Source organism: Rhodococcus aetherivorans, from assembly GCF_011058165.1.
GTDB classification, from domain to species: domain Bacteria; phylum Actinomycetota; class Actinomycetes; order Mycobacteriales; family Mycobacteriaceae; genus Rhodococcus; species Rhodococcus aetherivorans.
The window spans coordinates 1-113135 of sequence record NZ_JAALEG010000010.1 but is presented as its reverse complement, the minus strand read 5'-3'; the positions used below and the strand labels follow the sequence as shown (position 1 = coordinate 113135).

Genomic DNA, 113135 nt, shown 5'->3' with positions numbered 1-113135 from the left:
GCCCGGGGTGACGCCGTTCAGGCTGCCGATCACCGGGACGGTGACCGCCTGCGCGGCGCGTTCGAGCAGACTCAGGTAGCGGCGCGGTCCGTGGTCCTCGACGGCTTCCTCCGGAAAGTACGACAGGGACTCGGCGTAGCTCTGCGAACCGTGCTCGGTCAGTGCCGCATTGCGCTCCGCTTCGCGCAGCAGCTGCTCTTCGAACAGCGAATAGAGCACCACCGCACCGACGCCTGCCCCGGCGAGCCGCCGGACACCGTCGACCGTGCGGGACAGCGGGGATGCCGCCGCCACCAGTGGGTTCGGCAAGGCCAGGCCCAGATACCGCGTCGACAGGTCCATCAGCGGTCCTTGCGGGCGTCGGCGGTGAAGTGGTGCGACCCTTGCGACGCCATGTCCTCGTACCGGTCCCAGCGCTGAGCGATCGCCTCCTCGGAGAGGCCGAGGAGCCGGTCGTATTCCGCCGGATCGGTGTTGGCGAGCGCGCGGTACCGCAGTTCGCGGCTGCGGTAGTCCTCGAGCGGAATCCTCGGCCGGTGCGAATCGAGCAGGAACGGATTCTGCCCGGCCGCCCGCAACACCGGGTCGTAGCGGATCAGCGGCCAGTGCCCGCTGGCCACCGCGCGGTACTGCTGGTCCATCCCGTGACGCATGTCGATGCCGTGCGCGATGCACTGACTGTAGGCGATCACGAGCGAGGGCCCCTCGTAGGCTTCGGCTTCCCGCATCGCCTGCAACGTGTGTTGCGGATCGGCGCCCATCGCGACCCGGGCGACGTAGACGTTGCCGTAGGCGATGGCCTGCAACGCGAGATCCTTCATCGGGACCGTCTTGCCGCCGGCGGCGAACTTCGCGATCGCCCCGAGCGGGGTGGCCTTGGACATCTGCCCCCCGGTGTTGGAATACACCTCGGTGTCGAGGACGAGGACGTTGACGTTGCGGCCGCTGGCAAGGACGTGGTCGAGGCCCCCGGCACCGATGTCGTAGGCCCAGCCGTCGCCGCCGACGATCCACACGCTGCGCCGCACCAGGTGGTCGAGCACACTGCGCAGGTCGGCGGTTACGGCGGGATCCAGCTCTGCGAGCAGGGTTTCGAGTTCGGCCACCCGCTCCCGCTGGGCGCGCAGCTCGGACTCGCGCAGTTGCGACGCCGTCAGGATGTCGTCGACGAGGTCGGCACCGATCGCCTCGCGCAGTTCGGTCAGGCGCCGCCGGGCGAGCCGGGTGTGCTCGTCGGCGGCCAGCCGGAACCCGAGCCCGAATTCGGCGTTGTCCTCGAACAGGGAATTGGACCAGGCGGGGCCGCGTCCGTCCGCGTTGGTCGTCCAGGGGGTGGTGGGCAGATTGCCGCCGTAGATCGACGAGCAGCCCGTGGCGTTCGCGATCATCAACCGGTCGCCGAACAGCTGGGAGAGCAGCTTGAGGTACGGGGTCTCCCCGCAGCCCGCGCAGGCGCCGGGAAACTCGAACAGCGGCTCGAGGAACTGCGTTCCGCGGACGGTGCCGAAGTCCACCCGGGCCCGGTCGGCCGTCGGCAGCGTCTCGAAGAAGGTGATGTTCTCGCGTTCGGGGGCCACCCGCGGTTCGCGGGGGGCGAGGTTGATGGCCTTGGTCACCGTCGCGCCGGGGGCCACGGCAGGACAGGCCTCGACGCACAGCCCGCATCCGGTGCAGTCCTCGGCGTAGACCTGCAGGGTGTACCGGGCATCCGGCAGGCCCACAGCGCCCAATGCCGCCGAGCCGAACTGCTCCGGGGCACCGTCCAAGTGGGACTTGTCGTAGAACTTGGTACGGATCACGCTGTGCGGACAGACGAAACTGCAGTTTCCGCACTGGATGCAGGTGTCCGGGTCCCACACCGCGACCAGTTCCGAAATGTTGCGCTTCTCGTAGGCGGTGGTGCCGCTCGGGTAGGTGCCGTCCACGGGAAACGCGCTGACCGGCAAGGCGTCCCCGCGCCCGGCCATCATCTCCGCGGTGACGGTGCGGACGAACTCGGGCGCGTACTCGGGCACGATCGGCGCCGGCACCCGCGTGGTGGTCACCCGGTCGGGCACATCGATCCGGTGCAGCTCTTCCAATGCCCGGTCCACCGCGGCCAGTTCGCGCCGCAGCACGTCGGCTCCGCGGTTGCCGTAGGTCTTCTCCACCGACTTTTTGATCCGGGCGACGGCCTGCTCGCGCGGCAGCACATCCGAGATCGCGAAGAAGCAGGTCTGCAGCACGACATTGATCCGCCCGGCGAGCCCGACCTCACGAGCGATCCGGCCCGCGTCGACCGCATACAGCGTGATCCGTTTGTCGAGGATCTGTTCCTGGACCCGGCGGGGCAGCGCGTCCCAGACCTCGTCCGGCCGGTGTCTGCAGTTCAGCAGGAGGGTCGCTCCCGGCGCGGCCGGCCCCAGGACGTCGATCTTGTCGAGGAATCGGAACTGATGGCAGCCGACGAGGTCCGCGCGGCTCACCAGATACGGTGCGCGGATGGGCCGTGGCCCGAAGCGCAGGTGCGAGACGGTCTGCGAGCCGGACTTCTTCGAGTCGTAGACGAAGTAGCCCTGCGCGTGCAGGTGCTCCTCGTCGCCGAGGATCTTGATGGTGTTCTTGTTGGCCCCGACGGTGCCGTCGGAGCCCAGGCCGTAGAAGATCGCCCGCACGGTGTCGGAGGATTCGATGTCGAAGGACGGGTCGTAGGTGATGCTGGTGCCGGACACGTCGTCGTCGATGCCGACGGTGAACCGGCGCCGGGGCCGCTCGCGGGCGAGCTCGGTGAAGACGCCGGCGACCATGCCGGGCGTGAATTCCTTCGACGACAGGCCGTAGCGTCCGCCGCAGACCCGGGGCATGACGGCCCGCTCACCGTCGGCATGTGCCTCGGCGAGGGCCGCGACGACGTCGAGATACAGCGGCTCGCCGAGCGAACCCGGTTCCTTGGTGCGGTCCAGCACGCCGATCGTGCGCACCGTCGCCGGCAGCGCCGCCGACAGCGCCTCGGCGGGGAAGGGCCGATACAGCCGCACCTGCACCACCCCGACCCGCTCACCGCGGGCGGTGAGCGCGGCAGCGGTTTCGGCCGCGGTGTGCGCCCCGGACCCCATCAGCACCAGCACCCGTTCCGCCTCGGGGTGCCCGGTGTAGTCGACGATGCGCATGTCGCGGCCGGTGCGCTCCCCCAACCGCGCCATCAACTCGTCCACCACCGCCGGAACCCGGGCGTAGAACGGGTTGACCGTCTCACGCGCCTGGAAGTAGGTGTCCGGGTTCTGCGCGGTGCCCCGGATGAACGGCCGCTCCGGCGACAACGCGCGTCCGCGGTGCTCGCGGATCAGCTCCTCGGGCACCAGGGCCCGCAGGTCGTCGTCGGCCAGCGTCTCGATGGTGTTGAGCTCGTGCGAGGTGCGGAAGCCGTCGAAGAAGTGCACGAAGGGCACCCGCGTCCGCAGGGTGGCGGCCTGCGCCACCAGCGCCAGATCGTGCGCCTCCTGCACCGAGGCCGAGGCGAGCAACGCGAACCCGGTCTGGCGCACCGCCATCACGTCCGAATGGTCACCGAAGATCGACAGTCCCTGCGCGGCCAGGGACCGGGCGGCGACGTGCATGACCGCCGAGGTCAGCTCACCGGCGATCTTGTACATGTTCGGGATCATCAGCAGCAGCCCCTGCGACGCGGTGAACGTCGTCGCCAGTGCCCCGCCCTGCAGCGCGCCGTGCAGCGCGCCCGCCGCGCCGCCCTCGCTCTGCATCTCCACCACACTCGGCACGGTGCCCCACACGTTCGGCCGGTGCCGGCTGGACCATTCGTCGGCCAGCTCGGCCATCGCCGACGACGGGGTGATCGGATAGATGCAGCACACTTCGTTGAGCCGGTAGGCAACCGACACGGCCGCCTCGTTACCGTCCACCGTGGCACGCGTCATGTCGGCTCCGGAAACATCTCGATGGCGTGGACCGGGCACTGCTCGAAGCACTCTGCGCAGCCGGTGCACTTGTCGTAGTCGTACCGGTAGCCGTGGCCGGCACCCAGCTTGACGATCGCGTCCTCCGGGCACGCGCCGAGACAGCCGTCGCACTCGAAGCAGTTGCCGCACGACAGGCACCGGCCCGCCTCGAACGTCGCCGCCTCGGCCGATACCCCGCCGACCACCTCGTCGAACCCGGAAACGCGTTGCTCGACAGGCAGTTCGGGCTGCACCCGCCGATCCGCGTCGGCGAAGTACCACAGGTGCAGCTGGTCGAACGTCGCGATCGGATGCTTGGCAGGCCGCTCGTCGGGCACTCGGCGCAGCCAGGCGTCGATGTGGTGTGCCGCCTTCTTCCCGTGACCCACCCCCACCGTCACGGTGCGCTCGCCGGGCACCATGTCGCCGCCTGCGAACACCCCGGGGCAACCGGTCATCAGCGACCCGTCCACCCGTACGCTGCCGTCGCGCTCGAACTCGACTCCGGGCAGGGTGCGCATGAACGCCGACTCGGTCTCCTGGCCGATCGCCATGATCAGGGTGTCCGCGGCCAGGGTCTCGAAACGTCCGGTCGGCCGCGGACGACCGGACTCGTCGAGTTCCATGACCTCGACCTGCAGTTCGGGACCGTCGAAGGCGGTGACCGTGCGCAGCCAGTTGATCCGTACGCCTTCGCGTTCGGCGTCCTCGGCTTCCTCCTCGTGGGCGGACATCTGCTCGCGGGTGCGGCGATAGACGATGACCGCGTCCTCGGCCCCGAGCCGGCGGGCCACCCGGGCCGCGTCCATCGCCGTGTTGCCGCCGCCGTAGACGGCAACGTGCCGCCCGACGGCCGGGGGTTCCCCGGCGGCGACACCGCGCAGGAACGACACCGCGTCGATCATCGTGCCCGCGTCGCAGGCCGGGATATCGACCCGTTTGGCCAGATGCGCGCCGACCGCGACGAAGACCGCGTCGAAACCACCCTCGGCGCGTTCCGCCGCGAGGTCCTCGACCCGGTGGTTGCAGGTCAGCTCCACGCCCAGCGCCGCGACCCGCTCCAGTTCCGCCTCGAGCACGTCGCGCGGAAGCCGGTAGTTCGGGATGCCGTAGCGCATCATCCCGCCGGGCTCGGCGCCGGCGTCGCGGATCTCGACGTCGTGGCCGCGGCGGGCGAGGTGACAGGCAGCGGACAGCCCGCTCGGTCCGGCACCGATCACCAGGACCCGCTTGCCGCTGCGGGCGGGCGGCGGCTCGAACATCCAGCCCTGCTCGCGCGCCCGGTCCCCGAGAAACCGCTCCACCGAATGGATGGACACGGCGCTGTCCAGAGTGGCGCGGTTGCAGACGGATTCGCAGGGGTGGTAGCACACCCGGCCGTGGATGGCGGCGAACGGATTGTCGGCGACCAACTGCCGCCAGGCCTGCTCGTAGCGGCCGGCCTTCGCGTGCGCCAGCCAGGCCTGGATGTTCTCCCCGGCGGGGCAGCGGGCGTTGCACGGCGGCAACAGGTCCACATACACGGGCCGACGCCGGCGCACCGGCCCCGCGCGGGGACGGCCGTGCACCAGATCCGGCAGCGGTGTGAGCTCCTCCGACGGCCGGGCCGGACGCCCGCCCGTCGCCCCGCCACTGCGCTCGTCGGCAGTCATCCCCTCACGATAGGACTCCGGCCGGGTGTCCGGCACCGGATTGCGGCGGCACGGACGTGCCGACGACGCGACTCCGACGGATCGGGCCCGCTACGGACGTGCGTCCGTAGCGGGTCCGTGGGTGTCGCTCAGCAGCACGTCGTCGCGGCCGGCGCCTTCTCGGTGCCGGTCGCCGGTTCCTGTTCGGCGGCGGTGCCGCAGCAGACTCCCTCCGAGTTCTCGCCCTGGTCGAGCAGCTTCGGGCTCGTGCCGAAGGTGTCGCTGTCGGCGAGGACGGTGTAGACCTCCCACTTCTCCCCCGCCGGGCCCGTGACCCACACCTTGTCCTGGGTGGCGAAGCAGCACGTGGTGCCGATCTCCTCGTCGGTGAACAGTCCTTCGTCCGTGAGGCGGGCGATTTCGGAGTGCACCTTTTCGCTCGACTCCACCTCCACCCCGAGGTGGTTGATCGAGCCGCCCTTGCCCGCGTTCTCGATCAGGACGAGCTTCAGCGGCGGCTCGGCAATCGCGAAGTTCGCGTAGCCGGGCTTCACCTTCGCCGGCTCGGTGCCGAACAGCTTCGAGTAGAACGTCACGGCCTCCTGCAGATGGTCGACGTTGAGGGCGAGCTGAACGCGGGACATGATGACCTCCACCTGTGAGACATACATCGAATTAGTACGCCCACTGTCACCCCCTTTTTGACATATGTCAAGAGGGGTGGATGATGGGGACATGCCCAAGGCGCTCCCGGTCATCGACGTCTCCGCCCCCATCTGCTGCGCGCCGGTCTCGGCCGCACCGATGAGCGAGGCAGCCGCCCTCGAGGTGGCGCTGCGGCTCAAGGCGCTCGCCGACCCGACCCGGATCCAGCTGATGTCGATCCTGCTCACCACGCGGGAGGACGACGTCTGCACGTGCGACCTGGCGTCGGCCGTGGGCCTGACGGAGTCGACCGTCAGCCATCACCTCGGCCAGCTCCGCAAGGCCGGGATGGTGCAGTCGACGCGCCGCGGCATGAACGTCCACCATCGCGCCTGCAACGAGGCTCTGCAGGCACTGCGTCTCGTCCTCGACCCCAACTGCTGCACGTGAGAGGGGCCGAATGTCACATGGGTTCGATCACATCGAACCCATGTGACATTCGGCCACACAGCCCCCGGCTCACACCGCGCCGAACAAGACCTGTGCGTTGTCCCAGCACACCGCGCGGACCCATTCGCTGCCGAGACCGAGCCGTTCGACCGCCTCGAGCTGATGGACGTACGGGTACGGGATGTTCGGGAAGTCGCTGCCGAACAGCACCTTCGAGCCCAGTGCCTGCAGCCGCGGCAGCTCGTCCTCCGGGAACGGCATCGACTCCTGCGTGAAGTCGGTGAACGCCATGGTGGTGTCCAGGTGCACCCGCGGGTACTTCTCCGCCAGATCGAGGAACTGGCGGTACTCCGGCATGCCCATGTGCGCGACGATCAGCGCCAGCCGCGGGAACCGTTCCAGCAGCGCGGCGATCGGGCCGGGCCCGGTATGCGTCCCCGGAGCCGGTCCCGATCCGCAGTGGATCACGATCGGCACGCCGGCATCCTCGAGCAGTCCCCACACCGGGTCGAGCAGCGGGTCGTTGGGGTCGTAGTCGCCGACCTGGATGTGCGACTTGAACACCCGTGCCCCGTGCTCGAGTGCCGCGGCCACGTAGCCGGCGGCGTCGGGCTCGGGATAGAACGTCGCGGTGTGCAGGCAATCGGGGGTGCGGGCCGCGAAGTCCACCGCCCACGCGTTCAGCCACGCGGCCATCGCGGGCTTGTGCGGATAGAGCATCGCCGTGAACCGACGGACCCTGAAACCCCGCAGCCGCTCGACGCGCTCCTCCTCGGCGTGCCGGTAGGTGATGGGCCACGCCCGGCCCACCAGCGGCCCGGCGGAGTCGAAGTAGCTCCACACCTTGTCCATCACGTTCGACGGCATGAAGTGGGTGTGCACGTCGATCAGGCCGCTGAGGCCGTGCCGGGCCCGGAAGTCGGCCACCTGCTGCGCTTCGTCCATCACCCGAAGGTAGCGACCCCGTCGCCGGTGCGTCTTTTGGGCTGCCCCAGCCGCCCGAAGGACACACCGGCGCCGGAGGCGCCTCAGAAGTACACGGCGATGCGGCGGCCGTCGATCTCGTGCACGGCGATGTCCATGTCGTACACCTTGCGCAGCACCTCGGGCTGCAGGATCTCGTCGACGCCCCCGTCCGCGACGACGGCACCGTCGCGCATCGCGACGATGCGATCCGAGTGGCACGACGCGAAGTTGATGTCGTGGATCACCAGGATCACGGTCTTGCCCATCTCGTGGGCCATGCGTCGCAGCAGCTGCATCATGTGTTGCGAGTGCTTCATGTCCAGGTTGTTGAGCGGTTCGTCGAGCAGCACGTAGTCGGTGTCCTGCGCGAGCACCATCGCGACGAACGCGCGCTGCCGCTGTCCGCCGGAGAGCTGGTCGAGGAAGCGGTGCTCGAACCCGCCCAGGCCGGTGTACTCGACGGCGCGGTCGACCGCGTCGTGGCAGGCCGCCGAGAGCCGGCCCTTCGAATGCGGGAAGCGCCCGAACTCGACGAGTTCGCGCACCGACAACCGCACCGCCGTGGTGTTGTCCTGGCGCAGCACCGACAGTTTCTTCGCCAGCGCGTCCGAGGGGGTGGCCCGCAGGTCGAGCCCGTCGATGCTGACCGATCCGGCGTCGGTGTCGAGCAGCCGCGCGACGATGGTCAGCAGTGTCGACTTGCCGGCGCCGTTGGCACCGATGATCGACGTGAGGCCGCCGCGCGGGACGTCGAGGTCGACGGGCCCGAGCACGGTGGTGCCGGCGTAGTTCTTGGCGAGGTCCCGAACGGTGATCACAGGCGCGCACCCCTCACGAGCAGGGAGATGAAGTAGATGCCGCCGACGAAGTTGACGACGACGATGAGGCTCGAGTTGTAGTCGAGCAGCCGGGCGAGGACGAACTGCCCGCCGACCAGGGCGACGATCGCGACAAGCGTCGCGGCGGGCACCGTCCAGCGGTGCCGGAACGTGCCGACGAGTTCCCGGGCCAGGTTGGCCACCAGCAGCCCGAGGAACGTGATGGGCCCGACGAGCGCAGTGGACACCGAGACCAGCACCGCGACGACGATCAGCGCGCGGGTGACGACGCGCCGGTGGTCGACGCCGAGGCCGATCGCGTGCTCGCGGCCCAGTGCGACGACGTCGAGCTGACGCAGCAGCGGCACCGAAAACGCCGTCGCCGCGACGACGAGCAGGGCCGACACGGCGAGCAGGTCGACCTGCACGTTGTTGAAGCTGGCGAACAGCACGTCCTGCAGGGTCATGAAGTCGTTGGGGTCGATCAGCCGCGACACCAGCGACGACAGCCCACCGAACAGCGCGCCGAGCACGATGCCGACGAGCACCAGCACGTACAGGTCGCGGGATCCGCGGTCGAAGAGCCATCGGAACAGCACGAGCGCGAAGCCGACCATGGCGAGCACCTCGACCCCGAACTTCAGGCGCGGATCCAGTGTCGCGAGGGCGCTCGCGCCGAACAGGAACACCACGAGGGTCTGCAGCAGCATGAACAGGCTGTCGAAACCCATCACGCCCGGGGTGAGGATGCGGTTGTTGGTGACGGTCTGGAAGATCACCGCGGCGAAGGCGGTGGCGTAGCCGACGAGCACCATCGACAGCACCTGCCGGCCGCGGATCTTCATGGCGAAGTCCCACGAGCCGGTGACGAAGAGGAACAGGTAGGCGCACACCGCCAGTGCGGCGACGACGGCGAGCACGACGAGCACGCGGGCAGGGTTCCGGCGACGGGTCGCGGCGGGTGCGGCGACGGCCGGGCTCATCGCGGTCCTCGCCGGGTGCGCAGGATCAGCGCGATGAACACGACGGCGCCGACGACGCTCGCGACGGTGCCGACCGGGATCTCGTACGGGTAGCGGAGGACGCGGCCGACGACGTCGCACGCGAGCACGAATCCGGCGCCGGCGAGCGCGGTGATCGGCAGGACGCGGCGCAGGTTGTCGCCGAGCGCCAGGGTGACGAGGTTGGGCACGACGAGACCGAGGAACGGGATGGCGCCGACGACGACGGTGACGACGGCGGTGGTGACGGCGACGACGACCATCCCGATGTTGATCACCAGCTGGTACGGGACGCCGAGGTTCTTCGCGAAGCCCTCACCGAGGCCGGCCACGGTGAAGCGGTCGGCGTACAGATAGGCGACGGCCATGACGGCGACGACGACCCAGATGATCTCGTAGCGGCCGCGCAGGATGCCGGAGAAGTCACCGCTGGTCCAGGTGTTCAGGGCCTGCATCAGTTCGAGCCGGTAGGCGAAGAACGTGGTGACGGCCATGACGACGCCGCCGAACATGAGGCCGACGAGCGGTACGACGATCATGTCGGTGAACCGGACGCGGCGCAGGAGCCGCAGGAACAGGAAGGTGCCGACGAGGGAGAAGGCGACGGCGACGAGCATCTTGCCGAGCACGGACTGTCCGCCGAGGAACAGGGTGGCGACGAGGATGCCGAGCAGGGCCCATTCGACGGTGCCGGCGGTGTCCGGCGCCACGAACCGGTTGCGGGTCAGGTGCTGCATGATCAGGCCGGACACGCTCAGGGCGGCGCCGGCGAGCAGGATCGCGATCAGGCGGGGCACGCGCGAGACGAAGAACACCTCGAGGGTCGCGGTGTCGCCGCGCAGCAGGTCGGCGGGGGTGACGTCGGCGACGCCGACGAACAGGGACGCGAAGGCGGCGACGGCGAGCAGCGCCGCGCCGATCAGGACGGGACGCAGACGCGCGGCGGGGCCGGCGGCCGCACGCGGGGTGCGGTCGCCGGCCCTGCCGGTCGTTACCGGGGAGCTCACGGGCGGGAGGCGGTCATGCCGCCGCGGCCTTGCCGACGGCCTGCCCGACGACGTCGATCTGCGACTGGACGGAGCTCAGCGCGCTCGGCGCCATGTACCAGGTGTACAGGTCGAGGTAGGTGATCCGGCCTTCCTTCGCGGCGGTGGTGCCGCCGACGAGCGGGTTGTCGAGGACTCGGGACGCGTTGGGGCCGGTGGTGTCGCCGAGGGGTGCCTCGCGGTCCTGAACGAACATCAGGTCGGGGTCGGCCTGGGCGATGTACTCGAAGGACACGGCGTCACCGTGGGCGACGTCGTCGGCGAAGGTCTCCGACACGGGCTTGACGCCGAGGTCGTGGATGATCCCGTACCGGGAGCCGGGTCCGTACGCGGTGACCTCGGCGGCCTCGACGCGCGTGATGAGTCCCCGCAGGTTCGCCTGTGCGGCGGCAGCGGACACCGCGTCGAACGACGCCTCGATGCCGGCGAACTTCTCCTCGAACGCGCCCTCGGCGCCGAAGATGGTGGCGAGGTTGCGGTTCTGCTTCGCGACGCTGGCGAGGAAGTCCTTGGCGTCGACGGAGAGGTCGACGGTCGGGGCGATCTCGCTGAGCGCGTCGTAGCTGGTGGCCGACCGGGCGGCGACGATGATGAGGTCGGGCTCGAGGGCGTTGACGGCCTCGAAGTCGGGCTCGAACAGCGAGCCGACCTTGGCGACGTCGTCGCCCCGGTAACGCGCGAACGATTCGGGCCAATTCGTGAGCGCGGGGACGCCGACGGCGTCGGGCAGGTCGAGGTCGATCATGGACTGCAGCACGCTCTGGTCGAAGACCACGACCCGTTCGGGATCGACGGGCACCTCGGTATCGCCCTGGGCGTGACTGATGACGACGGTCTCGCCGGTCTCCGCCGCGGTCTCGGAGGAGGTGTCGGAGGAGCAGGCGGAAAGCCCGAGCGAGGCGGCCGCGACTAACGCGACGGCGGCGGACAACCGGATACGCATGGGCAATCTCCTTGAAAATTGAACTTCCGAGGTAGACGGAGCCACCCGCGCAGCCCCACCCACCGCCTCAAACTCAGCCAAGCGTTGCCTAACTTAGCATGCCTTTACTTACCGTTGGCAAGGGTCGTGTCGCCCCACGGACGAGCGCGCCGCCACTACGGTCGGACCCATGACCTCCACCACGTTCTCCGCCTGGGTCGCGCGCGAGCACGACGACGCGATCGACTTCGCCCCCGAGACCGTCGACGAGACGATGCTGCCCGACGACGGCATCACCGTCCGCGTCCTGCATTCGAGCATCAACTACAAGGACGCCCTCGCCGTCGTCCCGCGCGGCGGCGTGGTCCGCAACTACCCGATCATTCCCGGCATCGACCTCGCCGGTGAGGTCGTCACCTCCGATCACCCCGACTTCGCGCCCGGGGACCGGGTCCTTGCGCACGGCTACGAGATCGGCACCGGCCGCCACGGCGGCTACGCCGAGTACGCCCGCGTCCCCGCCGACCAGCTCGTCCGGCTCGGCGAGCTCTCCACAGCCGACGCCGCCGCCATCGGCACCGCCGGATTCACCGCGGCGCTGAGCGTGCAGGCCCTGCTGCGGCACGGCCTGACCCCGGACGACGGGCCCGTCGTCGTCACCGGCGCCTCCGGCGGCGTGGGCACCGTCAGCGTCGACCTGCTCGCCGCCGCCGGATTCGAGGTGGTCGCCTCGACCGGCAAGCCGGAAGCCCACGACCTGCTCACCGAACTGGGCGCCGCCTCGGTGATCGGGCGGCTGCCCGAGGACCCCGACGCGAAGCCGCGACCGCTCGGCAAGGCGATCTGGGCCGGGGCCGTGGATTGCGTCGGCGGCGCCACACTCGCCCACGTCCTCAGCACCGTCCAGTGGGGCGGCGCGGTCGCCGCCAGCGGACTCACCGGCGGCGCCGCCCTGCAGACCACGGTGATGCCCTTCATCCTGCGCAGCGTCGCCCTGCTGGGCATCGACTCGGTGCAGCTGCCCATCGGCCCGCGCCGGGCGCTGTGGGAGCGCCTCGCGGGCGACCTGCGGCCCCGGCACCTGGCCGACATCACCCGCCACATCCCCGCGCGAGAGCTGGTGCCCGCGCTCGACCTCGTGCGGGCCGGCAAGTTCACCGGGCGCGCGGTGATCGAGGTTGCCGGCGGATTCTGAGGGCTCGTCAGAAGAGGGTGAGCTCGACCTCCTCGACCACCTTCACCGTCCGGCGCACCGCCTTCTTCGCCCGCGCGGGTGCGGCGGTCGGCTCGGGCCCGGCCGGTTCGGAGACGGGCGCGTTCGGGGCGGGCGGGGCCGCCGCCTGCGCGCGCGCCGCCTCGCCCGCGAGGGTGTCGGCGAGTTCGTTGAAGTGGTTGCCGACGTGTCCGCGCACCCACCGGAACCGCACCGGCCCGGACCGGTCGGCGAGGACGCGGTCGATGGCCTGGACCAGATCGAGGTTCTTCACCGGCGCGCCGGTCGCCGTCTTCCAGCCCTTGCGCTTCCAGCCCGGCAACCATTCCGAGGCGCACTTGATGGCGTACTGCGAGTCGGATTCGATGATCATCGGTTCCGGACCGGGATGGGCCTTCAGCGCCTCGAGCAGCGCCCGCAGCTCGGCGATCTGATTGGTGCCCGAGTGCTCCCCGCCCGAGCGGCTCGGTCCCTCGTGATTGACCCACGCCCATCCGATGGCGCCGCCCGGATTGCGAAGGCAGGAACCGTCGGTGCTCACGATGATCATGTGCCAGACCATATCCCGTGGCAGGGGCGACGTCGCGCCCGAGGCGCCGACGCGCCGCGGCTGCGCAGAAATCGCGGCACCCATCGGCGTGTCGGCGCGAGAAGCGCACGCTCGGCGGGTCGCCGCCTTCGATCCGCACCTCGTCGCACGGTCACCTCGTCGCACAGTACGGTGGACCGGTGCCCTCCCCCGCTCCACCCAGCACCGGCGCGCTCGTCGTCCGCGCCGAGCTGCCCCGGCCGGTGGACGTCGCGCTGACGTTGCAACCCCTGCAGCGCGGGCCCTACGACCCTTGCTATCGCCGCGACGGGCAGGCCGTGTGGCGCACGTCCCGGTTGGCGTCGGGGCCGGTCACCTACCGGCTCGTGCAGGACGGTCCGCGCGGCGTGCGCTGCCACGCGTGGGGTGCCGGGGCCGAGGAACTGTCGGCACACCTTCCCACCCTTCTCGGTGCCGAGGACGACCCGACCGGGTTCCGGCCCGAGCATCCGAGCCTGGCCGAGGCCCATCGCCGCCTGCCGGCCCTGCGGATCCCGCGCACCGGCCGCGTCCTCGAGGCCCTGGTCCCGGCGATCCTCGAACAGCGGGTGCACAGCGTCGCCGCGTTCGCGTCGTGGCGGCGGCTCGTCACGTGGTTCGGCGACGTCGCGCCCGGTCCGGCACCGGAGGGGATGCGGGTGCCCCCGGCCGCCGAGACGTGGCGCTGCGTCCCGTCGTGGGAGTTCCACCGCGCCAACGTCGACCCCGGCCGGGCCCGGACCGTCGTGAGCTGCGCCCGGCTGGCCGACCGCCTCGAGCGGCTCGTCGACCTCGCGCCGGCCGAGGCGCAGCGGAAGCTGCGCTCGATCCCGGGCGTGGGCGTATGGACCGCCGCCGAGGTCGCGCAGCGCGCCTTCGGCGACGCGGACGCGCTGTCGGTGGGCGACTACCACCTCGCGACGATCGTCGGCTGGTCGCTGCTGGGCGCACCACTCGACGACGCCGGCATGGTGAAGTATCTGGAACCGCTTCGGCCGCACCGTTATCGAGCGGTGCGACTGATCATGGCGACCGGCGGGGCGGGGCGGGTCCCGCGACGGGGACCCCGCACGCCGATCACCGATCACCGCGGGCGCTGAGCAGTTCCCCCGCGCCGGTCGCGCCGCCGGGGCCGGAATCGTCGGCCCGGTACCGCGGGGCTGCGCTGCCGCGGCGCCGACGGCTGACCGTCGGAATTCCGGCCGTCGAACCGTACCCTGGTGGCATGTCCGACCCAGACATTTCGACCGCGCCCACGAGGCTCGAGCGGCTCCCGAGCTGGCTGCTGACCCAATCCGCCCGCCACGTGCACCGGGTGGTGGTCGACCGGCTCGGCCAGGCCGACGCCCGCGGCTACCACTACCGCGCGCTCGCGGCACTCGAGGAGTACGGCTCGCTGTGTCAGACGGATCTCGGCCGTCGCGCGGGGATGGACCGCAGCGACATCGTCGCCACCGTCAACGAGCTGGCCGACCGGCGGCTCGTCGACCGCAGCCCCGATCCCACCGATCGGCGCCGCAACATCATCAGCGTCACCCGCCGCGGGCGGCAGCACCTGCGCACCCTCGACGACGTGCTCGTCGCGGCGCAGGACGAGGCGTTCGCGCCGCTCGACCCGACCGAGCGCGACCAGCTCGCCGTCCTGCTCGCGAAGGTGCTGGCCCACCACACCCGGCAGGCCGGCAGGTGAAGGGTTCCTCGCGGGAACCCTCCACCCGGGGCGGGCTCAGAGGGAGCGGGCGATGATCTGCTTCATCACCTCGTTGGCGCCTGCGTAGATCCGCTGCACGCGGGCGTCCTCGTACATCCGCGCGATCAGGTACTCGCGCATGTAGCCGTAGCCGCCGTGCAGCTGCACGCAGCGGTCGATCACCTCGCACTGCCTGTCGGTCAGCCAGTACTTGACCATCGCGGCGTCCGCGTCGTCGAGCTCGCCCTTCAGGTGCTGCTCGATGCAGTGATCCAGGAACACCTGGCACGTCCGGGCGATGGTCCGGCACTCCGCCAGCTCGAACGCGGTGTTCTGGAACTCGAACAGGCTGTGCCCGAACGCCTGCCGCTCCTTCGTGTAGCGGACGGTCTCCTCGACCGCGCGCTCCATCGCGCCGGCGGCCTGCGCGCCGATGATCAGCCGCTCCTGCACCAGCTGCGCCATCAGCTGCGCGAAGCCCTGCCCCTCGCTCCCGCCGAGCAGGTTCGCCACCGGCACCCGCACGTCGGTGAACGACAGCTCGGAGGTGTCGGCGCCGTGCTGGCCGACCTTGTCCAGCACCCGCCCGACCGCGAAGCCGGGGCAGTCGCGCAGGTCGACGATGAGCAGGGACACGCCCTTGGCACCGGCCTTGGGGTCGGTCTTGACGGCGAGCACGATGACGTCGGCCGACGAGCCGTTGGTGATGAAGGTCTTCGAGCCGTTGACCACGTATGTGTCGCCGTCGCGGATCGCGGTGGTCTTGATGGCCTTGAGGTCCGAGCCGGCGCCCGGCTCGGTCATGCCGATCGCGCCGAGGATCTCACCGGTTGCCATGCCGGGCAACCAGGTCCGCTTCTGCTCCTCGCTGCCGTACTCGAGGATGTAGTGGGCGACGATGCCGCTGTGCACCGAGATGCCCAGTGCGAGGTCACCCGAGTAGCCCTGCGCCTCGAAGACGGCCAGATCGTGGGCGAAGGTGCCGCCACCGCCGCCGTACTCCTCCGGCACCGAGCACAGCAGCAGCCCGAGCTTGCCTGCGGCGAGCCACACCTCGCGATCGATGCGCCGCTGCGCGTCCCACTCCTCGGCGCGGGCCATCACCTCGCGCTCGAAGAAGTCACGGGCGAGTTCGGAGACTGCCTGTACCTCGTCGTCGTGCCAGGACGGCACGTGCTTCTTGACCATCGGTGTCCTTCAGCCTTCCGTCGCGTGTGACCGAATGTCACACCGCTTCACTTCGATCGAACTCATGTGACATTCGGTCACGTGGTGCGCAGCTCGCGCTTGAGCAGCTTGCCACTCTGGTTGCGCGGCAACGTGTCCACGAACCGGACGAGCTTCGGCACCTTGAACGGCGCGAGCCGCTGCTTGACGTGGTCGATCAGCTCGCGCTCGTCGACATCCGCGCCGTCGCGCAGCACGACGACGGCGGTGACGGCCTCGATCCACTTCTCGTCGGGCGTGCCGATGACCGCCACCTCGGCGACGGCCTCGTGGGTGTAGAGCGCGTCCTCCACCTCCCGGGAGGCGACGAGGATGCCGCCGGTGTTGATGACGTCCTTGATGCGGTCGACGACGGTGATGTAGCCCTCGGCGTCGCGCGTGACGAGGTCGCCGGAGTGGAACCAGCCGTCGCGGAACGCTTCCGCGGTGGCCTCCGGGTTCTCCCAGTAACCCAGGCACAGCTGCGGCGACCGGTACAGCACCTCGCCGGACTCACCGTCGGGCACGTCGTTGCCGTCGGCGTCGACGACGCGGGTCTCGACGAACAGCACCGCCCTCCCGCACGACGACGGCCGGTCCTCGTGCTCCTCCGGGCGCAGAACCGTTGCCAGCGGACCGATCTCGGATTGACCGAAGCAGTTGTAGAACCCCAGGTCGGGGTAGCGCCCGCGGAGCCGGTTCAGCACGGTGACGGGCATGATCGACGCGCCGTACTGGGCCTTGCGCAACGACGACAGATCGCGGGTCTCGAGGTCGGGGTGGTTCGCCAGCGGCACCCACACCGTGGGGGCGAGGAACAGCGAGCCGATGCGCTCGGACTCGACGAGCCGGAGGATCTCCGGGATGTCGGGGGCGGGCAGCAGCGTGATCGTGGCGCCGACGGCCAGGTACGGCATCATGAACACGTGCATGCCGGCCGAGTGGTAGAGCGGCATGCAGACCAGGGGGTTGTCGTCCGCAGCCAGGTCCAGCGCGACGATCGACGAGGTGTACTCGTGCACCAGCGCCCGGTGGGGCATCATGGCGCCCTTGGGCTTCGACGTGGTGCCGGAGGTGTAGAGCAACTGCACGAGGTCGGCGTCGGAGACGGTCACGTCGAGTTCCGGAACCTCGCCCGCGCACGCGGCGGTGAGCAGCGAGTCGTCGGCGTCGCGTAGCGGCAGGACGTGTTCGGCCGGGACGTCGGCGAGCACCTGCTCGAGGTTGCCGGCCAGGGCGGGGTCGACGAGGACGGCACGCGCCCCGGACTGACCGAGCAGGTAGCTCAGTTCCTCGCCGCGCAGCGCGTAGTTGATCGGCACGTGTACCAGGCCGGCCCGGGCGACGGCGAGGTACCCGACGACGTAGGCGTCGGAGTTGGTGCCGTACGCGGCGACGCGATCGCCCTGGTCCAGGCCCAGCGCGCGCAGCCGGGCGGCCGCCCGGGTGACCGCGTCGTCGAGTTCACGGTAGGTGAGGGTGCGGTCGCCGAACCGCAGGGCGGTGCGGTGGGGGAAGCGGGCGGCGCTGCGGTGCAGCACGCCGTCGACGGTGTTCGCGCGCGGGTCTGAGCTCATGATCGGACACGTTATAGGACGTCCAACCAATGGTCCAGACTTAACGCTCGATAAGCCTAGCGGCCCTGCCATACGGGACGGCGCTTCTCCACGAACGCGGTCATGCCCTCCTGCGCGTCGCAGATCATCGCGTTGGTCGCCATGGTTTCGGCCATCGCCTCGTAGGCCTGTTCCTGCGGCAGCTCGATCTGCCGGTAGAAGGCCTCCTTGCCGATCCGCACCGTCGCCGGCGACGCCGAGACGATCTTCGCGGCCAGCGCGGCGGTCTCGGTTTCCAGCGCCGCCGGGTCGACGACGAAGTTGACCAGCCCCCAGTCCGCGGCCGTCTCCGCATCGATGGTTTCGCCCGTGAGCAGCATCTGCATGGCCCGCTTGCGCCCCACCGCGCGGCTGAGCGCGACCATCGGCGTGGAGCAGAACAGGCCGATCTTCACCCCCGGGGTGCCGAACACCGCGTCCGACGACGCGACCGCCAGGTCGCACGACGCCACCAGCTGGCACCCGGCCGCGACGGCCGCACCCTGCACCGACGCGATCACCGGCTGCGGCACCGACTGCACGGTCTGCATCATCTCGGTGCAGGTGTCGAAGATGACCCGCTCGTCCTCGAGGGTGCGGCCGATCATCTCGCGCAGGTCGTGACCGGCGGAGAACACCGGTCCCTCGGCGCGGATCACGATCACCCGGGTCGTGGACTCCGCGGACAGCGCGCGCAGTCCCATCGTGACCTCGCGCATCGCCGCCGCGGACAACGGGTTTCGCTGATCGGGACGGTTCAGGGTGAGCAGGCCGATACCGGAGGCCTCGTCGACAGCGATGAGAACGGCGGCGGGCTGGTCGGTGCGCATGTCGGTCATGTGCTCCTGCCTACACGACCCCGACGGGGGTGGCCACCCCCCGAACGTGGGTGAGCAGTCGCAGCAGCGCGGCCGCCACCTCGTCGGCGCGCTCGACGATGAGCGAGTGCCCCGCGCCGTCGACCCGCACCAGTTCGGCGGCCGGCAGCCGCGCGGCGATGGCCCGCGAATGCGCGAACGGGGTCAGCTCGTCGGCCGACCCGCCGACCACCAGGACCGGGATCGCCGCGAGCACGGCCAGCGCCGCCGACTCGTCCAGCACCGCGAACGCCGCAAGGAAACGCGAGAGCGTCACGATCGACGTCTCGTTCGTCAGGGTCGTCGCCAGCGAACGCGCCCACGAATCCGTGGTGCCGCGACGGACCACCGGCGCGCACATCCGCCCGCCGACGCGCATCGATCCCTGCATCACCCGCGGCGCCCGTCGCACCGCGCGGTGCAGCACGGACACCGCCGGGTGCCGCAGGTAGCGGCCGAGCCCCAGGTCGGCCAGGCCGCTCGCCGCGGTCGCGACGAGCGCGGCGGCGACGACGCGGCTGCCGATCGCCTCCGGGTACAGCCGTGCGTAGGCCATCGCCACCATCCCGCCCATCGAGTGCCCCGCCAGCACCACGGGCCCGCGGGGCACGACGGTGCGCAGCACGGCGTCGAGGTCGTGGGCGAGCTGCTCGATGGTGTACGTCTCGGGCGCGCCGACCCCCGACCGTCCGTGACCGCGCTGGTCGTAGGCGACGATGCGGACCGCCGCGCCGGCCTGCCCGGCAAGGCGCTCGCGCACCGCCGACCAGCTGTCGGTGCGCAGGCAGTGCCCGTGCACCAGCACGACCGTGACGGGCGCGTCGGCGGGTCCGTGCACCCGCACCGACAGGGGCAGGCCGTCGTCGGCGGCGACGGTCACCCGACGCAGATCCGGTCCAGGCATCGCGGCCTCCCAGCGGTCGATCTGCCCGGAATGTCGTCGGTGCCCGACGGGGACGTTACCGCCGCGACCGAATCGTGACGACGCTCGGCGCCGAACCGATCGGCACGGAACTGCCGCACGGTTCCCGGACAGTGGCGCGCTCGATTCGCGGTCGACCGCCCCGGCGCGGATCCGGCACTCAGCGTGGGGCGAGGGCCCGGATCATCTCCGTAGGATCGCCCGCGGTGGTCATCGCGATCACGGGGGTGGTCACACCCGCCTCGACGTACCGTTCGATGTGCTCCCGGCACGCCTCCGGCGGACCGTGCACGACCAGCTGATCCACCACGTGATCCGGGATCGCGGCGAGGGCCGCCGACCGCTCCCCCTCCCCCCACAACCGCCACATGCCCTCGAAATCCTCGCTGCGGCCCAGGAATTCGTGGAAGGCACGGTAGACGGGGACGTTCATATAGGCGGCGATCATGCGACGGCCGATGCTGCGGGCGGTCTCGGCGTCGAAGCCGGGCAGCACGAAGATGCGGGCGACGATCTCCTTGCCCGCTCCACCCTCGTGCACGTACGGCGCGACGGTGCGCACGTCGTCGGCCGAGAGCCAGTTGACGATCGCACCGTCGGCCTCGCGTCCGGCGAGGCGCAGCATGCCGGGCCGCAGGGCGGCGAGCAGCAGGGGCGGGGCGGGATCGGGGACGAGGCCGGCCCGGAACCCGCTGACCTCGAACGTGTCGTACTTGTGGGTGACCTTCTCACCGGCGAGCGCGGCGCGCAGGAACTGCAGCGTGTCGCGGGCCCGCTTGAACGGCTCCTCGAACGGGGTGCTGTTCCACTTCTCGACGATCACGTTGGACGAGGTTCCGACGCCGAGGACGAAGCGGCCCGGGGCGGCGGCGGCGAGAGTGGCCGCGGAGATCGCCAGGGTGGCCGGGCCGCGCGTGAACACCGGGACGATCGCGGTGCCCAGGCGCAGCGTCGGTGCCCACACACTCGCCAGCGCCAGGGGCGTGAAGGCGTCGGCCACGCTGCTCTCGGACGACCACACGTCGGTGTAGCCGAGGTCGGGCAGTTCGGCGATCAGGTTTCGCTGATCCGGCAGGGAAATGCCGTCGAGAGGGATAGTCAGGCCCCAACGGCGCGGCGTCGCATCATCGCTCATACGCCACACCTTAGGCTGCGCCGGTGCGTCCTTCGGGCTGCCACGACCGCCCGAAGGACACACCGGTCCGTATGCTGGGCCGTTGTGCAGGTCTCTCAGCTCTGGCGTTACCCGGTCAAGTCGTTCGGCGGCGAGCAACTGCAGTCGGCGGCGATCGAGTCCGACGGGCTGCGCGGCGACCACATGTGGGCGGTGATCGACGCCGAGACCGGCACCGTCGCGTCAGCGAAGAAGGTGCGGGCCTGGTCGCGGCTGCTCGAGTGCCGTGCCCGCCTGCTCGACGACGCCGACCCGTCGGATCCGTCCGTCCTCGAGATCACGCTGCCCGACGGCCGGTGCACCCGCGGCGACGACCCGCGCACCCCCGGGCTGCTGTCCGAGCTGACCGGGCGTGCGTTGACCCTGGAGGCCCGCCCCCGCACCTACGACGAGGCGCCGTTGCACCTGCTCACGACGGCCGCCGTGGAGGCGCTCGGCACGGGCGACACGGCCGGTGTCGCGCTGCGCCGCTTCCGGCCCAACCTCGTGGTCTCGACCGGCGACACCGGATTCGTCGAGGACGACTGGCTGGGCCGGCGTGTCGAGGCCGGTTCCGTCGCGCTCGTGCCGACGCAGCGCACGGCGCGGTGTGTGATGGTGACGCTGCCGCACCAGGAGGTGCCGGCCCGGCGCGACATGCTGCGCACCGTCACCGACCGCAACCGCGTCCCGAACCGGGCGGGCGGCAAGCCCGCCCCCTGCATCGGCATCTACGCCGACGTGGCATCGGACGGCGTTCTGGCCGTGGGTGATTCGCTGATCGTCCGCTGAAACGGATCCGCGCACCGACCGGACGTCGACGCGCGGAATGCACCGCGCCACTGTCGAACCGGCGCGCGGATCCGGGGAGAGTCGGCTCAGCGGCCGGCGTCCTTCGCGGGCAGGATGCGGGTGCGGACCTCGCCGAAGCCGATTCGGGTGCCGTCCGGACCCGGCGCGGTCGCGGAGATCGCGATCTCGTCGCCGTCCTCGAGGAAGGTGCGGGTCTCGTCGCCGACCTGAACCGGTTCCTTACCGCCCCAGGTGAGTTCGATGAACGCGCCGCGCTGGTCCTTCTCCGGCCCGGAGATGGTGCCGGATCCGAACAGGTCGCCGGTGCGGGTGGCGGCACCGTTGACGGACGTGTGCGCGAGCATTTGCGCCGGCGACCAGTACATCTGGGCGTACGGCGGACGCGAGACGACGTGGCCGTTCCATTCGACCTCGAGATCGATGTCCAGGCCCCACTTCTCGGTGCCCTTCAGGTACGGCAGCGGCTCCGGGTCCTGCACCGGGGTGTCGACGCGGGCGGCCTCGAGTGCGGCCAGCGGCACGACCCACGGGGAGATCGAGGTCGCGAAGGACTTGCCGAGGTTCGGGCCGAGCGGCACGTACTCCCACGCCTGGATGTCACGGGCCGACCAGTCGTTGAGGATGACGGCCCCGAAGCAGTGGTCGGCGAACTCGTCCGGGGTGATCGACGATCCCATCGGCGAGCCGACACCGACGACGAAGCCCATCTCGGCCTCGATGTCGAGACGGATCGACGGACCGAAGACGGGCGCCGGGTCGTTGGGGCCCTTGCGCTGGCCACACGGGCGCACGATGTCCACGCCGGAAACGACGACGGTGCTCGAGCGGCCGTGGTAGCCGACCGGCAGGTGCTTCCAGTTCGGCATCAGCGGCGACGGATTGTCGGGCCGGAACAGCCGTCCGAGGTTCGACGCGTGGTTCTCCGACGCGTAGAAATCGACGTAGTCGGCGACCTCGATCGGCAGGTGCAGTTCGACGTCCGCGACGGCGTGCACGGCCTCGGCGGGCACGTCCCCGGTGACCAGGCTCTGCAGCGCGGCGCGCACCTCGTCCCAGCGGGCGCGGCCCTGCGCCATGAAGGCGTTGAGGGTGGGCTCGGCGAAGGCGGGGTCGTCGAACACGACGGAGAGGTCGAGGACGGAGTCACCGACGCGCACACCGACGCGGGGCTCCGTTCCGGCCGTGGAGAACACACCGTAGGGCAGGTTGTTCGCGCCGAAGAGCGAACCTTCCGGAATGTCGATGACGGTCATGCAAGGGATCCTTCGGTGATCGGGGACATCGTCGACGGGGCCAGGCCGACCTCGACGAGATCGGCGAGCGGCTCCGCAATGCTGCAGGTGCCGAACGAGCGGAAGCTGTTGCGCAGCTCTTCGATTCGAGCAGGCGACAGGTCGCGCAGTCGGGCGGCGAGGCCGGCGCCGTCCCGGTCGGCGAGCACCGCCGCGACGGCCGCGGTGTCCGCACCGTCGAGCACGGCGTCGACGGCGGCGAGCACGTTGAGGAATCCGTGCTGTTCGAATCCGGTGTGCGGGTCGGTGTTGCGGACCGCGTGGTGCAGGCCCGCCGTGGCCTTGAACGGGACCTTCGTGCGGACCACGGTCGAGAGGGCGTCGGCGAGTTCCCGTTCGTCGGGGTACGCCTCCGCGACGACCCCGCCCGTGCGGAACTTCGCCGCGTAACGCGACCCCACGAGTCCCTGGAGGATCTCGGCGCGGCGCTCGTCGCGCGGGACCTCCACGAACAGTGCGACTCCGGGGTACTCGGCGGCGATCAGGTCGAGGGCGACGAGCACACCGGCGGGGCTCTCCCCGGCGGGCACGGCGATCTCGAGGGCGGCCACGGTGACGCCGTCCACGTCGCGCAGGCTCTCCATCGCGGGAACGACCGCGGACGGCCCGCTCGGAACGGTCAGGCTCAGGGTGAGGTCGCCCCCGAACGGGCGCTGTCCGAGTGCCTCGAGCAACTCCGGGATCCGCGGCGCCGGGAACACGAACGTGCCCACCAGCCCGGCATGGTCGGCGACGCGGTGCGCGGCGTGGGCCGGCAGGGCACGATCGAGCGGGGCGTTGCCGGGCGGGAACAGCGCGGCGTCGTCGCACAGTTCCGTCAGCAGGGCTCCGAGAGTGCTCACTTCTGCAGCCCCCGGTTCCAGCTTCCGGCGTAGGCCGCATCCTCGCACGCGAGCGCACCCTCGCCGAGTTCGAGCGGCCGGAACGTGTCCACCATGACGGCGAGCTCGTCGAAGAAGTCGACGCCGATGCTCCGCTCGTAGGCACCGGGCTGCGGACCGTGGGCGTGGCCGCCGGGATGGACGGAGATCGAACCCTGGCCGATGCCGGAGCCCTTGCGGGCCTCGTAGTCGCCGCCGCAGTAGAACATGATCTCGTCGGAGTCGACGTTGGAGTGGTAGTACGGCACCGGGATCGCCAGCGGGTGGTAGTCCACCTTGCGGGGCACGAAGTTGCAGATGACGAAGTTGTTGCCCTCGAACGCCTGGTGCGCCGGCGGCGGCTGGTGGACTCGGCCGGTGATGGGCTCGTAGTCGTGGATGCTGAAGGTGTACGGGTACAGGCAGCCGTCCCAGCCGACGACGTCGAACGGGTGGTTGGGCACGAGGTAGCGGGTGCCGACGATGCCGTGCGAGGTGCGGTGCTTGACCAGGACCTCGACGTTGGTGTCCTCCACCTGGATCAGCTCGGTCGGGCCGTGCAGGTCGCGCTCGCAGAACGGCGCGTGCTCGAGGAACTGGCCGAACCGCGACAGGAAGCGCTTCGGCGGGACGATGTGGCTGTTGGCCTCGATGACATAGGCGCGCAGCGGCTCGTCGCCGGTGGGGATCCAGCGGTGCGTGGTGGCCATCGGCAGCAGCACGTAGTCGCCGGCCTTCGCGTCGAGCACACCGAAAACGGTCTCGACGCGGGCGGTGCCGGACTCGACGTAGACCATCTCGTCGCCGACGACGTTGCGGTAGAGCGGCGACTCCTTCGTCGAGACGACGTAGGAGAGGCGCACGTCCGCGTTGCCGAGGATCAGCCGGCGGCCGGTGACGACGTCGGTCTCGGCCCAGACGGTCTCCGGGAACAGATCGTGCAGCTTCAGGTGGCGCGGCTTGAGGGGGTGGTTCGGGGTGGTGGCCTGCTCGGGCAGCTTCCACTCGGTCGCGTCGACGATGGCCGACGGGATGTGGCGGTGGTAGAGCAGCGCCGAGTCCGAGGAGAAGCCCTCCTCGCCCATCAGCTCCTCGTAGAACAGCCCGCCGTCCTCGTTGCGGTGCTGCGTGTGCCGCTTCGGCGGGATGACGCCGAGCTGTCGATAGAACGCCATGGGATTCCGCTCCTCGGGCTCTGGGTGGCTGATCCGCGGAGATCCCCCGCGGTGTTAGTAAACACCTTAACTAGTTTTCGGACGTGAGCGCAACCACATCGGGAAGATCGGTTGTCAGTTGCGGTCGCGCATATCGAACCGGCTGCGCTTGGTGATGAGCTTGTTGAGCAGCATGACGAGGATCTGCTGCTCCGCCTCGGTCAGCACATCGACCCAGGCGGCCTCGCGCTCGTTCTGGGCGCGGAACGTCTCCACGATCTCCCGCTCGCCGGCCTCGGTGAGCGACAAGCGGACCGACCGGCCGTCCTCCGGATCCGGGGTGCGAGCCAGCAGACCGGCCTCGACCAGCGGTTTCGCGAGATTGGAGACAGCGGCGCGGCTCATGCCGGTGAGCTTGGCGGCCACCTTCGGCTCGATGGGGCCGGCAAGCCAGGTGACGAACATCAGGCGGTACGCCGACCACGACCGCCCCCTCGGGCGGTGCACGGCCGCCTCCAGGTCGTACGTGACGATGTCGGAGGCCCGGTTGAGGGTCAGCAGCACCTCGGTGGCCTGCTCGTGGTAATCGCCGTATCGGCTGCTCAGGCGCCGGTTCGCGAGTTCGACGAAGGACCAGTAGTCGAGGTCGCGGGCGTCCGCTTCGGTCATGGGCGCCACCTTATCCGAGGACGGCCGCGTTAGTATATGTGTTAATCAATTCCGATACGGAAACCCGGGCTGTCCGCCGTTGTGTGTCGGCACCGCACAATCGGGCAGAACGCACGACCGCCCGGCCGACACGTGGTCGGCCGGGCGGTCCGGGAACATGTCACATCTTGCTCATCGCGTCCGCGCCGCCGGCGAGCATCGCCGCAGTGACACCCACGGCGGTCACGCCCGTCATCACGAGGGCCACGGCGGCCACCAGCGGGTACCCGCCGTTGGACCAGTACTCGAACAGGATGGTGCCCATGACCTGGGTCCGGGACGCGCGCACGAGCAGCGACGCCGTGAACTCGTGGGTGAGCAGCACGAACAGCAGTGCCGCGGTGCCGCCCAAGCTGCCGCGCATGAGCGGCAGCAGGATCTTCACGTTCGTGGCGACGAAGCCCGCGCCGCTGACGCGGGACGCCTCGAGGTAGCTGTCGCCGAGCGCGAGCATGGACGACAGCTGCATGCGGGTCGCGAACGGCAGCATGAGCGTGACGTACACCAGAATCACGACCCACGGCGTGCCGTACAGGATGATCGGACCGGTGGTGTAGGTCAGCAGGAACGCTGCGCCGAAGATCACGGCTGGAACTCCGAGCGGCATCGATACCAGAACGTCGACGAGGAGGCGAAGGGCCGGGTAGCGCTGGCCGCGCACGATCAGGCCGGCCGCGACGAAGCCGAGCGGCAGCACGATCGCCATGGCCGCGAACGAGAACATCAAGCTGTTGCCGACCGCGGCCGGCACGGCCGTGCCGGAGAAGATCGTGCGGAAGTTGTCGAACGTCAGGGTCGAGAAGTCGATGGTGCCGCGCCAGTATCGGGACAGCGCGACGAACACCAGGGCGAGCAGCGGCAGGATCGTCGACAGCAGCGAGAACACCAGGATCACCGCGACGCCGGCCTTGGAGGGCCGACCCTGTGATTTGAACGCCTTGCCGCCGTGCGTGACGAACCGACGCTGATTGCCGAGCATCGCCTTCTGCGCGAACACCACGACGACACCGACGACGAGCAGCGGTGAGCCGAGCGCTGCGGCGGTCGCGAACTGCGCGGGACTGTCACTGATCTGGAAGTACATCTCGGTCGTGAGCACGCTGACGCCGGAGTTGGTGCCCAGAAGCAGTGGTCCGGTGAACTGGCCGAGACCGAGCAGCAGCGCGACACCGGAGCCGTAGATGAGGGTCGGGCGCAGCAGCGGAAGGGTGATCCTGAAAAAGACCTTCCATTCCGGCATGCCGGAAACCTGTGCGGCCTCGATCATCTCGGAGTTGATGTTCTCGAATCCGGAGCGGACGAACATGAAGACGAACGAACTCAGCGAGAAGCCGGTGATGATGACGATCCACTCGATCGAGTAGATGTCGACCGGGCCTTCCTCGAGGTGCGACCACCACGGCAGATTCCGCAGCATGGCGTTGAGGTAGCCGGGCCGCGGCGACAGCAGAAACGCCCAGCCGACGATCGAGGCGACAGCCGGAATGACGATGGGCAGAATCGGCAGGACTTCGAGGAACGCGAATCGGCGGGGCAGGCGGCTGGCCGCCCACGCCAGAGCGGTTCCCAGCACCATCGCGATGGCCAGTGATCCGATCGCCAATCCGAGTGTGTACCAGAGGATCTGACCGATACGCGACAATCCGAATGCCCGCGAGTAACCGGCAGCGCCGTCCTCGAACGCGGTCAGTTGCAGGCGCACGATCGGGAGGACGACCAGGTAGGCGAGCAACGCGGTGAACGCGACGACACCCATTCGGCGTGCCCCGGCGCGCACCGCCGTATTCCGCATGCCGTTCGGGGCGGTTGTGACGGACTCGTGCTCCTCGGTCCGTGGCAGTGTCAGAATCGCCATCGCCCTCACCCCACCAGGGCGCTGACGAGCGCCTGCTGATCCATCGGCAGCGCCCTGCCGTCGGTGTCGAAGGTGCGCCCGTCGATCGGGTCGAAGGCGAGAACCATCCGCGCGTCGCGTTCGATCAGCCGCGGTGCGCGGAACGAATCGAACGTCGCGACGCGGGCGTGCAACTGGCGGCGTTGGGAGCCCTCGACCGCGACCGAGAGCATGACGTCCAGGTGCAGGCCACCGTACTCGACGTCGTCGACGTTGACGAACATGCCCGCCTCGCCGGGCTGCAGGTCCGCCACGTCCGGGACCAGGCGTACTTTTTCGGGGCGCAGGCGCACCACGAACGAGCCGACCGACGCGGCCGCACGCGGCTGCATGCCGTGGATCTCGGTGCCCAACGCGTACCAGCGGCCGTCGACGTACTCGCACGGGACCCGGTTCGACATGCCGGTGAAACCCGCGACGTACTCGTCGACCGGCTCCTCGAAGACCTCGCGGGGCGGGCCCATCTGGACGATGCTGCCCGACCTCATGATCGCCATCCGGGTTCCCAGAGCGAGGGCTTCGCTCTGGTCGTGCGTGACGAACACCGCGGTGAACGGCTTGCGCTGGTGCAGGTCGTGGAGCTCCGCGCGCACCTGGTCGCGCAGGCGGGCGTCGAGGTTGCTCAGCGGCTCGTCGAACAGCACCAGGTCAGGGTGGGAGACCAGGCCGCGGGCCAGAGCCACGCGCTGCTGCTGACCGCCGGACAGCTCGGCGGGGAGACGGTCGAGCAACCGCTCGCAGTCCACCAGCGCCGCGGTCTCCTCGACGCGCCCGCTCGCGAGAGCGTCGGTGAGCTTGCGGGACTTGAGCGGATAGGCGATGTTCTTGCGCACAGTCATGTGCGGCCACAGAGCGTAGGACTGGAACACCATTCCGATGAACCGCTTGTCCGGGGTGAGGTTGATGCCGCGCTGCCGGTCGAACACCACCTGGTCGCCGAGGGTGATGGAGCCTCCGGCCGGCTGTTCGAGGCCCGCGAGGCAGCGGAGCGTCGTGGTCTTGCCGCAGCCCGACGGGCCGAGCAGCACGAGGAATTCGCCGTCCTCGATCTCGAGGTCGAGGTGGTCGACGGCGACGGTGGGTGGTTTTCCGTCGAAGTTCTTGAGCAGCTGGCGTACGGAGACGTGGGACACGGTGTACTCGCTTTCTGAACGAGCGGGGTTCAGGACTCGGTGGAGGAGAGCACGGCGGATGCCGGCTCCTGCCTCGGATCGGTGGATGCCTCGCTGCTTGTCGCGGCGCCTGCCGCGGCCAGAGCATAGAGGCGCTGGGCATGATCGTCACCGCTCCCCCACAGGACGCCGGAAGTCAGAGCACGGCGGTAGTACAGGTGTGCGGTGTGTTCCCAGGTGAAGCCGATGCCGCCGTGCACCTGGACGTTCTTCTCGACGGCGAGGCGTGCGGCGTCCCCGCAGGCGAGGGCTGCGATCGCAGCGGCCTCGGCCAGATCGTCGTCGCTCCCCTCCACGACGGCCCACACGGCGTGGGCAACGGCGGACTCGGCGAGTTCGACGGCCACGGAGACCTCGGCGAGCATGTGCTTGATCGCCTGGAATCCGCCGATGACGCGGCCGAACTGGACGCGCCGGCCGGCGTAGTCGACGGCATTGGCCAGGCAGGTACGCGCGACGCCCAGGCTCTCGCACGCGAGGGCCACGACCGCCCTGTCGTGGATCCACCCGAGTGGAGCGCGCTCCGCGAGGACGGTCGCCGGGGCGGCCTCGGCACGAACCCGGGACAGGATCCGGGTCGCATCGGTAGTGTCCATCCGCTCGGACGTGAGCACGGCTGCGTCGACGGCGTAGAGGCCCACCGTCCCGGATTCGTCGACGGCGGGCAGCAGCACGGTGTCGGCGACGTCGCCATCCACGACGAAACCGGCTCGGCCCGTCACGAACACGTCGTCACCCACGTGTTCGGCCCGAAATCCGGGGTCCGTACCCGGTGCGGTGACGACCGTGGCGACGACGGTCTCCCCCGTCGCGATGCCGGCGAGCAGCTCCGCGGCACGCGGCGCGCCGTCGCAGCGCGACAAGGCCGCGGCGGCAACGACGCCACTGAGGACCGGGACCCTGCACAGTTCCGCACCGAGCAGCTCGAGGACGGCGGCGACGTCGGCGAACGACGCGCCGAGACCACCGGCGGCCTCCGGAACGGCGAGTGCACCCACGCCGATCTCGGTGCCCAGCACGGCCCACAGGTCACGATCGACCGGACCGTCGCGGTATACGCGCTCCGCGCGTCCGTCGACCGGGTCCGTCCGACGGATCACCGAGCGGATGGTGTCGGTGAGCAACGCGGTGTCCTCTGCCGCGGCCGAGGTTCCGAGAATCATGCTGTCGCCTTTCGTGGATGAGGGAGCGCCGGGTGCCCGGTCAGTCCGAGGACGGGAGGGGCTTCGCCTGCTTCTGGCTGAGGACCTCGTCGCCGACCGCGAGCGGCCCGGCGCCGCCGCGCACGACCACGACCTCGACGCCGCCACCGGAGTAGCGCTTACCCATGAGAAGCTCGCCGCCCTGCGCGGGTGCGGCTGGCGCCGCATCCGCACTCATCGGCTCGCCGCCGCACAGCAGCGGCCCCGTCGCGCCGTCGTCGATACGGACGACGATGACCTCCGCGGTGCACACCGCGCTCTTCAAACGTTCACCGACGTTCATCGGAAGTTCCTCTCGTGTCAGGTCCGTACCGAACCCGGTGTGTGCTTATTGGGAAGCGCCGAACAACTGCTCGAACTCGGCGCGGAAGGCCTCCACATCGGCGGCGGTGACGGTCCGCGAGTTGACCCAGATGTTCTCGGCCGGAGTCGCCGCCGTCGCGATGTCGGGCAGGACCGCGCCGGCCCGGTTGGCGACCGCTTCCTGACCGGCCTTGGTCACGAGGAAGTTCGCGAACAGTTGCGCCGCGTTGGGATGCGGAGCGGCGCCGCTGACGCCCGTGTAGAAGGCCGCACCGAACACCGGCTTCGGCATGGCTGACTCGACCGGAGCGCCGGCCGCCTTCTCGGCGGTCAGCGGGACGGTGTAGACGGTGGCGGCGAGTTCCCCGGAGGCCAGGGCCTGACCCATTGCCTGCGCACCCGGATAGGTGCGTGGTTGCTGCGCGGCGAGTTTCGCGACGAAGTCGGGTGAGACAGTGTCGGCGAGGTAGTCGTAGAAGTCGACGATCGCTGCGGATACCGGCAGGATCACGCCGATCTTGCCGCCGGCCAGCTCGGGGGCGAGCAGGTCCTCGTAGCTGTCCATGCCCTCGGGGACCCGGTCGGTGTTCCAGCCGTAGGTGAGCACGGCCGCCGACGAGGTGAAGATCGTGTCGCCGATCATGAACTTCTCACTGTCGAACTCGGCTGCGTCGAACGCCGGGCCGGTGACCGGGGCGTAGTAGCCCTCGGCGATACGCTCGTCGACCCACGGGCGGGCCGCCGAGGCGACGACATCGGCGACCTGCCGGCCGGTCGAGGCCTCCGCGGCCAGTTTGGTCTGCAGATTCGCGTCGTTGTCGCGGACGATGTCGACCGTGATCCCGTACGCCGACTCGAAGCGGTTGGCGAGGTTCTCGAGATTGTCGGTCGCCTGCCCGGTGTAGTACGTCACCGAGCCCTCCTGCTTGGCCGCCTCGATCACCTCCTGCCACGCGGCATCCCCCTGCGGGCCCAGGTCCTCTGCGGCGACCTCGGTGGTGGTGCCGGAACCGCAGGCGACCGCGGTGAACGTCAGCGCGGCGACCCCCAGTCCGGTGATCGTGCGGCGCAGCGTCGAGATTCTCATGGAACACGGCCTTTCGTGAAGAGCAGTACTCGAGGGGTAGTACACAAGGGTGATGTTCGGATCGTGGCGTCGAGGGTCGGCTCAGGCGGTCGCGGCGGCGGCACGGGCGCGTGCTTCCCGCCAGGTCACTCCGCGGTCTACTCGAACTTCCGCCGGCAGTCCGAGCAGTCGCTCGGCAACGATGTTGCGCTGGATCTCGTCGGAGCCACCGGCGATGCTGTACCCGGGCGCGCCGAGCACGTGCGCGTTCCAGCCGAACGTGCCCGGCACGCCGGTGTCCGCGACGAGATCGCGTCCGAGGATGATGCGCGCAGCCTCGGAGACCGCGGCGAGCTTGTCGACCCACTGGATCTTGCGCACCGACCCGACCGCCGTCGGGGCGGCGTCGGCCTCCCGGGCCTGACGATCGCGCAGCACGTCGACCTGGGCGAGCTTCTGCCGCAGGTAGACCCGCGCGAGGAGCTCGCGCACCCGCGGATCGGTGTCGCGGCCGAGAGTGCGGGCGGTGGCGAGGAGCTGGTCGAACTGCCCGCCGACGTTCGCCGAGTTGGACCCGCCCTCCCGCTCGAACGCCAGCGTGGTCAGCGCGACGGACCAGCCCTTGCCGATTCCACCCAGGCGCAGCGAATCGGGGATGCGCACCCGGTCGAGGAAGACCTCGTTGAAGCTGCTGCCACCGGACATCTGCCGGATCGGGCGGATCTCGACACCCGGGGCGTCCAGCGGAATCAGAAACGCCGTCATGCCCGCATGCTTGGGCTGGTCCGGGTCGGTGCGCGCGATGAGTTCACCCCAGTCTGCGAACTGTGCGCCCGACGTCCACACCTTCTGTCCGGTGATCACCCAGTCGTCGCCGTCGCGCACGGCTCGGGTACCCACGTTCGCCAGATCGGATCCAGCCTCGGGCTCGGAGAAGAGCTGGCACGCAAGCAGGTCGCCTCGCAGCATCGCAGGCAGGAACTCGCGCTTCTGCCCGTCCGTTCCGAGGAGCCGTATAGTAGGAGCGATCAGATGCATTGTCACGGAGAATAATTCGTGCGGCCGCAAAGGACAGTGATCGTTCTCGATACGGGAGAACGCCTCCGCGACATCGGCGCCGAGACCTGCGCCACCGAACTCCTCCGGCCAGTCGAGGGCGCCGTAGCCTGCTTCGAGCTTGACCTTCTGCCACACGCGGTGCTGATCGAGTAGTGCCTTCTCCTCGTCGAATCCGAGATCGTGGAACACGGCCACGTCGTAAGGGTCGTCGACCCGGTCGAACCCGAGCCGGGCGACGTTCTCGACGACCCACGCGCGGGCGCGGGACTCGAACTCCGAGAGGGACATCTTTCCTCCACAGTGCTGGGCCGTGCGAATGCGCGGCAGACGGGGTAGCGGCGGGGCTGCGGACTCAGGAGTCCAGGTTGTACAGCGCGGCGGCGTTGCCGTGCAGGATCTTCCGGGCGTCCGCCTCGGACAGGTGTGCGAAGTTGCGACGCAGGTACTCGTCGGGAGCCAGCGCATCGGAGGCCGGACCGGGCGACATCGACGTCGGGTGCGGGTAATCGGTTTCGTACAGGACGTTGTCGGCGCCGAGCTGCTCGATCGCGCTGCGGGCCGAGTCCTGCTCGAACCAGAAGCAGCCGTAGATCTGCCGCTTGAAGTACTCGCTGGGGAGCAGTTCGTACTCCGGGTGCTCCTTGTGCACACCCGAGTTCTTCCACTGCCAGTCCAGGCCCTCGAGCGCGAACGGGATCCAGCCGATGCCCGACTCGACCGAGACGAACTTCAGGTCGGGGAATCGATCGCAGATGCCGCCGCAGATGAGCTGAGAGATGGTGCGGGCGTTGTCCATGAAGAACGAGATGCCCATCATCGCGTAGTTGGCGTGCACGCCGTTGCTCTCGTGGCCGAAGCCGCTGAGGTCGACCTCGCCGGACGCGATGTGGAAGTTGATCGGCAGCTTCTTCTCCTGCGCCGAAGCCCACAGGCGGTCCCAGTACGGGTCGGTGAGCATCGGCAGACCGAATGCCGCCGGATTCTGCGTGAAGACCAGCCCCTTGTGACCCGCCGCGGCGACGCGCTCGACCTCGGCGAGCGTGGCCTCCATGTCCCAGAAAGGCAGAATGCCGACCGGAATGTACCGCCCGGGAGCGAATTGCGCCCACTCGGTCAGGTAGTCGTTGTAGGCCTTGATGCACGCGATCTGCAACTCGTTGTCACCGTTGGACTGCAGCGTCTTGGAGCTGAACACCGCGACGTTGGGGTAGAGGATCTGCGCGTGGATGCCGTAGTCGTCCATGATCGTCAGGCGCTTGGCCGGATCCCACGAGCGCGGGTCGGTGTCCTCGAATCGCGGCGGGCAGCTCGGCGGGTACTCGTGCCAGCCGGCCATCGCCGGCGAACCGACCGCGCTCATGCGCTTGCCGGCAACGAACCACGCCTGGTCACCGCGGTGATCGTCCCAGCGCACGTGCGGCACCAGATCGCCCCACTTCTTGGTCGACATCCGCGATGTCCACAGGTCCGGGGGCTCGACGACATGGGTGTCGGTGTCGATGATCTTGATATCGCGAAGGTCGTACACGTAATCCTCCTGAGAATCGGATGGAGTTCGAACGGAAGATCCGCTCGGCGGATTGCATGCCCTTACTATTAGGAACATGCGAATATTAACGGAGATTTAGATCACAGTCCATACCCGGAAGCGTTCCGCGTCACGAGGGCCGAGTCACTCGGCCAGAGCCGGGAATACGTCCGTTCCCAGCAGCCGGATCGACTCGCGGGTCGCTGCATCGTCAACTCCGGGGAACACCACACGCACCGTCACGTGCGCGCTCACCGTCTGCGGCAGCGCCCTCAGCAGTTCCCACCACGGACGCAGTTGGTCGACACACTCTTCGGGCGTGCCGGCCACGACATGGTCCGGCCGCGTCGAGACGGGCACGTTCGTGCCCGGCCCGTCCGGGACGGCGCCGTCCCCGGCCTGCGCCATCCAGCGCCGGTACCGGTCGCCGACAAGGGAATGCCCGGCCGCCACCGTCTCCCACGCCCCCGAAGCCGCGGTGAACGCGCACATCGTCAGGGCGATGTGGAAGGGCCGGTCCAGGTCTGCGAGTTCGAGCGTCCCGATCCGGCGGGCCAGCTGCGCGACGGACGCGAGCTCGGGCGCGATCCAACCGTCGGCGATGCGCGCCGCGCGGCGCACACCCCGACTCGCGAACGCCCCGAGGAGAATCGGCGGTCCCCCGGTCTGTGCGGGGAGCGGGCGCACCGGCACAGCATGTCCGGTCCGTCCGTCCGTCACGACCGCCTCGCCCGACCAGGCCGCACGCAGTGTGCAGACGGTCGTCTCCAGAATTCGTCCGCGCCGCGAACGATCGACGCCGAGGGCCGCGAATTCCTCCGGGCGATAACCGAGTCCGAGGCCCAGAATCACGCGCCCGCCGCTGAGCTGGTCGACGACCGCGACATCCTCGGCCAGCCGCAGCGGATCGTACAGCGGCCCGATCGCGACGTTGGTCGCGAGGTCGACAGCGGTGGTCTCGCGAGCGAGCGCACCCATCACCACCAGGGGACTGGGAAGATGGCCGTCCTCTGCGAAGTGGTGCTCGCTGAGCCAGACCGAGTCGAACCCGGACTTCTCAGCGGTCACGGCATGCCGCACGAGGGCGTCCAACGCCCGGCCCGACTCCGCCGCGGTCCCGCCGACAGTCTGGGCGGTCAGCGCTCCCAGGCCGACCCGGATGCGACGGCGTCGGTGGCCCACCGTCGCGTCCCGGAGCCGGCTCACTTGATCGCGCCGTCGACCTTGAGCTGGACGATCTGATCCCAGTCGAGGCCGTGCTCGAGCAGCACCTCCTCGGTGTGTTCACCGTGCTGGGGGGCACGGGTGAGCACCGGCGCCTCGTTTCCGAACCGCATCGGCGCCGTGACGAGATCCAGAGTGCGCCCGTCTTCGTACTCGACGGTGCGGACGTACTCGTTCGCGATCGCCTGCGGGTCCGTCAGCACGTCGAGGGGCTTGCGGAAGACGTCCCACTGTCCCTCCTGCTTGCCGAGGATGTCCGTCCACTCCGCGAGGGTGCGGGTCCGGAACACCTCGGTGAGCTCGGCGGTGCACTCGCGAGTGTTGCGGGCGCGGTCCTCGAACGTCGCGTAACGCGGGTCGTCGATCAGGTCGGGTCGGCCGATCGCCTCGCACAGCCCGGGCCAGTACTTCTGGCTCTGCAACAACGCCAGATGGATGTACCGGCCGTCGCTGGTCCGGTAGATGTTCGAGACCGGGTTCACCGGCGCGGACCGGTCCGGATAGGGCAGTTCCGCGGCCCCGACGAGCTGGGCGCCGGCGATGGTCGCCTGCATCGCCCACGCGCCGACCGCGAACAGCGACGTGTCGACGACGATGCCCTCCCCGGTGCGTTCGAGGTGCAGCAGTCCGGCCGCAATCCCGCCGGCGAGCGCCATGCCGCTCTGCACGTCGCCGAAGGCCGGGCCCGGCATGTTGGCCGGCCACTCGAGGTCGCCGGGGGCGATCGACCCCGCCGCACCGGAGCGCGCCCAGTAGGTGATGCCGTCGAATCCCCCCTTCTCGGAGTCGGGTCCGGCCACCCCCTGGGCGGTGCCGCGCGCGTAGACGATGCGCGGATTGCGCGCCATGATGTCGTCGACGTCGATACCCAGCTTGGTCCGCGCATCCGGCAGGAAATTGGTGGAGAAGACGTCGGCCGTCTCGACCAGCTTCATGAGGACCTCGCGACCCTGCGGGGTGGCGATGTCGAGGGCGATGGCGCGCTTGCCACGGTTGTTGATCTCCCACAGACCCGACATGCCGTCGACGTCGCCGGGCACGCCCCACGCCGCGGTCGTGCGCATCGGATCCCCGAAGTCGGAGTGCTCGACCTTGATCACGTCGGCTCCCCAGTCGGACAGGATCGCGCCGGCCGAGGGGACGAACGCATACAACGCGACCTCCACGACCTTGATTCCGTTCATCACCTTGGTCATCGAGCGTTCTCCTTCGTCGTACCGCAGTCACGTTCTACTGCAAAGATTTTCGGGCCACACGGCAGCTACGCTGCGTGTGGTGGTGGTTCCGTCGGCCGGCGCGGCGACACACGGGCGCGGATTCGACGGAGCGGCCTCCAGAGCCGGGGTGAAAAACACCGTAACTATAGCAATGTTTTATGAGTTGTACATCACATCACCGTTGAAGGCCTGTTCGATACGCACGGGATCCGGTCCCGCGGCTTCCGCGCGACAGGTCAGTACAGGGACTCCCCGCCGTCGACGACGAGGTTCGTCCCGGTGACGAACGCCGAGTCCGGGCCCGCGAGGTACAGCGCCGCGCTCGCCATGTCCGCCGGCGTACCGGCGCGCCCCATCGGCACGGTGGCGGCACGCTCGTCGAACAGCGAATTGCGCTCCTGCGTAAGTGGCGTCGCAGTGATCCCGGGGGACAGTGCGTTGACCCGAATGCCCGTGGGGGCGAGCTCGTAGGCAGCCATTCGTACCAACTGGTTGAGACCGGCCTTTGCGGTGCCGTACGGCACCAGGCTCGGCCGCACTCCCAGCGCCCGGATCGACGAGACCACGACGATCGAGCGATTCGTCCCCTCTCGGCGGACCATCGCGCGGGCCGCGGCCTGCACGCACCGGAACGTGCCGGTGAGATTGAGGTCGATGCAGGCCTGCCACTGCTCCTCGGTGAGTTCGAGGAACGGCGCCACGGTGCCGCTGCCGGCGTTCGCGACCAGGACGTTGAGCGAACCGAACTCCCGCTCGACCCGTTCGAACATCGCCGCTACCGAGTCGGCGTCGGCGATGTCGGCCACGATGCCCGCAACCCGCGACTCGTCTCCGCACCGGGCGCGCAACGATGCGACGGCCTCGTCGAGGACCTCGGGTCGGCGGGCCGCCACCGCGACCGTCGCGCCGGCGTCGAGCAACCGCTCCGCGATACCGCGACCGATGCCTTCGCTACCGCCGGTGACCAGGGCATTCTGCCCGACCAGCGCCTGGTGCCGCGAGCCGGAGTGCGTCGAATAGGGTTCCACTGTGTGCTGCGTCATAGCTTTGGTATAGCATTAGATACGAAATATTGGCATGGTTAAGGAGGAGTGCCCGGTCGGGGCGGTCCCCGTCCCTATACTCATCACCACCCCGATCGCCGACCGAACAACCGACGAGGACATCGAATGACGCGCAACACCATGGGTTCTCCCACAGGAACCGCCGCCCTCCGACGCGCCATCGCGATGACACGGAACGAGAAGGTCTCGCGGACGGTCGCGCGCATGGTCGCCAAGGACATCGCCGACCGCCGGCTCGGCCCAGGTTCCGCGCTCGAGTCCGAGAACGACATGGCCAAGCGGTTCGGGGTCGGCCGCGCGTCGGTGCGAGAGGGCCTGCGCCTGCTCGAGGCGCAGGGGCTGGTGACGGTCCGGCAGGGCCTGGGCGGGGGCCCGATCGTGTCGGAGCCCTCGGGCTCCGAGTTCGGCGACACGCTGTCGATGTATCTGCAGGCGAACGGCATTCAGTTCCGCGAAGTCGCCGAGGCCGCCCTGGAGATGGAGGGGCTGGCCGCAGCAATGCTCGCCGATCGGATCGCCGCCGGAGAGGACGTCGACCTCACTCCCCTGGCCGCCCACGATCTCAGACCGGACATGTCGAACGAAGAGGTCACCGAGACCGCCACCGGATTCCACAGCGCGCTGCGGAACCTGACCGGCAACTACGTCCTCGACCTCACCGGTTCGGCCCTGGCCCACCTGTATACCGACCGGATGCTCGGCGCCCACCCCGAGGAGTGGAACGAGAAGGAGCGGGAGGCCTTCACCGAGCCGCACCGCCAGATCCACGACGCCATCGCTGCCGGCAACGCCGAACTCGCCCGCACTCTGACCCGCGCACACATGCGCGAGGTCATCGACCGCATCAGCCGCCAGAACCCGCGCATCCTCGACGAGCGGGTGGAGTGGCTCTGACCGACTAGCCTGCCCTTCGTCGTCCGGCCGCCGCCTCCCCGGGTCCACCCGGCAGGTGCGGCCCGTTCGTATGCGGCATGACCGTATCCGGAGGAGTTCCGCGGCGTTCTCGGTCGAGCGTGTCCCGTCGGGTGACGAACGAGAGCGGAGACCCCTTGACGACCAGACCCTCCATACCCGCCGCCGAGACTTCCCTCCCGGCGCGTCCGGCAGAACCGCTCAGAGCCGCTGCCGCGCCTCCCCCGGGTGCGGCACCGGGACAGCCGAAGCAACCGCGCGCGGTATGGGCCATCACGTTCGCCGTGATCGTCGCGTTCATGGGTATCGGCGTGGTCAGCCCGATCCTGCGCCCGCTGGCCGAGCAGCTCGGCGGCACGCCGTCACAGGTGTCGTTGCTGTTCACCGGCTACATGGCCGTGATGGGTCTCGCGATGCTGGTCACCGGCGCGATATCCAGCCGCATCGGCACCCGCAAGACCCTGTTGCTGGGCCTGTTCGTCATCGCCGGGTGCTCCCTGGGCGCGAGCCTGTCGGGGACGCTCGGCCAGATCATCGGCTTCCGCGCCGGATGGGGACTGGGTAACGCGCTGTTCGTCGCGACCTCGCTCGCCGCGATAGTCGGCGCCGCGACCGGCGGTGCGCCGAAAGCGATCGTGTTCTACGAGTCGGCCGTCGGCATCGGCATCGCGACGGGCCCGCTCGTCGGCGGGCTTCTCGGCCAGATCTCCTGGCGCGCCGCCTTCCTCGGCGCCTCCGTACTCATGGCCGTGGCCTTCGCGCTGCTCGTCGTCCTGCTGCCGCCCGCCACGACGCCCGACCGGCCGATCCCGCTCATCGCACCGCTCCGGGCGCTCGGGCACGCGGGCCTGCTGTCGATCGCCCTCGTCTCCCTGCTGTACCACCTCGGCCTTTTCGCCCTGTTCGCATACGCGCCGTTCGTCCTCGAACTCGATCCACTTCGGCTCGGATTCGTCTTCTGCGGCTGGGGCGTGTGCGTGGTGATCTCGTCGGTGTCCGTCGCGCCTCGGTTGCGCACCGCGCTCGGCGCGATCGGCGCGACCGCCCTGGGCCTGGCCCTGTTCGCCCTCACCCTTGCAGTCGTGGCCGTATTCACCGGCAACCGACCGGCGGTCGTGACGTGCATCGTCGTCTCGGGCCTGTTCCTGGGCGTCCTCAACACCCTGGTGACCGAAATCGGTATGGACGCCGCGCCGGTGGACGGGAGCACCGCAGCCGCGGCGTACAGCTTCGTGCGCTTCGGCGGCGGCGCGGTGGCCCCGTGGCTCGCAAGCCGGATGGGCGAGATCTTCAACCCTCACGTTCCGTTCGCCGCCGCCGCCGGCGCCGTCGCGCTGGCGTTGGGGGTGCTGGCCCTCGGCCGGCGCCGACTGCCCGTTCACCACCGTCGGCAGCGTTGAACCGCAAAGCCTTACAGCGGCCCGGTGACTTGCGCCACAGCAAAGGATACGGTACATATCGATAACCACACCAAATATTGCAATATTTAGCCGGGCGCGCGGACACACCGTCGGCCGGCGCCGGACTCCGTGAGGACCGTGATGACCGACTACCAGTACCTGACCTACGAGTCCCTCGACGCGGGTCGCATCGTCCGCATCATGCTCGACCGCCCGAAGCAGCGGAACGCCCAGAACCGGGGCCTGCTCGTCGAACTCGGCAAGGCCTACGCACGCGCCGAGGCCGACGACACGGTGCGCGTGGTCATCCTGGGGGGCCACGGACCGTCCTTCTCGGCCGGGCACGATCTCGGGTCCTCGGACGACGTGCGCGAGCGCGCTCCGGGCTCGGGCCAGCACGTCTCCTACGCCTGCAACGGAGCCACCTACTCCGAGATAGAGATGCGGCTCCACCAGGAGTGGCACTACTACTTCGAGAACACCCGCCGATGGCGTAACCTCCGCAAGATCACCATCGCGCAGGTGCACGGAGCCGTGTACTCCGCGGCGCTCATGTTGATGTGGAGCTGCGATCTGATCGTCGCAGCCGAGAACACCACGTTCGCGGACGTCGTCGGCACCCGGTTGGGGATGTGCGGCGTCGAGTACTTCGCACATCCGTGGGAGTTCGGTCCCCGCAAGACCAAGGAACTGCTCCTGACCGGTGACTGCCTCGACGCGGCCGATGCCCATGCCCTCGGCATGGTCTCGAAGATCTTCCCCGAGAAAGAACTCGCCGACTCGACCCTCGCGTTCGCGCGCCGAATCGCCCGGATCCCCACCATGGCAGCCCTGCTGATCAAGGAATCGGTGAACCAGAGCCAGGACGCCGGCGGATTCCAGTCCGCCCTCGACGCGGGCTTCACCCTTCACCAACTCAATCACGCCCACTGGTCCGCGCTGACCCGTGGCGAAACTTGCATCGGCACGGTCGAGCACGGGCTGGACGACTGGCGCGCGGCCCCCGAGATCCGGCGCGCCGACCCTCGCGTGCCCTGACCGCACCTCCCATCCCGATACCACCCGTTCGCACCTCGAAAGGCTCTGCCCATGAACGAGACGTCCCCCGCCCGCACCGTGATCGTCACCGGCGGCACCGGCGGCCTCGGCGCCGCGGTCACCCGCCACCTCCTCGACGCCGGCTGGCGGCTGGTGGTCCCCTGGTACGTCGAGGCCGAACTCGACCGCGTCGCTCCGCACCCGAACCTCGAGACGATCCGCGCCGATCTGTCCGACGAGCAGGACGTCGAGGCGGTCGTGGAGTGCGCGACGAAGGACGAGGCCCGGCCCCTGTATGGCGTGGTCAACCTCGTCGGCGGATTCGCTGCCGGCCGCCGGGTCCACGAAACGCCCATCGAGGTCCTCGAAGCCCAGTTGTCGATCAACCTCACGATCGCCTACCGCGTCATCCAGGCCGCCCTACCCGAACTCATCCGCCACGGCGGCGGGTCCGTGGTGTGCATCGGCTCCGCCGCCGCCGTCCGGCCCTTCCCGGGCGCCGCCACCTACGTCGCGTCCAAGGCCGCCGTCTCCGCCCTGGTCCAGGCGCTCGCAGTCGAATACGCCGGCGACAACATCCGCGTCAACGGTCTGCTGCCTACCATGGTCGACACCCCCGCCAACCGGGACGCAATGCCCGAGGCCGACCGCTCCAGCTGGGCCCGCCCCACCGACATCGCCGAGGTCATCGGTTTCCTGCTCGGTGATTCCTCGCGCGCGGTCAGCGGCGCGTCGATCCCGGTCGTGAACGTCGCAGGCTCGGACTGACTCTTACACCCGCGACGGTCCCACACCCAGGCGATCGGCGGCCGCGGTCAGGAAGGCGCGGCGCTCTTCGGCGGAGTCGCCCTTCCAGACCGAGTCGGCCCAGACCACGAGGTCCTCGATGCCGTGGTCGCGGTACCGGCGCAGGTCCGCCGAAGTCGCCGCGTCGACGCGCACGTAGCACGGAAACTCGCCGATCCGACCGAATTCGCGCCGCAGCCTGCGAATCTCGTTCACCATCTCCACCGCCTGCCCGAAGCTCGGGGTGCCGGAGGAGAACCATCCGTCTCCCAGCCGCGCCGCGCGGGCAAGCGCCTTCGGGCCGTTACCGCCGTGGATGACAGGCACGTGCACGGGGCGAGGATGCAGTTGTACCTCATCGAACCGGTAGTGCTCGCCCTCGTGGGAGAACGGCCTGCCCGACCACGCCTTCCGCAGGATCGTCACGCACTCGTCGGTGCGCGAGAAACGTTTGCGGAACGGCACGTCCAACGCTGCGAACTCCTCCTCGAGCCATCCGGCGCCGACCCCGAAGAGCAGACGACCGCCGCTGAGTTCCTGCACGGTGATGGTGGTGCGCGCAGTGTGCAGTGGGTGCCGCAGGGCAGTGACATACACGGCCGTGCCCAGTTTGATGCGGTTCGTGGTCGCGGCCACGGCCGCGTGCACCGCCCACGGATCCGTCAGCTCCGTCGACACATCGACGATGGGTCCCGTGTGGTGCTGCGCCGTCCCCGTCGAAGGGTGGCTGCTGGAGTATGCGACCGGATGGAGCACGTGCTCCCCCAGCCACAATGCGTCGAATCCCAGGTCGTCGGCGCAGACCGCCAGTTCGACGAGTTCGGTGGGATTCATTCCGTATGCGCTCAGTCCGATGGAGGCCATGGGGTTCGCCTTTCGTGTGATCGATGGTGAGACGACTCGTCCGCGCGGTGGCCGGTGCCACCGCGCGGACGGGCGTGCGGAGGCGGGGTCAGGCGGGGAGCAGGCTGAGCGCGCGACGGGCCAAGGGCGCGACGAATTCGCCGCGTTGACCCATCCGCGCGTCGGTGGTCTCGCCGCGCACGAACCGTGCGTAGAGCTGCTGCAGAATGACCACGGTCTTCCAGCATCCGAACGCCTCGTACCAGTCGATGTTCGACAGGTCCAGATCGCTACCGGCCGCGTACCGCTCGACCACCTCCGCCCGCGAAGGCAGGTCGAGGCCGTGCATGCCGGGCACGACGATGAACGCCGCATCCGACTCCGGATCCACGGTCCGGTCCGGCCAGTAGTTGAGCAGCGTGCCCAGGTCGACCAGCACGTCCCCGGTCGTGGCCATGTCCCAGTCGAACACCGACTTGACCCGGTCGGGGTGACCGTGGGGGAACTGGCAGTTGTCGACCTTGTAGTCGTTGTGGACGATCCCGGCCCGCTGGCTCGCCGGGATCGCCGCACGGATCCGCCGGGTCACCTCGGCCACGAGTGCCGCGGTCTCGGCCGGGGCGTACTCGGCGACGGCGTCCCATCGTGCCAACCAGCCATGCACCTGCCGCTCCAGGTAGCCCTCGGGCCGGCCGAGGCCGGCCAGGTCGCATGCGGCGGGGTCGACCGCATGCAGATCCGCGAGCGCGTCGATCACCGCGTAGCCGATCCGCCGGCCGGCATCGTCGACGCCGGACATCGACTCGGGCACCGAATCCCACACCACGACACCGTCACGGTACTCGGAGACGAAGAACTCGGCGCCGACGACACTCTCGTCCGCACAGTGCAACAGTGCCCGGGGGGCGCGATCGTACTCGCGGTGCAGACGGGACAGCACCCGATATTCGCGCGTCATGTCGTGAGCGCCCCGAGCGAGCTGACCGAAGGGCGGGCGGCGCACGACGAGGAGACGGTCGCCGAAGCCCACGCGGTAGGTGAGATTCGCCGAGCCGCGCGGGAACTGCAGGACGGAGAACTCCCCGTCGACGTCGTCGAGGTGCATCCGCAGGTATGCCTCGAGCGCGGCCCAGTCGAGGTCCTCCCCCGTCCGGACCGGCGCAACCTCCGTGCGCGGCTCCCCGACGTTCGAGGCCGACGGCTGCTCGCCGGACACGACCGAGCCCGTCATCACTGGGCTCCCACCGCGGGCAGGCCGAACTTGAGTTCGGCGGCCGCGTCGAGCGCCGGCAGGTGCGTCGTCGGGAACAGGCCCGACGCCGGCGTGGCGTTCTTCAGCAGCTGCTTGGCGATCTGCTGCTTGTGCAGCTCGGTGGCGCCGTCGGCCAGGCCCATGTGGTAGCTCTCGAGCAGCCACTTGCCGAACGGCATCTCCTTCGAGATGCCGAGGGAACCGTGCAGCTGGATCGCCCGGGACACGACGTTGTTGAGCACCTTCGGCATCACCATCTTCACGGCGGAGATGTCTGCGATGACCTTCTTGTAGTCGTCGAGCTTGTCGATCTTCCAGGCTGTCTGCAGGACGAGCAGGCGGAACTGCTCGAGCTCGGCCCACGACTCGGCGATCATGTCCTGCACCAGCTGCATGTCGGCGAGGCTCCGGCCGCGCGTCTCACGAGACACCGCGCGCTCGAGCATCATGTCGAGCGAGGCGCGGACCAACCCGACGGTGCGCATCGCGTGATGGATGCGCCCGCCGCCCAGGCGGGTCTGCGCGACGGCGAAGCCCTCCCCCTCCTCGCCGAGCAGGTGGTCGGTGGGCACCCGCACATCCGTGTAGCGGATGTAGGCGTGCGTGCCCTCCGACTCGTTGTGTCCCCACACCCCGACGTTGCGGATGATCTCGATGCCCGGGGTGTCCATGGGGACGACGAACATCGACGCGCGCTTCGTCCGCGGGGCATCGGGATCGGTCACGGCCATCACGATCAGGAACGACGAGAACCGTGCGTGCGAGGAGAACCACTTCTCACCGTTGATGACGTAGTGGTCGCCGTCCCGGACGGCACGCGTGACGAAGCTGGTCGGATCCGAGCCGCCCCGCGGTTCGGTCATCGAATAGCACGACATGATGTCGCCGTCGATGAGCGGGCCAAGGTACCGCTCCTTGAGTTCGGGTGTGCCGTAGTGCGCGAGGATCTCGGCGTTGCCGGAGTCCGGGGCCTGGCAGCCGAAGACCACGGGGCCACTGTGGGTGGCGCCGAGGATCTCGTTGAGCAGTGCGAGTTTGAGCTGGCCGTAGCCCGGGCCGCCGAGCTTCGGGCCCAGGTGGCACGCCCACAGGCCCTGCCCGCGCACGACGTCCTGCAGGGGCCGGATGAGCTTGTTCCGGGTGGGGTCGGTGACGTCCCATGCGTGCTCGACGACGCGGTCGACCGGGGCGACCTCCGCGTCCACGAACCGCTGCACCCAGTCCAGCTTCTCCTGGAACTGCGGATCGGTCTCGAAATCCCATGCCATATCGGTGGTCTCCTACTCGGAAGGTGAAAGTCGGGATGCGCCGGTCAGCGCGTGAGGACGGTGCAGGCGCTGATGCCCGGCGCGCCGTAGACGTGGGTGAAGCCGACCTTCGGCTCCCCGGGGACCTGCCGGTCCCCTGCCACGCCGCGGAGCTGTACGACGTTCTCGTAGACCTGGCGCAGGCCGGTCGCGCCGATCGGCTCGCCGTTGGCCAAGCAGCCGCCGTCGGTGTTGACCGGGATCGAACCGCCGATTTCGGTGGCACCGGACCGGATGAGGGACTCCTGCTCGCCGTGCTTGCACAGCCCCGTCTCGGCGAGGTGCATGATCTCGGCTCCGGCCTCGGTGTCCTGGATCTGTGCGACGTCGACATCGCCGGGTTCGATGCCGGCGGCCTCGAACGCCGCGCGGGAGGCCGTGACGGTCGGGCCGTCGGCCCGTGCGGGCGACGTCCACGGACTGAACACCTCGAACGAGCCGAACTCCCTGGAGCGCAGTTCCGCGGACTCGAGAAACACCGGGGCATCGGCGTATTCGTGAGCCCGGTCCGCGCGGGCGAGGACGAGCGCCACCCCGCCCTCGGCGGGTGAGCAGAACATGTACTGCGTGAGCGGGTCGTTGACCATCGTGGAGCCGGCGATCTGCTCCTCCGTCATCGGCGTGCGGCGCCACGCGTGTGGGGCGAGCGCGCCGTTGCGAAACGCCTTGGCGGCGACTGTCGCGAGCAGCGACCTGGGCAGGTTGTGTTCGACGAGGTAGCGCTGGATCTTCATCGCGAAGAACTGGGTGGTGACCATCATGCCGCTCTCGCCGTACCAGCGGCCGATACCGTTGTCCTCGGGGCGGGCATTGAACGCGCCACGCGGATGTTTGTCGAACCCGACGACCAGGCCCAGATCGGACTCGCCGGAACGGATCCGGCTGACCGCGGAGGTCAGGGCACTGCCACCGGTCGCGCAGCCGTTCTTGACGTTGACGAACGGCAGCCCGGTCAGGCCCAGGGCAGAGACGAGCGTGTCGGCGTTGCCGGCCGAATCGCTGCCACCGTACGCGAACTGGATGTCCTTGAACTCGACTCCGGCGTCGGCGAGTGCCTGCCGTGCCGCATACGCGCCCTGCTCAAGTCCGCTCACGCCCTCCGTGCGGCCGAACTTGTGGATGCCGACACCCACGATCGCGACCTTCATCGCTGCTCCTCACTGCTCGGGGCGAACGCGAATGTGACGATCTCGGTGCCGTCCTCGTCCACGTGGTTGACGATCGTGGTCAGCCGCATCGGCATGTCGATCCGCAACGCACCCGCATCGGCGATGGTCAGCCGCGCCTCGACGATCACGTCACCGAGGTCGACATAGCCCACGCCGAACGGTTCGAACGGCTCGACGCACACGAACGGGTTTTTCGGCGGGAAGGACTGCACGGTGTAGGACCACAGAGCGCCCTCGCGCGGCAGTTCGAGATCCGTCATCGCATTCCGGCCGCACCGCGGGCAACCGCTCTGGTACGGGAAGGTGACCGTGCCGCAGGACGGGCAGCGGGCGCCCCGCAGCGCGGCCCCGGGGTCGCCGCCGACGAACAACTCCGGGTCGATGGGGCGCCACGTTGCGGTGGAGGCGCTCATCGGCCGGCTCCATCCGTAGCGGCCGTGCGTTCGGTGTCGATCTCCCACACCGGCAGCACCACAGGGTTGCCCGCCGCGTCGGTGCCGAGGTCCTCGAACGCACTACGCACGGGGGTACCGGCCGCGACGTCGATGCGGCCGGGCAGGTTGCCGATCAGCCGAACCCCGTCCGCCTCACCGTCGACGTCGACGACGATCACCGTGTACGGCACCGGAAACAGCGGATGGACCTGATGCTCGACGATCGTGTGGGCATAGACGGTGCCTGTGCGGGCGACCGGCTTCCAGCGCACCGACGTGCTCGCGCAGTACACACAACGCGGCCGGGGCAGGTGTATGCGGCGGCCGCAGTCCTCACAGGTGAGGATCGCGAGCTCTCCGTCCGCGGCGGCGTCGAAGAAGCCCTTGCTGCCGCGCTCGGTGACGAGGGGCCGCAGCCGGTCCCGCGTGGTGTCCGCCGGTACGGCGGTGCCGCGGGCGCTCATGCCGACACCAGGATCAGCGCGCTGGCCGCCGGCGGCGGCGCGGAGGTGACGAGGGAGACCCGGGCTCCCTCGACCTGGCTGGTGGAGGTGCCGCGGATCTGCCGCACTCCCTCCACGACGTGGTTCATTCCGTGGATGTATCCCTCGGACATGTGTCCTCCACTCGTATTGATCGGGATCGACCCGCCGAGGTCGATCTGCCCGTCGGCAAGGAAATCGCCGGTGTCCCCGCGCTTGCAGAATCCGTAGTCCTCGAGCTGAATCAGCGCAGTGATCGAATAGCAGTCGTAGATCTGTGCGACGTCGACGTCGGCCGGGCCGAGACCGGCCCGCGAGTACAGCGTCTCCTGGCACACCCTCGACGGCAGGGCGGTGATGTCCTCACGCATGAGCGTCGGGTACATGAGGCCCGGCTGCGGGTGCGGACAGGTGGACATCGCGACCGACCGGATCAGGGCCGGTGTCTGCCTCAGGTCCTCGGCCCGTTCGGTGGTGGTGACGACGACCGCGGCGGCACCGTCGGTCTCGAGGCAGTAGTCGTACAGACGCAGCGGCGACGACAGCATGCGCGAGTCGAAGTAGTCGTCGAGCGTCATGGTGCGCTCGTACATCTGTGCGGCCGGATTGGAGTTGGCGCGGCGGCGGGTTACCAGGGCGATCTGCGCGAGCTGCTCGGAGGTCAAGCCCGTTTCGGACATATAACGCTGCGCGACCAGGGCGAAGTACTGACCCGACGACAGCAGGCCGTAGGGGCCGAAGAACTCCTCGAACGTCTCATTACCGCCGACCTCGGGGGTGGCGACCGGGGACAGACCGAAGCGACGGCCGGAGCGGCCGTTGAGGGAGCGGAACACCACGACGGTAGTGGCCTGCCCGCTCATGATCGCGGCGACGGCCTGCGCGACCATCGCGGCCGGGCCGGAGCCGCCCGGGCCGGCCTCGCCCCAGTAGGTCAGGTTCGGAACGCCCAGTCCGTCGGCCAGGGCCGCGCAGGAGACCAGGTCCATGTCGTTGCGGACGATGCCGTCGACATCGGCCGGGGTCAGTCCGGCATCGGCGAGGGCGTTCGCTGCGGCCTCGACGGCCAGAGCCGTAACCGACACGCCGGAGTCGCGGGAGTACTCCGTCGTGCCGATGCCGGCGATCGCGCAGGCATCCCTGCGCCAGGTGGGGTCGGTGGACATAGGCGGTCACCTCTGCGTAGCGCTCGCCGGGAAGCGGCGGGCGGATGGGTTCTGTCGTTTTCGGAATGCTCGAGGTCGAGGCCGGATTCCACCGGTCTCGTCAGTTCGCGGTCAAGCCGCCGTCCGCGGCAATCGCGGCTCCGGTCATGAACGAGGCGTCGTCGGAGAGCAGGAACGCGACCACCGACGCCATCTCGCCGGGGTCCGCGGACCGCGCCAGCGCCGTGTTCTCGACCACCCGGCTGCGCGTGGCCTCCGGCTCCGGGCCCTGCAGCGCGGCGGAATTCGCGCGCAGTCCGGTGCTCACCAGACCCGGGCACAGGCAGTTGGCCCGGATCCCCCGGGCGGCGTATCCCATGGCAACCGAGCGGGTCAACTGCAGGACGCCCCCCTTCGACGCGTCGTAGCCGGGGGTGTTCAGATTCGTGGACACCAGCGACGCGACCGATCCGACGGTGACGATCGACCCCCCGTCCGCGTCGAGCAGGTGCGGAATCGTCGCGCGCAGCGGCAGAAATGTGCCGGTGAGGTTCACCCGCAGGATGCGCTCCCAGTGGCCCAGGTCCATCTCGTGCAGCATCGCGGTCCCGGAAATGCCCGCGCACGTGACCACCCCGTCCAATCCACCGAACTCGGCGACGGCCGCTTCCACGGCCGCGGCGACGGAAGCCTCGTCGCCGACGTCGCACACCGACCCGATCACGGTGCCGCCGGCCGCGCGCACCGCATCGGCGACCTCCACGGCCGCGTCCTCACGGGCGTCGGTGACCGCGACGGCCGCGCCCTCGGCGGCGAGGCGGTGTGCGACGGCCGCGCCGATTCCGCTGCCGCCACCGGTGAGGAACACCCGCCGCCCGGCGAGCCGCTGCGTCAGGTCCGCGGACGTCGTTCCGCTGGTCTCGGTGATCGTCACAGCCGCACCCCCATGTCGACGGGGAGCGCGACCCCGGTGATGTACTGGGCCTCGTCGGAAGCCAGGAACAGCACCGCGTTGCTCAGGTGGGCCGCCGAAAGCCACCCGACGCCCATCGGATTGCGGTTCTTGGAGCGTTCCCACAGGTCGTCCGGCCCCGGGTTCTCCAGATCCGGGCCGAAGATGCGGAAGGTGGCCTCGTTCAGCAGCATCGGGGTTTCGACGGCGCTCGGGTTGACGGTGTTCACCCGGATGCCGTGCGGGCCGAGTTCCGCGGCGAGCGTGCGCATCAGGCCCATGACGCCGCTCTTGGAAGCGTTGTAGTGGGCGATGTTGGCGGAGCCGAGCATGGCCTGGATCGAGCTCGTGATGACGATCGAACCACCCCGGCCGGCCTCGATCATCGCCGGCACGACCGCCTTGACGGTATGGAAGGCGCCGGTGAGGTTGACGTCGAGCATGTCCTGCCACTCGGTGTCGCTGAGCTCCCACGTAGGACGGAAGCCGACGATGCCGGCGTTGGCGGCGACGATATCGATGTGGCCGAACTCCGCGAGGGCCTCGTCGACGACCGCGTCGAGCTGCTCCTGGCTGCGCACATCGGCGGTGCGTGCCAGTACGCGCCGCCCGGTCGCGGCGACCAGCGCCTCGGTCTCCTTCAGTTCCACCTCGGTCGGGAGTGGGTAAGGCACCGAGTCGATCTCGGTGCATGCGTCGAGGACGACGACATCCGCGCCCTCCTGAGCGAGCCGCAGCGCATGCGACCGGCCCTGTCCGCGGGCTGCGCCCGTGACGAGCGCAACCTTGCCTTCAACTCTTCCCATCGATCCGTCTCCTTCTCGGAATACCACTGGTTGTCGAGACCCGCTCGAGAGCGCTCGGTGAACGGAAGTCACTGCCGGCAGGGATCACTGGTTGAACAGCTGGCCGAACCGGACCTTCAGGGCCTCCAGCGCCTCGGGCGTCATCGCGCTCAGGTCCTGCGGCGCCACCGTGTCGATCGTCGTCACGGCCGACGAGACGTTCGGCAGCACGGCCGCGTTGCGGAACGAGAGCGCCTCCTGCCCGGCCGGGGTAACCATGTAGTTGGCCAGGAGCTGAGCAGCGTTGGGGTGCGGAGCTTTCGCCAGAATCGACGTGTACATCGGGGCCCCCCACACGAGCTTGTCGAACCCGCTGTCGACCGGTGCGCCGTTCTTTTTCTCCACCGTCTGGTCCTGGGCGAACACCGTCGCGGCGATCTCACCGGAGGCGAGGGCCTGCGCGACCGGCAGCGCGCCCGGGTAGATCCGCGGCTTCTGCGCGGCGAGCCTTTCGACGAAGCCCTCACCACCGACCTGCTCGAGGTAGCTGCCGTAGAAGTCGACGTGCGCGGTCGACGTCGGCAGCACGATACCGATCTTGCCGTCGGCAAGCGCCGGGTCGAGCAGGTCCTCATAGCTTTCCAGTCCCGCGGGGTACCGGTCGGTGTTCCAGCCGAAGGTCAGCACGGAGGCGCCGGTGACGAAGTCGCCGGACCCGCGCAGCAACGTGTCGGTGTCGTATTCGGAGGACGGGTCGGTGAAGGCCGGACCGATCGGCTCGGCGATCCCACCGGCGGCCGCGAGCTCGACGACCCAGGGTGAAGTGGCCTGGGTGACGATGTCGGCGACCTGGTTGCCGGTGTCCGCCTCCGCGCCGACCTTCTGGTGGATGTTCGCATCGACGTCGCGGACGACGTTCACGCGGATCCCGTAGTCCGCCTCGAAGCGGCGGCCGAGTTCGGCGAGGGCATCGGCCGCGTTCGAGGAGTAGATAGTTACCTCACCTTCCGCCTCGGCGGCCCCGACGATCTTCTGCCACGACTCGTCCCCGGCGGGTCCGGTCGCTCCGACGGCCTCGGAGGTGATGCGATCGTCACCGCCCCCGCCGCACGCGGCGAGCAGCGTGGACACGACGGCGACGGCGATCACGGCGGTGGGTCGGGTGAGAGAGAACCGGCGACGGACGGTGCGGTCAGCGTGCGAGCGCCGGGAGGGAATACGCATGTGGGACGACTCCTGTCGAACGGTCGGCACGGCCGACGTAAAGGGGATCACCGCGTTCCGGCGATCACGGGTTCGCGATCACGGGTTCGCCCGATCAGGCGGTCGACGTCCGACCACCGTCGACCGGGATGATCGCGCCGGTGGTGTAGGTGGACCCAGGGCCGGCCAGGTACAAGGCGGCACCGACGATCTCGTCCGGATTCCCTGCTCGCTGCAGCGGCAGGGCCTCGAAGATCTCGTTGGCGTAGTCCATGTCCCATGCCTTGCTGATGTCGGTGAGAAACGCACCGGCCATGACCGTGTTGACGCGCACCGTTGGCCCGTACGCCTGCGCGAAGCCCTTGGTGAGGGCGTTCAGTCCCGCCTTTGCCGCGGCGTACGGCAGGTCGTTCGGCGTCGGGCGTTCGGCCGCGATCGAGCTGATGTTGATGATCGAACCGCCTGCACCGGCGGCCATCCGCGGCGCGATCAGTGCGGTGAGGCGGAAGGTGCCTTTGAGGTTGACGTCGATGACCTTGTCGAACAAGGCTTCCGAAACCTGGTCAAGGCTCGGGTACAGCGGGGCCATACCCGCGTTGTTGACGAGGACGTCGATGCGGCCGAATTCCTCGTAGACACGTTCGACGAGCGGTTGGTGAGCGTCCCAGTCACCGACATGGAAGGCCAGCGGAAGGGCCCGGCGACCGGTGGTCTCGGCGACCTCCGCGGCCAGTTTCTCGCAGCTTTCGACCTTGCGGCTGACAATCACGGTGTCAGCACCGGCACGGGCGAACGCGAGGGTCATCTCCCGGCCGAGGCCGCGGCTCCCGCCCGTGACGAGGGCGACCTTTCCTTCCAACGGCAGCGCCTGGTCGGTCATCGTGTGACTCCTTCGGGTATGGGGCCGCACCGTGTACTTCGGGTGCTGTGCCGGATTTTCGGTAGGTTCGAGGCCGGTACCGCAGCAGCGGTGCCGATCGAGGTGTGCTTTCGGGTTCGGTTCGGTCAGCCGCCGGCGGTGTCCGCGGCAAGCGGGACCACGGCCTTCCCGGTGGCGGTACCGTCGAGCATGCCGAGGAATGCGTCCCACGCGCCCGCGACGCCACCGGTGAACTCGGTGTGCACCGAGCGAATCCGATCCGAGCGGACGAGACCGGCCATTTCCGACTCGAATTCGTCGCGGGCATCGAGGTGGTCGCCGAGCAGGAAACCCTCCATGCGCGCGCGCCGCCAGATCAGCTTGAGGAGATTGCTAGGGCCGGGTTGCGGCGCGGCCGCGTTGTAGATGCTGATCATTCCGCACAGCGCGATGCGGGCGTGATCGTTGATCACCCGGATTGCGGCCTCGAGATGTTCTCCGCCGACGTTGTCGAAGTACACGTCCACGCCCGTGACACCGAGTTCGGTCATCGCACGGCGCAGAAGGTCCTTGATCGGGCCGTCGTGGTAGTCGAACGCGGCGTCGGCTCCCAGGCTCCGCGTGAGCGCGACCTTCTCGGGCGACCCGGCACTCGCGATCACCGTGGCACCGCGCAGTTTCGCGAGCTGGACAACCGTCGAGCCGACCGCTCCGGCGGCGGACGACACGAACACGACATCGCCGGCCACGACGCGAGCGATCCGCTCGACGCCGACCCATGCCGTCATGCCGGGAGTCCCCAACAGTCCCAAATGCATGGCGGGCGGGAGGTCGTCGTGCCGCAGGACACGGCACTCGGATGCCGGGACCAGCGAATGCTCCCGCCAGCCGTGGTCGTGCAGGACGAGAGCACCGACGGGGACGGCGCTGTCGAAGGATTCGGTGACGCGCCCGACGGTCGGGGCGAGCATCGGCTCGCCGATCTCGTAGGGCTCCGCGTAGGTGGCCTCGCCGCCCATGCGCCCCCGCATGTACGGCTCGACCGACATCACCAGGTTCGCGACGCGGACCTCGCCGGCTCCGGGAGCGCCGATCGTCGTCGCCACGAGTTCGACGTCGGTGTCGCGTGGCCGGCCGCTCGGCCGGGCGCGCAGCACCCACGCCTGCTGAGTCGGATCTGCTGTGCCGGTGAGGTTCACGTCGGTCTCGTCCTCCATGTCGGATCGGGAACTGCGAAAGAGCTGATGAGCGCCCGGGGCGGTACCCGGAAGTGGCGGTCAGGCGACGGCGCAGATCCGGTCGACGAGGTCGCGCCGCACGAGCTTGCCGGTCGGCGTCCGCGGCAGCTCGTCGACGAACACGACGTCGTCCGGTGTGCGGGAGCCGCGCAGCCGCTCACGGCACCAGGCCCGGAACGACTGTGCATCGTCGTGAACCTCGCTGTTCGGCACGATCACCGCGCAGATCCGCTCGCCCCACTCGTCGTCCGGCACACCGATCACGGCCGCCTCACGGACCTGGCCGTGATGCACAAGGACGTCCTCGATCTCGGCCGGTGCGATGTTCTCACCGCCCCGAATGATGGTGTCGTCGGCGCGGCCGCCGATGTAGAGGAAGCCGTCCTCGATCCGGGCGCGGTCGCGGGTGGGGAACCAGCCGTGCGCGTCGAGCACCGAACCCTTGCCCATGTACTCGCCACTGACCTGTGCGCCGCGAACCCAGAGCAGCCCCGTCTCCCCCTCGGCGAGGACGGTCACGTCGTCCTCGTCCCGGACCTGGGCCTGCATCCCGGGAACGATGCGTCCCGCAGAAGCAAGCCGACCGCGGAGGGCAGGGTCGGCGAACGCTGCCCGATGGTCCTCGGGACCGAGCACGGCGATCGTCGAACTGGTCTCGGTGAGACCGTAGGCATTCACGAAGCCGGTGTCGGGGAAGGCCGTCAGGGCCTTTTCGAGCACCGGCTGTGGCATGCGGGCTCCGCCGTACGCGAGAGACGCGAGGGACGGTGTGTCGGCGGGTGCGCCGTCGAGATGTTCCACGATGCGCGCGAGCATCGTCGGCACGACCATCGCGCTCGATACCTCCTCCTCTCGGACGAGATCGAGCCACGCCTGGGGCGAGAAGTCGGGCAAATGCACCATCCGACGGCCGGCGTAGATGTTGCTGAGCACCGCCCCCAGACCCGCGATGTGATAGGGCGGGGTGCTGACGAGCGTCGCCTGTTCTTCTCCCGCAGAACCGAATTCGACGGTATTGAGCAGATACGACAGCAGATGTCGGTGACGGAGCAACACCCCTTTGGGTGCCGAGGTCGTTCCCGACGTGAACAGCACGATCGCCGTGTCGTCATCGGCCGAGCGATCCCCCGTCGCCCGCTCCGTCGTGCGTGCGAGCTCGAGGAACTGCGAGGGCGTGACGATCCGGTGCGAGAGCCCGGAGAGCTTGTCGACGTACACGTCGTCGGCGACGACGATCGGCTGGTCGAGCCGCTCGATCAGTTCGCGTAGCTGGTCGGCGCCGAGTCGGTAGTTCAGCGGCGCGAGCGGGATGCCGGCGCGTGCCGAGGCGAACATCAGGACCGGCAGAACGGGGCCGTTCACGCCCACGAAGACGACGTGACCCGCGCCGAGTTCCTCCAGGAGCGTGGCTCCTCTGGCCGCAAGTTCGTCGAGCCGGCCGTAGGTCGTCCCGTCGGACCGACGGCCCATTGCGAGCCGATCGGGTGTGGCCGACGACGCCATGTCCAGGACCATTGCGATGCCCATTTCACCACCTATCTGAGAACACGCTCACGATGCGACGACCTCATCTGCGCTTCCGGCCGACGCCCTCCTCGAAGGAACAGGGAAGTGCTTCACGTCACTTCTCCATCCCGATGTGAACCATAGCAACTATGGCAATATTTGTGAAGGTAATAGTAGTTCTGCGTCCCGGTGCTGCATAACCCCAGGAAGACGACCTGTCGAGGCGGCAAGAGGCACTCCTGACGCCGCGCAGCCCTCCGACCATGAGGTCGAAGGGCTGCGTCAAGCCTCGGGCTCAGACGTTTGTGGGCCTGACCAGTTTCGTGGTGTCCACCGGCGCCGCAACCCGCGGCAGCTTCACCAGCGCCAGCATCACTCCTGCCACGAGCAGGCACCCGATCGGGAAATACAGGCCGATGGTGACATCGTCGGCGGTGGCGTTCTTACCGATGACGGCGCGCCCTGCGGGATGAACAGCGAATGTATCGCTCACTCGATCAGACCGACAGCACGATACATTCGCTCACTCGGCCCCCAGCGTGCCCATGAGTGAGCCATCTCGCGCGAGAGGCGGGGACGTGTCTCCTGCCACGAGTGGGCCGAGTAGGACGCTTATCTGCTCACGGGCGTGCACAATTGAGTGGCCGGCCCGTTCCGACCGGCCACCCGCACTACCCGACTGCACGCACCATGGAAGGCCCGGAATGAGTTCGACGGAGATCAGCGCCGACCCCCACGCCGGCACACTGCGCAGCCCCCGCTTCTGGCTGGCGCCGGTCGTCGTGGTGACCGCCGTGATGGCGGCCCTGGCGGCCCTCTACATCGGCAGCATGATCAATCCGGCCGACAATCTGCACAAGTTCCCGGTCGCGATCGTGAACCAGGATGTCGGCGACGTGCTCCCCGGTTCGGATCAGCAGCGCAACCTCGGCGCCGAGATCACCGCCGCCATCGCCGACGGGGTCGATCCGGAGGAGATCGATCTGCAACAGGTCGGGATCTCCGCGGCGACCTCGGGACTCGATTCGGGCCGGCTCTACGGGGCGATCGTGATTCCGAGCGACTTCACCAAACGCACGTCGATTCTTGCGCAGGGCAGCGTGATCCCCGGCGACATCGAGAAGCCGATCATCACCGTCTACACCAACCCGCGCACCGGCACCTTCGGCAAGGGCATCGTCGAGTCGATCGCCGACCGCGCCCTGACCACCGTGAACACGACCGTCGGGGAGCAACTCACCACCACGGTCACCGGTACCCTCGCCACCAGTGCCCCGGATCTGCAGTTGTCCGGCGGAAGCCGCTTGGTGCTGGCGGATCCGATCGACATCCGCTTCGTCGAGCACAAGCCCCTGCCCGACGGCACCGGACTGGGCCTGTCCGCGTTCTACTACACGCTGCTGCTCATCCTCGCGGGCTTCACCGGCGCCACCATCGTCAACTCGCTCGTCGACAGCGCCCTCGGCTTCGTCCCCACCGAGTACGGGCCCTGGTACGTCGACCGGAAGACGGCGCACCTGTCGCGGTTCCGGGTCCTGCTCGTGAAGTGGGCGATCATGGTGATCCTGGCACTGATCGTCTCCGCGCTCTACCTCTGGATCGCCACCCTGCTCGGCATGCCCGTGACCCGCGCCCTGCTGCTGTGGGAGTACGGCGCCCTCGCGATCACCGCCGTGGGTGTCACCTCGATCTCGGTGATGGCCGTGTTCGGTTCCGCCGGACTGCTGGTGAACCTGTTGATCTTCATCATCCTGGGCCTGCCGTCGTCGGGAGGCACCGTGCCACTCGAGGCCATGCCGCCGTTGTACTCGTGGCTGTCGACGTTCGAACCGATGCACCAGGTGTACATCGCGACCCGGGCCATCCTGTACTTCGACGGCAGCGGGCCGGCGGGTCTGACCCGGGGCGCCCTGATGACACTCCTCGGACTCGGCATCGGCCTCGTGCTGGGTGGGGTGGTGACCCGGATCTACGACGTGCGCGGATTCCACCGCCGCAGCGACGCGGAGCCTGTGTCCGCCGCAGCGTAACGACGCGAAAGACAGGACCCCGCTGCTCCTCGAGGGCAGAGCAGCGGGGTCCCAGGTCTCGAACGTAGCGTTCCGATTCCGCCCGGCCCAGCCGCGACGGGGTGAAACGGGGGATGAAACGGGTCCTCGACGGCGACGCCGGGCGGGCACATCGGGTGCCTGCAGGACGGTATCGGAGTACGCTCATTAATGAGTCCACTCATTTTGGGAGGCGCAGGATGGTTACCTCATCGGGAACTCCGGGTCGTCGAGACCGGAACATGCGTGACAAGCAGTCCCGCATCTTCGCCGCCGCCGCATCGTTGTTCGCCGAGAAGGGCTTCGCGGGAGTCACGACACAGCAGATCTCCGAACGTGCGGACGTCGCGGCTGGAACGTTGTTCCGCTACGCGACGTCCAAGGGCGAACTGCTGATGATGGTCTACAACCAGCAGTTCCGGTCGGCCCTGAGCGCCGGCGACCGCGAGTCACGATCGCGGCGCGACCCGGTGGACGCGGTGCAGGCCGTCGTCCGACCTATTCTCGAGGCCGCCGACAGCCACGTCGAGAACACGGTGAACTACCAACGTGAGCTGCTGTTCGGCTCCGCAAGCGAGAAATACCGTTCCGAGGGACTCGATCTCGTCGCCCGCTTCGAGGAGACGATCGCGCGTCGGCTCGTCGAGGCCGCGCGGAACCGTGGGCTGGACGAGAGACGAGCGGAGGACCAGGCCCGGCACGCCGGCCGGAGCATCTTCGCGATCCTGCACCTGATACTTGCGCGCGCATTCACCGGTGCGCATCCCGACGACGACCCCGAGGCCGACCTGCACGCCCAGATCGACCAGATCGTCACGGGTTTTTTCGCGGCACTCGACGACGACCGCCCGGCCCGCAGCGGGCCGGAACCGGGCGCGTCCTCCCCACAACGAAAGAAGGAAGCATGACCAGCCGGATCAGCAAGGTGACCGTCCTCGGGACCGGGGTCCTCGGCGCACAGATCGCGTTCCAGTCCGCCTACAGCGGATTCGCCGTCACCGCCTACGACATCAGCGACGACGCCCTCGCCAACGCGCAGAAGCGCTTCGGCGAACTCGCCGAGACGTACCAGCGTGAGGTTCCCGGTGCCGGCGACGGGAAGGCGGAGGCGGCCGCGACCGGCATCCGCCTGTCCTCCGACCTCGCAGACGCCGTCCGGGACGCCGACCTCGTCGTCGAGGCCGTGCCCGAGGTCCTCGACATCAAGCGGGACACCTACACGAAGCTGGGCGAGGTCGCACCCGCGGACACGATCTTCGCCACCAACTCCTCCACACTCCTGCCGAGCGACATGAAGGACTTCACCGGCCGTCCCGACAAGTTCCTCGCGCTGCACTTCGCCAACCAGGTGTGGAAGTTCAACACGGCCGAGATCATGGGCACCGACGACACCGACCCCGCGGTGTTCGACCAGGTCGTCGACTTCGCCGCGGCCATCGGCATGGTCCCGGTCCCGATCCACAAGGAGAAGGCCGGCTACGTCCTGAACTCGCTGCTGGTGCCGTTCCTCAACGCCGCCGGTGAGCTCGCCGCGGGCGGCTACGCCGACCCCGAGGACGTCGACAGGGTGTGGCGGATCGCCACCGGCGCACCCATGGGTCCCTTCCAGATCTACGACGTCATCGGACTCACCACGCCTTACAACATCCTGTCCCACGGCGACGAGAAGGACCGGACCATCGCCGCATGGTTGAAGGAGAACTACATCGACGCCGGCAAGCTCGGTGCGGCGACCGGCGAAGGGTTCTACCGCTACCCCAACGACAAGTAGCGGCAGATACCGCGAAGGGGCGACGCCTCACGTCCTACAGCAGCCCCGCAAGCCCACAGGGGTGGACGAGAGGACAGCATGGTTCGTCGGGGCCGGGCTCGCCTCCCTATCCGAAACTGTTGCGTGAGAATCTGATCGCAAAGCTGGAGACGACGGAGATCGGCGACCTGCTCGAGGAGTCCGGCCTGCTTTCCGAGTAACCGTGCGGGTCCGGAGGCGACGGTGGACGGGACCGTCCGCCGGCGGTGTCGGCACGGCGGTGCAGACTGGACGGGTGCGCACCGTACTGGTTCCCGACACCGCCGGCGGGCAGCCGCCCGGCGGATGGACCGTTCCGGTCGGCGCCGACGGACGCCCGCTCGCCGCGGCCGAATACCACGACGACCTCGCGACGGCCGCGCGGACGCTCGAGGCGGCGGACCCGCCGCGGTGGATCTGGACCGGCACCGCGACCGTGTACCCCGCCCTGCTGCGCGCCGGGGTCCGGGTGCGCCGATGCCACGATCTGGCGTCCACACGCGCGATCCTGAACGTACGCGCCGGGATTCCCGCACCACCGGAGCAACAACCGGTCGACGAGCGCCCCGGGCTGTTCGACGTCGCCCCCACCGTCGACCCCGAGACCGTGCTCGCCGAGTTCGAGCGGCAGCGCACCGAACTCGCCGGCAATGCCCGGCTCGAACTGCTCGTCGCCGCCGAATCGGCGGGCACGCTGGCCGCCGCGGAGATGGGTTTCGACGGGTTGCCGTTCTCCGCCGACGCCCACCGCCGCGTGCTCGAGCGCACCCTCGGTCCGCGCCCCGCCGACGACGGGCTGCCGCCCCGGATCACCGAACTGAACGCACGGATCGGCGAGGTGTTCGGCCGTGCGCTGAATCCGGCCTCGCACACCGAAATTCTCGAGGCGTTCCGACGCGAAGGCATCGACCTGTCGTCCACCCGCAAATGGGTGCTGCGCGAACTCGACCATCCGGCGGTGCCGCTGCTCTTGCAGCACCGGGATCTGTCGAAGCTGCACAGCACCAACGGGTGGCAGTGGCTCGACACCTGGGTGCGCGGCGGGCGGTTCCATCCGGTCTATGTGCCCGGTGCCGTGGTGTCCGGGCGCTGGGCGAGCCGCGGCGGCGGGGCCCTGCAGATCCCGAAGGCGCTGCGGTCGAGCGTGATCGCCGAGCACGGGCACGTCTTCGTGATCGCAGACGCCGGCCAGCTCGAACCGCGCATTCTGGCCGCGATGTCCGGCGACCCGCGGATGACGGCGGCGGCGGGCGGCGACGACCTGTACGCACCGGTGGCTGCGGCCGCGTTCGGCGGTGACCGGGCGAAGGCGAAGGTGGCCGTGCTCGGCGTGCTCTACGGTGCGACGGCCGGCGAGTCACGTGCGCTGCTCACCCTGCTGCGCAGGAGCTTTCCCGAGGCGGTGGAGTTCGTGGAACGCGCCGCACGTGCCGGCGAGCGCGGTGAGGTGGTGCATTCGTGGCTCGGCCGCGCGTGCCCGCCGCCGGGTGCCGACTTCTTCGCGCACGGCGACGCGCGGGCGCGGGGGCGGTTCACCCGCAACTTCGTCGTTCAGGCGACGGCCGCTGAATGGGCGCTGTGCGTGCTGGCCGATCTGCGCCTGCGCCTGGCCGCCGACGACACCGGCGAACTCGTCTTCTTCCAGCACGACGAGATCGTGGTCCACACCCGCACCCCGGAGGCCGCGACGGCGCACCTGTCCGCCGCGGTGGAGTCGGCGACCCGGCTGTTGTTCGGTGACACGAAAGTTCTTTTCCCCATGCATGTCTCGATACGGGACCGTTACGGCGAGGACGAGCCGTAGGCGGCGTGCGTCCACAGGTGGAACGCGGCGTAGGCCCGCCACGGACTCCACTGCCGGGCCCGGGCCGTCGCCTCGCGGGCAGAACCCACGCCGAGGGCCCTGCGCAGCACCAGATCTCCGGCGGGATACGCGTCACGGTCCCCGAGGACGCGGACGGCGAGGTAGTCCACGCTCCACGGCCCGATGCCGGGCAGTGCCGCCAGATCGGTGCGGAACCGCACCGGTTCGGCCGGATCGAGCCCGTCGGCCGCGGCGCGAGCGAGCGCCAGCACGGTCCGCACCCGTGCCCGGGTGAGCCCCACCGCCCCCTGCATCTCGTCGGCATCCGCGGCGGCGAGCCGCTCCGGGGCCGGAAAGCAGCGCATAGCACCGGATCCCGGATCGCCGTAGCGGGCGACGAGCCGGCCGGCGAACGTGGCGGCGGCGGCGACGCTGACCTGCTGGCCCAGCACGGTCTGCACGGCGGTGTCGAACCAGTCCGTCGTCCCGAGCACGCGCAGTCCCGGCCGGGCAGCCACCATCCGGGCGAGCTGCGGATCGGCGCCGAGCGCCGCGTCGATCACGGCAGGCTCGGCGTCGAGGTCCAGCCACCGCCGGACCAACTGCTCGACCTCGGGCAGGTCGCGGCGGTCCGCGTCGATCCGGATGGGCACGTGCTCGGCGGCCGGCCGGGGCCGGATCGCGACCACCGCCGGGCCGTGCCGGCCCCGCACCGACCGCACGTGCGTGCCGGTGGCCGCGTCGTGTCGTTCGAGACCGGCGACGGTGTGGCTGCGCAGGGCCGCCAGCATCGGGGCGGTGGCCAGCGGCGGCGTCACCGCCAACCGCAGGGCGACGCTCACGCCGCGGCCTCGAGCCGCAACAGGGCGCGCTTGGCGTCCACGCCGCCCACGTACCTGCCGAGGTCTCCGTCGCTGCGCACCACCCGGTGGCACGGCAGGACGACGGGCAACGGATTCCGCGCGCACGCCGTACCCACCGCCCGGACGGCACGCGGGCTGCCGGCCACGGCCGCCACCTCGGCGTAGCTGGCGGTACGGCCGTAGCCGATGCCCGGCAGGTGCGTGATGACCTCGCGGCGGAAGCCCCGGGCCAGGCGCAGGTCGAGCGGCAGGTCGAACGCGGTGCGGGCGCCGCGGAAGTACTCGTCGAGCTGGCGGGCGGCGTCGTCGAGCCGGGCGGGCGCGGCGAGGATGCGCGGGCTGATGTCGGCGGCGAGCCGGGCGAGGACCGCCTCGTGATCCTCGGCGGCGTAGGCGACACGCACGAGGCCGGCGGGGGTGGCGGCGAGCAGCAGCGGTCCCACGGGGGTGTCGACGATCCGGTAGGCGACGTCGAGCAGGTCGGCGGCCTCGGCGTCGAGGATCAGCCGCGCGTGCAGGCGCGTCAGGCCGGCAGCATCGACAGGCGACGATTCGAGCGTCATGACGGTTCCTCCGTCGGGTAGCGGCGGCGCAGCGCGGCCCGGCCGTCGGCGGCGGCGCGGCGCGCGGCGTCGGTGGAGTTGCCGAGGATCGCGGCTATCTCGGCATAGGGCAGGCCGACGACGTGGTGGTAGACGACGGCGGCGCGCTGAGTGAACGGCAGCGCGGCCACCGCCGACCACAGGTCGTCGTCGGGCTCGGGCATCCCGGAGGCGAGGGGGCGTTCCGGCAGGGCGGCGACGGGCACCGGGGTCCGCGCCCGGGCACGGTGGACGTCGACGGCCTTGCGGTGCGCGATCGTGACGAGCCACGCCTCGACGTTGCTGCCCGGACGCAGCGCCGGGTAGGCGCGCAGCGCGGCGAGGAACGTCTCGGACCACGCGTCGTCGGCGTCGACCGGACCGAGCAGCGCGCGGCACACCCGCAGGACGGTGGCGCCGTGCTCGGCGACGACCCGCTCGAACGGCGGCAGCGGGTCAGGGGACGGCATGGGTCACCTGCGCCTCCCGGTCGAGCAGGTAGCGCTTGCGGGCGAGACCCCCGGCATATCCGGTGAGGCTGCCGTCGCGGCCGATCACGCGGTGACACGGCACGACGATGCTGACGGGGTTGCGGCCGTTCGCGGCGGCTACCGCCCGCACGGCCGTGGGGTGCCCGACGGCGGCGGCCAGGTCCGTGTAGGTGCACACCGTGCCGTATGCGACGGTCCGCAGCGCCTGCCAGACGCGGAGCTGGAAGGCGGTGCCGTGCAGTGCCAGGGCCACGGTGAACTCGGTGCGCTGCCCGGCGAAGTACTCGGCGAGCTGCTCGGTGACCTCCTCGAAACCGGTCGCCGCGACGTCTCCGAAGGTGCGCGGGCCGGGCCGGTGCCGGTGTTCGGCGAGGTACAGGCCACTGAGTGCTCCGTCCGTCCGCACCAGGGTCAGCGGTCCGATCGGTGAGTCGACGACCGTGTGGGTTCGCGTCGCGTTCACGGGGTTGATCCTTCCATCCGGCGTATACGAGGTAGACGCATCGGCGGAGAGAATTGTGAGAAACCAGCGATCGGAGATGCAGTTCACTCGGGCGGGGATGGAATATCGGGGACGGGGGCGGTGTTGAAGAGTTCGGATCGGCACGCTCCGTGTCCCCCGGGCTCAGTTGTTTTGCCTTTGCAGAGTTCCGTCCGGCTGGAGCTGCATTGCGCCTGTCGCCGTGAGGCGACCGGACGTGCCGGTCCTTTTTCTTTCTTCCCGTCTCGCGGGCGTGGCCCCGTCCCGGGGCCGGGCGAACCCGCGGTCGCGGCGTCGAGCCTCCCGGTCGACGCCGATATAGTCGTCATCACTCGTCGCGTGGCTTATCGATTCGGGACAGGAAGCGGCAGTTGAAGCCTCTCGCACGCTATGCCTCACTGAACAACTACGTCGAGCTCGCCCACTCGCTGGGCTTGAATCCCGCCTCTCTCGCCAGGAGCGCGGGCCTGGACCCGGCCAGCCTGAGCCTGCAGGACCGCTGGGTGCCGGCGGCGGCGATCGCCGAGTTGCTCGAACGCTCCGCCGCCGAGTCCGGCCGGGACGACTTCGGCCTCGCCCTCGCCGAGCGCCGGCGATTCTCCAACCTCGGCCCGCTGAGCCTGGTCATCCGGGAGGAACCGGACGTCCGCAGCGCCCTGAAGGTCCTCATGCGCCACGAGCACATGTACAACGAAGCCCTGCGCATCCGCCTGAACGAGCACGGCGGTGTCGCAACCCTCCGACTCACCCTCGACCTGGGGCAGCCGGGGACCTTCCGCCAGTCTGTCGAACTCGCCGTCGGAGTTCTGCACCGGTTGCTGCAAGGCTTTCTCGGGCCGGCCTGGCAGCCCGTCACCGTGTCGTTCTCCCATCCGGCTCCGCGCAGCATGCGCACTCACCTCCGACTCTTCGGACCCGTCGTCGAATTCGAGCAGGACTTCGACGGAATCACCCTCTATGCCAAAGATCTCGACGCCCCCAATACGATGTCCGATCCGCTGTTGCGGCCCTACACCCAACAACTCCTGGACTCGATGCACGCCACACGCGAGGCGACGACTCTCAATCGTGTCCGCGAACTGATCGAACTCCTGCTTCCCACCGGTCGTTGCTCGATCGAGCAGGTCGCTCGCAGCCTGGGGGTGGACCGCAGGACGGTGCACCGCAGACTCGCCGAGGAAGGCCACACCTTCTCGTCGCTCCTGGATTCGGTCCGCGCCGAACTGGCCGGGCACATGGTCGGCAACCGGCGCTACTCCCTGACCGAAGTCTCCGACCTGCTCGGATTCTCCTCGCCCAGCAGCTTCTCGCGCTGGTTCCGGAAGCGCTTCGGGTGCACCCCCAGCCGGTGGCGCGCCGGAGAATCGTCGTCGGATCAGCACCGGGTGCGCCATATCGAATCGATATGACGTGATGCGGAAACACGGTCTATCCGCCCGACCCGGGAGCCGTCAGGCTGGGCACCATGGCCGTATCCCCCACCACGCCCGCACCGCCGGTCTCGGTTCGCCTGCGCACGCCCGTCCCCGGACTCGTTCTCTGCGGCGCGGGTGCCGCGGCTGCGCTCGCTGCGTCGGCACTCGTCGACGGCCTCAGCCCCCTGCTGATCGCGATTCTCGCCGGTGCACTGCTGGCCAACACCACGAGGTTGCCGACCGTCACCGAACCGGGCATCACCATGGCTTCCCGGCGGTTGCTCCGCGTCGGAGTCGCGCTCCTGGGACTTCAGCTCCTGGTCACCGACGTCCTGGACCTCGGCTGGGGCGTGCTCGGCATCGTCGTCGCCGTCGTGTCCTGCGGCATCGCCGGAACCATGGCACTGGGCCGGATCCTCGGTCTCGGCTGGACGCAGCGACTGCTCATCGCGTGCGGATTCTCGATCTGTGGAGCGGCCGCCGTCGCAGCCGCGGACGGGGTCGTCGAGGCCCGGAAGCAGGAGGTGGTCACCGCCGTCGCACTGGTGGTCGTCTTCGGCACTGCGATGATCCCCGGCCTCCCGCTCGCGGCGTCCGCGCTCGGGCTCGACCACACTCGGGCAGGCGTGTGGGCCGGCGCCGCGATCCACGAGGTGGCGCAGGTCGTGGCCGCCGGCGGGGCCATCGACGCCCACGGTGCCGGCGCGGCCGGAGCGACCGCTCTCACGGTGGCGGTGACGGTGAAACTCGCCCGGGTCGCGCTGCTCGCGCCCGTGATCGCCTGGATCGGCGTGGCCTCGCGCCGCGTCACCGCCACGCAGGCCGACACGCGGCGCCCACCGCTGGTGCCGCTCTTCCTCCTCGGCTTCCTCGGCTGCGTGGCCCTGCGCGCCACCGGTCTGCTCCCTGATCAGGTCCTCGGGTCGGCTCGACTTGCGCAGACCGCGCTGCTCACCGCCGCCATGTTCGCGCTCGGGACCGGCGTACGCATCGACGTCCTCCGAGGCGTGGGCTGGCGGCCCTTCGCCCTCGCCGCCGCATCCACGGCATGGGTCTCGGCCCTCGCACTTACGGGAATCCTGCTGTTCGGATGAGCGACCCCGTCCGGTGACCGGCACCGAGCAGGGTCGCAGGAACGAGGGCAGGGGGCACCCCGCCGCTCCGCGAAATCGGCACAGCTCCTCGAAATCGGCACAGCGCCGACCGTCCTGGCGCGAAACGCGGCCAATCGGGCGGGGTGGGGAGGAGAATCCCACCCATGCACGCCATCGACGGAACACGCGAGCGCGACGTCCGGCGATACCCCCTCGATTCATCCGCATCGTCCGCACCCCCGGTGCAGGACTCGAGAACTCGACGTCGGACCGGAAAGGCCCCGGGCCGGTCCCGGGTTTGATCGCATCGGATTCCTGGTGGCAGGAGATACAGCTGTGGGATCGAAATCCGCATCTTCGAAATCGAAGAAGAAGGGCACGGCGCACAGGGACGCGAAGCACGGGCCGCAGCCTCGTGCCGATACCGGCGAATTGCACGCGCCGACTGTCGAGTTCACCCCACCGATGAAGAACAAAGAGTACCGGCATCTGCTCAGACCGCTCCACGCCGAACTCGTCGCGGTGCAGGAATGGGTGAAGGCGTCGGGCGCGAAGATCTGCGTCGTGTTCGAGGGGCGCGACACCGCCGGGAAGGGTGGGGTCATCAAGGCGATCACCGAGCGGGTGAGCCCGCGGGTGTTCCGCGTGGTCGCGTTGCCCGCACCGACCGAGCGGGAGAAGACGCAGATGTATGTGCAGCGGTATCTGCCGCATCTGCCCGCCGGTGGAGAGGTCGTGATCTTCGACCGCAGCTGGTACAACCGCGCCGGCGTCGAACGGGTGATGGGCTTTTGCACCGAGGAGGACTCGCGCCACTTTCTCCAGCTCGTTCCGGCGGTCGAACGCGCAATCGTGGAGTCGGGTGTAATCCTGCTGAAGTACTGGCTCGAGGTGAGCGAGGAGCAACAGACCGCACGTTTGCAGAGCCGGATCGACGATCCGCGCAAGATCTGGAAGCTGTCGGACCTCGATCTGCAGTCGTACAGCCGGTGGTACGACTACTCACGGGCGCGGGACGAGATGTTCCGGTTCACCGACACCGGCTGGGCACCGTGGTATGTCGCCGACAACGACGACAAGAAGCGCGGACGGCTCAACATCATCAGCCATCTGCTGAGCAAGATCCCCTATGAGCCCCTGGAAGGTCACGACATCACCCTCCCGGCGCGGCAGAAGCCCGACGGTTACCGGGTGACGACACAACCGCTGCACTGGATACCCACTCCCTACTGACATCCGCGCCGGGAAGGACCTGTCAGCCATGGCCTCGACAGAACGCACGCCGAAACGGTCGGACATCCCCGCTACGGGGCAAACGCACACGACGTGGCACGCCCAGAGGGCCGACGTCGTGGTGTCCGCACTGGCCACCGACACGCAGACCGGACTGACGAGCGACGAGGCGGGCGAGCGTCGACGACGCTACGGGTCCAACAGCATCGTCTCCGAACCCGCACCGTCGGCACGGGCGCTCGCGCTGCTCCAGCTGAAGGACCTGATGAACCTGATGCTGGTCGCGGTGGCGGTCGTCAGTGTCGTCATCGGGGAGATCCCCACGGCGATCGTCGTTGCCGTACTCGTCGGACTCAACGTGGTCCTGGGCACCCGGCAGGAGTTGAAGGCCCGCGCCAGCGTCGACGCACTGGCGAAGATGCAGACCCCGCAGGCGCGGGTGACCCGTGACGGGACACTGGTTCAGCTCGCCGCCACCGACCTGGTGCCGGGCGATGTCGTGCAGCTCGAGGCGGGCGACATCGTCCCCGCGGACGGCCGACTGCTCACCTCGGCCACCCTCGAGACGCAGGAGGCGGCACTGACGGGCGAAAGCGCCCCCGTCCCGAAGGATCCCCAGACCCTCGGCGCCGCCGACGTCCCCCTCGGCGATCGCAGCAACATGGTCTTCCAGAACACCTCGGTCACGCGCGGCACCGCCACCATGGTGGTCACCGAAACCGGTATGCACACCCAGATGGGCCGCATCGCCTCGATGCTCTCGGCCGTCACGCCGAGCAAGTCGCCGCTGCAACGCGAACTGAATTCGCTCACCAAGGTGCTCGGCATCATCGCGTGGACCGCGGTCGCCCTCATCGTCGTCCTCGGAGTGATCCGCGGACAGAGCGTGACCACGGTCCTGCTGCTGGGCATCTCCATGGGGGTCTCCGCGATCCCGACCGGCCTGCCGACGTTCGTCCAGGCCATGCTCGCCTACGGCGCCCGCCAGCTGGCCGAGGCGAAGGCCGTCGTGAAGAACCTCACCGACGTCGAGACCCTCGGCGCCACCAGCGCGATCAACTCCGACAAGACCGGCACGCTGACCATGAACCAGATGACCGTGCGGTCACTGTACTTCCACTGCCGGTGGTACACCGTCGACGGTGAGGGATACAGCAAGTCGGGGCGCGTCACCCACGTCGCGGGCGAGGCGGCCCCCGACTTCACCCTGCTCGCCTACGGGCTGTGCCTCGACAGCGACGCCACCGTCTCCGACTCCGGACAGGTGGTCGGCGATCCCACCGAGGCCGCCCTGGTGGTGCTCGCAGCGAAGGTCGGCGTCGACGCTCCCCAGACCCGGCGGACGTATCCCCGCGTCGCCGCCGTGCCGTTCGACTCCGCGTACAAGTTCATGGCGACGTTCCACCACCTACCGGTCGACGGCACCACCCGATTCGTGGAACTGGTCAAGGGCGGACCCGACGTCGTTCTCGCGCGGTGCACGAACGCCTTCCGTCCCGGCCGGCAGGCGGTACCGATCGGCGACGTCCGGCAGGAACTGATCGCGGCGAACCAGGCCATGTCCGAGAAGGGCCTGCGCGTCCTGGCGTTCGCAGCACGCGTGCTCGACGGGCAGGAGCAGGCCGTGCAAGCCGACCCCATGTCGTTCGTCGAGGACCTCACGTTCGTCGGCATGGTCGGCATCATCGACCCACTCCGGCCGGAGGCAATCGATGCCGTGCGCACCGCCCACGAGGCCGGCATCGAAGTCCGAATGATCACCGGAGACCACGCGATCACCGCATCCGCCATCGCCGCCGAACTCGGCCTCGGACCGGGCGCGATCGGTGGCACCGAACTGCAGGCCATGACCGACGAGGAACTGTCGGCTGCCCTGCCCGACCTGCACGTGTTCGGCCGCGTCACCCCGCAGGACAAACTCCGCCTCGCCGACGTCATGCAGAAGACCGGCGCGGTCGTGGCGATGACCGGCGACGCCGTCAACGACGCCGCCGCGCTGAAGAAGGCCGACATCGGTGTCGCCATGGGATCGGGCAGCGAAGTCACCAAACAGGCCGGCAAGATGGTCCTCACCGACGACAACTTCGGGACCCTGATCAGCGCGATCCGCCTTGGCCGCAACATCTACGACAAGATCGTCTCCTACATCCGTTACCAGATGTCGAAACTGTTCTCACTGGTTCTGCTGTTCCTCGTCGCGAGCATCTTCGACATCAACGACGGCGTCGCACTCACCCCGCTGATGGTGCTGTTCCAGCACTTCTTCATCACTCTGTTCCCGGTCGCCGTCATCATGCTCGACCCGCCGGCGCCCGACCTGATGAACAAAGCGCCCCGCGACCCGAAGCTGCCCATCGCCAACCGGAGGGCGTTCACGCAGTGGCTGGCCTACGGCATCCTGCAGTTCGCCGTCACCCTCGCCGCGATGCTCCTCGCCCCGGGCGAGATGAGCACCACCGAAGCGAACGTCCCCATGACGACGGCATTCGTGGTGCTGTCGTTCGGATCCGTTCTCGCCGGACTCGTCATGCGCCGCGATCCGGAATCCGGCCTGGAGGCCCCGATACTCGGGGCGCTGAAGATCCTGTCGATTCCCGTCGTGGTTACCGTATTCGCCGTCGAAATCGGCTTCCTCCAAGAACTTCTGATGACCACGTCGCTGACCGGAGGCCAGTGGCTCGCCTGCCTCGGCTGGGCGCTGATCGTCCCGATCGTCGTCGAAGCGGAGAAGGCGCTGCGCCGCCGCCGCCGATCGGGACCGCCGGCACTGCTTCCGCCCGAGGCCGCAGTCGGCCCGCAACGAGCCGGTACGCACTGACGTCGACTCCGGCGGGCACGAGCCGGTTCGGTAGTCGACACCGGTGGGGTTGTCGGCCTGCTGCGCCGTCCCCTGGAACCGGCCCGGGACGCGCTGATTCCTCACCGGATTCGCGGCCCACGTCGACCTGATCCGATCGACGAGTCCGGATGTGGTGATCCGCCCGGACCGGGAGCCTTCCCCAGTGCACAGGGCATGTCCCCAAATGAACAGAATTACGTCCCTCAGGGATAAGCATTCGGGCAGACACTCCACTACTGTTAGGTCCATCACACAGAGCCGGTTGGGGAGAGGGAACGTCGGCCACGGCCGCGACATCGCCCACCTCCTCCCGCCGGAACACCGACCGCCGTCGGGTACGGCAACGTGCCCTCGACAGACCGGATCCCGTACAGCGGGAAGCAATTACATCCCGAGGAAACATCAAGACGCCGAAGCCTGCCCCGTGGAACGGGCCGGCAGGCGCGACAAGGAGAAGACTGTGGCAAAAGCCGTCCGCTTCTACGAAACCGGTGGCCCCGAGGTCATGCGGTGGGAAGCCGTCGAGGTCGGAGACCCCGGCCCGGGCGAGGTCCGGATCCGGCACGAGGCCGTGGGTCTCAACTTCGCCGACACGTACTTCCGCACCGGCCTGTACCCCGCCCCCCTGCCGGCCGGCATGGGTGTCGAAGCCGCCGGCGTGGTCGAGGCCGTCGGACCGGACGTGGCGCACGTGCGGGAAGGCGATCGGGTGACCTACACCGGCAGCCCGCTCGGCGCCTACAGCACCGAGCGCGTGATGCCCGCCGAACACCTGATCCCCCTGCCCGATGCCATCGGGTTCGACACCGCCGCGGCGATGACCATGCGCGGCTTGACCACCGCCTACCTGCTGCGCCGCATCCACCCGCTGAAGGCCGGGGACACCGTACTGCTGCACGCCGCGGCGGGAGGCGTGGGCCTGATCTTCACCCAGTGGGCGAAGTTGTTGGGAATCAACGTGATCGGGACGGTCTCGAGCGAGGAGAAGGCCGAGACAGCGCGCGCCCACGGGTGCGATCACGTCGTGATCTACACGCAGGAGGACGTCGCGCAGCGAGTGCGGGAACTGACGGACGGCGCCGGCGTTCCCGTGGTGTACGACAGCATCGGCAAGACGACGTACCCGACCTCCCTCGATTCGCTGGCGCGCCGCGGTCTGCTGGTCTGCTTCGGTACCGCCTCCGGGCCCATCCCCCCGATCGACGCAATGCAGCTCGCGGTCAAGGGATCGTTGTTCGTGACCCGTCCGGCGCTCGCGGACTACATCGCCGACCCGGCCGAGCGCGCCGAACTCGCCGGAGAGCTGTTCTCCCACGTCGCCACCGGGAAGATCGCGATCGAGATCAACCAGCGGTATGCACTCGAAGACGCGGTCCGCGCCCACCACGATCTCGAAGCCGGTCGCAGCATCGGCTCGTCGGTCTTCACCCTCTGACCCCGGCCGGGCGGGATGTTGCTCCGGACGCCACCGCCATCCCACCACCCACGAAGGATCTGTCATGACTACCACCACCCGGCCGTCGGAGACGACCACGGCCACCACGCGGGAGTTCCGCGTCGAACCGCTCACCTGCACCATCGGCGCCGAGCTGTTCGACGTCGACCTCGGGGAGGTTTCGCGTGACCATGCGCTGTTCGAGCAGCTGCACGCGCTCCTGCTCGAACACAAGGTGCTCTTCTTCCGCGACCAGGACATCACTCGCGCCGAGCATGTGGCGCTGGCCGAACGGTTCGGTCCGCTCGAGGATCACCCGATGGTCGGCAGCGACCCCGACAACCCTGGCCTGGTGCGGATCTACAAGGACGTCGACAGCCCGCCCGAGCACTACGAGAACGCCTACCACTGCGACGCCACATGGCGGCAGAACCCGCCCATGGGGTGCGTGCTGCGGTGCGTGGAGACGCCGCCGGTCGGTGGCGATACCGTCTGGGTGAACATGGCCGAGGCGTACCGGCGGCTGCCCGCGCCGGTGAAGGAACAGGTCGCCGGACTGCGGGCCCGGCACAGCATCGAGGCGAGCTTCGGTGCCGCCCTGCCGATGGAACAGCGCCATCAGCTGCATGCGCGGTACCCGGACGCGGAGCACCCGGTGGTGCGCACCCACCCCGAGACCGGCGAGAAGATCCTGTTCGTCAACGCCTTTGCCACGCACCTGGTCAACTACCACACCCCCGACAATGTCCGGTTCGGGATCGACTACGCCCCCGGCGCCGGCAATCTGCTGCAGTACCTGATCAGCCAGGCCGCGATCCCCGAGTACCAGGTGCGCTGGCGGTGGACGAAGAACAGCATCGCCATCTGGGACAACCGTTCCACCCAACACTATGCGGTGCAGGACTATTGGCCCGCCGTACGCAAGATGGAGCGCGCCGGGATCATCGGCGACCGCCCCTTCTGACTTCCTCTTCCTTCCTCATCGACTCTGAAACGGAGACCACAGATGCACTTCCTCGACGATTCCCTGTTCCCCGAGAACCAGGAGAAACTGGTCATCACCGCCGCGCCGTACGGCCCGGAATGGGAACTCGACGACTTCCGCGAGGACCTGCCGTTGACCATGGACGAGCACGTCCAGCAGGCGGTGGACTGCTACGACGCCGGCGCGACCGTCCTGCACATCCACGTGCGTGAACTCGACGGCAAGGGCTCCAAGCGGCTGTCGAAGTTCAACGAGCTGCTCGGCCGGTTGCGTGAGGCCGTGCCCGACATGATCCTGCAGGTCGGTGGGTCGATCTCGTTCGCCCCCGAGGGGGAGGGCGCCGACGCCAAGTGGCTCTCGGACGACGCCCGCCACATGCTGGCCGAGCTCGATCCAGCCCCGGATCAGGTCACCATCGCCATCAACACCAGCCAGATGAACATCGTGGAGTTGATGACCCCCGACGACATCCGCGGTACCTCCTTCGAGCGTCCCGAGGTGTGGGAGGCGTACCGTGAGATGGTCGTCCCGGCCGGCCCGGAATGGGTCGAAGAGCACCTGAAGCGCTTGCAGGCCAAGGGTATCCAGCCGCACTTCCAGCTCTCGAGTATCCCGCAGCTCGAAACCGTCGAACGGCTGATCCGCCGCGGCGTCTACACCGGCCCGCTGATGGTGACCTGGGTCGGTATCGGCGGTGGGTTCGACGGCCCCAACCCCTACAACATGATGGAGTTCATCCGCCGCACCCCCGACGGCGCGGTGCTGACCCTCGAGACCCTGATGCGGTCGGTACTGCCGATCAACACCATGGCAATCGCGATGGGCCTGCACTGCCGGGTCGGCAACGAGGACACCCTGTGGACGCCGACCAAGGAGAAGATGACCTCGGTCCAGCAGATCGAACAGCTCGTGCGCATCGCCGGTGAACTCGGCCGGCAGGTGGCCACCGGCAAGGAGGCCCGCGAGATCTACAAGCTCGACGAGCGCTACGCCGACGCCGACGAGACCCTCGCCAAGGTCGGCTTCGCACCCAACCGCAAGCCCGGCCAGCGCGGCTTCACCCAGCACGCCTGAGCCAGGCACACCGGACACCTCCCCGGAGGGGCACGCACACAGCACCGTGCGTGCCCCGGCCGTGGGTGCCACCTCTCCCGTGGCGGTGCCACGGGAGAGGCCCACGACGTCTCGTTCTGTCCTCCTCGCGGTCGTTCCTCCGCATTCACCGCCACCCTCGCCCACAGGAGTTCCCATGGGACTGCCCACCTCCCCCGTGGAGAATCCGACCGGTACACCGGCCGCCGGTCCCCGCCCCCACACGCGCTCACGGACGTACCCGTGGATCGTCTTCGCCCTGACCTTCGGGCTGCTGCTCTCGGACTACATGTCCCGACAGGTCCTCAGCGCCGTCTTCCCGTTCCTGAAAAGCGAATGGGCCCTGTCTGATTCACAGCTCGCCTCCCTCACCAGCATCGTCGCCCTCATGGTCGGCCTGCTCACCCTGCCGTTGTCGCTGCTCGCGGACCGGTGGGGCCGGGTCAAGAGCCTCGTGCTCATGGCCGTGTTGTGGAGCGCGGCCACCCTGCTCTGTGCGGTCGCCTCCAACTTCGAGCAGATGCTCGGTGCCAGATTCCTCGTCGGCGTCGGCGAAGCCGCCTACGGCAGCGTGGGCATCGCGGTGGTGCTGAGTGTATTCGCCCCGCGGGTGCACGCCTCACTCAGCGGCGCCTTCATGGCCGGCGGATCGTTCGGGTCGGTGATCGGCGTCGCCCTCGGCGGAGTGATCGCCGTGCACCTGAGCTGGCGATGGTCGTTCGCGGCCATGGCGGTCTTCGGCCTGATCCTGGTTGCGCTGTTCCGGACGCTCGTCACCGAACGCAGGCTCGCCGAGAACGCCGCCGACGAACACCCGAGGCAGACCGCAACCCCACCCGACGGCTTTCGCGCCCCGGTGTCGAGCCTGTTCACCAATCCGGCAGTGCTGTTCGCCTACATCGGTGGCGGACTGCAGATATTCACCGCCGCAGTGCTGCTGTCGTGGACTCCGAGCTACTTCAACCGGTACTACGGCCTCGCCCCGGACAAGGCCGGAGCCGCCGCCTCGATCGTCGTACTTCTCGTCGGCAGTGGCATGGTCGTCTGCGGCATCATCACCGACCGCCTCGGCCGCCACGACATCACCCGCAAGTGGACCGCTGCCGTCGTCTTCTGCATCATCGCGCTGGTGTGCCTGCTTACCGCCTTCCGGCTCGAGGCCGGCCCCGCCCAGCTTGTGCTCATCGGAATCGGTGCCTTCTTCTCCGCCGGCTCCTCGGGTCCAACCGCAGCGATGGTCGCGAACCTGACCCACACGTCGGTGCGCGCGTCCGCGATGGGCACGCTCACCGTCGCCAACAACCTGCTCGGTCTCGCCCTCGGCCCGTTCGTCGTCGGCATCCTCGCCGATCGGCTCGGCTTGCGAGAGGCGCTGCAGCTGTCGCCCCTGGTCTACCTCGCCGCCATCGCCGCGCTGCTGGCCGGCAAGCGCCTCCATCCTGCGGGACTGCGCAAACTCCTCGCACTGAGCACTCCCGTCGCCCGCTGAGGCAGACACTCCTGCTTCCCCGTCACTTCGAACAAGCTCCTGGAGCCGATCTTGAACAGCCCCACCTCTCCGACCGTGGTGATAGTGCCGGGTCTGCGAGACCACGTCGCGGACCACTGGCAGACCCTGCTCGCCGAACGCCTCGACGACGCGCGCACCGTGCCCCCGCTCGAGCACGACAAGCTCGACCGTGCCGCCCGCGTCGCCGCTCTCGACACCGTCCTGAACGACATCTCCGGCCCGGTCGTGCTCGTCGCCCACAGCGCCGGAGTCATGACCACAGTCCACTGGGCCCAGAACCCCACCCGGCCGATCCAGGGCGCCCTCCTGGCGACCCCGGCGGACCTGGAGTTGCCGCTGCCCGCCGGCTACCCCTCCGGCGAAGACCTCGACCGTGGCGGCTGGAACCCCATCCCTCGCCGGAGGCTGCCGTTCCCGAGTGTCGTCGCAGCAAGCCGCAACGATCCACTCGCCTGCTACCGCCGTGTGACCGGCATGGCCGAGCTGTGGGGCAGCCGGCTGGTCGACCTCGGCAACGTCGGGCACCTGAATCCCGCCGCCGGCTACGGATATTGGCCGCGCGCCGAGGAGCTGCTGCAGGAACTGATCGAGCACACCGCAGCATCCGCCGCAGCGCGGTGCTGATTCCGGGGCGGGCCACGACTCGAGGTCGCCGGCCCGCCCCTCACGCCAGCCACACGCCCCCTGCATCGCGCGTCCTGCGCCAGTACGGAGAAAGAAATTGAGCAAGATCTACACAACTGCGGCCGAGGCCGTCGCCGACATCCCGTCCGGTGCCTCGCTCGCGGTCGGAGGTTTCGGCCTGTCAGGCATCCCAGACGAGCTGATCGCGGCGCTCGCGGAGGGGAAGGGCACCGATTTCGAGGTGTTCTCCAACAACTGCGGCGTCGACGGGCACGGACTGGGAATCCTGCTCGGCGACAAGCGGATCCGCCGCGTCACCGCCTCCTATGTGGGGGAGAACAAGGAGTTCGCCCGTCAGTACCTCTCCGGTGAACTCGAGGTGGAGCTGACCCCGCAGGGCACCCTGGCGGAGAAGATGCGTGCCGGCGGCGCCGGCATCCCGGCGTTCTTCACTCCCGCCGGGGTCGGCACCCCCGTCTCGCAGGGCGGGCTGCCGTGGCGCTACCACGCGGACGGATCCGTCGCACTCGCGTCGCCGCCGAAGGAGATCCGCGAGTTCCGCGGCAGGCGGTACGTGCTCGAAGAATCGATCACCGCGGACTTCGCCCTGGTACATGCGCTGCGCGGCGACACCGAGGGCAACCTGGTGTTCAACAAGGCCGCGATGAACTTCAACCCGCTGGCCGCGATGGCCGGGAAGATCTGCATCGCCCAGGTCGAACAGCTCGTCGAACCCGGCGAGATCGACCCGGACCAGGTGCACCTTCCGGGAATCTTCGTCGACCGCATCGTGCACACCGGAATGCAGGACAAGCAGATCGAGAAGCGCACCGTGCGCGCCGCCAAGGAGGCCCGAGCATGACCGCAGTGATCGACACCCTCGGCTGGTCACGTACCGAGATGGCGGCCCGCGCCGCGCAGGAACTCACGCCGGGGCAGTACGTCAATCTCGGCATCGGGCTGCCGACGCTGATTCCGAACTTCCTACCCGAGGGCGTGCGGGTCACGCTGCATTCGGAGAACGGGATCCTGGGGACGGGCCCCTACCCGACCGAGGACGCCGTCGATCCGGACCTGATCAACGCCGGCAAGGAAACGGTCACCGTCCACCCCGGTGCGGCGTTCTTCGACTCGGCCATCTCGTTCGGGATGATCCGCGGCGGGCACATCGACACCGCGGTGCTCGGTGGGATGCAGGTCTCCGCCACCGGGGATCTGGCGAACTGGATGGTGCCGGGCAAGATGGTCAAGGGCATGGGCGGGGCGATGGACCTCGTCCACGGCGCCCGCACGGTCATCGTGCTGATGGAGCACACCGACAAGACCGGCGCATCGAAGATTGTCGAGCGGTGCACCCTGCCGCTCACCGGGGAGGCCGTGGTGCAGCGGATCATCACCGACCTCGCCGTCCTCGACGTCACCGACACCGGACTGGTGCTGGTCGAGTGCGCACCCGGCGTCACCGCCGAGCAGGTCCGCGCCGCCACCGACGCACCCCTGGGCTGACCCCACCGTCTCCCTCGTCACAACGACAGGACACACTCTCGTGCTCAATCTCTCCGTACTACTGGAAGACTCCGTCCGTCGCTACCCCGATCGCGTCGCACTGGTCTTCGGCACGGAACGCCTCACCTACGCCCACCTCGACGCCCTGGCCAACCAGGTGGCGAACCTGCTCGCCGCCCGGGGCATCGGCCCCGGCGACAAGGTCGCGCTCTCGTGCCCGAACATCCCGCAGTTCCCCGCCGTCTACTACGGGATCCTCAAGGCCGGCGCGATCGTCGTGCCGTTGAACATCCTGCTCAAGCCGCGCGAGATCACCTACCATCTCGACGATTCCGGTGCCGCCCTCTACTTCTGCTTCGAGGGCACCGACGACCTGCCCATGGGCGAATACGGCCGTGCCGGATTCGACAACGCCGCCGGATGCCGCGAGATGATTCTCCTCACCGCGGACCCGGACACGTCGTCGCCGATCCCCGGCGTCGGCACCCTCGCCCGGGCCGTCGAGACCCGTCCGGACACATTCGACACCGTCGTTCGCGAGCCCGGCGATACCGCGGTGATCCTCTACACCAGCGGCACCACCGGCCGGCCGAAGGGCGCGGAACTGACGCACGCGAACATGCTGCTCAATGCCCTGACCGCCAACCGGTTGTTCGACAGCACCCCGCTGCGCCCGGACACCTACCTGCTCACCCTGCCACTGTTCCATTCCTTCGGCCAGACCGTGACGATGAATGCCGGCCTGTCGGTCGGCGCCACCCTCGTGCTCCTGCCGCGGTTCGACGCGAAGGCGGCGCTCGAGCTCATGGTCGGCGAGGACATCACCGTCTTCGCCGGGGTGCCGACCATGTACTGGGCTCTGCTCGGCGCGGTCGACGACACCGTCGACGTCGACCGCATCTCCCGCTCCCTGCGGCGCGCGATCTCCGGTGGCGCCGCGCTGCCCGTGGAGATCCACGCCCAGTTCGAACGCCGCTTCGGCGTGCGGATTCTCGAGGGCTACGGTCTGTCCGAAACCTCGCCGCTGGCGGTCTTCAGCGACCCCGAACGCGACCCCCGCCCCGGCTCGATCGGTGTTCCGGTCTGGGGCATCGAGGCCAAGCTCGTCGACGAGCACTGGAACCCCGTTCTCGGCGACGACCAGGTCGGGGAGCTCGCACTCCGCGGCCACAACGTGATGAAGGGCTACCTCGGCCGGCCCGACGCCACCGCCGAGGTGATGCGCGACGGCTGGTTCCGCACAGGCGATCTCGCACGGCGCGACGAGGACGGCTTCTACTACATCGTCGACCGGGCCAAGGATCTCATCGTCCGCGGCGGATTCAACGTCTACCCCCGAGAGATCGAGGAAGTACTGATGACGCACGCCGCGGTCTCGCTCGCAGCCGTCGTGGGCGTCCCGGACGAACGGCACGGCGAAGAAGTCAAGGCATTCGTCATCCTCGAACCGGGTGCACGGATCACCGAGACGGAGCTGATCGACTGGTGCAAGGACCAGATGGCCGGCTACAAGTACCCCCGGTCCGTCGAATTCACCGCGGCCCTGCCCATGACCGCCACCGGAAAGATCCTCAAGCGCGAGCTGGTCTCGGCCGTCGTCGACCAGGTTCGCGGCCGATGACCGCCCACACGCCCGGTGCGGCTCCTTCCATCGTCGACCGCATGAAGGCGGAGGGCACCTGGAACCCGCTGTGGGACGGGATCGAGGAACTCGATCCCGAATGGACCGAGCATTACCTGACGGCGACGATGCAGCCGTACCAGAGCGGCGTGCTCTCACCGCAGGTCGTCCAGTTGCTGTGCATCGCCGTCGATGCCTCCTGCACCCACATGTACGCTCCCGGGCTGCGGCGACACATACGAGCCGCACTCGATCTGGGCGTCACCGCCCGCGAGATCGTCGAAGTCCTGAAGCTCGCGACCACCATCGGCATCCACTCGCTGAACATCGGCGTGCCACTCCTCCTCGAGGAACTGTCCTCCCAGGGTCGGGTGCCCGAATCGGACTGTGCCGGGCACGCCTGACACAACGCCGCTCCCGCACTCCCCGGGCAGAACGCCCCACATCTCGAGGAACAATCATGACGCTTCGACTTCAGCACAAGCCGGCAGGTCTCGAGGTGGTCTTCGAGATCAACTGCGAGATCGACGGTGGGACACGACCGGTGTGTATCGCCGAGATGGTTGTGCTCTCCACGTGACCGCCGGAAACGTGCTCGATCACCACACCCGGTTCGAGGAGCGGATCGTCCGCGTCGGCTGCCACCGGATCCGGGTCAGCGTGCGCCACGGGAGCGGAGTTCCTGTGGTGTTGTGCAACGGTCTCGGCGCCGGATTGGAAATCCTCGGTCCGATCGTGGAGTCCTGGAACGCGGGGGCGACGATCGTGCGCTTCGACGTACCCGGCGCCGGTGGGTCGCCGTCGTCGCTGGTGCCGTACGGCTTCCCGTATCTGGCATGGGTCGTGGGCCGGGTCCTCGACGCCCTCGGTTTCCGGGTCGTCGACGTCGTCGGATACTCGTGGGGCGGCGCGCTGGCTCAGCAGTTCGCCCTGCAGAATCCGCGGCGCTGCCGGCGTCTCGTGCTCGTCGCCACCAGCACCGGGGCAGTGTCCGTCCCGGGCAGTCCGCGCACCTTGGCGAAGATGCTCACCCGCCGGCGATTCGACGACGCCGCCTGGGCCGCGGCGAACGTCGCGGAACTGTACGGCGGTACCGCCCGCCCGAACGCCGGCGCGGTCGCCGGCCTGCTCGGCAGGCAGCCCCGCACGACGTCGCGAACCGGATATCTGCAGCAACTGCTCGCCGGGGCCCTGTGGACGAGCCTGCCGATGCTGCCGCTGATCCGGCAACCGGTCCTCGTGGTCGCCGGCACCGACGACCCGATCGTTCCCGCCGTCAATGCCCGCATCATGCACCGGCTGCTTCCCCATGCCACCCTGCATATGCACTCCGGGGGGCACATCGACGTGCTCACCGGAGCCGGCGAGGTCGTGCCGGTCATCGATGCGTTTCTCGCGACCGGATGACGGCTTCTGCGCCGCGACGGTCCGACGAGGAGGCACGTGCCGCACTTCGCTCGTCGGACCGATCCGCGGTACGTCACGAGGTTTCCGGGCCGTCGCCCTCGGACCGGTCGTCGCCGTGGCGCCGACGCCGTTGCTCGAAGGCGCTCACCGCAGCTTCGATCGTCGGATAGAACCGCGACGTATCGAATCGGTCACCCACGCCGAAGCGCACGAGCCGATCCTTCACGGGGCCTTTCATCTCTGCGAAGACGAGCCTGACGTGCTGGCTCTCCAGATACCGGTCGAGGTCGACCACTTCGTCGACGGCTGTGGTGTCCAATCCGATGATCGGCTCGGCGGCGACGACGACCCATTCGACGGGAGACGCCGAGTCGTTCACCAATGAACGGACGTAGCTGTCGAATATCTCCCCGTTGGCGAAGAACAACGGAGCATCGAATCGAACGAGGACCAGACCCGGGATGCGCCGGCCCTCGGGGTGCCGGGTGATGTCGTGGAACCCGTCCCGGTCCGGAAGGGCGACCAGCTCCGTCCGATAGGGCTGCCATACCCGCACAACCACTGCCACGAAGGACAATCCGATCGCCACCAGGATGCCCTGCAAGACCCCCACCAAGGCGACGCCGACGAACGCTGCAGCGGCCAGACCCGCTTCGACGCGGCTCATCCGCCACATCCGCACCACACCGGGCACGTCGACCAGCGCCCACGCCGCGACGATCACCACCGCCCCCAGCGTGGCCTGGGGGAGATACGCCGTCACTCCGGGTGCGAGCAGAACGAACAACAGCACCGCTGTGGCTCCGACGACTCCGGCCAGCTGGGTGCGGGCTCCGCTCTCCTCTGCCACCGGGGTACGGGAACCGCTGGCCGAGATCGGGAACCCACCGAACACCCCGCTGGCCACGTTCGCGACTCCGATCGCCTTCATCTCCGTACTGCCGTCGACGTTCTCGCCCCGCCGGGCTGCGAAGGTGCGCGACAGCACGCCGGAGTCGGCGAAGGCGATCAACGCGATACCCGCCGCCGGCCCCACGAGCGCGGCCACCTCATCCCAGCTCACCCCGCCGAACGACGGGAGGGGCATACCGCGTGGCAGGGCGCCGACCATGTCGATGTCGTCGGTGAGGTCGATCGCGAAGGCGACGACCATGGCTCCCCCGACCGCGACCAGAACACCCGGAACCTTGGAATGCAGCACCTTGAGCCCGATGATCACCGCCAGCGACACACCGCCCACGAGCGCCGTCGTCGGGTCGACGTCCCCGTCCAGCACCGCCCCGACGATCCCGGCAAGCTCGTCGAGAAGGCCCGAGGCGTCGACCGAGAAGCCCAGCAGCTTCGGCAGCTGCCCGACGATCACGATCAACGCGATCGCGTTGAGATAGCCCAGGCGCAACGGCTTGGACAACAACTCGGTGACGAACCCGAGCCGCAGCAACCCTCCGAGGATCATGATCACGCCGACCAGCACCGCCAGGACGCCCGCCAGGACCAGTGCGCTTTCCGGGTCCGCGGCCACGGTCAGCGGCAACACCGCCGCAGCGATCAGCGGCGCCAGCGACGAGTCCGGTCCCAGAACGAGAATCTTGGACGGTCCCACGACGGCGTACGCGAGCAACGGCACGATGGTCGCGTACAGGCCCGCGTACGCGGGCAGCCCGGCGGCTTCGGCGTAGCCCATGCCGGCAGGAATGAGCAGTGCGGTCAGAACGAGCCCGGCCGTCACATCCGAGCGCAACCATTCGCGGCGGTAACGGCGTACCGTCACGACACCGGGCAGCCCAGCCAGGGCTCGGCTGAAGGACATTCAGAGAGTATGGCACCGCAGGCCCAGTCGGAAACGCCGATTGTGGGCAACACACGCACCGGTTGCTGCGTCGGCCCGGAACACCCGTGCCCATCGGTGTTCTCTCGCGCGTGTTCTTACCCGCGCGGACCGCACTTTCGGGCGCGACGCGAGCAACCCACCTACGATCGATTCGAGCCGGGACGCCCGAGGGGGGAGCCATGTCCGAGATCGAGAGGCCCGAGCTGCGGGCCGCCGTCGACGAGATCCTCAACCGCCGGCCCGCCGTCGGCCTGGCGGTCGGCGTGGTCCGCGACGGAACGCTGGAGTTCTTCCACGGGCACGGCGTCGCGGACATCCCGTCGAACAGACCCGTCACCGAGGACACGATCTTCCGGATCGCATCGATCACCAAGACGTTCACGGCGATCGCGGTCATGCAGCTGTGGGAACGGGGACTCGTCGACCTCGATGCGCCCGCCGCCGACTATCTGCGCGCCTTCCGGCTGGTCCCCGCGCGGTCCGGCTGGCGGCCCGCGACGGTGCGCCACCTGCTGACCCACACCGCGGGACTCGGCGAGGTGGCGCCGGCGTCCGGCGCGCTCCGACCGAATTTCGGGGAGAACGTCGAGCCCGGACGGCCACGATCCCTGGCCGAGCACTATCGAGGAAGACTGCGCATCGACGCGGAGCCCGGCACCAGGTTCCGGTACGGGAACCACTCGCACGCGACGCTCGGCCAGATGGTCGAGGACATGACCGGGCAGCCGCTGCACCGCTACCTGCGCGAGCACGTCTTCGAACCCCTCGGCATGACGAGCACCAGCCTCGTCCGGGCCGACCTGGACGCCGCGCGGATCGCGACCGGCTACACCCTGCGCTCGAGCGGCCCCAGGGCGGTCCCCGAACGGGAACCGGTGACGGCGGGAGCCGGCGCGGCGTACTCGACACCCACGGACATGGCCCGCTACGTCGCGGCGCTGCTGGGCGGCGGCGCCAATGAGCACGGATCGGTGCTCGAACCCGCGACGCTCGCCACCATGTTCGCGCCCCAGTACCAGGCCGATCCGCGGCTGCCCGGCGTCGGCCTGACCTTCTTCCGCGGCGACGTGGGCGGCCACCACGTGGCCGAGCACCAGGGCATTCTGCCCGGCTTCAACTCGCAGATCACCGTCGCCCCGGGCGACGGCGTCGGGATCCTCGCCTTCACCAACGGAGCGCACCGGGCCGTGATGTGGCTGCCGGTGGAAACCGGGACGCTGCTCGGGTCCGTGCTCGGCGTTCCGGGCGAGAAGATCCGCACCGACGTTCCGCAGCGCCCCGAGGTCTGGTCCGAGATCTGCGGGTGGTACTACCTACCCGGCCGGCTCACGGACACCCGCGTCCGGGCCATGATCGGCGCCGGCGTCGAGGTCTTCGTCCGTCGCGGCGAACTCCTGCTCCGGTTCCTGACCCCGCTGCCTCCGCTCTACCGGGGCCTGCCGCTGCACCCCGACGACCCGGCCGATCCGTACGCGTTCCGGTTCGACCTCGGCGACGGGCTGGGCTCCAGCCGGGTCGTGTTCGGGCGCGAGCCCGGAACGGACGACATGTCCGTGCACTTCGAGCTGATGCCGCTGTCCGCCCGGAAGCGGCCGCCGGCGACGAACCCGAGGTTGTGGACCGAGGGAGCGGGCGCCGTCGCCGCCGCGACGCTGCTCGTCCGCCGGGTTGCCCGGGGGCGGGGCCACTCCCCCGCACCCTGACCGGCACGGCGTCCGCCCGCACCGACCGGAGTGCCCGGCGGCGGGCAGGGGGGACGAACCGAAGCCCTGGGGTGGGTTACCGTCCGGAAGCCCCGGCGGGATGGTGGTAATGCCCCAGCCCCTTCCTCAGGAGTACACATGACCGTCCGACTTCGGGTGCGCGACATCGATGCTGTCCAACACCTCCGAGTGCCCTACATGATCGATGCCGGCACGAATGGTCTGCTGATGATCCATTCCGGATGGCTCATGTTCGATCTGTCGGCCGAGGACAGCGGCCAGCATGTCGACATCCTCTCGTTCGTCCCCTACGCCGACGACACCATCCAGACGTTCGCCCGCCAGGATGTGGCCGTGCCGATGGTGAGCGCCTCGATGACGAGCCTGCACGTTCGAGATACGGGCGCGATCCTCGCGGTCGACTCCGCCGTCGTCGGCCTGGAACAACGCCAGTTCACGGGCATCCAGGGCAGCCCGTTCGTACTGGTGATGCGCGCGAAAGCCTATGTGCGCGAAGGCGGTGTGGGACGGATGGCCTACCAGGTGACATGGCAGCTGCAACGCGACCGAACCGGGCGTGCCACCGGTCTCGGGCAGCCCATCGATCCGGGGAACACACGACCCTGACGGGTCGACACCGTGATCCCACGGCCTCGCCCCGAGCGGCCACTTCGCCACTGCGGTATTGGCAGGGACGTGGGGGTTCGTGCCCGCATCTGCCTCACGCGAGACGCGTGCACACTCACGCGGCCATCGTCGGCGCGATCGCCTCCATCTGTTCGAGCACCAGCTTGATCGCGCCTGCCTGCCGGTCCGGCGGGTACTTGTACCGCGTGAGCAACCGCTTGATCTGCGAGCGCAACTTGGCCTTGACGTCCGCCCGCACGCGCCAGTCGGTCCTGACGTCGCGACGCATGACAGCGACGAGTTCCCGGGCGATCTGGGCGAGCACGTCGTCGCCCTGCTCGGTGACGGCGGATTCGTTCTGGGCCACGGCGTCGTAGAAGGCGAGTTCGTGCCAGTCCAGCGGCGGATCGAAGCGGCGGCCGCGGTCGCCCTCGGCCTGCACCTCCTGCGCGACCTCGACCAGCGCGGCGATCACCTCCGCGGAGGTGAGCTGCGAGTTGGTGTACTTGTTCATCAGTTCCTGCAGACGTTGTGAGAACGCTCGCTGACGTACCAGATTGTGCCGTGCAACCTTTCGCGCTTCCTCGTTGATGAGCTTGCGGAGCGCCTCGATCGCGAGGTTCGGGTTCTTCGCATGTTCGGCCCGTGCCAGGAATTCCGCATTGAGTTCGGTGAGCGACGGTCGCGGAATGCCGGCGGCGTCGTAGATGTCGAGTACCTCGCCGGATTCGACCGAGGCGGCCATGAGCTGACGCAAGGCACGCCGCACGTCCTCCGGAACAGCGAGCCCCCGCGCCTGCCGATCCTCGGCGTCGAACTTCGCCATGTAGACGCGGACTTCCTCGAAGAACTTCGCGTCGGCGGCCAGCCCTCCCAGATCGGGATGAGTGCCGCAGATCGCCCAGGCGCGGGACAGTTGGGAGGAGAATTTCCGGAAGCGGGCCGCCAGGGTCTCGTCCCCTTCCGGCACCCGGTTCTCCGGAAGCTTCGGGTCGCGCAGGTAGTTCACGGTGGCGAGCACGGCTTCGATATAGCCACGCGGTCCGGTGGCGGACCGGAGGCGCGACCGCCAGTCGAAACCGTGCAGCATGTTCACGAGCACCGTGAGCAGGTTCTTGACGGCGTCGACGGACTCCTCGATCGGCCGGCCCAGCGGTTTGGTCTCCTGATCCGTCGCCGTGTACTCGGCCAGCGCCTCAGCGAGGTTGTCGGCGACGGGCGCGTAGGCCACGAGCAGCCCGTCGCGTTTGCCGCGGAAGGTGCGGTTGACCCGGGCGAGGGCCTGCATGAGCAGCGCACCCTTCAACGGCCGGTCGAGATAGAGAGTGTGCAGCGGCGGCGCATCGAAGCCGGTGAGGAGCATGTCCTTGACGATGACGATTTCGAGCTCGTCGTCGATGTCCTTGAGCCGCTTCTTGATCGCGGCGTTCGCCGAGTCGCGGCGCACATGCCTGTCGATCGGCGGCTGATCGGCCGCGGTTCCCGAGTAGACGACTTTGATTCGCCCGCTGGAGATCTCGCCCGAGTGCCAATCCGGGCGCAGTGCGACGATCTCGTCGTAGAGATTGGCGCAGATCTCGCGGGTCGCGCACACGATCAGGGCCTTGCCGGGCGCGGTGGGGTTGTCGTCGGACCCGACGAATTTGGCCATCTGCTCGCGGCGACTCTCCCAGTGTTCGACGAGGTCGGCGGCGAGCTTGTGCAGCCGGGCCGGCGCGCCGTAGACGGCGTTGACGACCGCGACGGACTTCTCGATGCGGTCGCGGTCGGTGTCGTCGAGTCCGACGGTGAGTTCGTCGGCGGACGCGTCGATCTGCTCCTCGGTCACGTCGCCGGCGAACGCAACCTTGACCAGCCGGCTTTCGAAGTGGACCGGGACGGTGGCGCCGTCCTCGACCGCACGGGTGAGGTCGTAGACGTCGATGTAGTCGCCGAACACCGCCCGGGTGTCCCGGTCCTCGAACGAGACGGGCGTGCCGGTGAAGGCGATGAGGGTCGCGTGCGGCAGCGCGTCGCGCAGGTGACGCGCGTAGCCGTCGAGGTTGTCGTAGTGGCTGCGGTGCGCCTCGTCGACGATGACGATGATGTTGCGCCGGGCCGAGAGGAGGGGGTGGCTGTGGCCGGATTCGCGTTCGTCACGGCTGCGCCCGAATTTCTGCAGGGTCGTGAAGTAGATCCCGCCGGTTGTCCGGCCGGACAGTTCAAGAAGGGCATGACGATGTCGGACGACAAGACGCCCGCACCCGCCGGCTGGTACCCCGGTCCGAACGGGGGCCAGCGTTACTGGACGGCACCCGGTGGCTGGACTTCCCTGGTTCCGGCGCCGTCGACGGCAAGAAGCGCCGAATCAGGAAGAAGCCGCTCCTGATCGTGCTGGCAGTCCTGCTGCTCGCCGTGGGGGGTGGGGCGCTCACCTGGAAGCTCAATCACGACGCCCAGGTTGCGGCACAGGTCGCGGCGGCAGAGGAAGCTGCACAGCGCGAAGCGGAACGCCTGGCCGCCGAGAAGGCGGCGCAGCAGCAGCGCGACAACGCCGAGCGCGCCTCCCGCGCGCGATCCGTCTCTGAGATCGAGTCGAGTGTGGAGCAGATGGCGAGCAAGCACATCGACAACGGAATGTTCGACGGGCCGGTGATCGAGGTGACCTGCTCACCCGGCAACGGCGGGTCCACCGACAACCTCACCGAGACGACGACGGTGTTCGAGTGCTTCGTCGCGACCGAGGACAACGGCGACGGCACGATGAGCGGGTACAAGTACCACGCGACGATGAACTGGACGACGGGCAGTTTCACCTACGGGTTCGGGGCGCCGTAGCGACGACGACAACCGCACGCTTCGGCGTCCTGTCGCGCCTCAGGGCGTTACGCCCGTCCCTCCACACCTGCTCCGGACATCGACAACGAAAGCGACGGTTGTCGATGTCCGGCGTTGTCCAGCCTGCGAGGTGAGCGGAGGAGAACCGAGCTCAGCGCCCCAGCCCCAGCGTGGCGCTCAGTTCGGGGATCCGGGTCGCCAAGGCGGAGTAGACGAGACGGTCGTTCACCTTGTCGTAGTGGTGCGCGATCAGGTTTCGCATCCGTCCGATCGCCACCCAGTCGACGCCGGGGAACTCGGACTTGAACGTCTCCGGCAGCTTCTCGACGACCGTGGCCACCTGGATCAGGATGTGCCGACCGTTGTTCCGCAGCACGCGCCCGTAGGGACTGTCCTCCAGGTAGGCATCCAGACCGAGTCCCACCGTGTAGGCGGCATCCGCCGCGAAGTCGGCAAGGTCCTGTAAACGACGGCGAACACGCTCGTCCGCATTCTCCTCCGACGTCACAGCTTCTCCGATGTCACAGCGCCACGGCTTCCTCCCGGGCCCGGTCCCCCACGCGCCCCCCGGCTCGCCCGTCGACGATCTCGACCCGCACGGTGAGCAGGTCTTCCAATGCTTGCTGCAACCCGAGGAGGTCGACGATGTCGTGGCGATCGCTGAAATCCACGATGAGGTCGATATCCGAGGCGAAGTCGTCGTCGCCGCGCGCCACAGATCCGAACACCCTCGGGTTTGGCAGTCCCGCCTCGGCGAAGAGTTCGCGCACTTCTTCGCGTCGGGCTGCCAGAGCCTCGGAGGGGCGAACGGGCAGGGCTGCCGTCAGCGCCGAACGGGCCGGCTCGGACGGCTGCCGTCGTCCGGTCTCGATTGCGGCGATCAGAGGCTGCTTGATGCCGGAGCGCTCGGCGAGCTCCCGTTGCGAGAGACCCAGAATCCCCCGCCGGATGCGAACGAAGTCACCGAAGCCGACGGCCACGACATCACGATAACAGATTTTGTTATCGATTGAAGCGATGTGGGCCGGACGCGGCCCATGCCCCGCGGGGAGTCACGGGTTCGCTCGGATGTGCAGTTCTCGTGACGACACGCCGGGCAACGTCCACGAGAACTGCGCGCTCGGCACAGTGCCGCTCAACCGAAGTTCACCTGACGACGAGCGTTCGCCAGGCACGTGACGGCGCCCGTCCCGAACGGACCGAACCGGTCGAACAGCACCGAGGTGCCCACCGCGACGCCGGCGGCGCTGAGGTGGTGATCGGCTTCGACGCCGACCTCGGTGCCGACGGGCAGCCGCGAGAGGGTCAGCGTGAGGTCGCCGTTGATGAAGCCGACGCCCTCGTCGCTCCAGTTGGCCATGAAACTGGTGCCCTCGCCGACGACCGCGGTCCGCACGAACGGCGACATCTCCTCCCCCACGATCACCGGAATCTGCCGGGACCACATGCGTTTCCGGCTCGCGTTCTGATGCTCGGACCGCACCTGCGACCAGCCCTCAGGGTGCGCGTCGCTGCCGAACCAGGTGGGTGCGAATCCCGCCTCCGGGCCGTCGAGTGCTTCGGCGGGCGGCGTCGGGTGCTCGTCACGGGTCCAGACGGTGCCCGGCGGCTGCTCGGATGGACGCAGGTAGACGACGGTCCCGCGGGCGGTGACGTCGTCGCCCTGGATCAGGTAGGCGTCGGCGACGCGGATGCGGTTGCCGTCTCGCACGCGGGTCGTCTCGAACCGGACGGGCGCGTTCTGCACCGGCCTGAACAGGTCGACGGTGAGCCGGGCGGGGACGAACCCGTCGGGACCGTGGTCCTTGTCGAGTTCCCGGGCGAGCAGGCCGGTCACGCACGGTCCGGCCAGCATCGTCGACGACCAGGGGCTGACGGCGTACTTCGTGGGAAGGTACGTGCCGTCCGATTCGGTGAAGTATCCGCGCATGGAGTCAGGCATGCTCGGATTCTCGCAGCACTCGTTTCCTCAGCGAACGTCCCGGTCAGGTTCCGATGTCCTCGCTCGTCCCGCGATGCCGTAGCCACACCATCGCCGCACCGCAGGCCAGGATGGCGGCGGTCGACGCGCCCACCGACGTCCACGTCCACGCACTCGGGCTCCACCCGGCTGGGTCGTCGGTGAGCGGGGTGTAGGCGGTCCAGCCGAACTGCGCGAGCAGCGGCAACGCCAGCACCGCCGGCAGAGCCAGCGAGGTGGCGGTCACGGGCGCCGTCGACGGCAGTGACGCGATGATCGTGTATGCGGCGGCGAACGGCACCACGAGGATCGTCGCCGCGAAGTTCACGTTGTCCCACGGCGGACGATCGAAGATCCCGGAAGCCGCGACGAGCGCGAGCAGCCCCACGCCCACCAGGGGCATCGGCCTGCGGCGACCCAGCCATACACCAACGGCCACGAGAACCGGCCCGATCAGCAGCGCCGGCCACGCGGCCGGCGACCACAAGACGGTGCCGCCCGCGGCGACGACCACGGCCGTCGCCGCCAGGAGCACCGCCCCTGTCCGTCTCCGCAGCCACAGCGCCGCGGCGATGAGCACCGGCACCGCCACCAGACCCCACAGCCACCGCCCCTCCCCGAGGTCGTCCAGGGAGAACAGCGCGTGGTGGAACGACCAGTACAGCCCCACCCCGAGGATCGGCACACCGATGCCGACGGCCACCTCCCGCCCACGCGCCCGGGCGACCGGCGCCGTGTCGTTTCCGGCGGTCAGCGCCACCACCCCCGCCGCAACGGCGGTGACGATCGCCAGCGACAGCCACACGGCATTGACCGGCTGAACGCTCGCTGCAAGGTAGGACGCGTACCGCTGAGGCGCCGAGTCCAGCTCCCGGAACTGCGCAAGCGGCTCGGCCGTCAGCAGCCCGGCGACCACCACTCCGGGCAGGGCGGCGTGCAGCTTCTCGGCGCCCAGCACGACGAGCGCGCCGAGCAGCAGGCCCGCCCCGATCGTCGCGACGTACATGTCGAACCGCCACCCTCCCGGCAGCGCGACGACGGCCACGACCATCGCGCCGACCAGGGCGGTCGCGAGCACGCGCCGGCGAATCGCTGTCGCCACGGCCAGCGCCGCGAGCCCCCCGGCTGCGGCGGCAGCAACGTCGGATGTGAACACCGGGCCGGGCAGCAACCCGTCGGCCAAGGGATAGGTGTCGACGCTCGGGGCGGCCAGCACCAGCCCCGCAGTGAACCCGCCGACGACAAGAAGGACATATCGGAAAATTGACGCCACGCCCTACCATCGCCGGGCGTCCCACCTCGGGCGTGCTCGACGCGCCGGACTCTCTTCGGATTTCGCCACGCGCGCCCCAGAATCCGAACGCGCGTTCGAGTTGACGGCACGCGTCGGCCGTGCCACCATCCCTCCATTGGCCTGAAAACAGGTCGACCCCGGCAGGTGTTGCAGCACCGCACCGGGGTCTGGGCACACGACAGAAAGAGCTGTCATGCACCGTAGGGTGGAGTCTATCCACACGCCCGGCAGGGGCGTGTATCCGCAACCGCGCGCACGTTCCGTCGCGCCGATCTCACACCGCCGCGCCCGGTCGACGTCCTGACGCACGAGCCCCTCGGCTTCGAGGGGCTCGTCGTGCATCGCTGTTCCCGGTGTGCGCAACGGTAACCGAGACACACCGGTCCACGTCGCTACTCTCCCGTGGTCCGACGTCAGCGCACGGACGCTGCGAGCGCGACTTCGTCGTGCTCGAAACCGACTGGGCACCAGTACCTTTGTCCCCGTAGCTGGTGGCGGGGCACCTGATCGCGCGGGTCGACACGTTCGTTCGGGTCCAGCACAGCCGCACGTCGCCCGCGACGTGGGGCCGAAAGTGCTGGCCGAGAAGGTCTATCGGGGTATGGCGACCGGGCAGCGTTGGGGAAGGGGCCGAAAGACTCAGGGACCCGTAGGGTCTCCGCTCGGTCGAGGACAGTCGCCCGCAGGGCGTCCGTCTCCTCGAAGCGTCCTGCGCCGCGGCACGTTCACCTACGCCACAACCGAGGCGCGCGATCTATCCGGCGGAAATGTCGGCACCCAGGAAGTCTTCGAGTGCCCGCACGACCTCGGCCGTCTGCTCGTCGTGCGGGTTGTGCCCGGCCCGGTCGATGATCCGAAGGCGCGCACCGGGAATGCCGGCGGCCAGCTCCCGCTGGCACTCCGGCGGGAACACGAAGTCCTCGCGCCCGGCCACGACGAGCGTGGGCGCGGTGATCCCACCGAGACGATCGGTGACCGTCCAGTCCTTCAGCAGATGCCGGCCGGCGAAGATGAGCGGCGCCGGCCGCAGCCTCGAACGCCACGCTCCGCTGCTCAGCTCGCGAGCCAGTATGTCGAGGCCGGAACGGTAGAAGTATGCGTCCCCGATCTGCGCGAAGATCGGGAAGTACTCGCGGGGAGTGAACTCGCCGGTGAACCACCGCCGCGCCAGCTCCGCCTTCTCCCGGCTGTAGCCGCGTTCGAGGAGCACCTTCGGAACGTTCTGGCGCTCCCAGTGACTGTCGGCGCCGGTGTCGAGCAGCACGAGATGCGAGACCCGCTCGGGGTAGCGCAGAGCGTACTCGAGCGCGACCTGCCCGCCGAACGAATGCCCGAGCACCGCCCACCGCTCGAAACCGAGACTCTCGCGCAGGGCGTCGGCATCCGCGGTGAGGTTCTCCCACGTCATCGTTTCGACGGGTGCACCGATCGAGCGCCCGTTGCAGCGGTGGTCGTAGAACACCAACGTGAACCGGTCCGCGCACTGCCGGAAGGCTTGCATCGTCCACATGTCCGCCGACGGTCCGCCGTGCATGACCACCAACGGAGGTCCCTGCCCGACCACGTCGACGTAGAGGGAGGTGTCCCGGATCGGGACCCGGCCGGGCCGGACGCGGTGCAGGCTGCCGCGCCATTTCACCACCGCCGACGAAGGACCACGCGAGTCGCGTCCTCGCGCCTCTCCTGTCGCCGTGTTCGAATCTGTTGCCCGCGAGTTATTTTCGATTCTTCTTTTGAGGACCACCAGCATGCGCGCCTGCATGATCCACACGACCGGGGGGAAGATTCCGGAGTAGACGAGGCGCGTAATCCATCGCGGTCGGCCCGCCTGATATCCGCTGATGACGAGGCGGGTGCGCCCGCCGGGCAGCTCCTTCAGCTGGAAGCCCCACAGTCCTTCCAGATAGCCGGACGGTCGCGGCTGCCCGGGGTCGAGGGTGCGGCCCCGCAGATCGATCAGCCCGTACAGCCCGAGGAAACGATTCGGCTCGATCCGTGCGACCTTGTACGCGTCCAGAGGTCCCGCGCCGGGCGCCCAGTACTTCAGTTGGTCGCCGGGCCGGATGTCCTGCCATTCCGGGTGCACTTCCCGGGCGCTCGGGCGACCGGCGTTGTCCAGGTGATCCCAGGAGTACCACCCACCGCGGTCCCAGCCCATCTGCACCAGCCACGGCCAGACCTGCTCGGGCGGCGCGTCGATGGTGACGGCCATCGCTCCCGACCTCTCGCCGTCGGGCACCAGGTCGGCGCCGGGGAACGGCCCGCTGATCTCCTCGTCGGTGGCGCCCCACCGCACGAGCCGGGGGCGCACGAGGCTCCCGTAGACCACGGCCGTCGCCGCGCCCGCCACCGCAATCTTCGGTGCGACTGCCATACGTCCAGCGTGCGCCGGGTTCCGGTGCTTCACAAGAGGCCGGCGACCCTCACATCTACCGCGACACGGTCAGTCGTCACCATCGAGCAGCTCGTGCGGCTGCCTCTCGCCTGAATTCCGCCATTCCATCGCATCGAGCGGGCGCCGGGCGTGCGCTGGTGAGCGCATCAGGGTGATGCGGCGTCCCGTCGCCGAACCACACGCGATCGGATCGCGGCCTCTCCCGGCGTAGTGTCAATTTCCCTCGGGAATCAGCCTTCTCAGCGCCTCGCGAGTCGGCTCGTCGGTGGAATAGATGACGGTGCCGATCATGCCCCGCGTCAGGAGAACCTTGTACACGTTTCGCACCAGACGATCGAATCGAATATCGCTGATCTTCTTCGCATTTCTGAAGTCGGGATCCTTGTTGGCCGTACGGACCGAAACGAATCCTCCGTCCCGCCACACCAGGTCCGGTCCGAGGATGACGCCGTTCCAGTCGTATTCGAAACCCTGCGCGGTGTAGACACAGCCGACCTGCCCGAAACCCCCGTCCTCGGTGGCCCACAGTGCGGCCGGCGGCGCGTCGCCGGTGCGGCGTTCGCTCTTGCTGTTCCACGGCCGTGCCCACGCGCCGATCTGCACATCCGGGACGAGACGGCCGTCCTTGTCGGGGTTGCTCCACGGCCAGCAGTACCCCGCCGTCATGCGTGCCGAGTATCCGCGGTCGCGCTGCTGCTCGAGCAGGAACTCGAGCTCCTCCGGGGAATCGGCCACGCGCACCGCGAACTGCGGATCCCCCGACCACCGCACCGGGCCACCCTCGACGAGACCGAGCAGACGCTTGACCCACAGCACGTACTCCTCGCTGCCTCCGCAGCGGAACTGCTCCCCGAGGTGCACGTGATGGGTTTCGAGTCCGAGCGTCGCGGCGTAGCGCTCGATCTGTTCGAGCGAGCCGAGTTCACCCGGCCGCACCACCTGGTGCTCGTCGAGCAGGAACACCGGGACGCGCGCCGCCGAGATGAGTTCGTCGATCTGCGGTCGATCGGTGCGCAGCTCGGCGCGGGTGTACCGATCGACGGAGGTCTCACGGATTCGGTGCGCCTCGTCGAGGATCAGCACGTCGAGGCCGTTGCGTTCGGCCGACATGAACTGGTTGAAGTACTTGAACATCTTCTGCACCCGCGGGGCGCGCGCCCCGGCGACCTTGCGCAGGGTCTGGGTGAACGAACGCGACCCGGTGGCATGCAGGACGGTGCGGCCACGGCGGGCCAGCTCGCCGAGCAGGGACAGCGCGATCACGCTCTTGCCACTGCCGGGTCCCCCGGTGACGATGACGACGCGCTTGCGGTCCGCGGCGCGGGACATCTCGACCTCGTGCAGCACCAGGTCCACGGCCAACTGCTGATTGCCGAGCAGATGGAACTGCGGCCGGTCGCGCACCTCGGCGGCGGCGACCTTCAGCAGCTGCTGGGACGGTGCGACCGCGGACTTCAAGAGTGTGTCGCCTGCGGTGTGCCCGGACACCGGGGCGAGCCGGGTGCGGAGAAAGTCGATCATGTCGCCGCGGTCGGCGGCGGTGAACAACCGGCCGGTGATCCCGCCCGGATAGGCGCGCAGCTCCGCCACCGCGGACGGATCGGTGGCGTTGTGCAGGTACGCGAGTCCCGCGAGGGCATCGGGCTGATCCACGACAGCGCGCGCGAAATCGCTCAGGTAGTCGCAGTACCCCTTGACCTGCGCGACGGGATGCAGCCTCGGCCCGCCCGGCATTCCCGCCACCTCGACGAGTTCGGGATTGTCCTCGAAGCGCCGCGCGGCCGACCACTGCTTCAGCTCCACCACGACATACGACACGGCCCCGGTGGCCGGATGAGTGCCGGCGAGCACCACGTCGGCACGCTGCGAGGTGAGCGGCAGATGGTACTCGAGCAGCATCTCGACATCGCCGAGGCCGGCATCGACGAGATCCTGCGCAAGCACCGGCAGGCTTCGGCTCCACGACTTCTGTTCGGCCTGACTGGGACGATGACCGGTGCGAAACAGCATCTGCTCCAACAACTGCTCCGCCAGCGAATCGGGCCGATCCAACTCGGCGATCCGGCGGGCAGATGTACGAAGCAGCGTCACGGTCAGGTCCCCTGGGCAGCACGAATTCAGTCGTGCGGGTGGGGACATGTCCGGGACCGCTCATCGCAGCGGAAGTCCGTCGGGCCGCAGTGGAGAGGCTAGCGGAGGGCTGCTCCCCGATGACACCGGCAGGGTCACCCGTCCGGCAGGATGAGCACATGATGTCGCTTCTCGCCGCGCCCCTCGGAGCCGCCCGCATCGCCCTGGACCGGACCGTGGAGGTCGCCGAGTTCGCGGTGTCAGTTCCCGGGCGGGTCACGAGCCTGTTCGAGGCCACCGAGGCGCTCGTCGCCCGCGTCGACGACGTGGTCACCGACGCCCGCGCGATCGTCGCGCGCATCGACGAGGTCGTCACCGACGCCCGCGCCGCCGTGGGCCGGGTCGACGAGGTCATCGACAGCAGCTCGACGGTGGTCGGCGACGCCGCGGCCGTGGCCCACCGGGCGCAGGATGTGGTGTCGTCCGCCGGCCGCACGTCCGACGCGGCCGGCGAACTGCTCGACACCTACGCGCCGATGGCGACGCGGGCCGCGCCGCTCGCGGGCCAGTTCATCGAGGAACTCAGCGCCGAGGAGGTCCACGCGGCCGTCGTCCTGCTCGATCAGCTGCCGGAGCTCGCGGACCGGATGACGGCCCTGATGCCGATCCTGGGCACGCTCGAGAGCGTCGCCCCGGAGATCCACGAGCTGCTGGGCGTCGCGAAGGACGTGCGGCAGGCGATCGTCGGCGTCCCGGGCTTCAACTTTCTGCGCCGTCGCGGCGAGGACAAGGAGAACGGCGACGACGACTGACGATCACGGCTGGACGAGGATCTTGACGTTCTCCTCCTTGTTGGTGATCAGTTCCTCGAAGCCGTCCTTGACGATGTCGTCGAGCCCGATCCGGCCGGTGATGAACTGGTAGGGGTCGACCTTGCCGGAGGCGATCATCTCGATCGTGGCGGGATGATCGTTCGCGTAGGCGAGGCTGCCGAGCAGGTTGACCTCGCGGAAGACGAGGTCGTTCATGGCGACGCTCGCCTCGTGGCCCCAGATCGCGACGTTCACGCACGTGCCGCCCGCCCGGGTGGACTGGATAGCGGTCTTCAGGACCGCGTCGATGCCGGCGCATTCGAAGGAGACGTCGGCGCCACGGCCGCCGGTCAGCTCCAGCACCTGCTCGGTGACGTCGCCGTCGCGCGGGTCGATGATGTGGTCCGCCCCGGCCGGCTCGGCCTTCTTCTTCCGCACCTCGGCCGGTTCGACGACGATGATCTGCTCGACGCCCGCCGCGCGCAGCGCCGAGGTGGTGACGAGCCCGATCGGCCCGGCCCCGAACACGAGCGCCGAGTGGCTCGGCCGCGCACCCGAGAGCCGCACGGCGTGGTACGCGACGGCGAGCGGTTCGACGAGGGCGCCGACGTCGGTGCCGAGTTCGCCGAGCGGATGAATCCAGCGCCGCTCGGCGACGACGTACTGCGAGAAGCCGCCGCCGTATCCGGACAGGCCCACGAATCCCAGTGTGCTGCACACGTTGTAGCGGCCGTTACGGCAGGCGTCGCAGCGGCCGCAGATGATGTACGGCTCGACGACCACCCGGTCGCCCACCCGCACGTCGTCCACGCCGTCGCCCACTTCCGCGACGACACCGGCGAACTCGTGACCGAGGGTGATCGGCACGGTCTCGCCGGTGATGGGGTGCGGTGCGTCGGCGGGCGGGGCGAAGATCGGGCCCTCGAGGTACTCGTGCAGGTCGGTGCCGCAGATACCGCACCACTCGACCTCGACCTTGACGGTTCCGGGCCGGGTCGCCGGTTCGGGGACATCCTCGACCCGGATGTCCCCGGGGCCGTGGAAGCGGGCTGCCTTCATGGGTCGATCTCCTCGCTGTACGGGCGTCGGACCTGTTCGGCCATGTCCGACGCGGGACCATCCGGGTGCGCCGCTACCGAGGCCGGCGCGTGATCCAGAACACAGCGCCGGCGTCGCCGCAACAAGTGTTGCAGTGCGTTGCGCCGCGGCACCGCCGCGTGACGGGTGTGGTGCCGGCCACACAATTCGGCATATGCTCACCGCAACCCGACCGACGAGAGACGGAGACCGTGGGCAACTTCAGCGCCATCGAACCCGGCACCGACCTGCATCGATACGCGCGGGAGCTGGCGCGCATGCACGATGCGGTCATCGGCGGCGGTCGGTCGCCGCTGCGGCCGCGGTCGGTGGTGGCCCGGTCCTGGTCCCGGGTGCTCGTCGCGGGGCTGGCTCCGGACGGCAGCAACGCCCGCGCCCTGCTGCCGCTCGCCGAGGTCGAACGGCGCCGGCGGAACTCCCCGCTGTCGGGGGTGATCGGCGACCTCGAGCAGGTGGTGTGCTCCGTGGCCGAGGCGTCGCACATGTTGATGGTCGTGACCGACGCGGACGGGATCGTGCTGTGGCGGGCCGGGTCGGCCAAGGTGCGCAGCCGCGCCGACAGCCTCGGATTCAGCGAGGGCGCCCGGTGGACGGAGGCGACCGTGGGGACCAATGCGATCGGGACGGCCCTCGCCGAGGCCGCCCCGGTACAGCTGTTCTCCGCCGAGCACTTCGAGCAGTCCCAGCACCCCTGGTACTGCACCGCGGCACCGATCCACGATCCGCGCACCGGGGAACTGCTCGGCGTGGTCGACGTGAGCGGCCCCGCCCTGACGATCCATCCCACCATCAGCGCGCTCGTCGAGACGGCGGTGCGGCTCGCCGAGGCGCAGCTGTGGCGGTTGCACGAGAACCGGCTCGAACGGCTGCGCACGGCCGCGGCGCCGGTGCTCGCCTCGATGAGCGGGCCGCTGCTGCTCGTCGACGAGCACGGGTGGGTGGCGCACGCGTCGGGCGTTGCGGCCACCAAGCGCGTGGCGGCGCCGACGTCCGAGCGGACCTTGAGCGTGCCCGGCCTGGGCCTGTGCGTGCCGGAGCAGCTCGCGCACGGCTGGCTGATCCGGCCAGCGGGTGGCCCGGCGCGGATGGCGATCGAACTGGACCTGTCCGGCACGCCGACGGTCGTCGTCAGCGGCGCCGACTCGGCGTGGCGCAGCCCGCTGTCCGCCCGGCACGCCGAGATCCTGCTCCTGCTGCACCTGCGGGGGCCGCAGGGAATGACGGTGACCGAGGTGAGCAACGGCATCTACGGCGACCCGGACCACGCCGTCGCGGTGCGGGCGGAGGTGTCCCGGCTGCGCCGCGTCCTCGGCTCCGTCGTCGAGAGCCGGCCCTACCGGCTCGCCGACTCGGTCGACATGACGCTCACCCTCGGAACGGCCGAACGCCTCGCGGACTGCGCGTTCGTCCGGCACGCGACCAGCCCGGCCGTCCGCGCGCTCGCGGACGGCCGGTGAGAGCTCAGGCCCGGTAGGCGTCCGTCCCGGCCCGGCTGAGCACCAGACGCGGCAGCACCGCACGGGAGGACAGCCGCAGCACCGCGTCGACGAGTTCGACGACGTCGTTCACCTCGAGCATCTCCTCGGCGGGGATGCGGTCCTTGATCCAGTCGGACATGTCGGTGTCGACGTAGGCGGGTGCGATCGCGGACGCGCTGACACCGTTGCCGGACTCCTCGGCGTTGAGCGTCTCGACCAGAGAGATCAGCGCCGCCTTCGTCGCCCCGTACACGGCCAGGCCCGCCTCGGCGTAGACGCCGGTGATCGACGACAGCGCAACCACTTTCGCACCGCGGCCTGGGGCGGCGGTCGCGGCCTTGCGCAGCAGCGGCAACGATGCCTGGATCAGGGCGAAGGGGGTCTCGAAGTTGACGGACACCGTCTTGCCGAAGCGCCGCATCGGGAACTCGGCGATGGTGCCGGCGGTGCCGACGCCGGCGTTGAGCACGAGCGCCCGCATGCTGCCGAACGTCTCCTCGTGCGCCGCGACGACGCGTGCCGCGGTGTCCGGGTCGCCGAGGTCGGCGGCGACGACCCGGACCTCGGGCGCACCGGCGTCGCGCAGGCCGGCGGCCACCGCGTCGAGCCGCGCCTCGTCGCGCGCGGTGAGGGTCAGACCGTAGCCCTGCTCCGCGAGGCGGGTGGCGACACCGAGCCCGATGCCGCGGGATGCGCCGGTGACCAGGGCGCTGGGGTTCACGAGATCGGTTGTCACGCTGCGCCTCCCCGCAGTGCCTCCAGGCCGGCGGCCGCGAAGACCGGTACGGCCTCCCCTGCCCGGTCGAAGCCGTCGCCGACGGTCGCCCCCACGCGCCAGCGGTGGTTGATGCCCTCGGCGATGACGGCGAGCTTGAAGTTCGCCAGGCCCATGTAGAAGTTCCAGTGGGCGAGTTCGCGGCCCGTCGCCACCGCGTAGCGCTGTGCGAGGTCGTCGGCCGACGGCAGGCGCGGGCTCGTCCACGCGGCGGATTCGCCGAGCACCTGATCGAGCGCGGGGTTGCGGTACACGCACATCAGGGCGACGTCGGTGAGCGGGTCACCGAGCGTGGACAGTTCCCAATCCACCACCGCCGCAATCTTTCCGGCATCGGAAGGATCGAGAATGGTGTTGTCGATCCGGTAGTCGCCGTGCACGATCGACGCCGCCGACGACGCGGGGATCGCGTCGGCGAGGGCGGCGTGGAGCCGATCGAGGTCGTCGAGGTCGCGGGTCTTGACCCGGTCCCACTGGCCGGCCCACAACTTCACCTGCCGGGTGACGTACCCGTCGGGGCGGCCGAGGTTTCCGAGGCCGACGGCCTCGTAGTCCACCGAGTGCAGGGCGGCGAGCACGCGGACGAGCTCGCCGGTGCACGATTCGATCTCGTCGTCGCTCAGGGTGGCGAGGTCCTCGGTCGTGCGGATCACCCGCCCGGTGACGTGCTCGACGACGGTGAACGGAGCGCCCATCACGGAGTCGTCCTCGCACAGGACGACGGTCTGCGCGACCGGCACGCCGCAACCCTGGAGCGCCGACGTGATGCGGAACTCGCGGGCGACGTCGTGTGCGGACGGGGTGAGCCCTGCCGTCGGCGGCCGGCGCAGCACCCACCGCGACGTGTCGTCGAAGATCGCGTACGTCAGATTCGACTTGCCGCCGGAGATGAGTTCGGCGCGCAGTTCGCCGTCGAGGGCGATGCCCGAGTCCTCCAGGTAGCGGTGCAGGGCACTCAGGTCGAGTCCCTCGTGCTGTGCGGTCTTCATGCCCGGCTCTCCTTCGCGGCGGCGGCCTTCTTCGCGGCGCCGACGGCGCGCTTGGCGATGGCCCAGCGGTGCACCTCGGAAGGCCCGTCGTAGATGCGGAACGGGCGGACCTCGCGGGCGAGCCGCGCGACGGGCAGGTCGGCGGAGACGCCGAGGCCGCCGCACATCTGCATCGACCGGTCGACGATGCGGAACACCGCCTCGGCCGCGAAGGTCTTGGCGATGGACGTGGAGTTGGACGCGTGCGAGCCCTGGTCGAGTTCCCAGCACGCCTGCGTCAGCAGGGCACGGGTGGCGGCGATGTCGATCTCGTTGTCGGCGACCATCTTCTGGATCATGCCGAGGTCGCCGAGCTTGCCGCCGAAGCCTTCCCGCTCGGCGACGCGGGCGACGGCGATGTCGTGGCCGCGGCGCGCCGCGCCGAGCCAGCGCATCACGTGCGTCATGCGGGCGGGCCCGAGCCGCACCTGCGCGTAGGCGAAGCCCTGGTCGACCTCACCGAGGACGGCGGAATCCGGCACGAACAGGTCCTCGAAGAACACCTCGCAGTGACCGCCGATCATGGCGCGGTCGATGGTGTCGATGTGCCGGCCGACGGTCAGGCCCGGGGTGTCGGCGGGGGCGAGGAACATCGTGGCGCCGCCGCGCTGTCCGGGTTCGCCGGAGGTGCGGGCCATGATGATGAAGAAGCCGGCGCCGTCGGCCCCGGTGATGAAGTACTTGCGGCCGTTGATCTTCCAGCCGCCAGGGACCTTCTCGGCGCGGGTGGTGAGCGCGTTGGGATCGGACCCGGCGCCGGGTGCCGGTTCGGTCATCGCGAATCCGGACCGCACGTCGCCGTGGGCGAGCGGCGCGAGGAACTGCTCCTTCTGTTCCGGGCTGGCGATGTGCGCGAGCATGTGCACGTTGCCCTCGTCGGGGGCGGCGATGTTGAGTGCGATGGGCCCGAACAGCGAGTAGCCCGCCGCCTCGAACACCGGGGCGCGGTCGACCATGCCGAGTCCGTGGCCGCCGTACTCGACGGGCGCGTGCGGCGCGAAGACGCCGGCGTCCTTGGCCGCCTGCTGCAGCTTCACCCGCAGGTCGTCGCCCCCGGCGGCGGTGATGTCACCGTTGTGGGCGTCCTCGACGGGCAGCACGTGCTCCCGGACGAACTCCTCGGTCCTCGCCACCAGTGCCTGGACGTGTTCCGGGTACGACAGATCGACAGCCATCGCGATTCCTCCTCCTCACCCCGACCGATCGATCGCTCGGTTACGACAACCGTGACACACCCCACCCCGCGCGGTCAACCCGGACGATCTACCGGGCGCCCACGGCGCAGTCCCTACCGGGCGCCCACGGCGCAGTCCCTACCGGGCGCCCACGGCGCAGTCCCTACCGGGCGCCCACGGCGCAGTCCCTACCGGGCGCCCACGGCGCAGTCCCTACCGTGCGCCCACGGCGCAGTCCCTACCGTGCGCCCACGGCGCAGTCCCTACCGTGCGCCCACGGCGCAGCGCGCGATGGCGAGGTAGCGGTGGACGACCTCGTCGGGAGCAAGCGGCCCGTCCGGTCGGTACCACCCGGCGACGGCGACGCACATGGTGGTCACCGCCCGGCTCGCGTCCTCCGGGAACTCGGTACCGAACTCCCCGCTCGTCACCCCGTCCCGGACGATCTCGTCGAGCATCCGCTGCTGCTCGTCGCGCAACGCGATGTAGGCCTTCCGGCTGTCCGGTTCCATGCTGCGCATCTCGGTGGAGGCGACGAAAGCCTGATTGCGCCGGAACATGTGGAACCGCAAAAGGGACTCGACGACCGCGTCGAACCGCTCGGAGGCCGTGGGGCCGGCCTCCGCCAGAGCCCGCCGGCTGCGGTCGAGCAGATCGCCCATCACCGCCGTCGTCAGCGAGACCAGCAGCGCCTGCTTCGACGGGTAGTGGTGGTACAGGCCCGGCACCGACAGCCCGGCCCGGGCGGCGATCTCCCGGATCGAGGTGCCGTCGTAACCGCGCTCGGCAAACGCCTCGAGTGCGGCCTCGAGCGGCTTGGGCAGGGTCGACGGCCCGTACTGCCGCCACGATCCCGATTCGACGGCTTCCTCACGCGTTTCCATGGCTTCACCGTAGGCGACCCCGAGGGGCCGGCCGAACGTCACCGCCGGCGGGCCGGCCGAACGTCACCGCCGGCCGGCCCGTCACCGGATCGCGGTGCCGGTGCCGGCTCCCGTCAGTAGTCGTCGTCGCCGTAGAGCACCATGCCGCGCAGGTTTCGGCCCTCGTGCATGTCGGCATAGCCGTCGTTGATGTCCTCGAGCCGGTATGTCTTGGTGACCAGCTTGTCGAGCTCGAGCTGTCCACTGCGGTAGAGGTCGAGCAGCTTCGGGATCTGCGAGCGCGGGCCGACACCACCGAAGATCGCGCCCTGCAGGCGCTTCTGCAGCAGGGTCAGCTCGAACAGGCTCAGCGTCACCTGGGTGTCGGCGGCGCTGCCCATGCCCACCACGACCACCTGGCCGCCCTTGCCGGTCAGCGCCATCGACGGGGCGATGATGTCCCCGTGGATCTCACCGACGGTGATGATCGTGACGTCGGCCATCGCACCCCAGGTGATCTCGCCGATCACCGGCAGCGCCTCCTCGATCGAGGCGAACGTGTGGGTCGCCCCGAACTTCTTGGCCTGATCCCGCTTGAACTCCACCGGGTCGATGGCGACGACGTGCCGGGCACCCGCGTGCGCGGCCCCCTGCACCGCGTTGATGCCCACGCCGCCGATGCCGATCACGACGACGGAGTCGCCCACCTTGGTGCCGCCGATCGCCGTCGCGGAGCCCCAGCCCGTGGCAACGCCACAGCCGAGCAGGGCGGCCTTGTCGAGCGGGATGTCGTCCTCGATCTTGATGACCGAGGCCTCGTGCACGGTGACGTAGGGCGCGAACGTGCCGAGCAGGCACATCTGGATGACCGGATCACCATTGAGGGTCACCCGGTGCGTCTTGTCGGCGATGGCCTGCCCGGTGAGGAGGTTCGCCCCCTCGTCGCAGATGTTCTGCAGGCCCTTCGCGCACGCGCGGCATCGCCCGCACGCGGGGATGAAGGCGAGCACCACATGGTCGCCCTCCCGGATGTTGGACACCCCCGGTCCGACCTTGGTGACCACGCCGGCGCCCTCGTGCCCGCCGAGGACGGGGAAGGATGCAATCGGCGTCGCGCCGGAGCGTAGATGTTCGTCGGAATGGCACAGTCCGGACGCTGCCAGACGCACCTGCACTTCACCGGCGACCGGGTCTCCGAGGTCGATCTCCTCGATCTCCCATGGCTGATTGAGCCCTTTGATCACCGCAGCCTTGGTCTTCACGAACCCTCCCACCGGATCCACTGTGAACTGTGTCACCATGAGTAGAGCAGGACGAGCGTCCGCATGGACGAGTTTGAGGATCTCCCCGGGACGCGAGTTACCTGATACCTTGGGTAACGGAAATGTCCTCATGGAGGTACACGATGATCCACATCCGCCACACCGCCGTTGCGGAGGTTCCCCTCGAGGTGGCGTTCGCCTACCTCGACGATCACCGCACGGTCCCCGAATGGATGTACGGCGTCAACCGCTTCGTGCCGGTGGGACCGCAGGTCAACGGCCTCGGCGCGGTCTTCGACGCGACCATGCAGATCGGACCGAGGGGCCTCGACTCCCGCCTCGCGATCGTCGACTGGGAACTCGACCGCAGGATCGTTCTCGACTCCATCGCGGGGTTCCGCACCGCCTCGTCGTGGGAACTCGCCGACCTCGGCGACGGGCGGATCCGCCTCGACGTCGACTTCGGATACCAGCTTCCCGGCGGCCTGGCCGGACGGGCGCTCGGCAAGCTCATCGAACCGGTGGTGGGCACCGCGATCCGCCAGACCGAGCAGGCGCTGCGCTCGAACCTCGGCCGCGTCGCCTGAGCGACGCGCCACCTGCGCAAGGATCCGATCAGCGGGAGGATGCGTACCCTCGCACGGCGATCGGCACGGACACGGCAAGGATCACCGCCGTCCAGGCGAAGGCCGCGACGACCGGATGCTGCATGGGCCAGGCCGCGTCGGCGGCGACCGTCGTCCCGGATCCGAACAACTGCCGCAGGGCCGCGACCACGGCGCTGACGGGGTTCCATTCGGCGATCGTCGCGACCACGGCCGGCATCGTCTCGGTGGGGACGAAGACGTTGGAGAACATGACCGCCCCGAAGATCAGCGGCGCCACCTGCTGCAGCATCTGCTCGTCGCGGATCGAGGCGCCGAGCACGATCCCGAGCCACGCGAGCGCGAACCGGAACGCGAGCAGCAGCAGCACGGCGAGCGCCACGTCGGCGGGGGTGGCCTCGACCCGCCATCCCGCGAGAAATCCCACGCCGGCCATCGTCGCCAGCGCCGAGGCGCCGGTCACCGTCTCCGCGAGTGCGAGGCCCGCCGGCACCGCGACCGGCGGGACGGGCAGGGCCCGCAGCCGGTCCGTCAGGCCGCTGCGGAGGTCGGCGTTCACGGTCGACGCGGTGACGACGAGCCCCATGGCCGCGACGAGGACGAGGACTCCGGGCGTCAGGTACGACCGGTAGGCGGCAGCGTCGGATCCGCCGGCGAGCGCGCCGCCGAATACGAAGCCGAACAGCAGCATCATTCCCAGCGGTGCCGCGAGGGTCACCGCGAGCAGGCCGGGCGCGTTCCGGTACGTCGCGGCCACCCGCAGGAACAGAATCCAGGCACCCGCCGCCGGCGAGACGGTGCGGGTGGCGGTGGGGGCAGTCATGCGGGAATCCCTTCGGTCGGGCGACCGGTGAGTGCGAGGAAAGCGTCGTCCAAGGTGGCGCGCCGGCGGCCGATGTCCTGCACCGCGATGCCCTCCGCGTCGAGGGCGCGCAGGATCGGCAGCAGGGTGGCCGGCTCGCCGTCGAATCCGAACGTCAGCCGCAGCGGCGCATTCTCGTCCCGGGCCGGCGAGTCGACGGGTCTTCCGCCGAATCGCTCGACGATCGCGGCGACGTCGCCCCGCCGGTGCGGATCGAGCACGACGACGTCGAGGCCGCTGCCCACGGTGCGGGCTATCGCGTCCGGCGTCCCGGTGGCGACGACCCGACCGGCGTCGAGGATGGTGACCGTGTCCGCCAGCCGCTCGGCCTCGTCGAGGTACTGGGTCGTGAGCACGACGGTGGTGCCTTCCTCCACGAAAGACCGTACATACCGGTAGATCTCGTTGCGACTGTGGGGATCGAGGCCGGTGGTGGGCTCGTCGAGGAAGAGCACCGCGGGACGGACGACCATGCCCGCGACGATGTCGAGCCGCCTTCGCATGCCGCCGGAGTACGTGTGCACCTGCCGGGCCGCGGCGTCGGTCAGGTCGAAGCGCTCGAGCAGGTCGTCTGCGTGCCGGCGGGCGCCCCGGGCGCTGTACCCGTTCAGGCGGGCAACCATCGTCAGGTTCTGGGTGCCGGTGAGGCGGGGGTCGACCGCGTGGTACTGGCCGACGAAGCCGATGTTGCGCTTGACGTGAGCAGCCTCGCGGACGGTGTCGTGACCGAGGATCCGGGCGCTGCCGGAGGTCGGTCGCAGCAGGGTCGCCAGCATCCGCACGGTCGTGGTCTTGCCGGACCCGTTGGGGCCGAGCAGCGCGTGCACCCGACCGGCGGGCACCTCCAGGTTCAGCCCGTCGAGCACGAGGTGGCTGCCGTACCGCCTGGTGAGCGCCTCGGTTTCCAGAACCGTCATTCCGACCTCCACGATTGGGAACATCGTTCGCAATTACACCGTACGCGTCTGCGAACGTCGTTCGCAACTGTCCGGGTAGTGCATGCTGGCACCCATGCCGCATGCCGAACCCCCGACCTCGCTGTGGTTGCGTGCCGACGACCCCAGGCCCGGGCCGCGCCCTGCCCATACGCTCGAGCAGCTCGCCGAGGCGTGCGTCGGCCTCGCCGACGCAGACGGGCTGCGTGCCGTTTCGATGCGGCGCGTCGCGCAGGAACTCGGGACGGCGGCCGCCTCGCTCTACCGCTACGTCGCAGGCAAGGACGATCTCGTCGCTCTCATGGTCGACCGCGTCGCCGCGGAGTACCGGTACCCGCCCCTGACCGGGGACGTGCGGACCGACGTCCTCGCCCTCGCGGAGCAGGCCCGGCAGCTGCACCGTCGGCATCCGTGGTTGAGCGTCGCGGGCACGACGACACTGGGTCCGCACTCGATGCGATACCTCGACCACATGGTCGGCGCCCTCGCACCGACCGGCCTCGACGCCACCGCGACCATGATGGGAATCGCCCTGCTCTCAGGCTGGGTCACCACCTTCGCCGCGCAGGAGGCGGCGGGGTTGTCCGCCCCCACCGCCGGTGGCGGCGCCGAGCACATCACCGCCATGCTGGCCCACGGCGACTACCCCCACCTGGCCGGCCTGCTCGCTTCCGCGGGCGGGAACGCCGGCGCCACACCCGTCGACAACGATGCCGCGTTCCGGGCCGGGATCGAGGCCCTGCTGTTCGGCATCGCGCCGCACCCGTGAGCGAGCCCGCTCGCTTCGGGTGACAAATTCTTGGAGAACAAGGGAATTCACGCGCCCTTCCGGAATCCGCCCACACAGTTGCGCGGGCGGATCCCGGAGACGCGAGCAACTCCGCTAGGTTCACCGGCGGAGGTGCCGCCGGATGACTGACGATCGCCGCATGATCCACGTGTGCCACGACGGCGTGGCGCACGTGGACCGCCAGGCCGCCTTCGCCTACGTCGCCGATCACCGCACGGTCCCGGAGTGGATGTTCGGAGTCACCCGCTTCGAGCCCGTGGGTGATCGGGTCCGCGGCGTGGGCGCGCGCTTCGACGCGAGCATGCGGATCGGGCCGGCCACCTTCGACTCCCGGCTCGAGATCGTCGAGTGGGAAGACAACCACCGGATCGTGCTGAGCTCGATCTCCGGCTTCCGCACCCTGTCGTCGTGGCAGTTCGACGATCTGGGCGACGGTCGCATGCGTCTCGCCGTCGACTTCGGCTACCGGCTGCCCGGCGGCGCGGCCGGTCGCGCGGCGGGGCTGCTGATCGAGCCGCTGGTGGGCACGATCGTCCGCCGGACCGAGCACGCGCTGCGGGAGCAGGTCAGCCGGATCTCCTGACCCGCCGCGCGTCCGGTCAGAAGTTGCCGCGCGCCGCCTGCTCGCGCTCGATCGCCTCGAACAGGGCCTTGAAGTTGCCCTTGCCGAAGCCGAGCGAACCGTGCCGCTCGATCAGCTCGAAGAACACCGTCGGGCGATCGGTGATCGGCTTGGTGAAGATCTGCAGGAGGTAACCGTCTTCGTCCCGGTCGACGAGAATGCCACGCTTCTGCAGTTCCTCGATCGGCACCCGCACGTTCCCGATCCGCGCGCGCAGCTCGGGGTCCTCGTAGTAGGCGTCGGGCGTGGCGAGGAACTCCACGCCCTCCTCGCGGAGCCGGTCGACGGCGGTGAGGATGTCGTTGGTGGCCAGCGCCAGGTGCTGCGCGCCGGGACCACGGTAGAAATCGAGGTACTCGTCGATCTGCGAGCGCTTCTTCGCGACGGCCGGCTCGTTGAGCGGGAACTTGACGCGGTGGTTGCCGTTGCAGACCACCTTGCTCATCAGGGCCGAGTAGTCGGTGGCGATGTCGTCACCGATGAACTCGGCCATGTTGGTGAAGCCCATGACGCGGTTGTAGAAGCCGACCCACTCGTCCATGTGGCCGAGCTCGACGTTGCCGACCACGTGGTCGAGGGCCTGGAAGATCCGCTTGGGCGCGCCGTCGCGCTTGCGGTAGGTCGACGACTTCTCCACGTAGCCGGGCAGATACGGGCCCGTGTAGCGGGAGCGGTCGACGAGTGTGTGGCGCGTCTCGCCGTAGGTGGCGATCGCGGCGAGCCGCACCGTGCCGTACTCGTCGCTGATCTCGTACGGCTCCTCGAGGACCGTCGCGCCCTGGGCCCGGGCGTGCGCGATGCACTTGTCGACGTCGGGCACCTGCAGCGCGATGTCCACGACGCCGTCGCCGTGCCGGCGATGATGCTCGACGAGCGCGCTGTCCGGATCGACCGCACCCTTGACCACGAACCGCACCGCCCCGCTGCGCAGGACGTAGGCGTGGTGGTCGCGGTTGCCGGTGGTGGGACCGGAGTAGGCGATCAGTTCCATCCCGAACGCGGACTGGTAGTAGTGCGCGGCCTGGGTGGCGTTGCCCACCACCCACACCACCGCGTCCCAGCCGCTGACGGGGAACGGGTCCCGCTCGGCGTCGTACTCGACGAGGCCGACGAGCTGCCGCAGTTCCTCGGGGTTCAGCTGGGCGAGCTTCTCGCTGTCGGTGAGGGTGAACTCGAGAGTCATGGCGATTCCTCCTGCCGCCGGACGCGGCGCCATCGGTGTGTCGTGTGTCACCAGGAAAAACCCCGTCGCGGCGACGGTGCAATCTCGCCTCTCCCAGCTGATCGACCTGACTGGAAAATGCGGGATGCCGGGCGAGCCGCTATACAATCGGCACAGTTTCCGCCGCCTCTTCGGAAGGAACGGCCATGCGTGACGCCGTGCAGCTGGACGAGTTGGATTTCGCGCTCCTGGACACGCTGCACACGGATCCGAAGATCGGCGCCCTGGAGCTGTCCCGGAGGTTGCGGGTGGCGCGCGCGACGGTCTCGGCACGGCTGCGCCGGCTCGAGGAGTCCGGGATCATCGCCGGCTACGAACCGCGGCTGGACCTGGCGGCCGCCGGATTCGAGGTCCAGGCCTTCGTGACGATGGAGATCGTCCAGGGCGCGCTCGAAGCGATCACCGATGTCCTCGAAGCGATTCCGGGGGTGCTCGAGGCGTTCGCGACGACCGGCGCCGGCGACATTCTGTGCCGGATCGCCGCGGACTCCCACCTCGGTCTGCAGCAGACGCTGATCGAACTGAACCGGTCGTCGATCGTCGCCCGGTCGACCAGCGTCATGGTGCTGTCGGAGGTGGTGCGGTACCGGGCCATGCCGCTGCTCCGCACGCTGCAGCCGGGCAAAACCGCCAAAGCGCCCGCCTACCGTCGGTAGAGCTGAAGGTCGGCGCGCTCGCCCCCGCCCGCCGAAAACGTCGAAACAGCTCTGCACACTGCACAGAAAAACGACGGGCGGCTGCGCTACAGCTCTTCAGCCTGACCAGTAGTGCAGGCCGCACTTGCGCCCCCTCTGTAACCACGGTCACAGTCTTCTTCATTCGCCCGCTCCCCGGGCATCGCACCGTCCCGACTCCCGAGAGAAGACATGAAGAACCTGCTGACCCGTTTCGAGGACAAGGCCCCCGAGATCGTCTTCGAGTGGCACGACACCGAGACCACCGCCCGCGGCTGGGTCGTCATCAACTCCCTGCGCGGCGGCGCGGCCGGTGGCGGCACGCGGATGCGCCGCGGCCTCGACCGCCGCGAGGTCGAGTCGCTGGCGAAGACGATGGAGGTCAAGTTCACCGTCTCCGGTCCGGCCATCGGCGGCGCCAAGTCCGGCATCGACTTCGACCCCTCCGATCCCCGCAAGGACGGCGTGCTGCGGCGCTGGTTCCGGGCGGTCGCGCCGCTGCTGCGCGCCTACTACGGCACCGGCGGCGACCTGAACGTCGACGAGATGACCGAGGTCGTGCCGCTCACCGAGAGCAACGGGCTGTGGCATCCACAGGAGGGCGTCGTCAACGGGCACTTCGCGGCGGACGACCGCGAACGCGTCCAGCGGGTCGGGCAGCTGCGGCTCGGTGTCGCGAAGGTCGTCGAGGACACCCGGTTCACCCCGGCACCGGATGCGAAGTACACGGTGGCCGATCTGATCACGGGCTGGGGCGTCGCCGAGTCGGTGCGCCACCACTACCGCATCTACGGCGACCCCGCCGGTAATCACGGGCTCGGGGGCAAGCGGGTGATCGTCCAGGGCTGGGGCAACGTCGGCGCGGCCGCGGCCTACTACCTGGCCCAGGCCGGGGCTCGCGTGGTCGGCATCATCGACCGCGACGGCGGCATCCTCGACACGGCCGGTCTCGACTTCGACGAGGTGCGCACGCTGCTGCTGAACAAGGACGGCAACGCGCTCCGCAGCGACCGGATGCGTCCCTTCACCGAGGTGCACGACGCGATCTGGGACCTCGGCGCCGAGATCTTCCTCCCCTGCGCGGCCTCCCGCCTGGTCACCCGCGAACAGGTCGATCGTATGGTCGCGGCCGGCCTCGAGGTGATCGCCAGCGGAGCGAACGTGCCCTTCGCCGACGACGAGATCTTCTACGGCCCCACCTACGAGCACGCGGACAAGTCCGTCTCCGTGATCCCCGACTTCATCGCCAACAGCGGCATGGCCCGCGCCTTCGCCCAGCTCATGGAGGGTGACGTGGAGGTCTCGGACGCGGCGATCTTCGGCGACGTCTCGGACACCGTCGCGGGTGCGCTGCAGCGCTGCCACGACCGCTGCGCCGACCATACGGGCGTCGCGGCCACCGCGTTCGAGATCGCCCTCGACCAGCTGGTGCCGGCCGGGGAGCGCATCGATGACTGACACCCTGGCCACCACGCCGGCCACCACCACCGAGCCGGCGCCGCGGGCGATGCTGCACCAGGCGATGCGGCCGCGACAGCTGGTGATGATGAGTCTCGGCGGCGCGATCGGCGCGGGACTGTTCGTCGGCTCCGGCGCCGGCATCGCCGTCGCGGGACCGGCCATCCTCGTCTCGTTCCTCGCCGCCGCGGCTCTCGTCGTCCTCATCATGCGGATGATGGGCGAGATGGCGGCCGCGAACCCCGCCAGCGGCGCCTTCTCCGTGCACGCGGAGAACGCCCTCGGCTCCGTCGCCGGCCGCACCATCGGCTGGCTGTACTGGATCCAGGTGGTCATCGTGATCGCGGCGGAGGCGACCGGCGCCGCCGCCATCACCGCCGCCTCGATTCCCGGGATCCCGCAGTGGGCCGCGGCACTGTTCTTCATGGTGGTGCTCACCGGCGTGAACCTCGTCGGCGTACGGCGGTTCGGCGAGGTCGAATTCTGGTTCGCGGCACTGAAGATCGTCGCCATCGTCGCCTTCCTCGCGATCGGCGTCGCGATGATCGCGGGATGGGTGCCCGCCTTCGACAGCACCGGGTTCGCGAACCTCACCGCGCACGGCGGCTTCGCGCCGACCGGTATCGCCGGTATCGCCGCGGGCCTGCTCATCGTGGTGTTCGCGTTCGGCGGCACCGAGATCATCGCCATCGCGGCCGCCGAGACCTCCGATCCGCGCCGGAACGTCGGCCGCGCGGTGCGCACGCTGATCTGGCGCATCCTGGTCTTCTACATCGGCTCGGTGCTGATCATGGTGACGGTGCTGCCGTGGACGTCCGAGGATCTCGTCACGGGCCCGTTCGTCGCGGTGCTGAACGCCGGCGCCGTGCCGGGGGCGGCCGCCGTGATGACCGTGATCGTGGTGGTGGCGCTGCTGTCCTCGCTCAACGCGATGCTCTTCAGCGCCTCACGGATGATCTACTCTCTCTCGCAACGCGGTTCGGCCTACCCCGCGTTCGGCCGGGTGGCCCCCAACGGGGTGCCCCGCAACGCGGTCCTCGCCTCGGTCGCGTTCGGATTCGTCACCGTCGCACTCAACTACGTGCGTCCCGACAAGGTGTTGCCGCTGCTGCTCAACGCCGTGGGCTCGACCATCCTCGTACTGTGGACGTTCGTGGCGGTCTCGCACCTCGTGCTGCGCCGGCGGGCCCGGCGCGACGGCACCGAAGACGCCCTGCCGCTGAAGATGTGGGGCTTCCCGTACCTGTCGTACGCGACCCTCGGCCTGCTCGCCGGCATCGCCGTGCTCGCGCTGTTCGACACGGCCGCCCGCACCCAGCTCATCGCGACGGGCGCACTCACCGCCACGATCGCGGGCGCGTGCTGGCTTCTGCACCGCCGGCAGACGGTCCGGCAGCCGTAGCCGACCGCACAGACGACGACGCCGTGCGTCCTCCCGCAGGGGGGAGGGACGCACGGCGTCGTCGTGGATCGGTCCCCGCCGTCAGTCCTTCGGACCACCGGCGACGTAGATGACCTGACCCGACACGAATCCCGCACCCTCGCTCGCGAGGAACGAGGCGGTGTGCGCGATGTCGTCGGGCTTTCCGGTGCGGGCGACGGGGATCTGCGAGGCCGCGGCGGCCTTGAAGTCCTCGAACGACATGCCCATCCGCTCGGCCGTCGCAGCGGTCATCTCGGTCTCGATGAAGCCGGGGGCGATCGCGTTGGCGGTGACGCCGTACTTGCCGAGCTCGATCGCGAGGGTCTTGGTGAAGCCCTGCATGCCGGCCTTGGCGGCGGAGTAGTTGACCTGACCGCGGTTGCCCAGCGCGGAGGTGCTCGACAGGTTGACGATGCGGCCGAACTTGGCCTCCACCATGTACTTCTGCGTCGCCCGGGACATGAGGAACGCGCCCCGCAGGTGCACGTTCATCACGGCGTCCCAGTCGTCGACGGTCATCTTGAACAGCAGGTTGTCGCGGGTGATGCCGGCGTTGTTGATCAGCACCGTGGGATCGCCCAGCTCGTTCGCGACCCTCTCCACAGCCGCGGCGACGGACTGCTCGTCGGCGACGTTCGCACCCACCGCGAGGGCCTTGCCGCCGGCCGCCTCGATGGCCGAGACGGTGTCGCCGCATGCGGACTCGTCGAGGTCCAGGACCGCGACCTGGAATCCGTCCTGCGCCAGCCGCTTGGCGACTGCGGCGCCGATGCCGCGCGCGGCCCCGGTGACGATGGCGGTGCGGGTGACTGTTTCGCTCACTGCTTACCTCCGTGCTGTTGTGGTTGGAAACTTCAGTTGATGGTCAGGCCGCCGTCGACCGCAATCGTCTGGCCGGTGACGTAGCCGGCGGCCTCCGAGGTGAGCCACACGGCGGTGGCGGCGATCTCCGCGGGATCACCGGTGCGGCCCAGGACGATTCGCGGCTTCATGCTGTCGAGGTAGCCGGGCTGGTACTCGTCGGTCATCTCGGTCTCGAAGAATCCCGGCGCGATGGCATTGACGCGGATGCCCTTGCGTGCCCCCCACTGCTGGGCCAGGTCCCGGGTCAGGCCGATCACGCCGGCCTTGCTGGCGGCGTAGGCGGCCTGCGGCAGTCCCGCGGTGGTGAGGCCCAGGACGGAGGAGATGTTGACGATGGAGCTGCCGGGCTGCATGACGCGCCCGGCGGCCTGCGCGGCCCAATAGGAGCCGTTCAGGTTGATGTCGATGACGCGCCGGAACTGCTCCGGGGTCTCCTTGGTGGCCGGGACGGCCGTGCCGATGCCGGCGTTGTTGATGAGGATGTCGACCTTGCCGAAGTGCTCGACCGCGGCATCGACCATCCGTTGCGCCTGCTCGGGCTCGGCGATGTCGGTCTCGACGCTCAGCGCGCGGCGGCCGGCGGCGCGGACGAGTTCGGCGGTCCGCTCGAGCCGGTCGGCGCGACGGGCCGCGAGCACGACGTCGGCCCCGGCCTCCGCGAGAGCCTGGGCGAAGGCGACGCCGAGGCCCGAGGAGGCGCCGGTGACGATCGCGACGCGGTCGTCGAGGCGGAACTTGTCGAGCACGGACATGTGTGTAGTCTCCTCCGATAGTCGATACCTATGCGAATTGTATAGTTGAATTCGCGCTCGAGTTCAAGACTTGATATTCGAAAAAGGCGCGGCCACAAGCCCTTTCGGGCCCGCGACCGCGCCTCATCCGACTTCCCGGTCCGAGGGGGACGATCAGCTCAGGCGCTCGAGCACCATTGCCATGCCCTGACCGCCGCCGACGCACATGGTCTCCACGCCGAACTGCTTGTCGTGGGTCTGCAGGTTGTTGAGCAGGGTGGCGGTGATCCGCGCGCCGGTCATGCCGAACGGGTGACCGAGGGCGATCGCACCACCGGAGACGTTCAGCTTGTCCTCGTCGATGCCGAGCTCGCGGGCGGAGCCGAGCACCTGCACGGCGAACGCCTCGTTGATCTCGAACAGGTCGATGTCGGAGATGGTCTTGCCGGCGTGGGCGA

102 protein-coding genes and 3 pseudogenes are annotated in these 113135 nt (G+C 69.3%); 38 read left to right on the top strand and 67 right to left on the bottom strand.

Annotated features, from left to right (window positions below):
- From G6039_RS06795 to G6039_RS06780, 4 genes and pseudogenes are all read right to left on the bottom strand, one after another.
- Positions 1-342 (bottom strand): annotated as a pseudogene (locus tag G6039_RS06795) (dihydroorotate dehydrogenase-like protein); the annotation flags it as partial.
- On the bottom strand, positions 342-3914 hold the full coding sequence (gene nifJ, locus G6039_RS06790; protein WP_043797964.1) for a pyruvate:ferredoxin (flavodoxin) oxidoreductase: 3573 nt from the start codon (positions 3912-3914) through the stop codon (positions 342-344). The pseudogene G6039_RS06795 and the gene nifJ, both read right to left, overlap by 1 nt.
- Positions 3911-5587, bottom strand: a complete 1677-nt coding sequence (locus G6039_RS06785) for an NAD(P)-binding protein (RefSeq protein WP_029546393.1) — start codon at positions 5585-5587, stop codon at positions 3911-3913. The genes nifJ and G6039_RS06785 overlap by 4 nt, the downstream gene beginning before the upstream one ends.
- A 128-nt stretch (positions 5588-5715) precedes the next feature.
- The gene (locus G6039_RS06780; protein WP_043798048.1) at positions 5716-6210 is read right to left on the bottom strand and encodes an ArsI/CadI family heavy metal resistance metalloenzyme; all 495 of its coding nucleotides are present in this window, start codon (positions 6208-6210) and stop codon (positions 5716-5718) included.
- 91 nt (positions 6211-6301) lie between these two features.
- Here G6039_RS06780 and G6039_RS06775 point away from each other — a divergent pair, with 91 nt between their 5' ends.
- A complete protein-coding gene (locus G6039_RS06775) occupies positions 6302-6661 on the top strand; it encodes an Rv2640c family ArsR-like transcriptional regulator (RefSeq protein ID WP_006935749.1) in 360 nt (119 codons plus the stop codon).
- A 69-nt stretch (positions 6662-6730) separates the two neighbouring features.
- Here the strand turns inward: G6039_RS06775 and G6039_RS06770 are convergent, their stop codons facing one another.
- From G6039_RS06770 to G6039_RS06750, 5 genes are all read right to left on the bottom strand, one after another.
- Complete coding sequence (locus tag G6039_RS06770; protein WP_029546395.1) at positions 6731-7606, bottom strand: amidohydrolase family protein; 876 nt, start codon at positions 7604-7606, stop codon at positions 6731-6733.
- A gap of 83 nt (positions 7607-7689) precedes the next feature.
- Positions 7690-8445: an iron ABC transporter ATP-binding protein gene (locus G6039_RS06765; protein ID WP_006935734.1), complete on the bottom strand. Its 756-nt coding sequence runs from the start codon at positions 8443-8445 to the stop codon at positions 7690-7692.
- The gene (locus tag G6039_RS06760; RefSeq protein ID WP_206530779.1) at positions 8442-9428 is read right to left on the bottom strand and encodes an iron chelate uptake ABC transporter family permease subunit; all 987 of its coding nucleotides are present in this window, start codon (positions 9426-9428) and stop codon (positions 8442-8444) included. Before G6039_RS06760 ends, G6039_RS06765 begins: the two co-directional genes overlap by 4 nt.
- A complete protein-coding gene (locus G6039_RS06755; protein WP_029546397.1) occupies positions 9425-10453 on the bottom strand; it encodes an ABC transporter permease in 1029 nt (342 codons plus the stop codon). Before G6039_RS06755 ends, G6039_RS06760 begins: the two co-directional genes overlap by 4 nt.
- A gap of 13 nt (positions 10454-10466) precedes the next feature.
- Positions 10467-11435: a siderophore ABC transporter substrate-binding protein gene (locus G6039_RS06750; protein ID WP_029546398.1), complete on the bottom strand. Its 969-nt coding sequence runs from the start codon at positions 11433-11435 to the stop codon at positions 10467-10469.
- 169 nt (positions 11436-11604) lie between these two features.
- Between G6039_RS06750 and G6039_RS06745 the strand changes: the two genes are divergently transcribed.
- Positions 11605-12609, top strand: a complete 1005-nt coding sequence (locus G6039_RS06745; RefSeq protein ID WP_006935722.1) for an acrylyl-CoA reductase family protein — start codon at positions 11605-11607, stop codon at positions 12607-12609.
- A 7-nt stretch (positions 12610-12616) separates the two neighbouring features.
- On the opposite strand, the gene G6039_RS06740 is transcribed toward G6039_RS06745, so the two are convergent.
- A complete protein-coding gene (locus G6039_RS06740; protein WP_043798050.1) occupies positions 12617-13177 on the bottom strand; it encodes a ribonuclease H family protein in 561 nt (186 codons plus the stop codon).
- Positions 13178-13356: 179 nt separating this feature from the next.
- Between G6039_RS06740 and G6039_RS06735 the strand changes: the two genes are divergently transcribed.
- Both G6039_RS06735 and G6039_RS06730 read left to right on the top strand, forming a co-directional pair.
- Positions 13357-14295, top strand: coding sequence for a DNA-3-methyladenine glycosylase family protein (locus G6039_RS06735; protein ID WP_029546400.1), 939 nt, complete (start codon positions 13357-13359; stop codon positions 14293-14295).
- A 125-nt stretch (positions 14296-14420) separates the two neighbouring features.
- A complete protein-coding gene (locus G6039_RS06730) occupies positions 14421-14885 on the top strand; it encodes a MarR family winged helix-turn-helix transcriptional regulator (protein ID WP_006939806.1) in 465 nt (154 codons plus the stop codon).
- Between the two features lie 36 nt (positions 14886-14921).
- On the opposite strand, the gene G6039_RS06725 is transcribed toward G6039_RS06730, so the two are convergent.
- The 5 genes from G6039_RS06725 to G6039_RS06705 form a co-directional block, all read right to left on the bottom strand.
- The gene (locus G6039_RS06725; RefSeq protein WP_043797970.1) at positions 14922-16073 is read right to left on the bottom strand and encodes an acyl-CoA dehydrogenase family protein; all 1152 of its coding nucleotides are present in this window, start codon (positions 16071-16073) and stop codon (positions 14922-14924) included.
- 77 nt (positions 16074-16150) lie between these two features.
- Positions 16151-17668 (bottom strand): acyl-CoA synthetase, encoded by a 1518-nt coding sequence (locus G6039_RS06720; protein WP_043797973.1) that lies wholly within the window; start codon positions 17666-17668, stop codon positions 16151-16153.
- A 56-nt stretch (positions 17669-17724) separates the two neighbouring features.
- Positions 17725-18525: an enoyl-CoA hydratase gene (locus G6039_RS06715; protein WP_043797975.1), complete on the bottom strand. Its 801-nt coding sequence runs from the start codon at positions 18523-18525 to the stop codon at positions 17725-17727.
- Between the two features lie 10 nt (positions 18526-18535).
- Positions 18536-19423 (bottom strand): alpha/beta fold hydrolase, encoded by an 888-nt coding sequence (locus G6039_RS06710; protein WP_006939810.1) that lies wholly within the window; start codon positions 19421-19423, stop codon positions 18536-18538.
- A 202-nt stretch (positions 19424-19625) separates the two neighbouring features.
- Entirely contained in the window at positions 19626-20600 is a 975-nt protein-coding gene (locus tag G6039_RS06705; protein ID WP_006939812.1) for an LLM class F420-dependent oxidoreductase, read from the bottom strand.
- 84 nt (positions 20601-20684) lie between these two features.
- Here G6039_RS06705 and G6039_RS06700 point away from each other — a divergent pair, with 84 nt between their 5' ends.
- The gene (locus G6039_RS06700; protein WP_043797976.1) at positions 20685-21410 is read left to right on the top strand and encodes an MOSC domain-containing protein; all 726 of its coding nucleotides are present in this window, start codon (positions 20685-20687) and stop codon (positions 21408-21410) included.
- Between the two features lie 86 nt (positions 21411-21496).
- Here the strand turns inward: G6039_RS06700 and fahA are convergent, their stop codons facing one another.
- From fahA to G6039_RS06630, 14 genes are all read right to left on the bottom strand, one after another.
- Positions 21497-22684, bottom strand: coding sequence for a fumarylacetoacetase (gene fahA, locus G6039_RS06695; protein WP_006939815.1), 1188 nt, complete (start codon positions 22682-22684; stop codon positions 21497-21499).
- Entirely contained in the window at positions 22681-23565 is an 885-nt protein-coding gene (locus G6039_RS06690; RefSeq protein ID WP_043797978.1) for a hypothetical protein, read from the bottom strand. Before G6039_RS06690 ends, fahA begins: the two co-directional genes overlap by 4 nt.
- The gene (locus G6039_RS06685; protein WP_006939821.1) at positions 23562-24758 is read right to left on the bottom strand and encodes a homogentisate 1,2-dioxygenase; all 1197 of its coding nucleotides are present in this window, start codon (positions 24756-24758) and stop codon (positions 23562-23564) included. The genes G6039_RS06690 and G6039_RS06685 overlap by 4 nt, the downstream gene beginning before the upstream one ends.
- A gap of 114 nt (positions 24759-24872) precedes the next feature.
- Positions 24873-25406, bottom strand: a complete 534-nt coding sequence (locus G6039_RS06680) for a MarR family winged helix-turn-helix transcriptional regulator (protein ID WP_006939823.1) — start codon at positions 25404-25406, stop codon at positions 24873-24875.
- A 160-nt stretch (positions 25407-25566) separates the two neighbouring features.
- A complete protein-coding gene (locus G6039_RS06675; RefSeq protein WP_043798053.1) occupies positions 25567-27300 on the bottom strand; it encodes an ABC transporter permease in 1734 nt (577 codons plus the stop codon).
- A 5-nt stretch (positions 27301-27305) separates the two neighbouring features.
- Complete coding sequence (locus tag G6039_RS06670) at positions 27306-28472, bottom strand: ABC transporter ATP-binding protein (RefSeq protein WP_043797980.1); 1167 nt, start codon at positions 28470-28472, stop codon at positions 27306-27308.
- 29 nt (positions 28473-28501) lie between these two features.
- Positions 28502-29674 (bottom strand): acyl-CoA dehydrogenase family protein, encoded by a 1173-nt coding sequence (locus G6039_RS06665; protein ID WP_006939831.1) that lies wholly within the window; start codon positions 29672-29674, stop codon positions 28502-28504.
- A 40-nt stretch (positions 29675-29714) separates the two neighbouring features.
- Complete coding sequence (locus G6039_RS06660; protein ID WP_006939834.1) at positions 29715-29996, bottom strand: hypothetical protein; 282 nt, start codon at positions 29994-29996, stop codon at positions 29715-29717.
- Positions 29997-30041: 45 nt separating this feature from the next.
- Entirely contained in the window at positions 30042-31103 is a 1062-nt protein-coding gene (locus tag G6039_RS06655) for an ABC transporter substrate-binding protein (RefSeq protein ID WP_043797983.1), read from the bottom strand.
- An 81-nt stretch (positions 31104-31184) separates the two neighbouring features.
- Entirely contained in the window at positions 31185-32429 is a 1245-nt protein-coding gene (locus G6039_RS06650; RefSeq protein ID WP_043797985.1) for an acyl-CoA dehydrogenase family protein, read from the bottom strand.
- A 64-nt stretch (positions 32430-32493) separates the two neighbouring features.
- Positions 32494-33669, bottom strand: coding sequence for an amidohydrolase family protein (locus tag G6039_RS06645; protein WP_043797988.1), 1176 nt, complete (start codon positions 33667-33669; stop codon positions 32494-32496).
- 144 nt (positions 33670-33813) lie between these two features.
- A complete protein-coding gene (locus G6039_RS06640; RefSeq protein WP_232334142.1) occupies positions 33814-34875 on the bottom strand; it encodes an LLM class flavin-dependent oxidoreductase in 1062 nt (353 codons plus the stop codon).
- Positions 34872-36089 (bottom strand): CaiB/BaiF CoA transferase family protein, encoded by a 1218-nt coding sequence (locus G6039_RS06635; protein ID WP_043797991.1) that lies wholly within the window; start codon positions 36087-36089, stop codon positions 34872-34874. Before G6039_RS06635 ends, G6039_RS06640 begins: the two co-directional genes overlap by 4 nt.
- A gap of 257 nt (positions 36090-36346) precedes the next feature.
- On the bottom strand, positions 36347-37153 hold the full coding sequence (locus G6039_RS06630; protein WP_043797994.1) for an SDR family NAD(P)-dependent oxidoreductase: 807 nt from the start codon (positions 37151-37153) through the stop codon (positions 36347-36349).
- 126 nt (positions 37154-37279) lie between these two features.
- On the opposite strand from G6039_RS06630, the gene G6039_RS06625 reads away from it, so the two are divergent.
- From G6039_RS06625 to G6039_RS06610, 4 genes are all read left to right on the top strand, one after another.
- Positions 37280-38068 (top strand): FadR/GntR family transcriptional regulator, encoded by a 789-nt coding sequence (locus tag G6039_RS06625; RefSeq protein WP_006939847.1) that lies wholly within the window; start codon positions 37280-37282, stop codon positions 38066-38068.
- Between the two features lie 302 nt (positions 38069-38370).
- Positions 38371-39486: an MFS transporter gene (locus G6039_RS06620; RefSeq protein ID WP_006939852.1), complete on the top strand. Its 1116-nt coding sequence runs from the start codon at positions 38371-38373 to the stop codon at positions 39484-39486.
- Between the two features lie 141 nt (positions 39487-39627).
- The gene (locus G6039_RS06615) at positions 39628-40524 is read left to right on the top strand and encodes an enoyl-CoA hydratase (protein WP_043797997.1); all 897 of its coding nucleotides are present in this window, start codon (positions 39628-39630) and stop codon (positions 40522-40524) included.
- Between the two features lie 51 nt (positions 40525-40575).
- The gene (locus G6039_RS06610; protein WP_043797999.1) at positions 40576-41292 is read left to right on the top strand and encodes an SDR family NAD(P)-dependent oxidoreductase; all 717 of its coding nucleotides are present in this window, start codon (positions 40576-40578) and stop codon (positions 41290-41292) included.
- A gap of 3 nt (positions 41293-41295) precedes the next feature.
- Here G6039_RS06610 and G6039_RS06605 read toward each other — a convergent pair whose 3' ends face one another.
- The 14 genes from G6039_RS06605 to G6039_RS06540 all read right to left on the bottom strand — a co-directional run bounded on the left by G6039_RS06605 (position 41296) and on the right by G6039_RS06540 (position 54978).
- A complete protein-coding gene (locus G6039_RS06605; RefSeq protein WP_029546416.1) occupies positions 41296-42174 on the bottom strand; it encodes a TIGR03619 family F420-dependent LLM class oxidoreductase in 879 nt (292 codons plus the stop codon).
- Positions 42175-42262: 88 nt separating this feature from the next.
- Positions 42263-43384, bottom strand: a complete 1122-nt coding sequence (locus tag G6039_RS06600; RefSeq protein ID WP_043798059.1) for a phosphotransferase family protein — start codon at positions 43382-43384, stop codon at positions 42263-42265.
- Complete coding sequence (locus G6039_RS06595; RefSeq protein WP_029546418.1) at positions 43384-44673, bottom strand: acyl-CoA dehydrogenase family protein; 1290 nt, start codon at positions 44671-44673, stop codon at positions 43384-43386. Before G6039_RS06595 ends, G6039_RS06600 begins: the two co-directional genes overlap by 1 nt.
- Positions 44674-44717: 44 nt before the next feature.
- A complete protein-coding gene (locus G6039_RS06590; protein ID WP_043798003.1) occupies positions 44718-45860 on the bottom strand; it encodes a thiolase family protein in 1143 nt (380 codons plus the stop codon).
- Positions 45857-46294 (bottom strand): Zn-ribbon domain-containing OB-fold protein, encoded by a 438-nt coding sequence (locus G6039_RS06585; RefSeq protein ID WP_043798006.1) that lies wholly within the window; start codon positions 46292-46294, stop codon positions 45857-45859. Before G6039_RS06585 ends, G6039_RS06590 begins: the two co-directional genes overlap by 4 nt.
- Positions 46291-46779, bottom strand: a complete 489-nt coding sequence (locus tag G6039_RS06580; RefSeq protein WP_029546421.1) for a Zn-ribbon domain-containing OB-fold protein — start codon at positions 46777-46779, stop codon at positions 46291-46293. The genes G6039_RS06585 and G6039_RS06580 overlap by 4 nt, the downstream gene beginning before the upstream one ends.
- A complete protein-coding gene (locus G6039_RS06575; RefSeq protein ID WP_043798010.1) occupies positions 46776-47963 on the bottom strand; it encodes a thiolase C-terminal domain-containing protein in 1188 nt (395 codons plus the stop codon). Before G6039_RS06575 ends, G6039_RS06580 begins: the two co-directional genes overlap by 4 nt.
- 100 nt (positions 47964-48063) lie before the next feature.
- Positions 48064-48876, bottom strand: a complete 813-nt coding sequence (locus tag G6039_RS06570; RefSeq protein WP_050036000.1) for an SDR family NAD(P)-dependent oxidoreductase — start codon at positions 48874-48876, stop codon at positions 48064-48066.
- Positions 48873-49700 carry a mycofactocin-coupled SDR family oxidoreductase gene (locus G6039_RS06565; RefSeq protein ID WP_043798012.1) on the bottom strand — a complete coding sequence of 276 codons (828 nt, stop codon included), beginning with the start codon at positions 49698-49700 and terminating at the stop codon, positions 48873-48875. Before G6039_RS06565 ends, G6039_RS06570 begins: the two co-directional genes overlap by 4 nt.
- Before the next feature lie 84 nt (positions 49701-49784).
- Positions 49785-50903, bottom strand: coding sequence for an extracellular solute-binding protein (locus tag G6039_RS06560; protein WP_051446008.1), 1119 nt, complete (start codon positions 50901-50903; stop codon positions 49785-49787).
- Between the two features lie 94 nt (positions 50904-50997).
- Positions 50998-51762, bottom strand: coding sequence for an SDR family NAD(P)-dependent oxidoreductase (locus tag G6039_RS06555; RefSeq protein WP_029546425.1), 765 nt, complete (start codon positions 51760-51762; stop codon positions 50998-51000).
- 125 nt (positions 51763-51887) lie between these two features.
- Positions 51888-52958 carry an NADP-dependent oxidoreductase gene (locus G6039_RS06550; RefSeq protein WP_051446009.1) on the bottom strand — a complete coding sequence of 357 codons (1071 nt, stop codon included), beginning with the start codon at positions 52956-52958 and terminating at the stop codon, positions 51888-51890.
- Positions 52959-53018: 60 nt separating this feature from the next.
- Positions 53019-54506, bottom strand: coding sequence for a class I adenylate-forming enzyme family protein (locus G6039_RS06545; RefSeq protein ID WP_043798014.1), 1488 nt, complete (start codon positions 54504-54506; stop codon positions 53019-53021).
- Between the two features lie 274 nt (positions 54507-54780).
- Positions 54781-54978 carry a hypothetical protein gene (locus tag G6039_RS06540; RefSeq protein WP_043798017.1) on the bottom strand — a complete coding sequence of 66 codons (198 nt, stop codon included), beginning with the start codon at positions 54976-54978 and terminating at the stop codon, positions 54781-54783.
- A 211-nt stretch (positions 54979-55189) separates the two neighbouring features.
- Between G6039_RS06540 and G6039_RS06535 the strand changes: the two genes are divergently transcribed.
- The 4 genes from G6039_RS06535 to G6039_RS06520 all read left to right on the top strand — a co-directional run bounded on the left by G6039_RS06535 (position 55190) and on the right by G6039_RS06520 (position 60126).
- Complete coding sequence (locus G6039_RS06535; RefSeq protein WP_029546428.1) at positions 55190-56515, top strand: YhgE/Pip domain-containing protein; 1326 nt, start codon at positions 55190-55192, stop codon at positions 56513-56515.
- Positions 56516-56775: 260 nt separating this feature from the next.
- Positions 56776-57441, top strand: coding sequence for a TetR/AcrR family transcriptional regulator (locus G6039_RS06530; RefSeq protein WP_006939889.1), 666 nt, complete (start codon positions 56776-56778; stop codon positions 57439-57441).
- Positions 57438-58304, top strand: coding sequence for a 3-hydroxyacyl-CoA dehydrogenase (locus G6039_RS06525; RefSeq protein ID WP_006939890.1), 867 nt, complete (start codon positions 57438-57440; stop codon positions 58302-58304). Before G6039_RS06530 ends, G6039_RS06525 begins: the two co-directional genes overlap by 4 nt.
- Before the next feature lie 274 nt (positions 58305-58578).
- A complete protein-coding gene (locus tag G6039_RS06520; RefSeq protein ID WP_029546430.1) occupies positions 58579-60126 on the top strand; it encodes a bifunctional 3'-5' exonuclease/DNA polymerase in 1548 nt (515 codons plus the stop codon).
- Here G6039_RS06520 and G6039_RS06515 read toward each other — a convergent pair.
- Genes G6039_RS06515 through G6039_RS06500 form a run of 4 tightly spaced genes read right to left on the bottom strand, consistent with a single transcriptional unit; the run spans position 60105 to position 62524 of the window.
- Positions 60105-60968: a DNA-3-methyladenine glycosylase family protein gene (locus G6039_RS06515; RefSeq protein WP_029546431.1), complete on the bottom strand. Its 864-nt coding sequence runs from the start codon at positions 60966-60968 to the stop codon at positions 60105-60107. The genes G6039_RS06520 and G6039_RS06515 overlap by 22 nt on opposite strands.
- Positions 60965-61552, bottom strand: coding sequence for a methylated-DNA--[protein]-cysteine S-methyltransferase (locus tag G6039_RS06510; RefSeq protein ID WP_043798021.1), 588 nt, complete (start codon positions 61550-61552; stop codon positions 60965-60967). Before G6039_RS06510 ends, G6039_RS06515 begins: the two co-directional genes overlap by 4 nt.
- Entirely contained in the window at positions 61549-62040 is a 492-nt protein-coding gene (locus G6039_RS06505) for an RNA polymerase sigma factor (RefSeq protein WP_006939896.1), read from the bottom strand. Before G6039_RS06505 ends, G6039_RS06510 begins: the two co-directional genes overlap by 4 nt.
- Positions 62027-62524, bottom strand: coding sequence for a methylated-DNA--[protein]-cysteine S-methyltransferase (locus G6039_RS06500; RefSeq protein ID WP_006939898.1), 498 nt, complete (start codon positions 62522-62524; stop codon positions 62027-62029). Before G6039_RS06500 ends, G6039_RS06505 begins: the two co-directional genes overlap by 14 nt.
- A 389-nt stretch (positions 62525-62913) precedes the next feature.
- Between G6039_RS06500 and G6039_RS06495 the strand changes: the two genes are divergently transcribed.
- The 14 genes from G6039_RS06495 to G6039_RS06425 all read left to right on the top strand — a co-directional run bounded on the left by G6039_RS06495 (position 62914) and on the right by G6039_RS06425 (position 79303).
- A complete protein-coding gene (locus G6039_RS06495) occupies positions 62914-63951 on the top strand; it encodes an AraC family transcriptional regulator (protein WP_043798026.1) in 1038 nt (345 codons plus the stop codon).
- A gap of 56 nt (positions 63952-64007) precedes the next feature.
- A complete protein-coding gene (locus G6039_RS06490; protein ID WP_006939902.1) occupies positions 64008-65051 on the top strand; it encodes a YeiH family protein in 1044 nt (347 codons plus the stop codon).
- Positions 65052-65483: 432 nt separating this feature from the next.
- A complete protein-coding gene (gene ppk2 / locus G6039_RS06485; RefSeq protein ID WP_235194020.1) occupies positions 65484-66284 on the top strand; it encodes a polyphosphate kinase 2 in 801 nt (266 codons plus the stop codon).
- 28 nt (positions 66285-66312) lie between these two features.
- On the top strand, positions 66313-69102 hold the full coding sequence (locus G6039_RS06480; protein WP_029546437.1) for a cation-translocating P-type ATPase: 2790 nt from the start codon (positions 66313-66315) through the stop codon (positions 69100-69102).
- Between the two features lie 481 nt (positions 69103-69583).
- Positions 69584-70558, top strand: a complete 975-nt coding sequence (locus tag G6039_RS06475; RefSeq protein WP_029546438.1) for a quinone oxidoreductase family protein — start codon at positions 69584-69586, stop codon at positions 70556-70558.
- A gap of 64 nt (positions 70559-70622) precedes the next feature.
- Positions 70623-71522: a TauD/TfdA dioxygenase family protein gene (locus G6039_RS06470; RefSeq protein ID WP_029546439.1), complete on the top strand. Its 900-nt coding sequence runs from the start codon at positions 70623-70625 to the stop codon at positions 71520-71522.
- 42 nt (positions 71523-71564) lie between these two features.
- A complete protein-coding gene (locus tag G6039_RS06465; RefSeq protein ID WP_006939913.1) occupies positions 71565-72617 on the top strand; it encodes a beta-keto acid cleavage family enzyme in 1053 nt (350 codons plus the stop codon).
- 175 nt (positions 72618-72792) lie between these two features.
- Positions 72793-74124, top strand: a complete 1332-nt coding sequence (locus tag G6039_RS06460; RefSeq protein ID WP_006939914.1) for an MFS transporter — start codon at positions 72793-72795, stop codon at positions 74122-74124.
- A 51-nt stretch (positions 74125-74175) separates the two neighbouring features.
- Positions 74176-74769 carry an RBBP9/YdeN family alpha/beta hydrolase gene (locus G6039_RS06455; protein ID WP_029546440.1) on the top strand — a complete coding sequence of 198 codons (594 nt, stop codon included), beginning with the start codon at positions 74176-74178 and terminating at the stop codon, positions 74767-74769.
- Between the two features lie 97 nt (positions 74770-74866).
- Positions 74867-75631 (top strand): CoA transferase subunit A, encoded by a 765-nt coding sequence (locus G6039_RS06450; protein ID WP_006939916.1) that lies wholly within the window; start codon positions 74867-74869, stop codon positions 75629-75631.
- Positions 75628-76275 carry a CoA transferase subunit B gene (locus G6039_RS06445; RefSeq protein ID WP_006939917.1) on the top strand — a complete coding sequence of 216 codons (648 nt, stop codon included), beginning with the start codon at positions 75628-75630 and terminating at the stop codon, positions 76273-76275. The genes G6039_RS06450 and G6039_RS06445 overlap by 4 nt, the downstream gene beginning before the upstream one ends.
- Positions 76276-76315: 40 nt before the next feature.
- Entirely contained in the window at positions 76316-77896 is a 1581-nt protein-coding gene (locus G6039_RS06440; protein ID WP_029546441.1) for a long-chain-fatty-acid--CoA ligase, read from the top strand.
- The gene (locus G6039_RS06435; RefSeq protein WP_029546442.1) at positions 77893-78300 is read left to right on the top strand and encodes a carboxymuconolactone decarboxylase family protein; all 408 of its coding nucleotides are present in this window, start codon (positions 77893-77895) and stop codon (positions 78298-78300) included. Before G6039_RS06440 ends, G6039_RS06435 begins: the two co-directional genes overlap by 4 nt.
- Before the next feature lie 172 nt (positions 78301-78472).
- Entirely contained in the window at positions 78473-79303 is an 831-nt protein-coding gene (locus G6039_RS06425; protein WP_029546443.1) for an alpha/beta fold hydrolase, read from the top strand.
- A 73-nt stretch (positions 79304-79376) separates the two neighbouring features.
- Here the strand turns inward: G6039_RS06425 and G6039_RS06420 are convergent, their stop codons facing one another.
- Complete coding sequence (locus tag G6039_RS06420) at positions 79377-81113, bottom strand: SulP family inorganic anion transporter (RefSeq protein WP_043798030.1); 1737 nt, start codon at positions 81111-81113, stop codon at positions 79377-79379.
- A 200-nt stretch (positions 81114-81313) separates the two neighbouring features.
- Between G6039_RS06420 and G6039_RS06415 the strand changes: the two genes are divergently transcribed.
- A complete protein-coding gene (locus tag G6039_RS06415; protein ID WP_029546444.1) occupies positions 81314-82837 on the top strand; it encodes a serine hydrolase domain-containing protein in 1524 nt (507 codons plus the stop codon).
- A 156-nt stretch (positions 82838-82993) separates the two neighbouring features.
- Entirely contained in the window at positions 82994-83464 is a 471-nt protein-coding gene (locus tag G6039_RS06410) for a hypothetical protein (RefSeq protein WP_152103909.1), read from the top strand.
- A 115-nt stretch (positions 83465-83579) separates the two neighbouring features.
- Here G6039_RS06410 and G6039_RS06405 read toward each other — a convergent pair.
- A pseudogene (locus G6039_RS06405) lies at positions 83580-85667 on the bottom strand (type I restriction endonuclease subunit R); the annotation flags it as partial.
- Between the two features lie 167 nt (positions 85668-85834).
- Here G6039_RS06405 and G6039_RS06400 point away from each other — a divergent pair.
- The gene (locus G6039_RS06400) at positions 85835-86281 is read left to right on the top strand and encodes a DUF2510 domain-containing protein (protein ID WP_235194021.1); all 447 of its coding nucleotides are present in this window, start codon (positions 85835-85837) and stop codon (positions 86279-86281) included.
- A 151-nt stretch (positions 86282-86432) separates the two neighbouring features.
- On the opposite strand, the gene G6039_RS06395 is transcribed toward G6039_RS06400, so the two are convergent.
- From G6039_RS06395 to G6039_RS06370, 6 genes are all read right to left on the bottom strand, one after another.
- Positions 86433-86789: a HepT-like ribonuclease domain-containing protein gene (locus G6039_RS06395; protein WP_006939933.1), complete on the bottom strand. Its 357-nt coding sequence runs from the start codon at positions 86787-86789 to the stop codon at positions 86433-86435.
- Positions 86790-86802: 13 nt separating this feature from the next.
- A complete protein-coding gene (locus G6039_RS31200; protein WP_006939934.1) occupies positions 86803-87261 on the bottom strand; it encodes an XRE family transcriptional regulator in 459 nt (152 codons plus the stop codon).
- A 155-nt stretch (positions 87262-87416) separates the two neighbouring features.
- The gene (locus tag G6039_RS06385) at positions 87417-88223 is read right to left on the bottom strand and encodes an acyl-CoA thioesterase domain-containing protein (protein WP_029546446.1); all 807 of its coding nucleotides are present in this window, start codon (positions 88221-88223) and stop codon (positions 87417-87419) included.
- A 43-nt stretch (positions 88224-88266) separates the two neighbouring features.
- A complete protein-coding gene (locus tag G6039_RS06380; protein WP_029546447.1) occupies positions 88267-89514 on the bottom strand; it encodes a hypothetical protein in 1248 nt (415 codons plus the stop codon).
- A 775-nt stretch (positions 89515-90289) separates the two neighbouring features.
- The gene (locus G6039_RS06375) at positions 90290-91909 is read right to left on the bottom strand and encodes an alpha/beta fold hydrolase (protein WP_029546448.1); all 1620 of its coding nucleotides are present in this window, start codon (positions 91907-91909) and stop codon (positions 90290-90292) included.
- A gap of 234 nt (positions 91910-92143) precedes the next feature.
- Positions 92144-94021 (bottom strand): DUF2075 domain-containing protein, encoded by a 1878-nt coding sequence (locus G6039_RS06370; RefSeq protein WP_029546449.1) that lies wholly within the window; start codon positions 94019-94021, stop codon positions 92144-92146.
- Between the two features lie 158 nt (positions 94022-94179).
- Between G6039_RS06370 and G6039_RS06365 the strand changes: the two genes are divergently transcribed.
- On the top strand, positions 94180-94812 hold the full coding sequence (locus G6039_RS06365; RefSeq protein ID WP_006939950.1) for a hypothetical protein: 633 nt from the start codon (positions 94180-94182) through the stop codon (positions 94810-94812).
- Between the two features lie 3 nt (positions 94813-94815).
- Here G6039_RS06365 and G6039_RS06360 read toward each other — a convergent pair whose 3' ends face one another.
- A complete protein-coding gene (locus G6039_RS06360; RefSeq protein WP_029546450.1) occupies positions 94816-95871 on the bottom strand; it encodes a 2,3-butanediol dehydrogenase in 1056 nt (351 codons plus the stop codon).
- 230 nt (positions 95872-96101) lie between these two features.
- Between G6039_RS06360 and G6039_RS06355 the strand changes: the two genes are divergently transcribed.
- Positions 96102-97367: a GAF domain-containing protein gene (locus tag G6039_RS06355; protein WP_006939953.1), complete on the top strand. Its 1266-nt coding sequence runs from the start codon at positions 96102-96104 to the stop codon at positions 97365-97367.
- A gap of 4 nt (positions 97368-97371) precedes the next feature.
- Here G6039_RS06355 and G6039_RS06350 read toward each other — a convergent pair whose 3' ends face one another.
- The 5 genes from G6039_RS06350 to G6039_RS06330 form a co-directional block, all read right to left on the bottom strand.
- Positions 97372-98124 (bottom strand): SDR family NAD(P)-dependent oxidoreductase, encoded by a 753-nt coding sequence (locus tag G6039_RS06350; RefSeq protein ID WP_006939955.1) that lies wholly within the window; start codon positions 98122-98124, stop codon positions 97372-97374.
- Complete coding sequence (locus tag G6039_RS06345) at positions 98121-99152, bottom strand: phosphotransferase family protein (RefSeq protein WP_043798037.1); 1032 nt, start codon at positions 99150-99152, stop codon at positions 98121-98123. Before G6039_RS06345 ends, G6039_RS06350 begins: the two co-directional genes overlap by 4 nt.
- Positions 99149-100366, bottom strand: a complete 1218-nt coding sequence (locus G6039_RS06340; protein ID WP_043798040.1) for an acyl-CoA dehydrogenase family protein — start codon at positions 100364-100366, stop codon at positions 99149-99151. The genes G6039_RS06345 and G6039_RS06340 overlap by 4 nt, the downstream gene beginning before the upstream one ends.
- 263 nt (positions 100367-100629) lie before the next feature.
- Positions 100630-101250 (bottom strand): TetR/AcrR family transcriptional regulator, encoded by a 621-nt coding sequence (locus G6039_RS06335; RefSeq protein ID WP_006939960.1) that lies wholly within the window; start codon positions 101248-101250, stop codon positions 100630-100632.
- Between the two features lie 113 nt (positions 101251-101363).
- Positions 101364-102491, bottom strand: coding sequence for an NDMA-dependent alcohol dehydrogenase (locus G6039_RS06330; RefSeq protein WP_043797335.1), 1128 nt, complete (start codon positions 102489-102491; stop codon positions 101364-101366).
- 143 nt (positions 102492-102634) lie between these two features.
- Here G6039_RS06330 and G6039_RS06325 point away from each other — a divergent pair, with 143 nt between their 5' ends.
- Positions 102635-103078 (top strand): SRPBCC family protein, encoded by a 444-nt coding sequence (locus tag G6039_RS06325; RefSeq protein ID WP_006940694.1) that lies wholly within the window; start codon positions 102635-102637, stop codon positions 103076-103078.
- Positions 103079-103106: 28 nt separating this feature from the next.
- On the opposite strand, the gene G6039_RS06320 is transcribed toward G6039_RS06325, so the two are convergent.
- Positions 103107-103919 (bottom strand): ABC transporter permease, encoded by an 813-nt coding sequence (locus tag G6039_RS06320; protein ID WP_051445988.1) that lies wholly within the window; start codon positions 103917-103919, stop codon positions 103107-103109.
- The gene (locus G6039_RS06315) at positions 103916-104875 is read right to left on the bottom strand and encodes an ATP-binding cassette domain-containing protein (protein ID WP_043797330.1); all 960 of its coding nucleotides are present in this window, start codon (positions 104873-104875) and stop codon (positions 103916-103918) included. The genes G6039_RS06320 and G6039_RS06315 overlap by 4 nt, the downstream gene beginning before the upstream one ends.
- 94 nt (positions 104876-104969) lie before the next feature.
- On the opposite strand from G6039_RS06315, the gene G6039_RS06310 reads away from it, so the two are divergent.
- Both G6039_RS06310 and G6039_RS06305 read left to right on the top strand, forming a co-directional pair.
- Entirely contained in the window at positions 104970-105662 is a 693-nt protein-coding gene (locus G6039_RS06310) for a TetR/AcrR family transcriptional regulator (RefSeq protein ID WP_231385959.1), read from the top strand.
- A 160-nt stretch (positions 105663-105822) separates the two neighbouring features.
- The gene (locus G6039_RS06305) at positions 105823-106266 is read left to right on the top strand and encodes an SRPBCC family protein (protein ID WP_006940686.1); all 444 of its coding nucleotides are present in this window, start codon (positions 105823-105825) and stop codon (positions 106264-106266) included.
- Between the two features lie 16 nt (positions 106267-106282).
- Here G6039_RS06305 and hppD read toward each other — a convergent pair whose 3' ends face one another.
- Entirely contained in the window at positions 106283-107488 is a 1206-nt protein-coding gene (gene hppD / locus G6039_RS06300) for a 4-hydroxyphenylpyruvate dioxygenase (RefSeq protein ID WP_043797325.1), read from the bottom strand.
- A gap of 185 nt (positions 107489-107673) precedes the next feature.
- Between hppD and G6039_RS06295 the strand changes: the two genes are divergently transcribed.
- The 3 genes from G6039_RS06295 (at position 107674) to G6039_RS06285 (ending at position 111061) form a co-directional block, all read left to right on the top strand.
- Positions 107674-108183 (top strand): Lrp/AsnC family transcriptional regulator, encoded by a 510-nt coding sequence (locus tag G6039_RS06295; RefSeq protein ID WP_006940680.1) that lies wholly within the window; start codon positions 107674-107676, stop codon positions 108181-108183.
- Between the two features lie 210 nt (positions 108184-108393).
- Positions 108394-109659, top strand: a complete 1266-nt coding sequence (locus tag G6039_RS06290) for a Glu/Leu/Phe/Val dehydrogenase dimerization domain-containing protein (protein ID WP_006940679.1) — start codon at positions 108394-108396, stop codon at positions 109657-109659.
- Positions 109652-111061 carry an amino acid permease gene (locus G6039_RS06285; protein WP_043797322.1) on the top strand — a complete coding sequence of 470 codons (1410 nt, stop codon included), beginning with the start codon at positions 109652-109654 and terminating at the stop codon, positions 111059-111061. The genes G6039_RS06290 and G6039_RS06285 overlap by 8 nt, the downstream gene beginning before the upstream one ends.
- Positions 111062-111142: 81 nt before the next feature.
- Here the strand turns inward: G6039_RS06285 and fabG are convergent, their stop codons facing one another.
- The 3 genes and pseudogenes from fabG to G6039_RS06270 form a co-directional block, all read right to left on the bottom strand.
- Complete coding sequence (fabG, locus tag G6039_RS06280) at positions 111143-111904, bottom strand: 3-oxoacyl-ACP reductase FabG (protein WP_043797319.1); 762 nt, start codon at positions 111902-111904, stop codon at positions 111143-111145.
- A gap of 32 nt (positions 111905-111936) precedes the next feature.
- Positions 111937-112698: an SDR family NAD(P)-dependent oxidoreductase gene (locus G6039_RS06275; RefSeq protein WP_043797318.1), complete on the bottom strand. Its 762-nt coding sequence runs from the start codon at positions 112696-112698 to the stop codon at positions 111937-111939.
- 153 nt (positions 112699-112851) lie between these two features.
- Positions 112852-113135: pseudogene (locus tag G6039_RS06270) on the bottom strand (acetyl-CoA C-acyltransferase); the annotation flags it as partial.

Excerpts from the sequence above, each read along its gene's own strand:
- nifJ (WP_043797964.1), bottom strand. The coding sequence starts at position 3,914 with ATGACGCGTGCCACGGTGGACGGTAACGAGGCGGCCGTGTCGGTTGCC.
- G6039_RS06785 (WP_029546393.1), bottom strand. The coding sequence starts at position 5,587 with ATGACTGCCGACGAGCGCAGTGGCGGGGCGACGGGCGGGCGTCCGGCC.
- G6039_RS06780 (WP_043798048.1), bottom strand. The coding sequence starts at position 6,210 with ATGTCCCGCGTTCAGCTCGCCCTCAACGTCGACCATCTGCAGGAGGCC.
- G6039_RS06775 (WP_006935749.1), top strand. The coding sequence starts at position 6,302 with ATGCCCAAGGCGCTCCCGGTCATCGACGTCTCCGCCCCCATCTGCTGC.
- G6039_RS06770 (WP_029546395.1), bottom strand. The coding sequence starts at position 7,606 with ATGGACGAAGCGCAGCAGGTGGCCGACTTCCGGGCCCGGCACGGCCTC.
- G6039_RS06760 (WP_206530779.1), bottom strand. The coding sequence starts at position 9,428 with ATGAGCCCGGCCGTCGCCGCACCCGCCGCGACCCGTCGCCGGAACCCT.
- G6039_RS06750 (WP_029546398.1), bottom strand. The coding sequence starts at position 11,435 with ATGCGTATCCGGTTGTCCGCCGCCGTCGCGTTAGTCGCGGCCGCCTCG.
- G6039_RS06745 (WP_006935722.1), top strand. The coding sequence starts at position 11,605 with ATGACCTCCACCACGTTCTCCGCCTGGGTCGCGCGCGAGCACGACGAC.
- G6039_RS06740 (WP_043798050.1), bottom strand. The coding sequence starts at position 13,177 with ATGATCATCGTGAGCACCGACGGTTCCTGCCTTCGCAATCCGGGCGGC.
- G6039_RS06730 (WP_006939806.1), top strand. The coding sequence starts at position 14,421 with ATGTCCGACCCAGACATTTCGACCGCGCCCACGAGGCTCGAGCGGCTC.
- G6039_RS06725 (WP_043797970.1), bottom strand. The coding sequence starts at position 16,073 with ATGGTCAAGAAGCACGTGCCGTCCTGGCACGACGACGAGGTACAGGCA.
- G6039_RS06720 (WP_043797973.1), bottom strand. The coding sequence starts at position 17,668 with ATGAGCTCAGACCCGCGCGCGAACACCGTCGACGGCGTGCTGCACCGC.
- G6039_RS06715 (WP_043797975.1), bottom strand. The coding sequence starts at position 18,525 with ATGACCGACATGCGCACCGACCAGCCCGCCGCCGTTCTCATCGCTGTC.
- G6039_RS06705 (WP_006939812.1), bottom strand. The coding sequence starts at position 20,600 with ATGAGCGATGATGCGACGCCGCGCCGTTGGGGCCTGACTATCCCTCTC.
- fahA (WP_006939815.1), bottom strand. The coding sequence starts at position 22,684 with ATGACCGTCATCGACATTCCGGAAGGTTCGCTCTTCGGCGCGAACAAC.
- G6039_RS06685 (WP_006939821.1), bottom strand. The coding sequence starts at position 24,758 with ATGGCGTTCTATCGACAGCTCGGCGTCATCCCGCCGAAGCGGCACACG.
- G6039_RS06680 (WP_006939823.1), bottom strand. The coding sequence starts at position 25,406 with ATGACCGAAGCGGACGCCCGCGACCTCGACTACTGGTCCTTCGTCGAA.
- G6039_RS06675 (WP_043798053.1), bottom strand. The coding sequence starts at position 27,300 with ATGGCGATTCTGACACTGCCACGGACCGAGGAGCACGAGTCCGTCACA.
- G6039_RS06665 (WP_006939831.1), bottom strand. The coding sequence starts at position 29,674 with ATGATTCTCGGAACCTCGGCCGCGGCAGAGGACACCGCGTTGCTCACC.
- G6039_RS06660 (WP_006939834.1), bottom strand. The coding sequence starts at position 29,996 with ATGAACGTCGGTGAACGTTTGAAGAGCGCGGTGTGCACCGCGGAGGTC.
- G6039_RS06655 (WP_043797983.1), bottom strand. The coding sequence starts at position 31,103 with ATGAGAATCTCGACGCTGCGCCGCACGATCACCGGACTGGGGGTCGCC.
- G6039_RS06650 (WP_043797985.1), bottom strand. The coding sequence starts at position 32,429 with ATGTCCCTCTCGGAGTTCGAGTCCCGCGCCCGCGCGTGGGTCGTCGAG.
- G6039_RS06635 (WP_043797991.1), bottom strand. The coding sequence starts at position 36,089 with ATGACCAAGGTGATGAACGGAATCAAGGTCGTGGAGGTCGCGTTGTAT.
- G6039_RS06630 (WP_043797994.1), bottom strand. The coding sequence starts at position 37,153 with ATGACGCAGCACACAGTGGAACCCTATTCGACGCACTCCGGCTCGCGG.
- G6039_RS06625 (WP_006939847.1), top strand. The coding sequence starts at position 37,280 with ATGACGCGCAACACCATGGGTTCTCCCACAGGAACCGCCGCCCTCCGA.
- G6039_RS06615 (WP_043797997.1), top strand. The coding sequence starts at position 39,628 with ATGACCGACTACCAGTACCTGACCTACGAGTCCCTCGACGCGGGTCGC.
- G6039_RS06610 (WP_043797999.1), top strand. The coding sequence starts at position 40,576 with ATGAACGAGACGTCCCCCGCCCGCACCGTGATCGTCACCGGCGGCACC.
- G6039_RS06605 (WP_029546416.1), bottom strand. The coding sequence starts at position 42,174 with ATGGCCTCCATCGGACTGAGCGCATACGGAATGAATCCCACCGAACTC.
- G6039_RS06600 (WP_043798059.1), bottom strand. The coding sequence starts at position 43,384 with ATGACGGGCTCGGTCGTGTCCGGCGAGCAGCCGTCGGCCTCGAACGTC.
- G6039_RS06595 (WP_029546418.1), bottom strand. The coding sequence starts at position 44,673 with ATGGCATGGGATTTCGAGACCGATCCGCAGTTCCAGGAGAAGCTGGAC.
- G6039_RS06590 (WP_043798003.1), bottom strand. The coding sequence starts at position 45,860 with ATGAAGGTCGCGATCGTGGGTGTCGGCATCCACAAGTTCGGCCGCACG.
- G6039_RS06585 (WP_043798006.1), bottom strand. The coding sequence starts at position 46,294 with ATGAGCGCCTCCACCGCAACGTGGCGCCCCATCGACCCGGAGTTGTTC.
- G6039_RS06580 (WP_029546421.1), bottom strand. The coding sequence starts at position 46,779 with ATGAGCGCCCGCGGCACCGCCGTACCGGCGGACACCACGCGGGACCGG.
- G6039_RS06575 (WP_043798010.1), bottom strand. The coding sequence starts at position 47,963 with ATGTCCACCGACCCCACCTGGCGCAGGGATGCCTGCGCGATCGCCGGC.
- G6039_RS06565 (WP_043798012.1), bottom strand. The coding sequence starts at position 49,700 with ATGGGAAGAGTTGAAGGCAAGGTTGCGCTCGTCACGGGCGCAGCCCGC.
- G6039_RS06560 (WP_051446008.1), bottom strand. The coding sequence starts at position 50,903 with ATGCGTATTCCCTCCCGGCGCTCGCACGCTGACCGCACCGTCCGTCGC.
- G6039_RS06555 (WP_029546425.1), bottom strand. The coding sequence starts at position 51,762 with ATGACCGACCAGGCGCTGCCGTTGGAAGGAAAGGTCGCCCTCGTCACG.
- G6039_RS06550 (WP_051446009.1), bottom strand. The coding sequence starts at position 52,958 with ATGGAGGACGAGACCGACGTGAACCTCACCGGCACAGCAGATCCGACT.
- G6039_RS06545 (WP_043798014.1), bottom strand. The coding sequence starts at position 54,506 with ATGGGCATCGCAATGGTCCTGGACATGGCGTCGTCGGCCACACCCGAT.
- G6039_RS06535 (WP_029546428.1), top strand. The coding sequence starts at position 55,190 with ATGAGTTCGACGGAGATCAGCGCCGACCCCCACGCCGGCACACTGCGC.
- G6039_RS06530 (WP_006939889.1), top strand. The coding sequence starts at position 56,776 with ATGCGTGACAAGCAGTCCCGCATCTTCGCCGCCGCCGCATCGTTGTTC.
- G6039_RS06525 (WP_006939890.1), top strand. The coding sequence starts at position 57,438 with ATGACCAGCCGGATCAGCAAGGTGACCGTCCTCGGGACCGGGGTCCTC.
- G6039_RS06510 (WP_043798021.1), bottom strand. The coding sequence starts at position 61,552 with ATGACGCTCGAATCGTCGCCTGTCGATGCTGCCGGCCTGACGCGCCTG.
- G6039_RS06505 (WP_006939896.1), bottom strand. The coding sequence starts at position 62,040 with ATGCCGTCCCCTGACCCGCTGCCGCCGTTCGAGCGGGTCGTCGCCGAG.
- G6039_RS06490 (WP_006939902.1), top strand. The coding sequence starts at position 64,008 with ATGGCCGTATCCCCCACCACGCCCGCACCGCCGGTCTCGGTTCGCCTG.
- G6039_RS06480 (WP_029546437.1), top strand. The coding sequence starts at position 66,313 with ATGGCCTCGACAGAACGCACGCCGAAACGGTCGGACATCCCCGCTACG.
- G6039_RS06470 (WP_029546439.1), top strand. The coding sequence starts at position 70,623 with ATGACTACCACCACCCGGCCGTCGGAGACGACCACGGCCACCACGCGG.
- G6039_RS06465 (WP_006939913.1), top strand. The coding sequence starts at position 71,565 with ATGCACTTCCTCGACGATTCCCTGTTCCCCGAGAACCAGGAGAAACTG.
- G6039_RS06460 (WP_006939914.1), top strand. The coding sequence starts at position 72,793 with ATGGGACTGCCCACCTCCCCCGTGGAGAATCCGACCGGTACACCGGCC.
- G6039_RS06445 (WP_006939917.1), top strand. The coding sequence starts at position 75,628 with ATGACCGCAGTGATCGACACCCTCGGCTGGTCACGTACCGAGATGGCG.
- G6039_RS06435 (WP_029546442.1), top strand. The coding sequence starts at position 77,893 with ATGACCGCCCACACGCCCGGTGCGGCTCCTTCCATCGTCGACCGCATG.
- G6039_RS06420 (WP_043798030.1), bottom strand. The coding sequence starts at position 81,113 with ATGTCCTTCAGCCGAGCCCTGGCTGGGCTGCCCGGTGTCGTGACGGTA.
- G6039_RS06415 (WP_029546444.1), top strand. The coding sequence starts at position 81,314 with ATGTCCGAGATCGAGAGGCCCGAGCTGCGGGCCGCCGTCGACGAGATC.
- G6039_RS06385 (WP_029546446.1), bottom strand. The coding sequence starts at position 88,223 with ATGCCTGACTCCATGCGCGGATACTTCACCGAATCGGACGGCACGTAC.
- G6039_RS06375 (WP_029546448.1), bottom strand. The coding sequence starts at position 91,909 with ATGGCAGTCGCACCGAAGATTGCGGTGGCGGGCGCGGCGACGGCCGTG.
- G6039_RS06365 (WP_006939950.1), top strand. The coding sequence starts at position 94,180 with ATGATGTCGCTTCTCGCCGCGCCCCTCGGAGCCGCCCGCATCGCCCTG.
- G6039_RS06360 (WP_029546450.1), bottom strand. The coding sequence starts at position 95,871 with ATGAAGGCAGCCCGCTTCCACGGCCCCGGGGACATCCGGGTCGAGGAT.
- G6039_RS06345 (WP_043798037.1), bottom strand. The coding sequence starts at position 99,152 with ATGAAGACCGCACAGCACGAGGGACTCGACCTGAGTGCCCTGCACCGC.
- G6039_RS06340 (WP_043798040.1), bottom strand. The coding sequence starts at position 100,366 with ATGGCTGTCGATCTGTCGTACCCGGAACACGTCCAGGCACTGGTGGCG.
- G6039_RS06335 (WP_006939960.1), bottom strand. The coding sequence starts at position 101,250 with ATGGAAACGCGTGAGGAAGCCGTCGAATCGGGATCGTGGCGGCAGTAC.
- G6039_RS06325 (WP_006940694.1), top strand. The coding sequence starts at position 102,635 with ATGATCCACATCCGCCACACCGCCGTTGCGGAGGTTCCCCTCGAGGTG.
- G6039_RS06320 (WP_051445988.1), bottom strand. The coding sequence starts at position 103,919 with ATGACTGCCCCCACCGCCACCCGCACCGTCTCGCCGGCGGCGGGTGCC.
- G6039_RS06315 (WP_043797330.1), bottom strand. The coding sequence starts at position 104,875 with ATGACGGTTCTGGAAACCGAGGCGCTCACCAGGCGGTACGGCAGCCAC.
- G6039_RS06310 (WP_231385959.1), top strand. The coding sequence starts at position 104,970 with ATGCCGCATGCCGAACCCCCGACCTCGCTGTGGTTGCGTGCCGACGAC.
- G6039_RS06305 (WP_006940686.1), top strand. The coding sequence starts at position 105,823 with ATGATCCACGTGTGCCACGACGGCGTGGCGCACGTGGACCGCCAGGCC.
- hppD (WP_043797325.1), bottom strand. The coding sequence starts at position 107,488 with ATGACTCTCGAGTTCACCCTCACCGACAGCGAGAAGCTCGCCCAGCTG.
- G6039_RS06295 (WP_006940680.1), top strand. The coding sequence starts at position 107,674 with ATGCGTGACGCCGTGCAGCTGGACGAGTTGGATTTCGCGCTCCTGGAC.
- G6039_RS06290 (WP_006940679.1), top strand. The coding sequence starts at position 108,394 with ATGAAGAACCTGCTGACCCGTTTCGAGGACAAGGCCCCCGAGATCGTC.
- G6039_RS06285 (WP_043797322.1), top strand. The coding sequence starts at position 109,652 with ATGACTGACACCCTGGCCACCACGCCGGCCACCACCACCGAGCCGGCG.
- G6039_RS06275 (WP_043797318.1), bottom strand. The coding sequence starts at position 112,698 with ATGTCCGTGCTCGACAAGTTCCGCCTCGACGACCGCGTCGCGATCGTC.